This is a genomic window from Streptomyces sp. RLA012, assembly GCF_056270325.1.
Genome location: NZ_JBWDPA010000002.1, coordinates 6,122,011 through 6,234,164, shown reverse-complemented (window position 1 = coordinate 6,234,164; position 112,154 = coordinate 6,122,011). Strand labels below are relative to the sequence as shown.

109 protein-coding genes, 1 tRNA gene and 4 pseudogenes (2 of these 114 only partly in view) are annotated in these 112,154 nt (G+C 70.1%); 55 read left to right on the top strand and 59 right to left on the bottom strand.

Going from position 1 to position 112,154, the window contains the following annotated elements:
• Together RV986_RS28580 and RV986_RS28575 are read left to right on the top strand one after the other, a co-directional pair.
• Nucleotides 1-4, top strand: partial view of a helix-turn-helix domain-containing protein gene (locus RV986_RS28580; RefSeq protein WP_475920120.1) — the end only. The gene continues 977 nt to the left of window position 1, outside the view; only the last 4 of its 981 coding nucleotides appear in the window; the start codon falls outside the window, past its left edge; it ends in the stop codon at nt 2-4.
• Between the two features lie 27 nt (nt 5-31).
• Entirely contained in the window at nt 32-1,603 is a 1,572-nt protein-coding gene (locus RV986_RS28575; RefSeq protein ID WP_475920119.1) for a tyrosine-type recombinase/integrase, read from the top strand.
• Between the two features lie 44 nt (nt 1,604-1,647).
• On the opposite strand, the gene RV986_RS28570 is transcribed toward RV986_RS28575, so the two are convergent.
• Nucleotides 1,648-1,721 (bottom strand) — tRNA-Thr (locus tag RV986_RS28570).
• A 248-nt stretch (nt 1,722-1,969) separates the two neighbouring features.
• Between RV986_RS28570 and RV986_RS28565 the strand changes: the two genes are divergently transcribed.
• The 3 genes from RV986_RS28565 to RV986_RS28555 all read left to right on the top strand — a co-directional run bounded on the left by RV986_RS28565 (nt 1,970) and on the right by RV986_RS28555 (nt 4,608).
• Complete coding sequence (locus tag RV986_RS28565) at nt 1,970-3,106, top strand: ABC transporter ATP-binding protein (RefSeq protein ID WP_475920118.1); 1,137 nt, start codon at nt 1,970-1,972, stop codon at nt 3,104-3,106.
• Nucleotides 3,107-3,335: 229 nt separating this feature from the next.
• A complete protein-coding gene (locus RV986_RS28560) occupies nt 3,336-3,785 on the top strand; it encodes a hypothetical protein (protein ID WP_475920117.1) in 450 nt (149 codons plus the stop codon).
• Between the two features lie 91 nt (nt 3,786-3,876).
• Complete coding sequence (locus tag RV986_RS28555) at nt 3,877-4,608, top strand: nucleotidyltransferase family protein (RefSeq protein WP_475920116.1); 732 nt, start codon at nt 3,877-3,879, stop codon at nt 4,606-4,608.
• A 106-nt stretch (nt 4,609-4,714) separates the two neighbouring features.
• On the opposite strand, the gene RV986_RS28550 is transcribed toward RV986_RS28555, so the two are convergent.
• From RV986_RS28550 to RV986_RS28520, 7 genes are all read right to left on the bottom strand, one after another.
• Nucleotides 4,715-6,454, bottom strand: coding sequence for a DoxX family protein (locus RV986_RS28550; protein WP_475920115.1), 1,740 nt, complete (start codon nt 6,452-6,454; stop codon nt 4,715-4,717).
• Between the two features lie 142 nt (nt 6,455-6,596).
• The gene (gene rlmB / locus RV986_RS28545) at nt 6,597-7,538 is read right to left on the bottom strand and encodes a 23S rRNA (guanosine(2251)-2'-O)-methyltransferase RlmB (RefSeq protein WP_475920114.1); all 942 of its coding nucleotides are present in this window, start codon (nt 7,536-7,538) and stop codon (nt 6,597-6,599) included.
• Nucleotides 7,539-7,657: 119 nt separating this feature from the next.
• On the bottom strand, nt 7,658-9,058 hold the full coding sequence (cysS, locus tag RV986_RS28540; RefSeq protein ID WP_475920113.1) for a cysteine--tRNA ligase: 1,401 nt from the start codon (nt 9,056-9,058) through the stop codon (nt 7,658-7,660).
• 90 nt (nt 9,059-9,148) lie between these two features.
• Complete coding sequence (locus RV986_RS28535; protein ID WP_475920112.1) at nt 9,149-9,565, bottom strand: PPOX class F420-dependent oxidoreductase; 417 nt, start codon at nt 9,563-9,565, stop codon at nt 9,149-9,151.
• A 210-nt stretch (nt 9,566-9,775) separates the two neighbouring features.
• Complete coding sequence (gene ispF / locus RV986_RS28530) at nt 9,776-10,333, bottom strand: 2-C-methyl-D-erythritol 2,4-cyclodiphosphate synthase (protein WP_475920111.1); 558 nt, start codon at nt 10,331-10,333, stop codon at nt 9,776-9,778.
• Nucleotides 10,323-11,075 (bottom strand): 2-C-methyl-D-erythritol 4-phosphate cytidylyltransferase, encoded by a 753-nt coding sequence (ispD, locus tag RV986_RS28525; RefSeq protein ID WP_475920110.1) that lies wholly within the window; start codon nt 11,073-11,075, stop codon nt 10,323-10,325. The genes ispF and ispD overlap by 11 nt, the downstream gene beginning before the upstream one ends.
• Nucleotides 11,076-11,464: 389 nt before the next feature.
• On the bottom strand, nt 11,465-11,947 hold the full coding sequence (locus RV986_RS28520; RefSeq protein WP_003953493.1) for a CarD family transcriptional regulator: 483 nt from the start codon (nt 11,945-11,947) through the stop codon (nt 11,465-11,467).
• A 629-nt stretch (nt 11,948-12,576) separates the two neighbouring features.
• Between RV986_RS28520 and RV986_RS28515 the strand changes: the two genes are divergently transcribed.
• Nucleotides 12,577-13,260 (top strand): copper chaperone PCu(A)C domain-containing protein, encoded by a 684-nt coding sequence (locus RV986_RS28515; RefSeq protein WP_475920109.1) that lies wholly within the window; start codon nt 12,577-12,579, stop codon nt 13,258-13,260.
• A gap of 79 nt (nt 13,261-13,339) precedes the next feature.
• Here RV986_RS28515 and phoP read toward each other — a convergent pair whose 3' ends face one another.
• Nucleotides 13,340-14,011, bottom strand: a complete 672-nt coding sequence (phoP, locus tag RV986_RS28510) for a two-component system response regulator PhoP (RefSeq protein ID WP_475924465.1) — start codon at nt 14,009-14,011, stop codon at nt 13,340-13,342.
• A 5-nt stretch (nt 14,012-14,016) separates the two neighbouring features.
• Nucleotides 14,017-15,294: a two-component system sensor histidine kinase PhoR gene (gene phoR, locus RV986_RS28505; RefSeq protein WP_475920108.1), complete on the bottom strand. Its 1,278-nt coding sequence runs from the start codon at nt 15,292-15,294 to the stop codon at nt 14,017-14,019.
• A gap of 238 nt (nt 15,295-15,532) precedes the next feature.
• On the opposite strand from phoR, the gene phoU reads away from it, so the two are divergent.
• The 3 genes from phoU to RV986_RS28490 all read left to right on the top strand — a co-directional run bounded on the left by phoU (nt 15,533) and on the right by RV986_RS28490 (nt 19,532).
• Nucleotides 15,533-16,222, top strand: a complete 690-nt coding sequence (phoU, locus tag RV986_RS28500) for a phosphate signaling complex protein PhoU (protein ID WP_475920107.1) — start codon at nt 15,533-15,535, stop codon at nt 16,220-16,222.
• Between the two features lie 181 nt (nt 16,223-16,403).
• On the top strand, nt 16,404-16,556 hold the full coding sequence (locus tag RV986_RS28495; RefSeq protein WP_266433233.1) for a hypothetical protein: 153 nt from the start codon (nt 16,404-16,406) through the stop codon (nt 16,554-16,556).
• A gap of 387 nt (nt 16,557-16,943) precedes the next feature.
• On the top strand, nt 16,944-19,532 hold the full coding sequence (locus tag RV986_RS28490; RefSeq protein ID WP_475920106.1) for a hypothetical protein: 2,589 nt from the start codon (nt 16,944-16,946) through the stop codon (nt 19,530-19,532).
• 50 nt (nt 19,533-19,582) lie between these two features.
• On the opposite strand, the gene RV986_RS28485 is transcribed toward RV986_RS28490, so the two are convergent.
• From RV986_RS28485 to RV986_RS28475, 3 genes are all read right to left on the bottom strand, one after another.
• Nucleotides 19,583-20,764 (bottom strand): catalase family protein, encoded by a 1,182-nt coding sequence (locus RV986_RS28485; protein WP_475920105.1) that lies wholly within the window; start codon nt 20,762-20,764, stop codon nt 19,583-19,585.
• Nucleotides 20,765-20,840: 76 nt separating this feature from the next.
• A complete protein-coding gene (locus tag RV986_RS28480) occupies nt 20,841-22,193 on the bottom strand; it encodes a Dyp-type peroxidase (protein ID WP_475920104.1) in 1,353 nt (450 codons plus the stop codon).
• 117 nt (nt 22,194-22,310) lie between these two features.
• Nucleotides 22,311-22,901, bottom strand: coding sequence for a hypothetical protein (locus tag RV986_RS28475; RefSeq protein ID WP_475920103.1), 591 nt, complete (start codon nt 22,899-22,901; stop codon nt 22,311-22,313).
• A 749-nt stretch (nt 22,902-23,650) separates the two neighbouring features.
• Here RV986_RS28475 and RV986_RS28470 point away from each other — a divergent pair.
• The 4 genes from RV986_RS28470 (at nt 23,651) to RV986_RS28455 (ending at nt 27,271) form a co-directional block, all read left to right on the top strand.
• The gene (locus RV986_RS28470; RefSeq protein WP_475920102.1) at nt 23,651-24,391 is read left to right on the top strand and encodes a GAP family protein; all 741 of its coding nucleotides are present in this window, start codon (nt 23,651-23,653) and stop codon (nt 24,389-24,391) included.
• Nucleotides 24,392-24,824: 433 nt separating this feature from the next.
• A complete protein-coding gene (locus RV986_RS28465; RefSeq protein ID WP_475920101.1) occupies nt 24,825-25,094 on the top strand; it encodes a hypothetical protein in 270 nt (89 codons plus the stop codon).
• Nucleotides 25,091-25,357: a hypothetical protein gene (locus tag RV986_RS28460; RefSeq protein ID WP_475920100.1), complete on the top strand. Its 267-nt coding sequence runs from the start codon at nt 25,091-25,093 to the stop codon at nt 25,355-25,357. The genes RV986_RS28465 and RV986_RS28460 overlap by 4 nt, the downstream gene beginning before the upstream one ends.
• A gap of 315 nt (nt 25,358-25,672) precedes the next feature.
• Nucleotides 25,673-27,271 carry an IS1634 family transposase gene (locus RV986_RS28455; RefSeq protein ID WP_475917020.1) on the top strand — a complete coding sequence of 533 codons (1,599 nt, stop codon included), beginning with the start codon at nt 25,673-25,675 and terminating at the stop codon, nt 27,269-27,271.
• 178 nt (nt 27,272-27,449) lie between these two features.
• Here the strand turns inward: RV986_RS28455 and RV986_RS28450 are convergent.
• Nucleotides 27,450-27,587: pseudogene (locus RV986_RS28450) on the bottom strand (ATP-binding protein); the annotation flags it as partial.
• A complete protein-coding gene (locus tag RV986_RS28445) occupies nt 27,548-28,000 on the bottom strand; it encodes a VOC family protein (RefSeq protein WP_475920099.1) in 453 nt (150 codons plus the stop codon). The gene RV986_RS28445 and the pseudogene RV986_RS28450, both read right to left, overlap by 40 nt.
• 249 nt (nt 28,001-28,249) lie before the next feature.
• Here RV986_RS28445 and RV986_RS28440 point away from each other — a divergent pair.
• Nucleotides 28,250-28,502 (top strand): annotated as a pseudogene (locus tag RV986_RS28440) (tyrosine-type recombinase/integrase); the annotation flags it as partial.
• 89 nt (nt 28,503-28,591) lie between these two features.
• Here RV986_RS28440 and RV986_RS28435 read toward each other — a convergent pair.
• Nucleotides 28,592-29,353 carry a phosphoglyceromutase gene (locus RV986_RS28435; protein WP_475920098.1) on the bottom strand — a complete coding sequence of 254 codons (762 nt, stop codon included), beginning with the start codon at nt 29,351-29,353 and terminating at the stop codon, nt 28,592-28,594.
• Between the two features lie 233 nt (nt 29,354-29,586).
• On the opposite strand from RV986_RS28435, the gene RV986_RS28430 reads away from it, so the two are divergent.
• On the top strand, nt 29,587-30,858 hold the full coding sequence (locus RV986_RS28430; RefSeq protein ID WP_475924464.1) for an MDR family MFS transporter: 1,272 nt from the start codon (nt 29,587-29,589) through the stop codon (nt 30,856-30,858).
• Between the two features lie 40 nt (nt 30,859-30,898).
• Here the strand turns inward: RV986_RS28430 and RV986_RS28425 are convergent, their stop codons facing one another.
• Nucleotides 30,899-31,333: a DUF2000 family protein gene (locus tag RV986_RS28425; RefSeq protein ID WP_475920097.1), complete on the bottom strand. Its 435-nt coding sequence runs from the start codon at nt 31,331-31,333 to the stop codon at nt 30,899-30,901.
• Between the two features lie 115 nt (nt 31,334-31,448).
• Between RV986_RS28425 and RV986_RS28420 the strand changes: the two are divergent.
• Nucleotides 31,449-32,304: pseudogene (locus tag RV986_RS28420) on the top strand (helix-turn-helix transcriptional regulator).
• Here RV986_RS28420 and RV986_RS28415 read toward each other — a convergent pair.
• The 3 genes from RV986_RS28415 to mshA all read right to left on the bottom strand — a co-directional run bounded on the left by RV986_RS28415 (nt 32,283) and on the right by mshA (nt 36,011).
• Nucleotides 32,283-33,986: a glycosyl hydrolase family 28-related protein gene (locus RV986_RS28415; protein WP_475920096.1), complete on the bottom strand. Its 1,704-nt coding sequence runs from the start codon at nt 33,984-33,986 to the stop codon at nt 32,283-32,285. The pseudogene RV986_RS28420 and the gene RV986_RS28415 sit on opposite strands and share 22 nt — an antisense overlap.
• 172 nt (nt 33,987-34,158) lie before the next feature.
• The gene (locus RV986_RS28410; RefSeq protein ID WP_475920095.1) at nt 34,159-34,650 is read right to left on the bottom strand and encodes a type III secretion system chaperone family protein; all 492 of its coding nucleotides are present in this window, start codon (nt 34,648-34,650) and stop codon (nt 34,159-34,161) included.
• A 23-nt stretch (nt 34,651-34,673) separates the two neighbouring features.
• Nucleotides 34,674-36,011, bottom strand: a complete 1,338-nt coding sequence (gene mshA, locus RV986_RS28405) for a D-inositol-3-phosphate glycosyltransferase (RefSeq protein ID WP_475920094.1) — start codon at nt 36,009-36,011, stop codon at nt 34,674-34,676.
• Between the two features lie 256 nt (nt 36,012-36,267).
• Between mshA and RV986_RS28400 the strand changes: the two genes are divergently transcribed.
• The 3 genes from RV986_RS28400 to RV986_RS28390 all read left to right on the top strand — a co-directional run bounded on the left by RV986_RS28400 (nt 36,268) and on the right by RV986_RS28390 (nt 40,705).
• Nucleotides 36,268-37,095 carry a class I SAM-dependent methyltransferase gene (locus tag RV986_RS28400; RefSeq protein WP_475920093.1) on the top strand — a complete coding sequence of 276 codons (828 nt, stop codon included), beginning with the start codon at nt 36,268-36,270 and terminating at the stop codon, nt 37,093-37,095.
• Nucleotides 37,096-37,561: 466 nt separating this feature from the next.
• On the top strand, nt 37,562-38,701 hold the full coding sequence (locus RV986_RS28395; protein WP_475920092.1) for a C40 family peptidase: 1,140 nt from the start codon (nt 37,562-37,564) through the stop codon (nt 38,699-38,701).
• A 672-nt stretch (nt 38,702-39,373) separates the two neighbouring features.
• Nucleotides 39,374-40,705 (top strand): PP2C family protein-serine/threonine phosphatase, encoded by a 1,332-nt coding sequence (locus RV986_RS28390; RefSeq protein ID WP_475920091.1) that lies wholly within the window; start codon nt 39,374-39,376, stop codon nt 40,703-40,705.
• A gap of 147 nt (nt 40,706-40,852) precedes the next feature.
• On the opposite strand, the gene RV986_RS28385 is transcribed toward RV986_RS28390, so the two are convergent.
• The 3 genes from RV986_RS28385 to RV986_RS28375 all read right to left on the bottom strand — a co-directional run bounded on the left by RV986_RS28385 (nt 40,853) and on the right by RV986_RS28375 (nt 42,673).
• Nucleotides 40,853-41,191: a DUF2516 family protein gene (locus tag RV986_RS28385; RefSeq protein WP_475924463.1), complete on the bottom strand. Its 339-nt coding sequence runs from the start codon at nt 41,189-41,191 to the stop codon at nt 40,853-40,855.
• 193 nt (nt 41,192-41,384) lie between these two features.
• Entirely contained in the window at nt 41,385-41,975 is a 591-nt protein-coding gene (locus RV986_RS28380; RefSeq protein WP_475920090.1) for a hypothetical protein, read from the bottom strand.
• Between the two features lie 110 nt (nt 41,976-42,085).
• The gene (locus RV986_RS28375) at nt 42,086-42,673 is read right to left on the bottom strand and encodes a helix-turn-helix domain-containing protein (RefSeq protein ID WP_475920089.1); all 588 of its coding nucleotides are present in this window, start codon (nt 42,671-42,673) and stop codon (nt 42,086-42,088) included.
• 221 nt (nt 42,674-42,894) lie between these two features.
• On the opposite strand from RV986_RS28375, the gene RV986_RS28370 reads away from it, so the two are divergent.
• Nucleotides 42,895-43,398, top strand: coding sequence for an NUDIX hydrolase (locus RV986_RS28370; protein WP_475920088.1), 504 nt, complete (start codon nt 42,895-42,897; stop codon nt 43,396-43,398).
• Between the two features lie 45 nt (nt 43,399-43,443).
• On the opposite strand, the gene RV986_RS28365 is transcribed toward RV986_RS28370, so the two are convergent.
• Nucleotides 43,444-43,956, bottom strand: a complete 513-nt coding sequence (locus tag RV986_RS28365; protein ID WP_475920087.1) for a hypothetical protein — start codon at nt 43,954-43,956, stop codon at nt 43,444-43,446.
• Nucleotides 43,957-44,091: 135 nt separating this feature from the next.
• Here RV986_RS28365 and RV986_RS28360 point away from each other — a divergent pair, with 135 nt between their 5' ends.
• The 7 genes from RV986_RS28360 (at nt 44,092) to RV986_RS28330 (ending at nt 52,306) form a co-directional block, all read left to right on the top strand.
• Nucleotides 44,092-44,559, top strand: coding sequence for a GntR family transcriptional regulator (locus RV986_RS28360; RefSeq protein ID WP_210577770.1), 468 nt, complete (start codon nt 44,092-44,094; stop codon nt 44,557-44,559).
• 4 nt (nt 44,560-44,563) lie between these two features.
• Complete coding sequence (locus RV986_RS28355) at nt 44,564-45,502, top strand: ABC transporter ATP-binding protein (protein WP_475924462.1); 939 nt, start codon at nt 44,564-44,566, stop codon at nt 45,500-45,502.
• Nucleotides 45,499-46,578 (top strand): ABC transporter permease, encoded by a 1,080-nt coding sequence (locus RV986_RS28350; protein ID WP_475920086.1) that lies wholly within the window; start codon nt 45,499-45,501, stop codon nt 46,576-46,578. Before RV986_RS28355 ends, RV986_RS28350 begins: the two co-directional genes overlap by 4 nt.
• 158 nt (nt 46,579-46,736) lie before the next feature.
• A complete protein-coding gene (locus RV986_RS28345; RefSeq protein ID WP_475920085.1) occupies nt 46,737-50,054 on the top strand; it encodes a S8 family peptidase in 3,318 nt (1,105 codons plus the stop codon).
• 249 nt (nt 50,055-50,303) lie between these two features.
• Nucleotides 50,304-51,140, top strand: coding sequence for an alpha/beta fold hydrolase (locus RV986_RS28340; RefSeq protein WP_475920084.1), 837 nt, complete (start codon nt 50,304-50,306; stop codon nt 51,138-51,140).
• Nucleotides 51,133-51,753: a TetR-like C-terminal domain-containing protein gene (locus RV986_RS28335; protein WP_475920083.1), complete on the top strand. Its 621-nt coding sequence runs from the start codon at nt 51,133-51,135 to the stop codon at nt 51,751-51,753. The genes RV986_RS28340 and RV986_RS28335 overlap by 8 nt, the downstream gene beginning before the upstream one ends.
• 112 nt (nt 51,754-51,865) lie before the next feature.
• On the top strand, nt 51,866-52,306 hold the full coding sequence (locus tag RV986_RS28330) for an SRPBCC family protein (protein WP_393077153.1): 441 nt from the start codon (nt 51,866-51,868) through the stop codon (nt 52,304-52,306).
• Nucleotides 52,307-52,390: 84 nt separating this feature from the next.
• On the opposite strand, the gene RV986_RS28325 is transcribed toward RV986_RS28330, so the two are convergent.
• The 4 genes from RV986_RS28325 to RV986_RS28310 form a co-directional block, all read right to left on the bottom strand.
• Entirely contained in the window at nt 52,391-52,612 is a 222-nt protein-coding gene (locus RV986_RS28325; RefSeq protein WP_475920082.1) for a hypothetical protein, read from the bottom strand.
• Between the two features lie 201 nt (nt 52,613-52,813).
• Nucleotides 52,814-53,746 (bottom strand): MFS transporter, encoded by a 933-nt coding sequence (locus tag RV986_RS28320; protein WP_475920081.1) that lies wholly within the window; start codon nt 53,744-53,746, stop codon nt 52,814-52,816.
• Nucleotides 53,747-54,357: 611 nt separating this feature from the next.
• Nucleotides 54,358-55,356, bottom strand: a complete 999-nt coding sequence (gene gap, locus RV986_RS28315; RefSeq protein ID WP_475920080.1) for a type I glyceraldehyde-3-phosphate dehydrogenase — start codon at nt 55,354-55,356, stop codon at nt 54,358-54,360.
• Between the two features lie 107 nt (nt 55,357-55,463).
• The gene (locus RV986_RS28310; protein WP_475920079.1) at nt 55,464-56,420 is read right to left on the bottom strand and encodes a GlxA family transcriptional regulator; all 957 of its coding nucleotides are present in this window, start codon (nt 56,418-56,420) and stop codon (nt 55,464-55,466) included.
• 272 nt (nt 56,421-56,692) lie between these two features.
• Here RV986_RS28310 and RV986_RS28305 point away from each other — a divergent pair, with 272 nt between their 5' ends.
• The 3 genes from RV986_RS28305 to RV986_RS28295 all read left to right on the top strand — a co-directional run bounded on the left by RV986_RS28305 (nt 56,693) and on the right by RV986_RS28295 (nt 58,923).
• Entirely contained in the window at nt 56,693-57,214 is a 522-nt protein-coding gene (locus tag RV986_RS28305) for a nucleoside/nucleotide kinase family protein (protein WP_475920078.1), read from the top strand.
• Between the two features lie 59 nt (nt 57,215-57,273).
• Nucleotides 57,274-57,927 (top strand): class I SAM-dependent methyltransferase, encoded by a 654-nt coding sequence (locus RV986_RS28300; protein ID WP_475920077.1) that lies wholly within the window; start codon nt 57,274-57,276, stop codon nt 57,925-57,927.
• 114 nt (nt 57,928-58,041) lie between these two features.
• Nucleotides 58,042-58,923 carry a GNAT family N-acetyltransferase gene (locus RV986_RS28295; RefSeq protein WP_475920076.1) on the top strand — a complete coding sequence of 294 codons (882 nt, stop codon included), beginning with the start codon at nt 58,042-58,044 and terminating at the stop codon, nt 58,921-58,923.
• A 51-nt stretch (nt 58,924-58,974) separates the two neighbouring features.
• Here RV986_RS28295 and RV986_RS28290 read toward each other — a convergent pair whose 3' ends face one another.
• A complete protein-coding gene (locus RV986_RS28290; protein ID WP_475920075.1) occupies nt 58,975-59,841 on the bottom strand; it encodes an RNA polymerase sigma-70 factor in 867 nt (288 codons plus the stop codon).
• Complete coding sequence (locus RV986_RS28285) at nt 59,838-60,416, bottom strand: carboxymuconolactone decarboxylase family protein (protein ID WP_475920074.1); 579 nt, start codon at nt 60,414-60,416, stop codon at nt 59,838-59,840. The genes RV986_RS28290 and RV986_RS28285 overlap by 4 nt, the downstream gene beginning before the upstream one ends.
• A gap of 84 nt (nt 60,417-60,500) precedes the next feature.
• On the opposite strand from RV986_RS28285, the gene RV986_RS28280 reads away from it, so the two are divergent.
• Nucleotides 60,501-60,872 carry a hemerythrin domain-containing protein gene (locus tag RV986_RS28280; RefSeq protein WP_475920073.1) on the top strand — a complete coding sequence of 124 codons (372 nt, stop codon included), beginning with the start codon at nt 60,501-60,503 and terminating at the stop codon, nt 60,870-60,872.
• A gap of 73 nt (nt 60,873-60,945) precedes the next feature.
• Here the strand turns inward: RV986_RS28280 and RV986_RS28275 are convergent.
• Nucleotides 60,946-61,884 (bottom strand): annotated as a pseudogene (locus RV986_RS28275) (helicase domain-containing protein); the annotation flags it as partial.
• Between the two features lie 29 nt (nt 61,885-61,913).
• Between RV986_RS28275 and RV986_RS28270 the strand changes: the two are divergent.
• Nucleotides 61,914-62,549: a zinc-binding dehydrogenase gene (locus RV986_RS28270; protein WP_475920072.1), complete on the top strand. Its 636-nt coding sequence runs from the start codon at nt 61,914-61,916 to the stop codon at nt 62,547-62,549.
• A 209-nt stretch (nt 62,550-62,758) separates the two neighbouring features.
• Here RV986_RS28270 and RV986_RS28265 read toward each other — a convergent pair whose 3' ends face one another.
• From RV986_RS28265 to RV986_RS28255, 3 genes are all read right to left on the bottom strand, one after another.
• Nucleotides 62,759-64,996, bottom strand: a complete 2,238-nt coding sequence (locus RV986_RS28265; protein WP_475924461.1) for a phosphotransferase family protein — start codon at nt 64,994-64,996, stop codon at nt 62,759-62,761.
• 332 nt (nt 64,997-65,328) lie between these two features.
• The gene (locus RV986_RS28260) at nt 65,329-66,072 is read right to left on the bottom strand and encodes an HAD family hydrolase (RefSeq protein ID WP_475920071.1); all 744 of its coding nucleotides are present in this window, start codon (nt 66,070-66,072) and stop codon (nt 65,329-65,331) included.
• Nucleotides 66,072-66,947, bottom strand: a complete 876-nt coding sequence (locus tag RV986_RS28255) for a GntR family transcriptional regulator (protein ID WP_475920070.1) — start codon at nt 66,945-66,947, stop codon at nt 66,072-66,074. The genes RV986_RS28260 and RV986_RS28255 overlap by 1 nt, the downstream gene beginning before the upstream one ends.
• 216 nt (nt 66,948-67,163) lie before the next feature.
• Between RV986_RS28255 and RV986_RS28250 the strand changes: the two genes are divergently transcribed.
• Nucleotides 67,164-67,352 (top strand): hypothetical protein, encoded by a 189-nt coding sequence (locus tag RV986_RS28250; protein ID WP_475920069.1) that lies wholly within the window; start codon nt 67,164-67,166, stop codon nt 67,350-67,352.
• Between the two features lie 36 nt (nt 67,353-67,388).
• On the opposite strand, the gene RV986_RS28245 is transcribed toward RV986_RS28250, so the two are convergent.
• The gene (locus RV986_RS28245; RefSeq protein WP_475920068.1) at nt 67,389-68,297 is read right to left on the bottom strand and encodes a winged helix-turn-helix domain-containing protein; all 909 of its coding nucleotides are present in this window, start codon (nt 68,295-68,297) and stop codon (nt 67,389-67,391) included.
• 206 nt (nt 68,298-68,503) lie between these two features.
• Between RV986_RS28245 and RV986_RS28240 the strand changes: the two genes are divergently transcribed.
• A complete protein-coding gene (locus RV986_RS28240) occupies nt 68,504-68,689 on the top strand; it encodes a hypothetical protein (protein ID WP_475920067.1) in 186 nt (61 codons plus the stop codon).
• A gap of 176 nt (nt 68,690-68,865) precedes the next feature.
• Here the strand turns inward: RV986_RS28240 and RV986_RS28235 are convergent, their stop codons facing one another.
• The 3 genes from RV986_RS28235 to RV986_RS28225 form a co-directional block, all read right to left on the bottom strand.
• The gene (locus RV986_RS28235) at nt 68,866-70,161 is read right to left on the bottom strand and encodes a GNAT family N-acetyltransferase (protein ID WP_475920066.1); all 1,296 of its coding nucleotides are present in this window, start codon (nt 70,159-70,161) and stop codon (nt 68,866-68,868) included.
• Nucleotides 70,162-70,300: 139 nt separating this feature from the next.
• On the bottom strand, nt 70,301-71,284 hold the full coding sequence (locus RV986_RS28230; protein ID WP_475920065.1) for an asparaginase: 984 nt from the start codon (nt 71,282-71,284) through the stop codon (nt 70,301-70,303).
• Nucleotides 71,285-71,549: 265 nt separating this feature from the next.
• Nucleotides 71,550-72,296, bottom strand: coding sequence for an RsiG family protein (locus RV986_RS28225; RefSeq protein WP_475920064.1), 747 nt, complete (start codon nt 72,294-72,296; stop codon nt 71,550-71,552).
• 195 nt (nt 72,297-72,491) lie between these two features.
• Between RV986_RS28225 and dtd the strand changes: the two genes are divergently transcribed.
• Nucleotides 72,492-72,929: a D-aminoacyl-tRNA deacylase gene (gene dtd / locus RV986_RS28220; protein WP_475924460.1), complete on the top strand. Its 438-nt coding sequence runs from the start codon at nt 72,492-72,494 to the stop codon at nt 72,927-72,929.
• A 123-nt stretch (nt 72,930-73,052) separates the two neighbouring features.
• Here the strand turns inward: dtd and ygfZ are convergent, their stop codons facing one another.
• The 5 genes from ygfZ to RV986_RS28195 form a co-directional block, all read right to left on the bottom strand.
• Nucleotides 73,053-74,018 carry a CAF17-like 4Fe-4S cluster assembly/insertion protein YgfZ gene (ygfZ, locus tag RV986_RS28215; RefSeq protein ID WP_475920063.1) on the bottom strand — a complete coding sequence of 322 codons (966 nt, stop codon included), beginning with the start codon at nt 74,016-74,018 and terminating at the stop codon, nt 73,053-73,055.
• Between the two features lie 388 nt (nt 74,019-74,406).
• Nucleotides 74,407-75,597 carry a zinc ribbon domain-containing protein gene (locus RV986_RS28210; protein ID WP_475920062.1) on the bottom strand — a complete coding sequence of 397 codons (1,191 nt, stop codon included), beginning with the start codon at nt 75,595-75,597 and terminating at the stop codon, nt 74,407-74,409.
• A gap of 162 nt (nt 75,598-75,759) precedes the next feature.
• Nucleotides 75,760-76,197 carry a Fur family transcriptional regulator gene (locus tag RV986_RS28205; protein WP_475920061.1) on the bottom strand — a complete coding sequence of 146 codons (438 nt, stop codon included), beginning with the start codon at nt 76,195-76,197 and terminating at the stop codon, nt 75,760-75,762.
• Nucleotides 76,198-76,207: 10 nt separating this feature from the next.
• Entirely contained in the window at nt 76,208-76,531 is a 324-nt protein-coding gene (locus tag RV986_RS28200; protein ID WP_475920060.1) for a response regulator transcription factor, read from the bottom strand.
• A gap of 117 nt (nt 76,532-76,648) precedes the next feature.
• On the bottom strand, nt 76,649-77,224 hold the full coding sequence (locus RV986_RS28195) for a heme-binding beta-barrel domain-containing protein (RefSeq protein ID WP_475920059.1): 576 nt from the start codon (nt 77,222-77,224) through the stop codon (nt 76,649-76,651).
• A 271-nt stretch (nt 77,225-77,495) separates the two neighbouring features.
• Between RV986_RS28195 and RV986_RS28190 the strand changes: the two genes are divergently transcribed.
• The gene (locus tag RV986_RS28190) at nt 77,496-77,858 is read left to right on the top strand and encodes a DsrE family protein (protein ID WP_475920058.1); all 363 of its coding nucleotides are present in this window, start codon (nt 77,496-77,498) and stop codon (nt 77,856-77,858) included.
• Between the two features lie 91 nt (nt 77,859-77,949).
• On the opposite strand, the gene RV986_RS28185 is transcribed toward RV986_RS28190, so the two are convergent.
• The 8 genes from RV986_RS28185 to RV986_RS28150 all read right to left on the bottom strand — a co-directional run bounded on the left by RV986_RS28185 (nt 77,950) and on the right by RV986_RS28150 (nt 83,392).
• Nucleotides 77,950-78,210, bottom strand: a complete 261-nt coding sequence (locus tag RV986_RS28185; protein ID WP_475920057.1) for a DUF3099 domain-containing protein — start codon at nt 78,208-78,210, stop codon at nt 77,950-77,952.
• An 88-nt stretch (nt 78,211-78,298) separates the two neighbouring features.
• The gene (locus RV986_RS28180) at nt 78,299-78,586 is read right to left on the bottom strand and encodes a DUF1416 domain-containing protein (protein WP_054232391.1); all 288 of its coding nucleotides are present in this window, start codon (nt 78,584-78,586) and stop codon (nt 78,299-78,301) included.
• Between the two features lie 36 nt (nt 78,587-78,622).
• Nucleotides 78,623-79,462, bottom strand: coding sequence for a sulfurtransferase (locus RV986_RS28175; protein ID WP_475920056.1), 840 nt, complete (start codon nt 79,460-79,462; stop codon nt 78,623-78,625).
• A gap of 141 nt (nt 79,463-79,603) precedes the next feature.
• Nucleotides 79,604-79,684: an Ms5788A family Cys-rich leader peptide gene (locus RV986_RS28170; RefSeq protein ID WP_350751515.1), complete on the bottom strand. Its 81-nt coding sequence runs from the start codon at nt 79,682-79,684 to the stop codon at nt 79,604-79,606.
• A gap of 285 nt (nt 79,685-79,969) precedes the next feature.
• Nucleotides 79,970-80,716: an LmeA family phospholipid-binding protein gene (locus tag RV986_RS28165; protein ID WP_475920055.1), complete on the bottom strand. Its 747-nt coding sequence runs from the start codon at nt 80,714-80,716 to the stop codon at nt 79,970-79,972.
• Between the two features lie 155 nt (nt 80,717-80,871).
• Nucleotides 80,872-82,146, bottom strand: coding sequence for a hypothetical protein (locus RV986_RS28160; RefSeq protein ID WP_475920054.1), 1,275 nt, complete (start codon nt 82,144-82,146; stop codon nt 80,872-80,874).
• An 8-nt stretch (nt 82,147-82,154) separates the two neighbouring features.
• Nucleotides 82,155-82,409: a MoaD/ThiS family protein gene (locus RV986_RS28155; protein ID WP_475920053.1), complete on the bottom strand. Its 255-nt coding sequence runs from the start codon at nt 82,407-82,409 to the stop codon at nt 82,155-82,157.
• A gap of 50 nt (nt 82,410-82,459) precedes the next feature.
• Nucleotides 82,460-83,392 (bottom strand): alpha/beta hydrolase, encoded by a 933-nt coding sequence (locus tag RV986_RS28150; protein WP_475920052.1) that lies wholly within the window; start codon nt 83,390-83,392, stop codon nt 82,460-82,462.
• A gap of 316 nt (nt 83,393-83,708) precedes the next feature.
• Between RV986_RS28150 and RV986_RS28145 the strand changes: the two genes are divergently transcribed.
• The 7 genes from RV986_RS28145 to RV986_RS28115 all read left to right on the top strand — a co-directional run bounded on the left by RV986_RS28145 (nt 83,709) and on the right by RV986_RS28115 (nt 90,569).
• Nucleotides 83,709-84,500 carry a response regulator transcription factor gene (locus RV986_RS28145; RefSeq protein ID WP_475920051.1) on the top strand — a complete coding sequence of 264 codons (792 nt, stop codon included), beginning with the start codon at nt 83,709-83,711 and terminating at the stop codon, nt 84,498-84,500.
• Nucleotides 84,501-84,592: 92 nt separating this feature from the next.
• On the top strand, nt 84,593-85,615 hold the full coding sequence (locus RV986_RS28140) for a LacI family DNA-binding transcriptional regulator (RefSeq protein WP_475920050.1): 1,023 nt from the start codon (nt 84,593-84,595) through the stop codon (nt 85,613-85,615).
• A 214-nt stretch (nt 85,616-85,829) separates the two neighbouring features.
• Complete coding sequence (locus RV986_RS28135) at nt 85,830-87,005, top strand: S1C family serine protease (protein WP_475920049.1); 1,176 nt, start codon at nt 85,830-85,832, stop codon at nt 87,003-87,005.
• A gap of 42 nt (nt 87,006-87,047) precedes the next feature.
• Nucleotides 87,048-87,266 carry a hypothetical protein gene (locus RV986_RS28130; protein ID WP_475920048.1) on the top strand — a complete coding sequence of 73 codons (219 nt, stop codon included), beginning with the start codon at nt 87,048-87,050 and terminating at the stop codon, nt 87,264-87,266.
• Nucleotides 87,267-87,404: 138 nt separating this feature from the next.
• Nucleotides 87,405-88,136, top strand: coding sequence for a response regulator transcription factor (locus RV986_RS28125; protein WP_475920047.1), 732 nt, complete (start codon nt 87,405-87,407; stop codon nt 88,134-88,136).
• Nucleotides 88,133-89,614: a HAMP domain-containing sensor histidine kinase gene (locus tag RV986_RS28120; protein WP_475920046.1), complete on the top strand. Its 1,482-nt coding sequence runs from the start codon at nt 88,133-88,135 to the stop codon at nt 89,612-89,614. The genes RV986_RS28125 and RV986_RS28120 overlap by 4 nt, the downstream gene beginning before the upstream one ends.
• Nucleotides 89,615-89,867: 253 nt before the next feature.
• Nucleotides 89,868-90,569, top strand: coding sequence for a response regulator transcription factor (locus tag RV986_RS28115; RefSeq protein WP_475920045.1), 702 nt, complete (start codon nt 89,868-89,870; stop codon nt 90,567-90,569).
• On the opposite strand, the gene RV986_RS28110 is transcribed toward RV986_RS28115, so the two are convergent.
• The 3 genes from RV986_RS28110 to RV986_RS28100 form a co-directional block, all read right to left on the bottom strand.
• A complete protein-coding gene (locus RV986_RS28110) occupies nt 90,545-92,299 on the bottom strand; it encodes an ABC transporter ATP-binding protein (protein ID WP_475920044.1) in 1,755 nt (584 codons plus the stop codon). The two genes, RV986_RS28115 and RV986_RS28110, sit on opposite strands and share 25 nt — an antisense overlap.
• 92 nt (nt 92,300-92,391) lie before the next feature.
• Nucleotides 92,392-92,532 (bottom strand): hypothetical protein, encoded by a 141-nt coding sequence (locus RV986_RS28105; protein ID WP_475920043.1) that lies wholly within the window; start codon nt 92,530-92,532, stop codon nt 92,392-92,394.
• A 259-nt stretch (nt 92,533-92,791) separates the two neighbouring features.
• Nucleotides 92,792-94,591, bottom strand: a complete 1,800-nt coding sequence (locus tag RV986_RS28100; RefSeq protein ID WP_475920042.1) for a bifunctional metallophosphatase/5'-nucleotidase — start codon at nt 94,589-94,591, stop codon at nt 92,792-92,794.
• Nucleotides 94,592-94,770: 179 nt separating this feature from the next.
• Here RV986_RS28100 and mshD point away from each other — a divergent pair, with 179 nt between their 5' ends.
• Nucleotides 94,771-95,697, top strand: coding sequence for a mycothiol synthase (gene mshD / locus RV986_RS28095; protein WP_475920041.1), 927 nt, complete (start codon nt 94,771-94,773; stop codon nt 95,695-95,697).
• Nucleotides 95,698-95,778: 81 nt separating this feature from the next.
• Here mshD and RV986_RS28090 read toward each other — a convergent pair whose 3' ends face one another.
• The 5 genes from RV986_RS28090 to RV986_RS28070 all read right to left on the bottom strand — a co-directional run bounded on the left by RV986_RS28090 (nt 95,779) and on the right by RV986_RS28070 (nt 100,634).
• Entirely contained in the window at nt 95,779-96,417 is a 639-nt protein-coding gene (locus tag RV986_RS28090; protein WP_475924459.1) for an ABC transporter, read from the bottom strand.
• 71 nt (nt 96,418-96,488) lie between these two features.
• Nucleotides 96,489-98,057: an ABC transporter permease gene (locus RV986_RS28085; RefSeq protein ID WP_475920040.1), complete on the bottom strand. Its 1,569-nt coding sequence runs from the start codon at nt 98,055-98,057 to the stop codon at nt 96,489-96,491.
• Nucleotides 98,054-98,914 (bottom strand): ABC transporter ATP-binding protein, encoded by an 861-nt coding sequence (locus tag RV986_RS28080; RefSeq protein ID WP_475920039.1) that lies wholly within the window; start codon nt 98,912-98,914, stop codon nt 98,054-98,056. Before RV986_RS28080 ends, RV986_RS28085 begins: the two co-directional genes overlap by 4 nt.
• Nucleotides 98,911-99,876, bottom strand: coding sequence for a zf-HC2 domain-containing protein (locus RV986_RS28075; protein WP_475924458.1), 966 nt, complete (start codon nt 99,874-99,876; stop codon nt 98,911-98,913). The genes RV986_RS28080 and RV986_RS28075 overlap by 4 nt, the downstream gene beginning before the upstream one ends.
• A gap of 215 nt (nt 99,877-100,091) precedes the next feature.
• Nucleotides 100,092-100,634, bottom strand: coding sequence for an RNA polymerase sigma factor (locus RV986_RS28070; RefSeq protein ID WP_475920038.1), 543 nt, complete (start codon nt 100,632-100,634; stop codon nt 100,092-100,094).
• Between the two features lie 224 nt (nt 100,635-100,858).
• On the opposite strand from RV986_RS28070, the gene RV986_RS28065 reads away from it, so the two are divergent.
• The 11 genes from RV986_RS28065 to pstB form a co-directional block, all read left to right on the top strand.
• On the top strand, nt 100,859-101,245 hold the full coding sequence (locus RV986_RS28065; RefSeq protein WP_475920037.1) for a GntR family transcriptional regulator: 387 nt from the start codon (nt 100,859-100,861) through the stop codon (nt 101,243-101,245).
• Nucleotides 101,242-102,147 carry an ABC transporter ATP-binding protein gene (locus RV986_RS28060; RefSeq protein WP_475920036.1) on the top strand — a complete coding sequence of 302 codons (906 nt, stop codon included), beginning with the start codon at nt 101,242-101,244 and terminating at the stop codon, nt 102,145-102,147. The genes RV986_RS28065 and RV986_RS28060 overlap by 4 nt, the downstream gene beginning before the upstream one ends.
• Entirely contained in the window at nt 102,144-103,169 is a 1,026-nt protein-coding gene (locus RV986_RS28055) for an ABC transporter permease (protein WP_475920035.1), read from the top strand. Before RV986_RS28060 ends, RV986_RS28055 begins: the two co-directional genes overlap by 4 nt.
• Nucleotides 103,166-104,104 (top strand): hypothetical protein, encoded by a 939-nt coding sequence (locus RV986_RS28050; RefSeq protein ID WP_475920034.1) that lies wholly within the window; start codon nt 103,166-103,168, stop codon nt 104,102-104,104. The genes RV986_RS28055 and RV986_RS28050 overlap by 4 nt, the downstream gene beginning before the upstream one ends.
• Nucleotides 104,105-104,419: 315 nt before the next feature.
• Nucleotides 104,420-106,651, top strand: coding sequence for an RNA degradosome polyphosphate kinase (locus RV986_RS28045; protein ID WP_475920033.1), 2,232 nt, complete (start codon nt 104,420-104,422; stop codon nt 106,649-106,651).
• Nucleotides 106,632-107,762 carry a CHAD domain-containing protein gene (locus tag RV986_RS28040; protein WP_475920032.1) on the top strand — a complete coding sequence of 377 codons (1,131 nt, stop codon included), beginning with the start codon at nt 106,632-106,634 and terminating at the stop codon, nt 107,760-107,762. The genes RV986_RS28045 and RV986_RS28040 overlap by 20 nt, the downstream gene beginning before the upstream one ends.
• A 10-nt stretch (nt 107,763-107,772) precedes the next feature.
• The gene (locus tag RV986_RS28035; RefSeq protein ID WP_475920031.1) at nt 107,773-108,195 is read left to right on the top strand and encodes an NUDIX hydrolase; all 423 of its coding nucleotides are present in this window, start codon (nt 107,773-107,775) and stop codon (nt 108,193-108,195) included.
• Between the two features lie 312 nt (nt 108,196-108,507).
• Entirely contained in the window at nt 108,508-109,641 is a 1,134-nt protein-coding gene (gene pstS / locus RV986_RS28030; RefSeq protein ID WP_475920030.1) for a phosphate ABC transporter substrate-binding protein PstS, read from the top strand.
• 100 nt (nt 109,642-109,741) lie between these two features.
• Nucleotides 109,742-110,749 carry a phosphate ABC transporter permease subunit PstC gene (pstC, locus tag RV986_RS28025; RefSeq protein WP_475920029.1) on the top strand — a complete coding sequence of 336 codons (1,008 nt, stop codon included), beginning with the start codon at nt 109,742-109,744 and terminating at the stop codon, nt 110,747-110,749.
• Nucleotides 110,746-111,810: a phosphate ABC transporter permease PstA gene (gene pstA, locus RV986_RS28020; RefSeq protein ID WP_475920028.1), complete on the top strand. Its 1,065-nt coding sequence runs from the start codon at nt 110,746-110,748 to the stop codon at nt 111,808-111,810. The genes pstC and pstA overlap by 4 nt, the downstream gene beginning before the upstream one ends.
• 49 nt (nt 111,811-111,859) lie before the next feature.
• Nucleotides 111,860-112,154, top strand: the 5' end (the start) of a protein-coding gene (gene pstB / locus RV986_RS28015; protein WP_475920027.1) for a phosphate ABC transporter ATP-binding protein PstB. 482 nt of this gene lie beyond the right edge of the window; the window shows 295 of its 777 coding nt (coding positions 1-295); the start codon lies at nt 111,860-111,862; its stop codon lies beyond the right edge, outside the window.

The window sequence follows — 112,154 nt, the reverse complement described above, 5'->3', positions numbered from 1 at the left end:
CTGATCCATTCGAGAGAAGAAGGAGGTAGTCGTGAAGGGTTCTACGTACCGCCGTTGCTACTGCCGAGGCCAAGACGGCAAGGCCCTGAACAAGACCTGCCCTCAGCTGACGAGTAGGCGCCACGGGGTGTGGGCGGTACGGCAGGAGCTTCCCGCCCGCGGGGACGGCGGGCGGCGTTCCTTCTCCCGCTCCGGCTACGACACCGCCAAGGACGCGCAGGAAGTCCTCGACGCCGTGCGGGCGTTGCTCGCGCTTCCGGAAAGCGACGACACCGAAGCGCAGACCAAGGTCGGCGACCTCCTGGAGGATGTCTCCAAGGACAAGGACGCCCCGCTGCCCGAGCTCGCCGAGATCAGGCGCCGTCTCGTGCACGGCCAGAAGCTGACCTCGACGATGACGGTCGGCGACCTGCTCGACGAGTGGCTGGAGGCCAAGCGGAAGTCCCGCGCGGTCACCACCGTCAACAACTACGTCTCCCGTGTTGAGCACCATCTGCGGCCGGCGCTCGGGCACCACCGCATCGACCGCCTGAACGTCGGGCACTGTCAGTCGTACTTCGACAGCGTCGACGACGCCAACGAGGTGATCGCCGTAGAGAACGCGGCCCGGCGTGAGCAGGAGGCGCGAGCGACGTGGGGCAAGCGGTCCCGGCCGCCTGGTGCCGAGCGGGAGAGGCTGGCCGCCGAGCGGATGAAGCTCGACGAGATGCCCCCGTACCGGAAGATCACCGGACCGGCCACCAAGCTGGAGGTTCGCAACACGCTGCGGTCGGCCCTGAACTTCGCGATCCGGCGGCAGTACATCACCTTCAACCCGGCGGCCTTCGTTGAAGTCGGCACGGTCCGGCGGGCAAAGGGTCTGCTGTGGACGACGGAGCGTGTGGCCCGCTGGCAGGAGACGGGCGAGAAGCCTTCCCCCGTCATGGTCTGGACGCCCGCGCAACTCGGCGCGTTCCTCGACGCCGCCGAAAGCGATCGGCTCTACGCCATCTTCCACGTCATCGCGCACCACGGCCTTCGCCGCGGCGAGGCGGTCGGCATGGACTGGGAGAACGTGAACTACAAGGGCCGGACCGTCGGCGTGGCGCGGGAGATCGTGCGCGACGGATGGACCCCCGTCGAGACCGCTCCGAAGACGGAAGGGTCGGCAGCCGACGTGAAGGTCGACCGGGGCACCCTGGACGTTCTCAGGGCGCACCAGGGCCGCCAGTTGGCCGAGCGTGCGGAGCGGCTGGAGAAGCGGCTGCCGTGGACGGACACGGGCAAGGTGTTCGTCCAGGAGGACGGGAGCTGGCTGCACCCCGAATCGGTCTCGGACGTCTTCCAGCGGATCGTGGCCGACGCCGGTCTGCCGCCCATCAATCTGCGGGACTTGAGGCACGGCGCGGCTGCCCTCGTGAAGGCCGGCGGCGGCGACCTGCATGACGCCAAGGTGAAGCTGCGGCACTCCACGATCGTGCTGACGAGCAACACCTATATGGAGCTGTTCGAGGAGTACGAGGACGAGCTGACGGAGAAGGCAGCAGCGGCGGTGCCCCGCGCCAGAAAGGCCCCGGATGACACCGCCGCTCACGCACCGCTCACGCAGAAGCCTGTTGAGTGATCTACGTACCAGGGCCATTTAGGCCTTGACCTGGGCTGGAACGGAGCCCCCTGTCGGATTCGAACCGACGACCTTCGCTTTACAAGAGCGGCGCTCTGACCAGCTGAGCTAAGGAGGCCTGCACGCGCGCGTGCGGCATGGCTGCCGCGTGCGTGCCCGTGCAGTGTACCCACGTCACGGCGGGCCCCTCTCGAAAATTTCCGCGAAGTTCACAGGGCCCCGGGTACTGACAGACCACGTGAACGCGGGGTAGCGTCCTGAGCCAGTTCACTCTTGTGGACTACACCACTGCGAGGCTTCGCGGTGGACACCACCTTTACAACGGATCGTCCGGCACGTTCCTGCCGGTGAAGGGGGCCCCTCACCATGGCCACTGTCTCGTTCAACAAGGCGACCCGCATCTACCCGGGTGGCGACAAGCCCGCCGTCGATCAGCTCGAGCTCGACGTCGCGGACGGCGAGTTCCTCGTCCTCGTCGGTCCCTCCGGCTGCGGAAAGTCCACCTCCCTGCGCATGCTCGCGGGTCTCGAGGACGTCAACGCCGGCTCGATCCACATCGGTGACCGCGACGTCACGCACCTGCCGCCCAAGGACCGGGACATCGCCATGGTGTTCCAGAACTACGCGCTCTACCCGCACATGACGGTCGCCGACAACATGGGCTTCGCGCTCAAGATCGCCGGCGTCAACAAGGCCGAGATCCGCCAGAAGGTCGAGGACGCGGCGAAGATCCTCGACCTCACCGAGTACCTCGGCCGCAAGCCGAAGGCCCTCTCCGGCGGTCAGCGCCAGCGTGTCGCGATGGGCCGCGCGATCGTGCGTGAGCCCCAGGTCTTCCTCATGGACGAGCCGCTGTCGAACCTCGACGCCAAGCTCCGTGTCTCCACCCGTACGCAGATCGCCTCGCTGCAGCGCCGCCTCGGTATCACCACGGTGTACGTGACCCACGACCAGGTCGAGGCCATGACCATGGGCGACCGGGTGGCCGTGCTCAAGGACGGTCTGCTCCAGCAGGTCGACTCGCCGCGCAACATGTACGACCGCCCGAACAACCTCTTCGTCGCCGGTTTCATCGGCTCCCCCGCCATGAACCTCGTCGAGGTCCCGATCACGGACGGCGGCGTGAAGTTCGGCAACTCCGTGGTGCCGGTCAACCGCGAGGCCCTGAAGGCCGCCACGGACAAGGGCGACCGCACCGTCACGGTCGGCGTCCGCCCGGAGCACTTCGACATCGTCGAGCACAACGGCGACGCCGCCAAGTCGCTGTCCAAGGAGACCGCGGACGCCCCGGCCGGCCTCGCCGTCTCGGTGAACGTCGTCGAGGAGCTCGGCGCCGACGGTTACGTCTACGGCAGCGCCAAGGTCGACGACAAGCTCACGGACCTGGTCGTCCGCGTCAGCGGCCGCGCGGTCCCGGACAAGGGCGCCACGCTGCACGTCGTGCCGCGGCCGGGCGAGACCCACGTGTTCTCGACCTCGACGGGCGAGCGTCTCTCCGACTGAGGCAACACGCGTACGGGTTCGACACCCCGTAGCGGGTGAATTCACCCAGGTTGACGAAGAGGGCCCCACAGCCTGCTGTGGGGCCCTCTTCGTTGTCGACAAATACCCCGGCAAGCCGGTCATTTCGATATCTGTACGTCAACCCGTCGCCCCGGAAAAGCAGGCCCCGCATCCCCCGAACTGATTACTAAATGTCGCCAAATCATCACCCCGCGCTACCCTCACTCGCGTGAAGCACTCCACCACTAACCAACGGACCCGGCGTGGCCGTGGCCCCGCCCGCCGGATCGGTCGCACCCTCGCCCTCGTTCTGCCTGTCGTCCTGGTGCTCTCCGGGACCCTCGCGGTCACCCGAGTCAACTGGTCGGGGAACTCCTCGGACTCGGTGCTCACCGCCTCCTCCTCGGACGTCTCCTCGCGTGCCGTCTCCCGCGCCCCGCAGGACGTGTTGCGCGACCGGCTCCTGCTGGAGCTCCAGGAGAAGAACCCGGGCGTCGCCCTCACCCACCTCCAGGAGGCGGTGAACGACCGCCCGTCGCTCGCGAAGCACTGCGTCTCCATCGCCCGCGCCCTCGGCCGCGCCGCGGTCCGTGCGTACGGCCCGACCCGCGCGCAGGCCTTCGCCCGCCCCGTCTGCGACACGTCCTTCGCATCGGGGGTCGCGGCCACCCACATCTGAGCGCCACGGGCCGCCGCCCTTCAGGTAACAGCTGTTTAAGGGAACGGTTGCCGACAGAAGCGGCGAGCGGGGCGCCACGTACAGTTCGGGCATGACCGATCCGAACGCCGCGTCGCGCCCCGTTCAAGCCGTTGTCCTGGCCGGTGGTCAGGGCTCCCGGCTGCGCCCCTACACCGACGACCGGCCCAAGCCGATGGTCGAGATCCCCGGCACCGGGACCCCGATCATCGGCCACCAGCTGACCTGGCTCGCCGAAGAGGGCGTGACCGACGTCGTCGTCTCCTGCGGCCATCTCGCCGAGGTCCTGCAGAAGTGGCTGGCGACGGCCGACCTGCCGGTCAACATCACGACCGTCGTCGAGACGGAGCCCCTCGGCCGCGGTGGCGGCCTCAAGTACGCCGCCGCGCACCTCCCCCACCCGGACCAGCCCTGGTACGCGACGAACGGCGACATCTGGACCCGTTTCTCGCTGCGCGACATGGCGGACTTCCACACCGAGCGCGACGCCGTCGCGACCCTCGCCCTCGCCCGCCCCCGCATCCCGTGGGGCGCCGTCAAGACGGACGGCTTCGGACGCGTGACGGACTTCATCGAGTCCCCGCCGACCACGTACGAGATCAACGCGGGCGTCTACGTCTTCTCGGCCGAGTTCGCCGATCTGCTGCCCGAGCGCGGCGACCACGAGCGCACCACGTTCCCGCACCTGGCCCGTGAACGCCGCCTGGCCGGCTTCCCGCTCCCGCAGGGCGCGTACTGGCGCGCCATCGACACCGCGAAGGACCTCACGGAGGCGGCGAAGGAACTGGCGGCACTGGGGCGCTGACAGAACCCGCACTGGGGCGCTGAGAGAACCCACGGCCCGTACGAGTACGAGGAGGGGCCCCGCACATCAGGTGTGCGGGGCCCCTCCTCGTACGGCGGGAGGCGTGCTACCCCAGGAGGCCGCCGACCAGCTTGTCGGAGCCGCCGGAGGTGCTGCCGCCGGAGCTGCTCGAACCGCCGCCGCCGCCACCGCCGGACGTACCGCCCGAAGTACCGCCCGAGGCGGAGCTGCCGGTGGCGCCGCTGGAGGACGGGCCCGCGCTCGTGCTCGGGGCCTGGTGCGCCGGCGCGGACTGCTGGGGCGGGGCCTGGCCGGTGCCCTGGGTCTGGCTGGGGCCGCTGGTGACCATGCCGCCCGTCTCGCGGACCGCGCCCGGAGTGGTGGCCGCCGGGTCCGACGGCGCCGAGGAGGTCTCTTGGGTGGGCGCCTTGGTCGAGGCCGACGGGGTGCCGACCTTCTGGCGGGGCGCGCCGGGCTCCTCGGGCAGCGGGGAGCCGGGCAGTTCGTTGCGCGGGGCCTCGCCCGGTCCGGGCACGACCACGCGGTCGGCGTCACGGACGGCGCCGCCGAGGAGCGAGCCGATGAGCAGAGTGAGGCCGACGACGACGGCCGAGACGAGCGCGCCGCGGCGCAGCACACGGTGCCGCAGGTCCCAGATGTCGGCGCGCGGCCCGAGTGTGCGCCAGGCCTCGCTCGCGAGGCGTCCGTCGACGGAGTAGACGGGGGCGCCCGCGATGATCAGCGGGGACCAGGCGGCGAGATAGATGATGTCCGGAGCGTCGTACGCGGGGACCGTCTTCCAGCTGACGGTGACGATGAGCGCGGCCGACAGCATCGCGCCCACGACCGCGGCGACCCGCTGCCACAGTCCCAGCACCGTGAGCACGCCCACGATGACCTGGAAGAAGGCGATGACGAGCCCGGAGCCGACGGGGTGCTGGAGCGCGAACTGCCGCAGCGGCTCGGCGACTTCCCAGGGGTGCAGCGTGTTCAGCCACTTCACCATGGAGCCGCGCTTGCCGCCGTCGAAGTAGACGGGGTCGCAGAGCTTGCCCATGCCGGCGTAGATGGAGATGAACCCGAGGAAGACGCGGAGCGGGAGCAGCACCACGCCGAGGTTCATCCGGCGGCCTGGGTAGTAGGCGTGCCGGACGGGGTCGGCGGCGTGCCGCCTGGCCGGCTCGTCGCCGTCGTCGTCGAGGCCCTCCCGCGCGAACTCCCCGCCCGTGTAGCGGGGTTCGTCGTACGCGCTGTCCACGCTGCGCATGTTCGGCAGCAGGCGCGTCTCGCCGGAAGGGCCGGAAGGACCGGAGGAATGGGTGCGCTGGCTGCCGACGAGGGGCGTCTCGACCGTGTCGACGGTCAGGTCGCCTTCGTAGGCGGGGTGTTCGTAGGCAGGGTGTTCGTAGCCCTGGGTCTCGTCGAGGCGCGGGATGACCTGGGTGGCGCCGGCATCGCCCGCCTGGCCCGCTGAGCCGTGGCGCACGCTGGTGCTCCGCACGGCCTGCAGGAGGCGGTGGGCGCCGGTGTCGTCGGGGGCGGACTTCCCGCTCCAGACGACGGGCGCGCGGCGGCGGGCCCCGGCGGCCTGACCGGCCCCGCCCGCTCTGCCCGCCGTACCGACGACGGGGATCCGCGCGGTGTCGTCGGAGGAACTCAAGTGCCGCGCGATGTGCGGGGGTTGGGTTCGCGTCGCGCCGCCTAGCTGCACGCGGAAGCTCGCATGATTGACGATGACCTGCGCCGGATCGCTCGGCACCTTCACCATGCTCAGCGCGGGAGCGTCGTCGAATCCCGACGAGCGGTCCCCCGTGGGTGTGCGGGGTGTTCTGGTGTCCACACTCATCTAACCGAGTGACGTGTGTTTAGGACACTGCTTTGACTGCGTCGATCTGTCCGGACCGCGTCAAGGCCGTCCCGAACATCCCGATTGCCCCACGGGGGTGACTCACTCGGACGTCCGTCCGGACGTCTGTTCACCCGTCTGTTCAGACGCGTCGGCGCGAGGCCTCGTACAGCACGACCCCCGCCGCGACACCGGCGTTCAGCGACTCGGCGCCGCCCGGCATCGGAATCCGCACCCGGAAGTCACAGGTCTCGCCGACCAGCCGGGACAGGCCCTTGCCCTCGCTGCCGACGACGATGACGACGGGACCGCCGAGGGCCTCCAGATCACCGACCTCGACCTCGCCGTCCGCGGCGAGTCCGACCACGACGAGACCGGCCTTCTTGTACGACTCAAGGGCCCGCGTCAGGTTGGCGGCTCGGGCGACGGGCGTACGGGCGGCGGCACCGGCCGACGTCTTCCAGGCACCGGCGGTCATGCCGGCCGCGCGCCGCTCGGGCACGACGACGCCGTGGCCGCCGAAGGCCGAGACGGAACGGACGACGGCACCCAGGTTCCGGGGGTCGGTCACGCCGTCGAGGGCGACGATCAGCGGGTCCCGGCCCTCGTCGTACGCGGCGGCCGCGAGGTCCTCGGGGTGCGCGTACTCGTACGGCGGGACCTGGAGGACGAGACCCTGGTGGTTGAGCCCGTTGGTCATACGGTCGAGCTCGGGGCGCGGGGCCTCCATGAGGTGGATGCCGCCGCGCTCACCGGCGAGCTGGAGCGCCTCGCGCACCCGCTCGTCGTTGTCGATGAACTGCTGCACGTACAGCATCGACGCGGGCACGCCCTCGCGCAGCGCCTCCACGACCGAGTTGCGCCCGACGACCATCTCGGACGTGCCCTTGCCGCCGCGCCCGCGCGGGGCGGGACGGCGTGCGACCTGCTTCGCCTTGGCGCCCGCGATGCGGTTCTTCTTGTGCCCCTTGCGCATTTCGGCGGGCGGGGTGGGGCCCTTGCCTTCCAGGCCCCGGCGTCGCTGGCCGCCACTGCCGACCTGCGCGCCCTTCTTGCCGGACATGCGGCGGTTGTTAGCGGCCATGACCTACCTGTCTGTGTGAGGCGAGCGTACGTACGTGACGTGTCGTATATGCAGTGTGCCGCCCGGAGGCCCGGGCGGCACAATCGATCAAGGCCGAGGAGGCCCCGAGGGGGATCCGCTCAGCGCGGGCCGAGGGTCCAGCGCGGCCCCTGCGGGCCGTCCTCGATGACCAGACCGGACTGGTTGAGCTGGTCGCGGATGGCGTCCGCGGTGGCCCAGTCCTTGCGGGTGCGGGCGGCCTCGCGCTGGTCGAGGACCATCCGGACGAGGGTGTCGACGACGCCGTGCAGGTCCTCGCCGCGGTCGCCCTCACCGGCCCACTGCTCGTCGAGCGGGTCGAGCCCGAGGACGCCGAGCATGGCCCGGACCTCGGCGAGGCGGGCGACGGCGGCTTCCTTGTCGTCGGCGGCGAGGGCGGAGTTCCCCTGCCGCACGGTCGTGTGCACGATGGCGAGCGCCTGCGGGACGCCCAGGTCGTCGTCCATCGCCTCGGCGAAGGCCGGCGGCACCTCGGCGGCGGGCTCGACGACGCCCCCCGCCTTCTCGACGACCCGCTGCACGAAGCCCTCGATGCGCGCGAACGCCGACTCGGCCTCGCGCAGGGCCTCTTCGCTGTACTCGATCATCGAACGGTAGTGCGGGGTACCGAGGTAGTAGCGCAGCACGATCGGACGCCACTGCTTGACCATCTCGGAGACGAGTACGGAGTTGCCCAGGGACTTGGACATCTTCTCGCCGCTCATGGTGACCCAGGCGTTGTGCACCCAGTACTTCGCGAACTCGTCGCCGAAGGCCTTGGCCTGCGCGATCTCGTTCTCGTGGTGCGGGAAGATCAGGTCGATCCCGCCGCCGTGGATGTCGAACGCGGTGCCCAGGTACTTGTGGGCCATCGCGGAGCACTCCAGGTGCCAGCCGGGCCGGCCCCGTCCCCACGGCGTCTCCCAGCTCGGCTCGCCGGGCTTCACGGCCTTCCACATGGCGAAGTCGCGCGGGTCCCGCTTGCCGGTCTCACCGACGCCGGCCGGCTGCTGGAGGTTGTCCAACTCCTGGTTGGACAACTGGAGGTACCCGGGGAAGGACCGCACGTCGAAGTAGACGTTCCCGTCGGCCTCGTAGGCGTGCCCGCGCTCGATGAGCCCGCGCATCATCTCGACCATCTCGGTGATGTGCCCGGTGGCCCGCGGCTCGTAGGTGGGCGGCAGGCAGCCGAGCACGGCGTATCCGTCGTTGAACGCGCGCTCGTTCTCGTACCCGATCGCCCACCAAGGGCGGCCCTGGTCGGCCGACTTGGTGATGATCTTGTCGTCGATGTCGGTCACGTTGCGGATGAACGTGACCTCGTAGCCGCGGTACTCGAACCAGCGGCGCATGATGTCGAAGTTGAGGCCCGAGCGGATGTGTCCGATGTGCGGTGCGGCCTGCACGGTGGCACCACACAGGTAGATCGAGACACAACCCGGCTTGAGCGGGGAGAAGTCACGGATCTGCCGGGCGCTGGTGTCGTACAGGCGAATGGTCACCACTCCAGGGTAGTGGGCCCCGGGGAGTGCCCCGCGACCTTCCCGCGCAAGGGGCACTTATTCGTGACATCTATAGGTGTCCGCCCGGTCTCAGACGCCGCCGACGATCTTCCGGGGGTGAACGCGTACGACGACCCGCTCGGCGTCCTGGACGGACTGCGGGTTGAATTCCACGTACTTCTTGCCGGTGTACTTCAGCGACAGCGCGTCGATGAGTTCCTGGCCGCCCTCGGTCGTCGTCTCGACCGGGCCACGGATCTCGGCGTACTGGTACGGGGAGTCCGGGACCATGACCACGGCGGACACCCTGGGGTCGCGGACGAGGTTCTTGTACTTGCGGCGGTCGACGGTGGTGGAGAAGAGGACGTCGTCCCCGTCGCGCTGCACCCAGACCGGGGAGACCTGGGGGCTGCCGTCGGGCTGGATGGTGGCGACGGTGATGAAGACCGGGGTGTCGAGGAGGACCTTGAGCTTGTCGGGGAGTGCTGCGGAGCGTTCTGCGGACATGGGTTTCCTCTCGTGCGCCACTGCGGCGAAGGGCCGTACGAGGCTCACGGGTACCCGCCGCGGGTCCCCCCGTCACGGCGTGCACCCGATCGGCCCACCATCACCACACCGACCACCATCACCACTCCGACCACCATCGGCCCGCCCGCACCACCGACCCGCCCACACCACCGGCCCCGTACCCAGCGACGCCGTGCCGGCCGGTCGGCGTCAGGACGTTCGGGCCACCAGCGCCGTGGCCACCGCCATCAGTCCCTCTCCCCGGCCGGGGAAGCCGAGGCCGTCCGTGGTGGCGCCGGAGACGGACACCGGGGCCCCGACCGCCTCGGAGAGGATCCGCTGCGCCTCGTCCCGCCGCTTCCCGATCTTCGGGCGGTCCCCGACGACCTGTACGGCGACATTGCCGATGGTGAAGCCCGCCGCGCGGACGATCCGGGCGGCCTCCGTCAGCAGCGTGACCCCGGAGGCGCCGGACCACTCCGGCCGCCCGGTCCCGAAGTGGGCACCCAGGTCACCGAGCCCCGCCGCCGAGAACAGCGCGTTGCACGCGGCGTGCGCGACGACGTCCGCGTCGGAGTGCCCGGCCAGCCCCGGCCCCTGGCCCTCCCACAGCAGCCCGGCGCACCACAGCTCCCGGCCCTCCTCGAAGGCGTGGATGTCGGTACCGATGCCGACCTGCGGCAGCACCACAGGCACGGGCACGGGCACTGGCACGGGCACAGGCACAGGCGCGGGTGCGGGTGCGGGTGCGGGTGCCTCAGAAGCCATCGTTGGCCCTCCTGCGCGCGAGAACCGCCTCCGCGAGGACCAGGTCCAGCGGACGGGTCACCTTGAACGCCTCCTCGTGCCCCGGCACCACCACGACCCGCGCCCCGAGCTGCTCGACCATGCTCGCGTCGTCGGTCACGTCCTCGGTGACGGTCTCGTGGGCGCGTACGAGCGTGGCGCGGTCGAAACCCTGCGGCGTCTGCACGGCACGCAGCCGCGCCCGCTCGGGCGTGGCGACGACGGGCTCGGGCGCGCCCGGCTCGCTCGCCGGTTCGACCTGCTTGACGGTGTCGGCGAGGGGCAGCGCCGGTACGACGGCGGGCGCCCCGTCGCGTACGGCCTCGATGACCGCGTCGACCGTGTCGACGGGCACGAGCGGGCGGGCGGCGTCGTGCACAAGGACGATGTCGATACCGGGGGGCAGCGCGTCGAGCCCGTACTTCACGGACTCCTGACGGCTGTCCCCGCCGGGGACGACGAGGAAGTCGGTCCGCTCGGGCAGCGCGTGCGTGTCGAGCAGGGCCTTCACCTCGGCGGCACCGTCGGGCGGCGCCACGACGACGACCAGCGAGACGGCACGGGACGCGGCCATGGCGCGCACCGCGTGGATGAGCATGGGGGTACCGTTCAGCGCGCGAAGCGCCTTGGGAGCGCCCGGACCGAGGCGTACGCCCCGGCCGGCGGCGGGAATCACGGCCGCCGTACGTGCCCCGGACGGCAAGGGGCGCGAATCGTCAGACATCGGTTCCTGTCAGGTTTGTGTACTCGGGCTGCTTGGGTATGGCCCTGGAGGTGCCCCCTGCTCAAGCGAAGGCGAGAGCTCGGGGAGTGCCGGGCGCGAGCCTCGACCGGACCCTTCCGTGACATCCGGTCGAGCAAGCCGCCCGGGCTCAGCACGCCAAGTATCGGGGACGCACGTGGTATCGGGAACACACGTTCCCGAAGGGGGAACGGGTACGAAAAAGCCGCTGGGTACGAACATGCCGCAGCGCCCGGCGACAGCCATCGCGTCAAGCGAAAGCGTTTACGTCATCGGGCACCGCGGCATTTCATTGCGCAGCCGTGCGGGCATGTGTGGACGTCAGGACGATTGCCGGGTGAGAGCGGCCACCGTCTCGACGACCGCCTGCGTCAGGACGCGAGAACCTCGTCGAGCAGGGCCTCGGCCTTGTCCTCGTTCGTGTTCTCCGCGAGGGCGAGCTCGCTCACCAGGATCTGCCGGGCCTTGGCGAGCATGCGCTTCTCACCGGCGGAGAGTCCACGCTCGCGCTCACGACGCCACAGGTCACGCACGACTTCCGCGACCTTGATGACGTCGCCGGAGGCGAGCTTCTCCAGATTTGCCTTGTAACGACGCGACCAGTTCGTGGGCTCCTCGGCGTACGGCGCGCGCAGCACCTCGAAGACCCGGTCCAGCCCGTCCTGACCGACCACATCACGCACGCCGACGAACTCCGCATTGTCCGCTGGCACACGCACCGTCAGGTCGCCCTGGGCGACCTTCAGCACCAAGTAGGTCTTGTCCACGCCTTTGATCTGGCGAGTTTCGATGGCCTCGATCAGCGCGGCCCCGTGATGGGGATAGACCACGGTGTCGCCAACCTTGAACGTCATGTGACAGGTACCCCTTCCGTGGCTATCCAGGGTAACACGGAAACGGCGTCTTCTGAATGGCGTTTTCGCAGGTCAGGGCATATCTCGGGGCTTGACAACCGCAACAGGAACGTGCTGCGAGGGGCGAGCGGAAGAGGGTATTCGCAGGTCGGAGCGGCTGTCCAGGGCAAGAGAAACGCGTACGTTACACACACCGGACGTTCCTGACCAGGGTCTGAACATCCCGGTTTGTCCCGCTCCAAGGGCTCGACTTCCGCTACTCCGTTCGGTGCGCGGAGTCGGGTACGAGACGAATCCGGAATTGATCACGACCCGCACCGATCTACCGATGATCAATTTTCCCGACCGGCATGGATTCCTTGATTCCTTATCGGAAAAACCCCGGCTGATCTCATGACCGCTTATGTGAATGGCGAACGAACGGAAGCCAAAGTAGCTGATGGGGACCGCCCGAACCACATGAAGGACAGGGCGCACGGACGGCGCAACGGGGCTTGCGGGGGCCAAGGGGCGGGTCGGGTGCGGCAGCGCGGGAACGGCTCGGTAACCTAAGCCCGCTGACAGACCCTTAGGGCGGCTTTGCACAGAAGCCGCTCTGCTTCGCCCACGTTCAAGGAGTTGCCGCCGCCGTGAGCAGCAGCCTTCGACGCGGCACTCTCGCCGCCGCCGTCATCGCGTTCTCGATCGCCTCGCTCGCCGCGTGCGGTGCCGGCAACGACGCCCAGACGCTGGAGGTCAAGCCGGACAACGCGGCGACCACCGTCGGGGACATCAAGATCCAGAACGCCCTCGTCATCACCCAGCCCGACGCGGCGTCCAAGGGCCCGGCGGTGATCTCCGCGACCCTGTTCAACAACGGCATCACCCCCCAGACCCTCGACTCGGTCAAGGTCGGCGGCGACGGCGTCGCCCAGATCACGCCCGCCACGGGCTCGGGCAAGCTCACCATCCCCGCGGGCGGCCAGGTCGTCCTGGGCGGCGAGGGCAACGCCTCCGCCGCCCTGAGCGACCCCGGCACGGCCGTCAAGGACGGCAACGCCCAGCCGGTCACCTTCACCTTCAGCAAGACCGGTGACGTACAGCTGCGCGCGTTCGTCGTCCCGGCCGAGAGCTACTTCTCCAAGTGGGGCCCGAGCAACATCCCGGGGGCGGCCGGCGCGACGGCCTCCGCCGCCGCCTCGGAGTCGCCGAAGTCCTCGGCCTCGCCGTCCGACTCCGTCTCCGGCTCGCCCACCGGCACGGTGTCGTCGAGCGCGACAGCCACGAACACGGACGGCGCGACGGCCTCGACGTCGGCGTCGGCCGGCCACTGATCCAGCACGCACGAAGGGCGGTACCCCGAAGGGTGCCGCCCTTTGCCGTAGGTACGACAGTCGTCAGTACGAGATCGGTTTACGGCTCGAACTTGTAGCCGAGGCCGCGCACCGTCACCAGGTACCGCGGCGCGCCCGGGTCGGGCTCGATCTTCGCCCGGAGACGCTTGACGTGGACGTCCAGCGTCTTGGTGTCACCGACGTAGTCGGCACCCCACACCCGGTCGATGAGCTGCATACGGGTCAGGACGCGGCCCGCGTTGCGCAGCAGCATCTCCAGCAGGTCGAACTCCTTGAGCGGGAGGTCGACCTTGGAGCCGGAGACGGTGACCACGTGGCGGTCGACGTCCATGCGGACGGGTCCGGCCTCCAGGGCGGCCGGGGTGACCTCCTCGGGCTCCCCGCGACGGCGGAGCACGGCACGGATACGGGCGACGAGCTCACGCGACGAGAAAGGCTTCGTCACGTAGTCGTCGGCTCCTATTTCCAGCCCGACGACCTTGTCGATCTCGCTGTCCTTGGCGGTGACCATGATCACCGGAACGTTGGAGCGGACGCGCAGCTGGCGGCAGACCTCCGTGCCGGGCAGCCCCGGCAGCATCAGGTCGAGGAGGACGAGGTCGGCGCCGTTGCGCTCGAACTCGTCGAGTCCGTCGGGCCCGGTGGTCGCGATGGCGACCTCGAAGCCCTCTTTGCGGAGCATGTACGACAGGGCGTCGGAGAAGGACTCCTCGTCCTCGACGACGAGCACACGGGTCACGGAAGGACCTCCGGAGCGGGAAGCGGTTCGTACGGGGATGTGACGGTGGTCGTCCCGTCGGGCTGCCCGGTCTCGTCCTCATCGTCGAGTCCGGGCATGTGGTGGTCGGTCCCGCGGTCGCGGGCCGCAGCCGCCTCCGGCAGCCGCAGGGTGAATGTGGAGCCCTGACCCTCGGAGCTCCACACCGTGACCTCCCCGCCGTGCGAGGCGGCCACGTGTTTGACGATCGCGAGACCCAGACCCGTACCGCCGGTCTGGCGGGAACGGGCCGGGTCGACGCGGTAGAAGCGCTCGAAGACGCGCTCCCGGTCCTTCTCCGAGATGCCGATGCCCTGGTCGGTCACGGCGATCTCGATGAGGTCTCCGCCGGGCGCGGTCACCCGGCGCGCGGCTATACCCACCCGGGTGCGGGCGGGCGAATAGTTGACGCCGTTCTCGACGAGGTTGCCGAGGGCGGCGGCCAGTTGCCCCCGGTTCCCCCAGATGCTCAGGTCGGCGGTGCCGCCCGCGGCCATGGTGATCTGCTTGGTGCCGGCCTGGTGGCGGCACCGGTCGATGGCCTCGGCGACCAGCTCGTCCACGCGGACCGGCTCGGCGTCCTCAAGGGGGTCGTCGTTCTGCACCCTCGACAGGTCGATGAGCTCCTGGACGAGATTGGTGAGCCGGGTGGCCTCTATCTGCATCCGCCCGGCGAAGCGCTCGACGGCCTCCGGGTCGTCCGAGGCGTCCATGACGGCCTCGGAGAGCAGGGAGAGCGCGCCGACCGGGGTCTTGAGCTCGTGGCTGACGTTCGCGACGAAGTCGCGCCGTACGGCCTCGATACGCCGTGCCTCCGTCAGGTCCTCGACGAGGAGCAGCACCAGCCGGGACCCGAGCGGGGCGACCCGCGCGGAGACGGCCAGGGCCTCTCCCCGTCCGGTCCCCCGCCTCGGCAGATCCAGCTCGACCTGGCGTATTTCCCCGTCACGACGGGTGTCGCGGGCCATCAGCATCATCGGCTCGACCGCCAGCTTGCCGCCGCGCACCAGTCCGAGGGCGTACGCGGCGGAGCTGGCCTTGACGACGGCGTCGGCCTCGTCGAGGACGACGGCCGAGGACCGGAGCACGGAGAGAACCGTGTCGACGCCCGGCGGAAGCACCGGGTCCGTGTGCAGCGAGGTGCGGGTGGGGCGTTTCTGGTCGCGCTCGCTCCAGCGGAACGCCAGCATGGCGATGACACCGGTGAGCACTCCGGCGATCGCTGCCGCTGCGGCGACCGCCGCGTTCACGTCCATGCTTCCAGGTTAGGCATGCCGTCATGCCGGGCCACAGCCATCGGAGTGCGACCTCCGACACTCGTCGCCCAGAGTTCACTCAGGAGCCAGGGCTGGTTCATTTGAGGTGCCGGAAACGGACGCGTACTGGCCGGAACGTGGGAGCGTGGGGTTCACGGGGCCCGTCCGGCGACAGTCCGGCGGTCGGAGCAGCCCGCCCCCCGGGCCCCCGATGCTGACGTAAGAGAGGGACAACCAGATGCGTGACGCGTACCACGAGGAACTTGACTCGATCGGCGACGGACTGGTCGAGATGGCCCGGCTCGTCGGATCGGCGATCGGGCGCGCCACGACGGCCATCCTCGACTCCGACCTGAAGCTGGCCGAGAGCGTGATCGCGGGCGACCAGAAGGTCGACGATCTCCAGCACGAGCTGGAGGCCCGCGCGATAGCCCTGCTGGCCCGCCAGCAGCCGGTGGCGACGGACCTCCGTATCGTCGTCACCTCGCTCCGGATGTCCGCCGACCTGGAGCGCTCCGGCGACCTGGCCCAGCACGTGGCGAAGCTGGCCCGGCTGCGCTTCCCCGAGCACGCGGTCCCGCACGACCTGCACGCCACGATCCTGGAGATGGGCCAGCTCGCCCAGCGCCTGATGGCCAAGGCGGCCGAGGTCGTCATCACCAAGGACGTCGACCTCGCCCTCCAGCTGGAGCAGGACGACGACGAGATGGACCTGCTGCACCGCACCCTCTTCTCGCATCTGCTGGACGACCGGTGGAAGCACGGCATAGAGACCGCCGTCGACGTCACCCTGCTCGGCCGGTACTACGAGCGCTTCGCCGACCACGCCGTGTCGGTGGCCAAGCGCGTGGTGTACCTGGTGACGGGTGAGCACGCGGACGAGCTCCAGCCCGACATCCAGCCCGCGACGGGGGTCGAGGGAGTCTGAGGTCGGGGGGGTACGCGGGGGGCCGAACTCGCGCTCCGGGGGCGCGTACAAGCCTCAGTGCGCCGTTGATGCGCCCAGCGGAGCGGGCATGCAATAGGGGAAGGCACCCGCGCCTCGCCTAGACGTATGGGCGTAGGCACCGGCCTCGATGCCTCATTGAGGCCTCATTGAGGAGGACCCCATGGCCGATTCCCCCGCGACGCCCGACCCGACCCTGGACCGCGACACCGAACAGCCCGCCGACATCAAGAGCCTCCCCCTGTTCGGCGCCTGCGGCTGCGGCTCCGGATGCGGGTGCGGATGCCAGTCCGGCAATCCGTGCCAGTGCGGCTGATCACGTACGTCGCTCGTACGTACGTCCGGAAGGGCCCCGTCACCACGACGGGGCCCTTCCTTGTGCGCGACACGAGCACGACACGTGCATGACGGGATGACGGGATGACGGGATGACGGGATGCCCGGATGCCCGGATGCCCGGATGCCGGGGGGCCGGGGGGCCGGGGGGCCGGGGGGCCGGGGGGCATGGGCGCCGCGAGTTTTTGCCAGGTCATGACGGGAGGCGCCGACCTGCGGCAAAGCGCCGCGGGCGTGGGCCGCGGTGTTCGCGAAACGGGGCGAAAGTGCCGATCGGGTGAGGTGGAGAGGTGTCCCGCGACGGCGGCCCTGTCACTGGCGGGCGTTATGGTCCGACTCGCCTGATCACCTTTTCCACAGGAGCTTCATGCGCCTCAAGCAGGTCTCGCTCACGGCGGCGATATCGGTCGTCGCCGGGCTGACCACTGCCACGGTCGGCCTCACCGGCTCCGCAGCCTGGGCCGACAGCACGGCGGCGCTGCCGCTGTCCCACTACTCGCACATGCTGGTCGACACCGCTCACCGGCACATCTTCTTCAGTCAGGGCGCCGGTTCGACCGGCATCGTGGTGACCGACCTGTCCGGCACCCCCGTCACCACCCTCGCGGACGAACCGGGCGCCACCGGTCTGGCGCTCTCCGCCGACGGCGGGACGCTCTACGCGGCCCTGGCCGACGGCGACGCGATCGCCGCCGTCGACACGGCGACACTCACCGAGTCCACCCGCTGGCCGACCGGGACCGGCAGCGCGCCCGTCTCCGTCGCCGTGGCGGGCGGCAGGGTCTGGTACGGATACACCGCGGACGGCAAGGGCGCCATCGGGTCGGTGGATCCGTCCGCCGCGGACCCCGCGGCGACACCTCAGCCCTCGATGTCGCACTGGTCGGTCGCCCCGCTGCTCGCGACGGGCGGCGGTGTGCTCGCGGCCGAGGAGCCGCAGCAGAGCCTCAGCCACGTGGCCACCTTCGACGTCTCCTCCGGAACGGCCTCGTCCGGAACGGCCTCGTCCGGACCGGCCTCGGTGAAGGCCGACACCCTGGTGTACGGCGGCACGGCGACCGGGCTCCAGGTCACCGGCGACGGCGCGCGAGTGCTGCTCGCCGCCCCGCAGCAGGCCGCACTGCAGGCCTACCGCACCTCGGACCTCGCCCCCGCCAGTCCCTCCGTGTACTACACCGGCGGCGGGAACCCCGGCCCGAACTCCCTCGCCACCGACACCGACGGCACGATCGCCGTCGGCGGCAACTCGGGTTCGACCCCCGGTCTCTACCTCTACGCCGGCTCCACCCTCGCCGAGAACCACGTCACCTTCCCGGCCGGGACCGTGGCCCCGGACGGCCTGGAGTGGGGAGCGGACGGCCTGACGCTCTACGCCGTCACGCAGTCCCCCTCGGGGACCTACACCCTCGGCGTACTGAGCGACCCCAAGCTCACCGACACCCAACTCGCCCTGAACGCCCCGCAGTACGCGATCCCCACCCAGCAGTACACCTTCACCGGATCGCTGGGCACCAACGGCCTCCTCCCGGTCGGCGCGACGCTCCAGGTCACCCGCGACGGCACGGCACTGCCCGACGCCACGGTCGGCAAGGACGGTTCGTTCGCCATCAGCGACACCCGGCAGGACGCGGGCGCGTACACCTACCGGGTGACGTACGCGGGCGACGCGACGCACCGGGCCGCGACGGCTTCGCTGACGGTGCACGTGGCGAGGCTGTCGACCACCATCGCGTTCCCGGAGCTCAGTTCGACGACACCGCGTTCGGTGGTCTTCACCGGCTCGCTCATGACCGCGCTGAATCTCGGCGGCCTCCCCCAGGGCACCACCGTCCAGGTGTCCAGGACGAACGAGGACACCCAGGAGACGGTCCCGCTCCCGTCGGTCACGGTCGACCCGGCCACCACCGAGTTCACCGTCACCGACGCTCCGGGCAGCGCCGGAAGGTTCACCTACCACCTGTCGTACGCGGGTGACGCCACGCACGAGCCGACGGCCTCCGACGCATCCGTGCAGGTCTCCCCGTACGCCCCCGCCCTGACGCTGAAGGCGCCCACCACCGCCACGCGTGGCGCCGCGCTGTCGTTCGGCGGCACGCTGGGCGACGCGCCGTACAACAGCGGCGAGACGGTGACCGTGTCCCGCACGGACGCCGCCCACACGACGACGCCCGTCACATGGACCGCGCCCGTGGGGACCGACGGCACGATCACCGTCAAGGACACGCCGTCCGTCGGCGGTGCCAACACCTACACGGTCAGCTATCCGGGCGACGCCTCCCACCAGGCGGCCACCACGTCCGCGATCGTCCAGGTGTCCCGTACCGCGACGACCCCGTCCATCACCACCAACGCGTCCTCCTACACATACGGCGCGACCGCCACCGTCACCGCCCACCTGGGCACGACGTACAACAGCCGTACGGTCTCGGTCTACGCCCAGCCCGCCGGCGGCAGGAAGACGCTGCTCAAGACGGGCACCGTGGACAGCAAGGGCAACCTGTCGGCCACGTACAAACTCGCCGCCAACACGACGTTCACGGCGTCCTTCGCGGGCGACTACCGCTACGCCCCGGCCACGGCCGGCCGCACCGCCTACGCCCAGGCGAAGGTCACCCAGACGCTGGGCGGGTCCTACACGACCACCACGTACGGGGGCACCCTCTACCGCGTCTACCACCACACCGTGAAGCCGCGGGTGACCGCCACCGTGGCGCCGAACAAGTCCGGCCAGTGCGAGCGGTTCCAGGCCCAGGAGTACTACAACCGCGCCTGGCACACGCTCACCACCTCGAACTGCGTGTCCCTCGCCGCGAACAGCACCGCGGTGACGCAACTGAGCCTGACCGACGCGATCAACCAGAAGTTCCGCGTGCGCTCCGAGTACGTCCACGGCACGAAGGACAACACCAACCTGAGCACGTGGAGCGGCTGGCTGTACCTGACGGTCAGGACCTGAGCCGCCTAGTGGGTCGGGCCGGCACCCTGGCACGAGGCCGGATGACCTGCTCATGGATTCGAAGCCGGGTCGGCCGCCTCGGTTGTCGTGTCGTCGTCGCCGTGGTGGGCCGGGCCAAGTACCTCGTCGGCGCTGCGCGGTTCTGTGCGCGGCTGCCGGTTGAGCTTGTGGCGCGCGATGGAGGATCGCCGGTAGACCTCCTTGCGGGTCCGCATGATGTTGCCCAGGGGTGCGTGCTCGGCGGTGACCCGCCAGGGCGTGAAGGACAGTGAGTCCATCTTCTCCAGGTTTTCCGGGCCGGAGATGTCCTGCTGCGGCAGCCGCAGCTTGGCCACGGTGAAGGACGGCGAGAGCTGCTCGGGCCACTCCACGGTGGTGTCCTCCACCGGCATCCGCTCCAGGTCGGTGCAGAGCTGCACCTGGATGTCGAAGGCGTAGGGCCGCTCCTGCAGTTCGGCCTGCAGGGCCGGTCGGAAGACCTCTGCCCCCGAGGACGGGTCGATGTCGCGCCGGACCACCGCGGCGGCGAAGAGCGGGTCGGGGGTGATGCGCACCTTGGCGATGTAGTCCCCGTGCCGCACCGCCCCCATCGTCCAGTAGCTCGACAGCAGCAGGTTTGCCGGAGGGGTCTTTGACAGGCGCAGGAAGGCCAGGAACTCGTCCCACGCCCAGTCGTCCTGGTCCAGCGTTCCCTTTCCGGTCACGAAATCGGTGAAGAAACGACGCGCACCGGGTCGGCCCTGCGAGAAGTAGGCCGGCGCGTTCAGGAACAACTCCTGGATGAAGAGGTAGTGCTCGACCGTGTTGCAGAAGAAGATCGGTCCGTTGATGTTGGCGTAGTCGAACGTGCCTGTGTCCGGTTCGTCTTCCAGCAGGGTCGGGCCGGGGATGTCGAAGATCTTCAGCGCCAGTCCGGTGGCGGCGCCCAGTCGCGCGTCGGCTCCGGCGTGAGGCGAGCCGTTGGAAAAACGGATGAGTGCGTCGTGGGTTCCCGGAGTCGCGTAGATGCCTTGCGCGTACTCCGGGGGAAGCCCGTCCAGGATCTCCACTTCCCCCCGGACCAGCCCGTAGCCCTTGGCATGGGCGTCGCGGAGGGCCTGCCCGGTGCCACCGGCCTCGACCGACTCGGCGATGTAGCTCTCGGTCTTTTCGATCACCGTCTGCAGGTTCTGGTCGAAGTGCGGGTCGTCGTCTTCGACGTCCGGTGTGTAGGGGACGAACCGTGCTGCCATGACGTCGACCTCTCCTCGGAGACCGGGGTGGGGGCCTCAGCGGGCAGGAAGGGCAGGGGAAGGGCAGGAACTGCCCTCAGTCCTCCAGTTCGGCGAGCCAGCGCAGGGCGCGCAAACCAGGCAGGAAGCAGTACTCGCCACCACGGGTGACCACGAAGCTGGGCAGGTTCTGCAGGCGGCGCCGGACCGGCCTCTCCGGGATGGTGGCGCTGCCGGTTCCGTCGTGGTGCCCGGCCACCGGGTCCTTCTCGCCGGGGTAGCCGATGAAGTTGCCGTCGTTGACCCACTCGGCCTTGATAAATTCGAACTGCCGTTCAAGGTGGGCTCCGATGAATACTCCGACCAGGCCCCGGTCGGCGCCGTCGTCGTCCAGCACGCCCTCGGGCAGCGGCGGGCCGTAGGTGGTGCCGCGGCGGATGAGGCGGTGCATCCGTGCGTCGCCGATGATGGTGGCGTCGCGGGGATTGGTGCGCCGGATGTGCGCACCGGCGGGGCACCGGAAACCTCGGTCGTCGTTCTCCCGGTACAGGAAGTTGTTGACGCGGTGCGGATCGGCCGCCAGCTCCGGATCGTCGTGCTCCGGCGCCAGCGTCAGCGGCGCCCCGCTCGGCCAGCGCCCGACCATCTTCGCCGCCAGAAGTGTCTCCTCCTCGGCGCTGGAGGTGTTCGCGCGCAGATACCGGCGCCAGGCCGCCACGTTGGTATGGACCTTGCGAACGGCCACGTAGGTCCCGTTGCGCCCCAGCACGTCGGGGCTCGGCATGGGCGGCAGACTGCCGGTTTCGTCGGGGTAGCCGAGGATGAACTCGCCGGCCTTGATGGGGGCTTCCTGCGGGTTGGAGCCGGGCAGCCCGATGCCCTCGATGTGGGGATGGCTGATGCCGTCGCGGAATCCGAAGGTGGTACGCCCGGTCGGGAGCTGGTGGACCTCCTGCTGCCAGATCACCTGGACACCGGGCGTGTCCTCGTAGGCGACACGGGCCCGCTCCAACTCCCTGTCCAGCTGCGCCGCATCGGAGGAGAGGGCGCTCAACGCGATATGGACATCGCCCGTTCCGAACGGTGCCTCCCAGTGCGCCGGGGCGCTCTCGCCCACGTCGCCGATCAGCTCCGCCCGAGCGGCCATGCCCTCACGGAACGCCCGCGGAAAACTGTCCAGCGACTCCTGGGGCACCCCCAGGGCCCTCAGCCCCTGACAGGTGAACGCCACCGCCACCCAGGCATCCTGGCTCCGGTCCACGCCGGGCAGACCACCCGAGGTCACCGGGAGCAGCCGTCGCAGCAGGGCGCGCCCGGCGTGGCGGTCGTCGACGCGCAGGAAGACGAACTTTCCCTCGTACGGCACGGGCCGTGGACGCAGTGCCCCGCTTTGGACGTCGTCGATCTCGACGCGTACGCCGGCCGCGCTGCTGCTGTCCGCTGTGGTCATGGTCGCTTGTGCCTCCACGTCGGTCTCTGCCTGGACAGCCCCGCGATGGCCGACTCGCACCGGCCGACTTGGTCCACCGATGGTGGGTGGGCTCCGAGGTTTGGCTGTGTCCGGGTTCTAGGCCGAGGCTTCCTCCAGCAGCTTCTGGAAGGCCGGCGTGGCCAGCAACTCCGCGTTGGCCGGGCTGTCCAGCGCCGCCCGGAACTGGGGGGTGTCCAGCACCTCCTGGAACGCGTCGTCCACGCGGTGGTCCTTGTAGATCTGCTGAACGGTCAGGTCGGGATAGGCGCTGACGAAGACCCCTGCGGGCTCCTGGTGGGCGACGAACCAGTCCTTCACCCCTGGATCGGTGACGCCGGGGAACCCTTCGCTGTGCGAGAAGATCTTGTCGAAGCGGGCCCCGACCACCGTCTGGGCGAAGTCGTCGATGTAGGTGTCCCAGGAGCCGTCGAAAACGCTGGCGAACATGAACCGGGTGTCGTTGTCGAAGATCACGTGCCGTGCGTCATGCAGGGTGCCGATCTGGCGCACCGCCGCATGGACCCTCTCGTCATCCGCCGCGTCGGCGAGCGTGGCGAGATCCTTGCGCAGCGCATCCGCATGGCCCGGCTTGATCTTGGTGAAGACGGTGAACTCGTTGCAGACCCCATCCGACCTGCCCGGGCGCTCGGGGTGAGCCGATTGGGTTGCGCCTGTCGTCGCAGTCATCGTGACGTCCTCCTGCCGCGGTCGGTGCGAGGGTCGCCAAGCGCTCGGGCATGAGGCGCCATCGCCCTCGCCTCCAATCCTGACCGCACACTCACCGCCTCGCACCCCCGGCCATGGCTACGGTCCGTGCCCGATGGACCGTAGGGGCGTGCCTCGTCCGTCAGGGTGGCGAAGGGTTCCGAAGGGTTCCGAGAAAGACAGCCGCCTCGGGTGCCGGGTTGCCGTCCAGTTCCGGGAGGCAGCAACGAAGGTAACCAGCGGGCCAAGGCCAAGGGTTCCGGATCTGTCCTCAGGAGCTCCCGAGGACAGATCCGGAAAGGCGCAGGAAGATGGAACGGCGGACGTGCCGAGTACGTCGTCGTCACGTTCTCGGGCGGCCGCTTCCGCGTGGCCGTGAAGGCAGAGGCGCAGTCGACCGCGCGACAACCCGTAACCCGTCGCTCCGCCCAGGCACCGTCTCCGCCACACCATGAGCGGGTTCGAACGACGAGGCGCTCAGCCATCTGATCAGTCATCTGATCAGTCATCTGATCAGTCATCTGAAACGTCTGGGAAAGGTGCCGGACCGGTACTGACCGCCGAGGAGTTCGCCGTTCAGAACGGCCGCTTGCGGAGAGGCCGCGACCCGGGGCCCAGGGTCTGCGGACGGACCCTGGACACGTCCACGTCCACGACAGCGACAGCGACAGCGACAGCGACAGCGACAGGCCAAGGCTGCCCGCGCAGGCCGTCGGGGCACCCACCAAGCGTTGTTCAACCGGATCGCCGTTGCTCAACCGGATCGCCGCCCTGATCCCCTTCTGGAGGCAACCATGGGCAAAGTTCTCGGTGACGTGCTGGGTTTTGCGGCCGGCGTCGCGATCAGCCCGCTCCCGATCATCGCCATCATCCTCATACTCGCCACGCCTCGGGGACGTCTCAACGGACTGTTGTTCACCGTCGGCTGGATTCTGGGACTGGCGGCACTGGGCGCGGTGATGCTGGCGATCGCTTCCCCCGCAGATGCCTCCGCCCACAATCACCCGGCGACCTGGGTGGGAGCCCTCAAGCTCGCTCTGGGCGTGCTCCTCGTGCTCTTCGGCGCCCGGCAATGGCACCGGCGCCCAAAGGACCCCTCACAAGCCCAGCTGCCGAAGTGGATGGGCGCGATCGACCGCCTCACACCGGTCAAGGTCTTCGGACTCGGTCTGGCCCTGGCCGCGCTCAACGCCAAGAACGCCCCGTTGACCATCGCCGCGGCCGCCTCCATCGGCTCATCCGGACTGCCGGTCGGGCAGCAGATCGCATCGCTGGCAATCTTCGTCCTGATCGCCACCCTCGGCCTGCTGGCCCCACTGGGAGTCTTCCTGGTCGGAGGAGAGAGAGCGAAAACCACGCTCGGCAGTTGGAAAGACTGGGCAGCCCAGCACAATGTCGCTGTGATGGCCGTCCTGTTCTTCGTTCTCGGGGTGAAACTGCTGGGAGACGGCATCTCCATCCTCACTTCCTGACAGGCTCCCCCACCCGTCGCGGCGCGGTCCGATCACCGACGCGCAACAGGGAAGGTCGGCGGAGCGGCTTGGGGCGGAAGTGCACACCAAATGCCAGCGCGGGTCAGTACCGTCCCAGACATGAAGATCGTGATCTGGTCCTTCCTTTCCCTGTTCCTCACTGTCTGCGCCATCGGCGTTCCACAGGCCTCTCCGGTAGCTCGGAGGCGCAAGACCAGGACTGACAGGCCGAGTATTTGAGCGTCGGGCATTCTCTACTTACGACAGCTCACCGGCATCGCCGCCTCCTGGGCGAAACAGCCTTGCCCAGAGACCTGGTGGCCTCGACCAAGCCACTTGGCAGCACTATCTGGGGATGCGTCATCCCCACCAAAGGACTACATTTAAGGTGAGTACTCCGGCGAGTCGCCCAGCGATTAGTCAGGGAGGACTTATGAAATACGCCAGTGTTGTCCTCGCTGCGATTGCCGCCTTGCTTCCGATCTTCTCCAGAGTCTTTCGAGAGATCGTGGCGTCGTCGTTCCGCCACCCAAAGAGGTCCTCCATCCTCGTGAAGGCTGACGGAAATATGACGAGGGTCGATTTCCCCGAAGAGGCGACCATTGAACAGATTCACGACGACATTGGGCGGCTCATAATACCTCGCGAGGAATCGAAAAATGCGCCCGGGGGAGCGAATTTCGAGAAGGATGAGGACGAATGAGTCAGCCTCAACCCTCCCCGCAAGAGGACAGTTCGGCATCAAAGGACAGTTCGGCATCAGCGGCACTCGTGTCTCCGAACTTCAAGATGATCTTCATTACGGTCGTCGGACTGACGGTCCTTCTCTTCATTGCGGGCTGGTCCACTGCGTTGATTGTCGAGAAGCCGGACGAAGATTTGAAGAAGTTCATGGAAACGTGCAATACGCTGACGACCGGCGGGTTTGGGGCGATCTTCGGCCTGTTCGGGGGGAAAATTCCCTGATCCGCCTGGGAGGTTCAGATAAGGCGCGATCAGCATCCGGTCACACCGACAACGACCGAGGCACGCGAGCACTCTTGACGCTGAACCCACCGTCACCTCTACCACTAGAGGCCGTCGCCTCTACCACTAGAGGCGAGACCCTCTAGCGGTAGAGGTTCCGCTAGCCCTGTACTTCGCGGGTCGTTGAATCGGTTGGAGTAGAGGGTTCGGTCGTGTCCGGGTCGGGGCTGTGGGCGTTAGCCGGGTGTGTCGATGACTTCCCGGTCTCCGCGGCCTCGGTCCCAGCGTCAGCGTCTTGAGTGTGTGGTGACGTCTGTGGTGGAGAAGCGTCTGGGCGCTCTGCCTGTCGCTGCCGAGTTTCTGCGCCGGCTGGACGTGGCGGGGATCGTCGACGGTTTGTGCCCGTCCGCGCCGAGCGCGCACCTGACGCACGGGCAGGTCATCGAGGCGCTGGTCGCGAACCGGCTGACCTCGCCGATGCCCCTGTTCCGGGTCGGTGACTGGGCCCGGACCTGGGCGGTGGAGGAAGTGCTGGGGATCGAGGCGGGCCTGCTCAACGACGACCGCCTCGCGCGGGCACTGGACGCGATCGCCCCGAAACTGGAGCAGATCGCGGGCACGGCCGGCGCGCGGGCGATCACCGAGTTCGGCATCGACGTGTCCCGGTTGCACTGGGACATGACGTCGATGTCCGTCCACGGGACCTACCCCCTGGAGGACCAGGACGACGCGTTCCCGGTGATCAAGCACGGGCATCCCAAGGACCGCAGGGTGGACCTGAAGCAGGTCCAGGCCGGGCTCGCGGTCACCGGTGACGGCGGCATCCCGGTCCACGCCCGGGTCTTCGGCGGCGGCGCGGCCGAGGTGTCCCAGGTCGTCGGGGCGATGAAGGACCTGCAGAAGCTGGCCGGCGAGCAGGAGTTCCTGCTGGTCGCCGATTCCAAGCTCGTCTCCTACCCGAACGTCGCCGCACTGCTGGAAGCCGGGACGGCGTTCATCGCCCCGGTCCCGGCAGCCCAGGTCAAGGACGGCTTCTACGCCGCCTTGGACCTGGAGGCCGCCACCGTCGTGGATTGGGTGCCCGGCCGCGACGCGGACAAGGACCCCGCCCAGCGCGAGGTCTACCGGGTACTGGAAGACGTCCACACCCTGAACGGCCCGCGCAAGCGCGACCCGGTCCTGGAAGTTCGCCGAATCCTGGTCCACTCCACCGGCAACGCCGCAGGCCAGCAGGCCGCCCGCACCAAACGCCTCACCCGCGCCACCGAGGACCTGGACAAGGTCCGGCGCGGAGCCGGCGGCAGGTACTACAACACCGCCGAGAAGATCGCCGCCCGTGTCGGGGTGATCGCCAGGACCCGCCGGGTCGTCTCCTGCCTGCGCACCGAGATCAGCGAGGACGACCACGGCAGGCCCACCCTGGCCTGGCACTTCGACCAGGACGTCCTGCGGACCGAAGCCGCCGCCGACGGATGGTACGCCCTGCTGACGGCGCTGACTGCCGAGCAGGCATCCCCGAGCCGGGTCCTGATCCAGTACAAGGGCCAGGGATCGGTCGAGCGCCGCTACGCGGACTTCAAGGGCCCCCTGGCGGTCACCCCGCTGTTCGTGCAGCACAACCACCGCGTCGCCGCCCTGATCCAGGTCATCTGCCTGGCCCTGCTGGTCTTCAGCCTGATCGAACGCCAGGTCAGACAAGCCCTGGGCCCCGAGCAGACCATGGTCGGCCTCTACCCGGACAACCGCCGAGTGCGGCCAACCGGCCGGATGATCCTCTACCACCTCGGCGAACTCACCCTGCGGATCGGAAACGTCACCGACCCACCCACCGTCCAGATCACCCGCGGCGTCCAACTCCACCTCCTGGACCTCCTCGGCATCGAAGTCACCCAAACCCACTGGCCAATGACCTGAAACGGTGACCCGCGAAGTACGGGGCTAGCGGTCCGTACCATGCCTGACCATGGCGGGGTCGCCAACGTTAGCGACCCTGATAGCGACCAAAACCGCCAGTAGTGATCAGCGCGGCTCGGAAACGAGGTGCCCTGAGCGTGTCTGCGGCCCTCGGCGGGGTGGCCGTGGGTGATTGGGTGGCGGTCGCGAACAGCATGCGCCGCCCGGCGAGGCAGGCGCGGATTCCCAGCGCGACGGCGAGGTGGGTCTTGCCGGCGCCCGATGGTCCGAGCAGGATCACGTTCTCGCGGGCGTGCAGGAAGTCGAGCTGTCCGAGGTGCTCGACGGATCCATCCACATGACCTGCCAGCCGTGGCCGTCGAGGTCGAAGAAGCTGCGTGAGTACATGAAGCCGTGGTCCTCGGGGCCATCCGCCTCGGTGCCGCCCGCGGCGAGCGCAGCCTCAGCGACCGTGTCAACCTCATCGCGGGCTGACACGCTGAAGCAGTAGAGCGCCAGCGTGTGCGTGCTGGGATCGGCCATCGGCAGCTTCGCGAACTGCGCGAACGTCTTGTGGCTGAGCAGCATGACGGAGGCTTGCTCGCCGACCAGCATGCAGGCGGCGGTCTCGTCGGTGAACATCGGGTTGTAGCTGAACCCGAGCCGCGCGAAGAACGCCTTGCTGCGCTCGATGTCCGCCACGGGGATGTTCACGAACAGCATGCGACCGGCGTGTGCGGGATGGGTCATGGTGGGTCTCCAGTCCGAGGTTCGATGGTGTACGCCGGGGTAGACCGGCCCAGCCTGCGAAACTCATCGGTGGATTTCGGAACTCGCATCGAGCGACAGGCCGAAGCCGGGGGGGAACAGCTGTCAAGGCCGGTTGAAAAGGGAGCGGCCTACGGCCGCGCGACCCTTGGCGCTTCCACTGCCCCCGAGGCTGAGCACCGAACGCGTCCCGCACGACGTTTCAGGAGTTCGCGGAGAAGTGGCTCGCGAGCAGGCGTCATCCCGAAGGCCAAGAGCCGCGGAACACGCCGCCGCTCGCGAGCACGGCATGCACGCGCTCAGGCACTTCTACGCGTCCGTGCTCCTGGACGCCGGGGAGAGCATCAAGGCCCTCGCCGAGTACCTCGGGCACTCGGACCCGGGCCTGACTCTGAAGGTGTACGCGCACCTCATGCCGAGCAGCCGGGACCGGGCCCGGAAGGCTCTCGGGCAGACTCTCCGGCCGCAAGATCACACGGACTGAGGTTCCAGAGAGGTCCCAGAGAGGTTCCACGGCATGAAAATGCCCCTGAGTCGCGCCGTATGCGCAGCTCAGGGGCATGATCACGCAACCTACTTCTTCTTGCCCTGGTTCTTGACCGCCTCGATCGCCGCCGCGGCCGCGTCCGGGTCGAGGTAGGTGCCGCCGGGGGTGACGGGCTTGAAGTCGGCGTCCAGTTCGTAGGACAGGGGGATGCCGGTGGGGATGTTCAGGCCCGCGATGTCGGCGTCGGAGATGCCGTCGAGGTGCTTGACGAGGGCGCGCAGCGAGTTGCCGTGGGCCGCGACCAGGACCGTACGGCCGGTGAGGAGGTCGGGGACGATGGCGTCGTACCAGTACGGGAGCATGCGGACGACGACGTCCTTCAGGCACTCCGTGCGGGGGCGGAGCTCCGGCGGGATCGACGCGTAGCGCGGGTCGTTCGCCTGGGAGAACTCGCTGTCGTCGTCGAGGGGCGGCGGCGGGGTGTCGTAGGAGCGGCGCCAGAGCATGAACTGCTCCTCGCCGAACTCGGCGAGGGTCTGGGCCTTGTCCTTGCCCTGGAGCGCGCCGTAGTGCCGCTCGTTCAGGCGCCAGGAGCGGTGGACGGGGATCCAGTGGCGGTCCGCGGCCTCCAGCGCGAGCTGGGCGGTGCGGATCGCGCGCTTCTGGAGGGAGGTGTGCACGACGTCGGGGAGCAGGCCGGCGTCCTTCAGCAGCTCACCGCCGCGGACTGCCTCTTTCTCGCCCTTCTCGTTGAGATTGACGTCCACCCAACCGGTGAACAGGTTCTTCGCGTTCCATTCGCTCTCGCCGTGGCGGAGGAGGATCAGCTTGTACGGTGCGTCGGCCATACGTCCGAGCGTAATGGAAGCCTTCGTCCCCTCGTGCACCTGCCCGCAAGCCGGACAGTTGACGGCATCTGTTAATTGAGTGGCCACCGGAGACTCGCCGATCGTAAGTTGTGCTTGCCGCCTGAGCCGCTTACATCCGTTCCATAGGCTCCATGGACTCCAACCGTTCCATGCGCCCTATGCGTTCCATGCGTTCCATGCGTTCCATGCGTTCCATCCGTGGGGGATCCTCGATGCCACTCGCCGTCCTGCGACGCGCCGCCCGAGAGACCGTCTCGGGGCTTCCCCGCGAGTTCTGGTGGCTGTGGACCAGCACCCTGGTCAACCGACTTGGTGCTTTTGTCGCTACTTTCATGGCTTTGTACCTGACGCTCGACCGCGGCTACTCCGCCTCGTACGCCGGTCTGGTGGCGTCCTTGCACGGCCTCGGCGGTGTCGTCTCCTCGCTCGGCGCGGGTGTGATGGCCGACCGGCTCGGGCGGCGGCCCACGCTGCTCGTCGCGCAGGTGTCGACCGCCGCCTCCGTGGCGCTGCTCGGCTTTGTGCACGACCCGGTGGGCATCGCCGCGGTCGCCTTCCTGGTCGGGATGGCCAGTAACGCCTCGCGGCCCGCCGTCCAGGCGATGATGGCCGACATCGTGCGGCCCGAGGACCGCGTCCGGGCGTTCTCCCTCAACTACTGGGCGGTCAACCTCGGCTTCGCGGTCTCCTCCATGGCCGCCGGATTCATCGCCGAGTTCAGCTACCTCGCGGGCTTCCTCATCGAGGCCGGCATGACCCTCCTCTGCGCGCTCGTCGTCTTCGCCAGGCTTCCGGAGTCCCGGCCGGTGCAGAGCGCCAAGGAGGCCGGGGCCGACGTCGGCCTCGGGACCGTGCTGCGCGACCGGCGCTTCATGAGCGTCGTGGGGCTGTCCTTCCTCGTCGCCCTGGTCTTCCAGCAGGGATTCGTGGGGCTCCCGGTCGCGATGGGCGAGGCGGGCTTCACCCCGGCCGACTACGGCATGGCGATCGCGGTCAACGGTGTCCTCATCGTCGCGCTGCAGATCCCGGTCACCCGTTTCATCCAGCACCGGGATCCGCGCCGGCTGCTCGTGATCTCCTCGCTCCTCGCGGGGTACGGCTTCGGGCTCACCGCCTTCGCCGGGTCGGTCGGTGTCTTCGCCCTCACCGTGTGCGTGTGGACCCTGGCCGAGATCGTCAACGCGCCCACCCAGACGGGCCTGGTCGTCCTGCTCTCCCCCACCCATGGCCGGGGCCGCTACCAGGGCATGTACACCCTGTCCTGGGCACTCGCCTCGCTGATCGCCCCCCTGATGTCCGGCGTGGTCATCGACCGGTTCGGGGCCGAGTGGCTGTGGGGGCTGTGCGCGGTGGTGGGTACGGTGGCCGGGCTCGGGTACGGGCTGCTGATGCGGCGGCTGTCGGCGGAGGCACCGACGGTGGAGGCGAGTCCGGCGGTGGAGGAGAGCCCGGCGGTGGCGAAGCCCGAGGTCAACGCCGTGTGAGGAGCGGGAACGCGGCGGCGGCGGTGGCGGTGGCGGTGGTTCAGGGGTGCATCCGCGCCCCCTTCAGCACCTTGTCCACCGCGTTCCGCGGCCCGTGCACCGCGAGCCCCACCAGGTCCAGCTCTCCGGTCGGCACGGCCCGTACCGCCGCGCGGTTGTCGCGGTCGTTGCCGGTGGTGAACAGGTCGGAGGTGAAGACGGCGCGGGGCAGGGCGCGGGACAGGGTCCGGGCGTGGGCCGCCGTCAGGGTCTCCTTCGTGCCCTCGAAGACGAGGACCGGCTGCCGGAACATCGGGAGATACGGCACCCCGTCCGCGTCCTCGTACGGCTCCCCGATCACCTCACCGACCTGCGATCCCAGCCCGCTGACCAGGAACGCGGTGACATTCAGCCGCTGCCACGGCTCCAGGTCCGCACGCAGCAGGACGGCGATCTTCGTGTCGAAACGGATGGGTTCGGTGTCGTGGTCGTTCATGCGGCCAGACTGCCGACCGTCGTACGCCGCCGTCTTGTACGTTTTTTGCATGGCCCCGCAACGCACGGCCCCGCAACGCACAGCCCGGCAGCGCACGGCCGTGCACCGCACAGCCATGCACCATACGGCCCCGCAACGCCCCCAGCGGGAAGTCTCCGCCTGGCGGCCCGGGATCCCCGGCGTCGTCGAGGTCTTCCACGCCCTCCCCCAAGCTCTCGGCTCCGCTCGAGCAGGGAGGTACCCCCAACACCGAGTACGCGTACCCCATGCACGTACACGAGGCGTGGACGCTGCTGATCGTCGACGACGGCGCCGTACGGTACGACCTCGACCGGCACGAGCACGGGACCCCGCACGACACGGTCTCGCTGTTGCCTCCGCACGTCCCGCACAACGGTTCCCCGGTCACCGAGCACGGTTTCCGCAAACGCGTCCTCTATCTCGACCGGAGCCGGCTCGACGAGAGTCTCATCGGGCCGACGGTGGACGGTCCCGACCTGCGCGACCCCTTGCTGCGGCTGCGTGTCGGACAACTGCACACCGCCCTCGCGCGGCCCGGCGAGGAGCTGGAGGCCGAGAGCAGGCTGACGCTGGTGGCCGAGCGGCTGCGCGACCGGCTGCGGCCGCGGCCCGCGGGAGAGGAGCCGGGTGCCGGCCGGGCGCTCGCCCACCGGCTGCGTGAACTGCTCGACGCGCGGCTCGTCGAGGGGATCTCCCTCGACGAGGCCGGCCGGCTGCTGCAGGCCCATCCCGCCCATCTCGTACGGGCGTTCAGCGGCGCGTTCGGGATCGCGCCGCACCAGTACCTGATGTCCCGGCGCGTCGACGGCGCCCGGCGTCTGCTCCTGGCGGGCGGAACACCGTCCGAGGTGGCCGCGACCACCGGCTTCTACGACCAGTCGCACCTCACCCGTCACTTCAGGCGGCTGGTGGGCGTGGCCCCCGGGCGCTACCGCGTCAGTTCGCGCTGAGCCTCGTACAGGTTCCGCGGTCGTACGACGTCCGTGGTCCCGTACAGCTCCAGGCGGGCGTGCAGGTCTCCGGTGAAGTCGGGTACGTCGATCTGGTCGAACTCCGTACACATGTTGACGCCGACCGTGGCGCTGTAGGGCGCGAGGCCGTCGATCTTGACGAGGCCCGCGCGGCCGTTGGTGTCACGGATGTTCCAGTGGGTGAAGCGGGCGCCGAAGAGGGGGCCCGCCGAGGCGTCGCCGCCGTGCCGGCCGTTGTTGTTGACGGTGATGTCGGTGCGGACGTTCGCGAAGGGCATGCCGCGGTGGGAGTCGAAGGTGCCCATCTGGAGCTCGCCGCGCGACCAGACGTTGTACGAGGAGAGGCCTTCCACGTTGATGCCGTGGAGCTGGGTGTTCGGCGGGGCCGGGACGGTGCGCTGCTCGATGGTGAAGTCCTCGACGAGGTTGTCGTGCGAACCCTCGCGGCAGAAGTACGGGTGGTGCGAGCCGCGGCCCGCCACGCGTGTGCGGCGCAGGGTGCAGGCGGAGGCGGCGACGAGTCCGAAGCCGTTGTCGACGTGGCGGACCGTCACGTCGTCCGCCCAGCAGTCGTACGCGCACTGGAACACGACCCCGTTGTAGCCCTTGTCGAGGAGGTGCGGGGACTGGGGCGTCTCGACGGCCTCCAGGGTGAGCGCTTCGACGCCCGAGCCGGTCAGCTCCTCGACGTGGGTGGTCAGACGCGGGTCCCACTCGGGGCGTACGTCGAGCGGGAGCGGGCGCTCCAGGGTGACCTTTTTGCCCCGCACGCGCGCGATGCGCACGGGCCACTCGTAGGGGACGTAGCTCGTGAGCTTGGTCTTGTCGTCCCAGTAGTACGCCTCGGGGCCCGGACCGCCGCCCGCCATGTGCTCCAGGAGGGTGTGGTCGGCGTCGTCGGCGAGACGGAGGAGGACGAGCCGGCCCGGCCTCAGCCGGCGGGGGTCGGCGACCGTCACCGACCAGGAGCCGCGGGTGGCAGGGGCGACGGTCGTCAGGGTCTGCCACTCGTCGCGCCGGTTGCCGGTCCAGCCCTCGAAGGGCCAGGCCTGGGCCTTGATGGCGGCGACCAGGGAGTCCCAGCGGGCCGTGGGAGCGAGCCAGATGAGGCCGCCCGCCCAGGACCAGGACGACTTGTCACCGCCGTAGCGGGAGCCGTAGACGCCGATCAGCTCGGTGAGGTTCCTGGTCGCGTACAGCTTCGTACGGTCGCTGCCGGCGCCGCGCAGTACGACGTTCGAGTACCCGATGCGGATCAGGCCGTCGATGCGGAAGGTGCCGGGCGGGATGAGTACCGTGCCACCGCCGGCCCTTCCGGCAGCGGCGATGGCACGGTTGATCGCGGGGGCGCAGTCCGTCGTGCCGTCGTCCGCGACGGCGCCGTAGTCGCGGACGTCGGCCACGACGGGGCGGCGGGGGAAGCGCGCCGCCCCGCCCCGGTGGCCGGCCCTGCCGACGTACGGGATCTGCGGGTGCGTGAAGGGGGTCCGGGTGAACTCCCGCCAGAGGGCGGGCACTTGGCCCCCGCCTTCCGGTCGTGCGGCGCCTGTCGGCGAGGGTGCGGCGGCCGTCGCCGGTCCTCCGGTCACGGCGACGGCCGCCACGGCTACGGCGCTGCCGAGCAGGCCCCGTCTGGTGATGCTCACGTGCTCCTTGCTCATACCCGCCCGCCTTCCATCGCCTTCCAGCACATTCGCGTGATTTCCATGCTGATTTCCATGCCGATTTCCATGGATGTGAACGGCGTTCATATTTGCGTCGGCGGTGAGCATGCCACTGAGACCCCGAGCCCGGAAGGGGTCGTGCACCACTTAGTTGGACTGGACTATCGATTCAGTCGACGGGACGCTCAGTCAGATGAGTGAACGCGTCCAGATTGCGGGTCGACTCGCCGCGGGACACCCGCCAGGCGTACTCCTTGCGGATCGCAGAGGCGAAACCGAGCTCAAGGAGGGTGTTGAAAGAGCCGTCGGCGGCCTCCAGGACCGAGCCGAGGAGGCGGTCGATCTCGTCCGGCGTGACGGCGACGAGCGGCAGTTTGCCGACCAGATACACGTCCCCCAGGGGGTCGACCGCGTAACTCACCCCATAGAGCTTGAGGTTGCGCTCCAGGAGCCAGCGGTGCACACCCGGTTCGTTCTCGTCGGGGTGGCGGATCACGAAGGCGTTCAGCGACAGGGAGTGCTTGCCGACGATCAGCGAGACGGTCGTCGAGAGCTTGCGGGTACCGGGCAGTTTCACGACGTACGAGCCCGTCCGGGGACTCTCCCACTCCAGCTCGGCCTCGGTGAGGACCTGCTCGATGATCGACGCTGCGTCAGCCATGGGGGGAGCGTACGCGACGGTCTTCAGCCGTGATGTGCGCGGACCCGGCGCCGGTGTTCCTGCACCGCCGCCGTGTACACGTCCGCCGTGGCCGCGGCGGCGGTGTCCCAGCCGAAGCGCCGCGCGTGGCCCGCGGCGGCGGCACCCATCCGGGCCGTGAGCGTCTCGTCGTCCGCGAAATCGCGCAGCACGCGCGCGTAGGCGACGGGGTCGTGCCCCGGCACCAGGAAGCCGGTCTCGTCGTGGCGCACGGCCACCGGCAGCCCGCCGACCTCGGCCGCCAGCACCGGCGTACCGGTCGCCTGCGCCTCGATGGCGACCAGCCCGAAGGACTCGCTGTACGAGGGCATGACCAGCACCGACGCGGCCCGGAACCAGTCCGCGAGCTGCTCCTGGCCGACAGGCGGCCGGAAGCGCACGACATCGGCGATACCGAGCCGGGCGGCGAGTTTCTGCAGCCCTTCGGGCTTGGCGAGACCGGTGCCGCTGGGGCCGCCCACCACGGGGACGACGATGTTGCCGCGCAGGTCGGGGCGCTCGTCCAGCAGGACGGCGACCGCGCGCAGCAGCACGTCGGGGGCCTTCAGGGGCTGTATGCGGCCCGCGAAGAGCGGGATCAGGGCGTCCTGCGGGAGCCCGAGGCGGGCGCGGGCGGCGGCGCGGCCGTCGGCCGGGCAGAAGCGGTCGAGGTTGACGCCCGGATGGACGACGGCGACCTTGCCGGCCTCGGCCTCGTAGTGGCGTACGAGTTCGTCGGCCTCTTCGCAGGTGTTGGCGATGAGGCGGTCGGCGGCGCGCACGATCTGGGTCTCGCCGATGACGCGGGCGGCGGGCTCGGGCGTGTCGCCCTCGGCCAGGGCGGCGTTCTTGACCTTGGCCATGGTGTGCATCGCGTGCACCAGGGGTGCGCCCCAGCGCTCGGCGGCAAGCCAGCCGACGTGGCCCGAGAGCCAGTAGTGCGAGTGGACCAGGTCGTAGTAGCCGGGGCGGTGACCGGCCCAGGCCTGCATGACGCCGTGCGTGAAGGCGCACAGCTGGGCGGGCAGGTCCTCCTTGGCGAGGCCCTCGTACGGGCCCGCGTCGACGTGCCGGACGAGGACGCCGGGCGCGAGTTCGACGGTGGGCGGGAGGGCGGCCGTGGTGGCCCGGGTGAAGATCTCGACCTCGATGTTGATCGCGGCGAGGCGCTGGGCGAGCTCCACGATGTAGACGTTCATACCGCCGGCGTCGCCGGTGCCGGGCTGGTGCAGCGGCGAGGTGTGGACGGAGAGCATCGCGACGCGACGGGGCCTGCGGTGCAGCCTGAGCCGTGAGGGCGCCGCCGGGGAGCGTCGCCCGAGCCTGCTGACGTACTGGCTCACGTGGCGTTCCTCCTCGCTGCGGACATGCCGGTCGGAGGATGCGCCACACCCTCCAAGGGAGGTGAACGCCGGAGCAGGCTGCTCCATTTCCTCCCGCGCCCCCTCACGGGCCCCTTTGCCGAATCATTACCAGCGATCGCTCAACCGTTCGATACCGGACTGCGTGCGCGGCACTTATCCACAGGGCGGTGGAGGGCGGCCGGGGGTTGTCCACAGGCCCGCACGGCCCTCCGCGGGGCCGCCTACTCTCGTACGCATGACAACCCGCGCCGCGTCCCGCCCCGTGGGTACGGTGACGCGCGGGACGACCAACCCCAACCGACTGCGCCGCATGGACCGCTGGATCGCGGCCGCACACGGCGCCGAGCTGCGCAGGAGCGCCGACCCGGTGGCGGTCGACCTCGGATACGGGGCGGCTCCCTGGACCCCGGTCGAGCTGCTGACCCGCCTGCGTACGGCCGCTCCCCGCACCCGCGTGGTGGGTGTGGAGATCGAACCGGCCCGGGTCGCGGCGGCACGGCCGTACGAGAGCGAAGGGCTCGTCTTCCGGCACGGCGGCTTCGAGGTCCCGGTCCAGGGCAGACCGTCGCTCATCCGCGCGGCGAACGTCCTGCGCCAGTACGACGAGGAGCAGGTCGCCGCCGTCTGGCAGCGTCTGTGCGCCCGCCTCGCGCCGGCGGACCCCTCGACCGGCTCCCGGGGCGGTCTGCTCGTCGAGGGCACCTGCGACGAGATAGGCCGTCGGCACGTCTGGGTCGCCCTCGGCCCCGAAGGCCCGCGCACGGTCACCTTCGCCACGCGCCTGGGCTCCCTGGACCGCCCGTCCGACCTCGCCGAGCGCCTGCCGAAGGCCCTGATCCACCGCAACATTCCGGGCGAGCCCGTGCACGCGTTCCTGCGTGACTTCGACCGCGCCTGGGCGGCCGCCGCGCCCTACGCCTCGTACGGCGCCCGGCAGCGCTGGATACGCGCGGTCCGCGACCTGACGGCCGACTGGCCGGTGACGGACGGGGCGACGCGCTGGCGCCAGGGCGAAGTCACGGTGCGCTGGGAGGCGTTGGCACCGCGCCGCCCTCTGGCGTGAGCACCGCGCACGAGAGGGACGCGTATGGGTGAGGCGGGGGGGGGGAGGGGGAGGGGGCCCCAAACAGGCCTGCGACGTCTGGATGACGCACGGGCGTTGCGCGCCGCACAGGCCTCGGACACCCGGGCGAGGCACTGGCGTTGAAGGCTGGGCGGGACGAACCGGGACGCACGGGTGTGTGAGGTCGGGGTGTCGCGCGGGCGGTTGACGCCGGGGTGACGCGCGGGCGTGCCTCACCGGTGGTCGGCGGTCACCCGTACGCCGGGGAGACCTGTGGAACGAACCCCATGACTGGTTCGTCACACAGGCGGGGAGATCGTTTTATGGGCGGGCGGGGAGATCGTTTTGCCGGAGGGGACCGGGGGCAGGGAGTCCTTGCCCGCCTCTGTCGCATTGCGAGCCGACATGGCACGATCCCCCAGGCGTCCGTAAGTTACTGACGGTAAATCAGTTTGGGGGCGGAGCAATGGGATCCGGCAAGCGGAACCTGACCACGGCGGCCATGGTTCTGGCCTGCGCCTGCGCGGTGCTGTCGGCACCGGGCGTGGCGTACGCGAGCCCGGCAGCGGCACCCATGCGCGCACCGGCACCGGCGCCCACTCCGGGGAGCACCCCGGGAAGCACCCCGGGAAGCGAGGATCCCGCGAAGGATCCTGAGACGATCCGCAAGAAAAAGGACCTTGAGGCGATCCGTAAGAAACTGGACGCTCTCTACCACGACGCGGCGGTCGCCACGGACGCGTACAACGCCGCGGAGGAGAAGGCCAAGCAGCAGTCCGCCGAGATCGTCGACCTGGCCCGCGAGATCGTCAAGGGACAGGCGAAACTGGACGAGTTGAAGGACCGCGCGGGCGCCGCGGCCAGGGCGCAGTACCGGGGCGGCGGGCTGCCGCCCGAGATGCGGCTGTGGCTGAGCGACAGCCCCCAGGAGTATCTGGACGGGACGGGCCGGGTGCGTCAGGGCGAGCACGCGACCAAGGGTCTGCTCGCCGAGATGACGCGCACGCAGCAGGACTTGAAGCAGTACGCGCAGGACGCCTCCGCTCAGTGGCAGAAGCTGGAGGCCAACCGGCAGGTCAAGGCCCAGGCCCAGACGGAGATCAAGAAGCAGATCGCCGCCGCCGAGAAGCTGGAATCCCAGCTTGAGAAGGAGGAGAAGGAGCGGCTGGCGCAGCTTGAGGAGGAGGCCGCGTACAAGGCGCAGACAGCCTGGCTGAGCTCCGGTGTCCTCGCGGAGATCAGCGGCAAGGCCTCCGCGCAGGGCAAGAAGGCCGTGACGTACGCCACCGACCAGATCGGCAAGCCGTACGAGTGGGGCGCCGAGGGCCCGGGGTCGTACGACTGCTCGGGACTGACCTCACAGGCCTGGGTATCCGCCGGTCACGGCATTCCGCGCACCTCGCAGGAGCAGTGGCAGCAGCTCCCCCACGTCGACATCAAGGACATGCGCCCCGGCGACCTGATCATCTACTTCGACGACGCCAGCCATGTCGCGATGTACATAGGCGACGGCGCGATCGTGCACGCACCACGCCCCGGGCGAACGGTGACGATCGCGGGGGCGGGCTCGATGCCGATCCTGGGGGTTGTACGGCCGGATGCGTGACGGGGCCGATGACCGGGCGGTGGCTGGGCCGGTGAATGGGCGGCCGGCGGATCGTCGGCCTCAAGTTCGCCCGACGGCCAGGCCCGGCGCCCAAGGCACCGAGCGAAGTCGGGCGACCGGGGCCGGTGGCCTGAGTGGGTAACCAAGCCGGTAGCCGAAGTGGGAACCGCGTTGACAGCCGGAGCAGGCCGGCGGCCTGAGCAGACCACCGGCCGGGTGGGGGCGGAGCAGGGCGCCGGACCAGTGATCGCTCGCGGATCCGGGACTCGGCCCGGGCGTATCAAGGCTGTCCGGCGATCGAGAACGCGCTCGGAGGGCGATTCGAGCCCGGAGGGCGATTCGAGCCCGGCGCCGACAGCGGCGGGCGCCCCACGCCGACAACGAAGACCCGGCGCTTACGCCGTGCCCACCGCTCGCGCCGTGACCCGGCGCACGTGACCTACCCCACGGTTGCCCAACCCTCTCAACCCCGGGGACGTGACGTTCGTCATCTCGGAGTGACCCGCATCCTGTCCAAGTGCGTTACAGGATGCGGCATATGACGGTGGCCGTTGGCGGGACACCGCCGCGCACACCATTCCGTTGCGGCGTCCGCTACCGCTATGGTCCCCGTCGGTGGGTCGAGGACCTTCGCCCCACCACGCCCTCGGGGGGAGGGAAGGAACTCAGACGATGCCCGTACCCATACCGCGGCAGAGAGCGATCCCGGCCGTGGAGAGTGGTCAGGCTCAAGGCGCGTTCTCACCCGGCGGCCCATCCGGAGAAGCGACCGGCGGCCCGGCCGGGGCAGTACCGGCGCCCCATGCCACCACGACCCCGGTCGACAACGCCACGAACCTCACCCTGCTGGTCATCGAGGACGACCCGGCGGGCTCGCTGAGCGTGCCCGAAATACTGGACGCGGCCGGCAAGCCGATCCGCATCCGTACCGCCCGCAACCTCACCGAGGCCGAGCGGCTGCTCACCGACGACGTCCACTGCATCCTGCTCGACCTCGCGCTGCCGGCGCCCGGCCGGGCCACCGAGAGCGACGACGAGCTGGCCACGCTCAAGCATGTGCTGCGGCTCGCGCCCCGGCACGCCGTCCTCGCGCTCACCGCGTCCGGGGACGCCGAGCGCGGCACCGAGGCGGTGCGCGTCGGCGCCCAGGACTATCTGTTCCGCGACGAGCTGGACGGCCGGCTGCTGAGCCGCGCGATCCGGTACGCCGTGGAGCGGAAACGTTCCGACAAGGCCGAGCGGCGACTCACCGAGTCCAGGCTGCGCGCCCAGGAGAACGCACGCCTGGAGCGCGGCCTGCTGCCGACCCCCCTCCTGGAGGGCTCCTCGCTCCGCTTCGCCGCGCGCTACCGCCCGGGCCGCTCCCGCGCCCTGCTCGGCGGCGACTTCTACGACACGGTCCGTACGTCCGACGGCACCGTGCACGCGATGATCGGCGACGTCTGCGGACACGGCCCCGACGAGGCGGCGCTCGGCGTGGAGCTGCGCATCGCCTGGCGGGCGCTGACGTTCGCGGGGCTGTGCGGTGACGAACTGCTCTCGACGCTCCAACAGGTCCTTGAGCACGAGCGCGAGAGCGACGAGATCTTCGCGACGCTGTGCACGGTGGACATCGCGCCGGACGGCCGTCGCGCCGGGCTCTGCCTGGCCGGCCACCCGTCCCCGCTGATCTCCCGCCCCGGTCGGCCCGCCGAACTGCTGCCGTACGAGAACGGCGGTCCGGCGCTCGGCCTGCTGCCCGGCGCCCGCTGGCCGCGCCAGCAGGTGGAACTGGGCCGCGAATGGAGTCTGATGCTCTACACGGACGGCCTGATCGAGGGCCACATCGGCGAGGGCAGGGAACGGCTGGGCCAGGACGGCATGGTGGACCTGGTCCGCCGCCGGCTTACACAGGGCCTGGCGGGCGAGGAGCTGCTGCGGGCGACGGTGAACGAGGTCAGGGACCTCAACGGCGGCGAGCTGGCGGACGACGTGGCGGTACTCCTGCTGGACCGGACGCCGTAGCTGCCGTTACGGCCGTAACGGCCGTTAAAACGGAGCACTGACGGTCTTGACCGCTGCTACCGAGATACGCGAGACACACGAGATATACCGGCGTTACCGGATATAGCAGTGTTACCGGCGCTACCGGTATTACTCGTGTTACTGGTGTTACCGGCCGCCGTTGTACGGCCCGTACGGGCCGTCGCTGCTGCTTCCGCCGCGGCGGCCCCGGCCACCGCCGGAGACCTGACGGAGCGCGGGACGTACGTCCACGAAGAAGACGATCGTGGCGACCAGCCCCGCGATCTGCAGGAAGATCACCGGGACCAGCAGGTTCACGGCCACCGTGATGCCCAGGATGATCAGCCAGAACATCTTGTTCTGCTTGTCGGCCGCGCGGTAGGCGTCGTCGCGGGCCACCGCGGCCATCACCAGTGCCACCACGGCGAGCACCAGCATGGCAAGGAAGATCAGCGACATGAAGCCGCCGAATGCCGTCAAGAGCACTATGCCCACCGCCCGAGTCGAGTCGTCTCTACGGCCACCGTACCCGGAGAACGGGCCGGGAACTCTGAGAGTGCCCGGCCCGTCTTCCCCTGGCGGCACAGTCACCTGACCGCGCCGCCGTCGTCGCTCACTTCACTTGGTGCTTCGACGACCGCTGTTGCTTCACCGGCCGCGCCTGCTTCACCGGCCGCGTTCAGTTCGCGGACGGCGTCGTCTTCTTGGGGGTGACCTTGCGGGCCGGGGCCTTCTTCGCCGCGGCCTTCTTGGCCGCGGTGGGCTCGTCGGCGGCCGAGGCCGGCTTCCCCTCTTCCTTGACCTCGACGGACTCCGAGCCCGGCTCGACGGCCACGGCCAGTTCCTCGATCTCCTCGGCGGCCTCGCCACGCCAGGTCTTCACGGTCTGCTCGCCGTGCTCGGCGACCTTCTCGTACGTCTCCCGGGCCTTCACGGCGTACTCGGCGGCGACACCGACACCGCGCAGGGCGAGGTCCTGAGCGGACTCACCGATCTTCTTCAGGTCGGTGTCGAGGGTGCCGATGAACTCCGTCACCTTGGCCTGGATGCTCTCCTGCGCCTCCTTGGCGCGGGTGGCGGCCTTCTCCTGAACGGCGTTCGGGTCGATGTTCTTCACGGTCTCGATCCGCGCCGGGGCCTCGGTGCGGATCTGCTCCACGAGACCGGGGACCTTCTTGGCCTGCTGAACGGCCAGGTCGGCGGTGCCGGCCAGGAAGTACAGCGGGGTCGGGTCCGTGGCGGCCTTGCGGATGTCGTCGGTGATGGCCATGGTGATGGTCCTCCCGGGGTTGCTTTCAGCTGAGGGTTTTGGTGTTCCGCGACGAGACCGGCCGACTGCGGTGGCGCCACCGGTGGTGCTTGTGGTGCTCGTGACGCTCTTCAGCCGGCGTTCTGCTGCGGATCGGCATCGCTGCCGTCGGCCGTGCGGGGGCCGCGGACGGCGGTGTCCGCGGATTGCTGGGTGTCCGATATGTTCTCTGCCTTGCTCTGTGCCATGTCCTGCGCCATGTCCTGCGCCGCATCAGGCGCCAAGCCCTGGGACACGCCCTGGGACATGTCCGGGGCCATGCCCTGGACCAGGTCCCGTGCCAGGTCCTGCGCCCTGTCCGGGGTGATCTCGAATCCGTTCTCCTTGCGGAAGGACTCGTAGATCTGGAGCAGCACCTGCTTCTGCCGCTCGTTCAGCGTGGGATCGGCGACTATGACCGCACGCGTCTCCACCTCGTCCCGGTCTCGCTCGGCGTCGAGGATGCCGGCCCGCACGTACAGCGTCTCGGCGGAGATCCGCAGCGCCTTCGCGACCTGCTGCAACACCTCCGCGCTCGGCTTGCGCAGCCCGCGCTCGATCTGGCTCAGATACGGGTTGGACACCCCGGCGGCATCGGCGAGCTGGCGCAGTGACAGCTGCGCGTTGCGCCGCTGCTCGCGCAGGTACTCACCGAGATTGCCGACGTTGAGCGATGCCATGTCCCCACCTTGCCGCACCTCCGCTAACTATTGCAAGCACCCGCTTGCAAAAGTGCGCTACGCCACGCCCCCATTCCTGTGAGCCTGAGCACGATAGGTGTCGTATTTGCACGACAACTGTCGTCACCAGCGTCCGGCCTCCTGGTGCAGGTGCTCTCGGGACGCCCTCCACGGGTCGCCGGGAAGCGGCGTTGTCGGTGGGCTCTGCCAGGGTGTGCGTCGTGGATGAACTGGTGGAGCGTGTCGACGATCAAGATCGTGTGCTGGGGGTGGTGGTCAGCCGCCGGCAGGCCATCCGGGAGGGTTGGCTGCACCGGGTCGCCGTGACGGTGTGTCGTGATGAGCGTGGACGGATCCTCGTCCACCGACGGTCGGAGCAGGTATCGCGCTTCCCCGGGCTCTATGAGGTCGAGGTCGGTGGCGCCGCGAATGTCGGCGAGTCCTATGAACAGGCCGCCGCGCGGGAGCTGGCCGAAGAGCTGGGTATTCGTGCGCTGCCGCGCCTGCTGTTCACGTTCATCAACCGCAGCGGCTTGAGCCCTCACTGGCTCGGCGTGCACGAAGCCGTGGTGCCGGACGCCGTGGTCCCCGATCCCGATGAGGTCGCCTGGCATGGCTGGCTGACCGAGCCGGAGCTCGGCTCGGCCCTGTTGGAGTGGCGCTTCACCCCCGACAGCCACGAAGCCTTCAGCCGGTATTTCGCGTTCCGGACCGCGCAGTCATGACCTTGCCCGCCTCGCGGGCTCCTTACTAACTGGGGGAACGGGACGTCACTGGACGCAGTCGGTGGCCTCCGGCGTGAACTTCATGGGGTCGAGCCGGTCCGTGGCGGCGGCCTCGGTGTAGGTCGCGTGGGTGACCCGGTACCAGACGGCGCCCCTGAAGGTGTCGCCGTCCACGTCGTTCAGGCTCACGCACCAGCGCTCCTGGCGGATCACCCGGGTGTACGTCTCGGTGCCGCTGCGGACGTTCTTGCACTTCCGGGAGCCCGTGGTGGACGTGCACTTCCTGACCGTGTGCGGGCGCGTGACCTTGGTGGTCTTCCTGGAGACGTGGCGGACGGCGTCGCGGAGTCCGGTGACGGTGGCCGCCTCCGATGCGGTGTCCGGCGCGGTGCCCTGGTCGTCGTCGTGGCCCTCGTCGCGCTGGCCACTGCTGCCCCCGCTGGCGGTGGAGTCCTCCCATGGGTTGTCGTTCTGCCCGCTTCCGCTTCCGCATGCGCCGAGCCCGGCCATGAGGGCCATCGTCAGACCGGCCACCATCAGGCGTCTCTTGCTGGACATGCCTTGTTCCCTGTCCGCTGATGTCCCAAAAAAAAGACGGTCAGCGTACCTCCCACCCGCTTCTCCTCGTCCCCGGTCGGCATTGACAACCGCCCTCGCACCCCTCCATCATCATTCCACTAATCAAGTAGTGGAATGGTGGTGGTGATCGTGGAGTACCGCATCGACAGGCGGAGCGGGGTCCCCGCCTTCCAGCAGATCGTGCAGCAGACCAAGCAGGCCCTCCGGCTGGGCGTACTCGTGCCGGGTGACCGGCTGCCCACCGCCAAGGAGGTCGCCGCGACCAGCACGGTCAACCCGAACACCACCCTCAAGGCGTACCGCGAGCTGGAGCGCGAGGGCCTGGTCGAACCGCGACCGGGCCAGGGCACCTTCGTACGCCGCACGCTGGGCCGCCCCGAGACGGGCACCGACTCGCCGCTGTACGTGGAGCTGGTGGCGTGGATGTCGAAGGCGGCCGGGGCCGGTCTGGAGCAGGAGGACGTGGCCGCGCTGGTCGCGTCGGCGATGGAGAAGCAGTACGCCGCCGGGAACGTGGCGGCAACGGGGTCCACGACAACGGGGTCCACGGGGGCCACGACAACTAGGAGCACAGGTGAGTGAAGGTATGTACGCGGGGGAACCGGCGATCGAGGCGTACGGGCTGGGGATGCGCTACCGGCGGGGCTGGGCGTTGCGGGACTGCTCCTTCCGGCTCCCGGCGGGACGGATCTGCGGCCTGGTGGGACCCAACGGGGCGGGCAAGACCACGCTGCTGAGCATCGCGGCCCATGTCCTGCAGCCGACGAACGGCTCGATCAGCCTGTTCGGTGAGGCTCCGGGCTCGGTGGAGTCCGGTCGGCGCACAGCGTTCCTCGCCCAGGAGAAGCCCCTGTTCCGCCGCTTCACCGTGGCGGAGACCCTGCGTCTGGGCCGGGAGCTGAACCCCGGCTGGGACCAGCGCGCCGCCGAGGACATCATCCGCGCGGGCGACGTGCCCTTCGACGCGAAGATCAGCACCCTCTCCGGAGGCCAGCGCACCCGCGTCGCCATCGCCCTCGCCTTCGGAAAGCGCCCCGACCTGCTGATGCTCGACGAGCCGATGTCGGACCTCGACCCGGTCGTGCGCCACGAGATCATGGGCACCCTCCTCGCCGAGGCCGCCGAGCGCGGAACCACCGTGCTGATGTCCACCCACGTCCTGGCCGAACTGGAGAACGTGTGCGACTACCTCGTCGTCGTCTCCGGCGGCGGAGTGCGCCTCGCCGGTGACGTGGACGAGCTGATGTCCGTGCACACCCTGGTCACGGGCGCCAAGGAGGGGGACGGCATGCCTCCCGCCCTCGCCCTCGGGCACCACACCCTCGTCGAGTCCCGGACCAGCGGACGGCAGTTCACCGCGCTCATCCGCCCCGAGGGCCCGGTCACCGGCCCCTGGGACATTAACGCCCCGAACATGGAGGAACTCCTGCTCGCCTATCTCCGCTCACCCGACGCACCACCGCTGATCACCCCCACCGCCCAGGTCCACGGCCAGGGGTTCGGCACCGGGGCGGTGGCGGCATGAGCACCTTCACCCGCAGCTCGACCAGCACCTCGACCGGCTCCACGAGCGACGGCAAGAACGGGACCATGAGCGGGACCACCGACGGGACCTTGAACGCGACCACCACGGAGGCCAACCGGCGCCCCCGACTCAGCGGTATGACCTGGCTGGTCTGGCGCCAGCACCGGGCCGCGTTCTGGACGATCCTCGCCGCCACCGCGCTCTCCGTGGCCTGGATCGTCTACCAGCGCGGCCAGCTGGTCGACTTCCTCGACGGCTACGGCTATCCCGGCAAGAGCCTCGACGAGGCGGGCGGCAAGTTCCAGCAGTACAACGACGCGTTCTCCTTCGTCTCCATGGGTCTCCAGGCGATACCCATCCTGCTCGGTGTCTTCCTCGGCGCCCCGCTCATCGCGGGCGACCTGGAGAACGGCACCGCCAAGCTGGTCGCCGCCCAGTCCATGAGCCGGACCCGCTGGCTCGCCACGAAGCTGGCGCTGGCCGGACTGGTGGTCGTGGTGAGCACGGGCGTGTTGTCGGCGGTGTTCGGCTGGTGGTGGAACCCCGTCAAGTCCGAGGTCACGGTCATGGACTGGACCTCGGGCGCCGCGTTCAACACGACGGGCCCGGTGCCTGTCGCCCTCACCCTCTTCTCCGTCTTCGGCGGGGTGGCGATCGGTGTGGTGCTGCGGCGCACGCTGACGGCCATGGTGGTCACCTTCGGTTTCACCGTCGTCCTCCAGCTCGTCTGGGGCTACTTCCTGCTGTCGCTCGGCAACGTCGTCACGGTCACGACGAACAAGGGTGTCACGGGCGAGAACGTGTTCCCGTCGCTCCCCCACGGCGCCTACGAAATCGACCAGTCGTATGTCACCGGCAGCGGGGATCTGGTGGGCTGGGGCACCTGTTCGGGGTCGCAGACCGACGCGGCACGGCAGGTGTGCCTGGACAAGGCCGATGTCGTGGGCTGGTCGGTGCAGTACCTCCCGATGTCGCAGATGAACGCCATGCAGTGGTTCGGGGCGTCGATTCTGTTCGCCCTGACCGCCGGTGTCGTGGCGTTCCTCTTCTTCTGGGGTCGTAAGCGGCTCGTCTGAGTCCGTACGCCCCGCGCCCCTTTGCGAAGGGGCGCCTCTTTCCCCCTCTGTTTCTTTGTCCCGTCCGCCGGGCCGCTCTGCCATGCCCGAAGGTCCGGAGAGAAAGGCATGCCTTGAATCACCGTAAGAGGCGAGCGAGTGAGGCTTCCGCTCTCGCCGTGCTCGTCGCCGCCGCCCTTACCGCGGCCCTGCTCGGTGCCCCGGAATCCGGGGCCGCACAGTTAGACAGCGGTACGGCAGGTACGGCCGGCGCCCTCGGCAAGGCCAGGACCGTCACCCTCGTCACCGGTGACCGGGTCACGCTGGACGCCACCGGACAGGTCACCGGTGTGCGGCCCGGCAAGGGTCGGGAAGGCACCGCCTTCCGAATAGCGCGGAGCGCCGACCGCACCTACGTCGTCCCGCGTGACGCCGAGCGGCTCCTCGCGAACGGCACCGCCGACCGGCGGCTGTTCGACGTGACGCAGCTGGTCAAGTGGGGTTACGACGACGCGGCCCGCCCCGACCTCCCGCTGATCGTGACGTACGCCAAGGGCCGCACCCTCGCGCCGAGCGCGCTGTCCGCCGCCGGAGCCCGGGTCAGCCGGGACCTGCCCAGCGTCAACGGGGACGCGCTGAAGGTCCGTAAGTCCGAGGGCGCCGACCTGTGGGAGACGCTCACCGGCAGCGGGGGGACGGCGCGGGAGAGGTCGGCCGCCGCCGACCGGGTCGAGAAGATCTGGCTCGATGGGAAGGTCGAGGCGGCCCTCGACCGGAGCACCGCGCAGATCGGCGCCCCCGAGGCCTGGGCGGCGGGGTACGACGGCACGGGCGTCAAGGTCGCCGTGCTGGACACCGGAGTTGACGGCACGCACCCGGACCTGAAGGGCCGTATCGACGCGGCGAAGAACTTCTCCGAGGCGGCGGACACGGTCGACCGGGTGGGTCACGGCACGCATGTGGCGTCCACGGTCGCGGGGTCCGGCGCGCACTCCGGGGGCAAGTACAAGGGGGTCGCGCCGGGCGCCCGGCTGATCAGCGGCAAGGTGCTCGACGACGACGGCTACGGCGAGGAGTCCGGGGTCATCGCCGGCGCGCAGTGGGCCGTCGCGCAGGGTGCCGAGGTGGTCAACCTCAGCCTGGGCGGCCCCGACAGCCCCGGTGACGACCCCCTCGAACAGGCGGTGAACGAGCTGTCCGCCTCCTCCGGCGCCCTCTTCGTGATCGCCGCAGGCAACGAGGGCCCCGCCGCCGGGACCGTAGGTTCGCCGGGCAGCGCCGCCGCCGCGCTCACCGTCGGCGCGGTGGACCGCACCGACGCCATGGCCGAGTTCTCCAGCCGCGGCCCGACAGCGGACGGTTCCCTCAAGCCCGACCTCACCGCCCCCGGCGTCGACATCGTCGCCGCGAAGGCGGCCGAGGGCACGTTGGGCGACCCGGCCGCCGACGGCTACGTTTCGATGAGCGGTACGTCGATGGCGACCCCGTATGTCGCGGGCGCCGCCGCGATCCTCGCCCAGCGTCACCCCGACTGGACCGGTGAGCGCCTCAAGGCCGCGCTCACCGCATCCGCCAAGCCCACCCCCGGCGTCTCGGCGTTCGCGCAGGGTACGGGCCGTACGGACCTCACCCGCGCCCTCGACCAGCAGCTCACCACCACCCCCGCCACCCTCGGCTTCCCCACCCAACAGTGGCCGCACACCGACGACCAGCCGGTCACCAGGACGGTCACGTACCGCAACGACGGCGACCGCCCCCGCACCCTCGACCTGGCCACCGAGGCGTACGGCGAGGACGGAAAGCCCGCCGCCCAGGGCATGTTCGAGGTCTCGCCGAAGCAGCTCACCGTCCCGGCGGGCGCCACCGCGACCGCCCAGGTCACCGCCGACAGCGGCGCGGGCACGGCCGACGGCTCCTTCGGCGGCGCGCTCACCGCGACGGACGGCGCGGGTACGACCGTACGGACCGGCATCGGCGTACACCGCGAGGTCGAGTCGTACGACCTGACGGTCAAGCACCTCGACCTGCAGGGCAAGACCGCCATCCGTTCCGAGACCGGGGTGCAGGGCCTGGACAACGAGATCTGGCAGGACTACTCCGACGACACGGACGGCGAGTTCACCGTACGGCTGCCCAAGGGGCGTTACAGCCTCGAAGGCCGTATCGACACGGGCGCGACCCCCGACGCAAAATCCGGGGAGCTGGCCCTTCTCCTCAACCCGAAGTTCTCGCTCACCCGTGACACCACCCTCGTGATGGACGCCCGCAAGGCCAAGCCGATCCGGATCACCGTGCCGGACAGCAGGGCCAAGCACACCGACGCCACCCTCAACTACGGGTTCGACATCGACGGGTACCGGAGCGTCTCCACGTACGACGTGGGCAGCTTCGGCAGGCTGCGCGTCGGTCAGTTCGGGGCCCGGCTGCCGGCGGGCGAGGCGTTCGCGCAGTACAACGGCACCTGGACGCACGGCAGTACGAGCTACCGGCCAGCCTGGAACCGTACCGGCGACCTGTCGGGCTTCACCGCGAACCTGAAGCGCGCGCAGTTCGCCAAGGTCACGATCCCTGTCGGGGCGGCGGCCAAGGGCAAGTCGGCGGAGCTCGGCGCCGCGCCGAGAGTTCCGGGCGGCTCGTGGTTCGACTTCCACCCGAACTCGCGATCCCTGCCGGGCACCTTCACCGACTACGTCCTGCCGGGCGTGAGGTGGCAGTACTCCGTCTGGCAGACGGGCGGCAAGGACGCCGACGGCGAGACGGTGTGGGACGCCGGCCAGTGGACGGCGAAGCCCCGTTCGTACAGCTCGGGCAAGCAGTACACCGAGCGCTTCAACACCGGCGTCTTCGGCCCGCACCTCACCGGCCCGTTGACGGACGGCGAGGACCGTCCCGGCGCGGTCCGTATCGGTGACACCCTCCTGGCCTACCTTCCCCTGTTCTCCGACGGCGCCGGCCATGTGGGCGACTCCCGCTACAGCAAGGCCAGGAGCACCCTGTACGCGGGCGGCACGCGGGTCTTCGCCGTGGACACGCCGCTGACCGGCGTCTCGTACGAACTCCCCGCTGCCAAGCGCTCGTTCCGTCTCACCACGGACGTCTCCCGCCCCACCACGCTGTCCTCGGTCAGCACCCAGGTCACCGCCGAGTGGACCTTCACCTCCGCGCACGTCACCGGTGTCGGGCAGCGGCTGCCGCTGTCGGTGGTCCGCTTCACGCCCCGGCTGTCCACGGAGAGCACGGCCAAGGCGGGTACGCGTTTCTCCGTCCCGTTCACGGTCGAGGGCGCGGCCACCGCGCGCACCGCCCGCAAGTTGGCCTTCTCCGTCTCGTACGACGACGGCCGGACCTGGCACCGGGCGAAGGCGGTCGACGGCAAGCGCCTCGACCTGCGCCACCCGGCGAAGGCGGGCACGGTCTCTCTGCGCGTGACGCTCACGGACGCGGCCGGCAACACCCTGAAGCAGACGATCCACCGGGCCTACCGGACCATCAAGTAGGCGTCTGAACACGTGTGTTGGTTGGACGCCCGGGTCGGCTTCGGCCGGCTCGGGCGCTCTTGCCGTGAAAGGGACCCTCTGACCGTCGGAAAGGGAGAGGGGCCGGAGAAGAGTGTGCGACATCCCGCGAGTTCCCCTGAGCCCCCATGCCCGGCTCCCGATCGAGTGCGGCTGGGTGTGGTGTTGACCTTCGTGGCTAACGTAACTAGTCTATAGCTAATCGCATTAGCCATTTTGGTGGAGGACGGCATGACCGAGCACCTGAGAATCGGCAAGAACACCATCGCCTTCGACGTGACCGGGGAGGGTCCCCTGGTCGTGCTGGCGCACGGTATCGGCGACAGCCGGCACTCCTACCGCTTCCTCGTTCCCGGCCTGGTGGCCGCCGGTTACCGGGTCGCGAACGTCGACATCCGCGGGTGCGGTGAGTCCAGCCTCGGCTGGGACGGTTACAGCCGCACCGACATCGCCGGAGACTTGGTCGCCGTCGTGCGTCACCTCGGCGGCCCGGCCGTGATCATCGGGCAGTCGATCAGCGGCGGCGCCGCGACCATCGCGGCCGCCACTGCGCCCGACGTGATCAGCGGAGTGATCGAGCTGGCTCCGTTCACCCGTGCGCAGCCGGTCGACCTGGGCGGGCTGATCCGGGTCAAGCGCTTCCGGACCGGGTACACGCGGATGGCGCAGGTCATCGTCCGGGGACGCCTGGCGGACTGGAAGAAGTACCTCGACGTGGCCTACCCGGCCAAGCCCGCCGACTGGAACAGCGAACTGGCCCGCATTGAGGCCACGCTGAGTGAGCCCGGCCGGATGAAGGCCCTGCAGGACATGTGCAAGTCCAAGCCCACCGACGCCGGCACCCAGCTCGCCCACGTCACCTGCCCGGTCCTGATCGTCGAAGGCAGCCTGGACCCCGACTGGGCAGACCCCCGCGCCGAAGGGGAGAAGATCATCGCCGACCTGCCCGCCGGCCTCGGCGAGCTGGCCGTGATCGACGGCGCCGGCCACTACCCGCACGCCCAGACCCCCGACCAGGTCCTCGCGCTGGCCCTGCCGTTCCTGGCCAAGGCGGCCGGCCGTGCCTAGGGCCGGACTCACCGCCGCAACGGTCACCGAAGCCGCCGCCGCCCTGGTCGACGAGGTCGGGTTCTACCAGCTCGGCATGGGCCTGGTCGCCGAACGGCTCGGGGTCAAGACCCCCTCGCTGTACAAGCACGTCACCGGCCAGACCGACCTCGCCCACCGGATCGCCATCCTGGCCATGAACCAGTGCGCCGACGCCATCCGCGACGCCATCCAGGGCCGGTCCGGCACCGAAGCCCTGGCCCGCGGCGCACAGGCGATGCGGACCTTCGTCAAGGACCACCACGGCCGATACGCCGCCGCCAACGCCGCCCGCCCGACCGGACCCGACGACCCCCTCATCGACGCCCTCAACCGGGTGGTCGACTCCTGGGCCGCCATGCTCCACGGCTACCACATCGACCCCGACCAGCAGATCCACGCGCTGCGGATGCTGCGCACCGTCCTGCACGGATACGCATCCCTGGAAGCAGACGGCGGGTTCCAGTTCGCCACCGACATCGACGACAGTTTCACCTGGATGATCGACTTCATCGACCACGGCCTGCAGGAGACCACGGCCACCAGCACCAACAGCGCCCTCTCCCGCAGGGCCGCGCCGGGCGTGACGCTCTGACCGCCGTGCACTGCGCTCCACGCCAGTCCCCGGCCCCACCGGCCACCGGTAGACCACCCGCTCGCCGAACCCCCGCCCCTCCCTCCCGCACCAGCCAGAAGTGGAAACCACCATGAAGCCAGTCCTCACCGCCGTTATTGACATCGACGCCACCCCGCAAGCGGTGTGGGACGTCCTCACCGACTTCGCCGCCTACGGAGAGTGGAGCACCTTCTCCGCAGCCGAGGGCACCGCTCAAGTGGGAAGCCGGCTCACGATGCGCATGCCGGGCATGACCTTCAGGCCCACGGTCACCGTCGCGACGCCCGGCCAGGAACTGCGGTGGGTCGGCACGCTCGGCATCAAGCAGCTGTTCCACGGCCAGCACTCCTTCGTCCTTTCCCCCAACCACGACGGCACCACCCGCCTGACCAACCACGAGGAATTCTCCGGCGCCCTGGTCACCCTGATCCGGCCCTTCCTCAGAACACCCAAAAAAGACGGGTACGCCGCGTTCAACACCGGCCTCAAGCAGCGGGTGGAAGTCCGCACCGAGCTCGGGCCGGGTGCGTGAGGTGCCGGTGACCGGGGTGGTCGCGGGGAGCCCGGCCCCAGCTGCTCCAACTGCTCACCTTGAGCGGAACCCGAGAGATGTTCATCAGGAGGGGAGCAGCTCGATCAACAGGGAGACGATCGGCACGAACGGCAACATCGAGGCGAGCTCGTCGCGCAGCGCCTTGGCCTCGGCCGGGATGTCCTCGGCCGACAGCGGCGGGATCACCAGCTTCCCCTGCTCGTCCAAGCGGACCGCGCCCACGTCACCCGGAGAGGCGCTCGCCAGAGTCTCCTCCAGATCGGTGAGGGCCTGGTGGAGCTGCATCCGGGCCCCCGACGGAAGAGACACGCCGATCGTCCCACCGCAAGCCCCCAACTGCCTTCAAAACAAGCGACATCACCCTCAGAACACCAAGCCACCTCCTGTACCCACCAACAAACGTCTCCCCGACTCACGTACGTAGCTACATGACTAACGTGCCTTACACGGCATCAACGCATTGACCTGTAGAGACACTTGGCAGCACTAGATAACGGTGGCCACCGCTGCAACCCCGCCGCCGGTGACGGCGATCGTCGCTGTCCCGAACACCGCGGCGAGGATCGGCGTGGACAACTGGCCGATGGGAATGGGCACGAAGGACCAGAACTCGTCTTGGGCGCCGACCCGGGAGAGCAGCCGCTCCGGAACGTGGGTGTTATTGACGGTCTCCCACACGACGGTGAAGAACTCCGAGACCACCCCCGCCACGAACGCCGCCGCAGCCAGCCAGAACGTGTTCGCGCCAGCTCCGAGCAGGATCAGCGGGATGGCGGCCATCGTCATCGAGGACAGCGCGGGCACCATCTGGCGCCGCACCGTCAGCTTCACCATCACCACAATGGCCAGCAGCGCTCCGACACCGCGGGCGCTCAGCACAAGTCCCCAGCCCGCAGCGCCGATCGTGGCGTTCGCGATCACCGGGCCCAGGATTTGCCAGACCCCCATGTTGAGGGCGTTGAAGACGGCAAAGGCCGGTGTCACCGTCCAGATCCACGGAGTGGAACTGAAGTAGCCCCAGCCTTCGCGCAGTTCGGCAAGCATCGTGGTGCCGCCCTCGGTACGCCGTGGCAGTTCAGGCAGCGACATACGCGCGAAGAATGCGGCCGCGAGAAGGAAGGAGGCGGCGTCCGCTGCGATCGCCCAGCCGCCACCCACAGAAGCGGTCAACAGGCCGGCCACGGTCGGACCAAGGATACGAGTGGCGTTCCTGACAGACGCCAGCAGGGAACTGGCCTGCTGGATGCCACGTCCCACCGCCAGATTCGACACGATGCCGCGCAATGCGGGCTTGGTCAGTCCCTGAAAGATGCCGTTGAGGGCAGCGAGCGGCAGCAGGAACGCCGGATGCTGGTGGGCCAGCAGGAGGAACGCGACGCCGACCTGTGTGAGGCGCCGGCGCCCAGACTGGTGAGACACAGCACGGTGTCGCGTCGGTAACGGTCGGCGATACCACCGCCGAGGAGGAGCATCGCGACCATCGGGACCAAGGCCGCAGTGGTGACCGCGGACAGCCAGGCCGCACTGTTGGTGACCTCCAGGACGCCGAAGGCCAGGGCGACAGGCGACATGGCGCTGCCAGCCAAGGAGATCGACTGACCCGCCAGGAACCGGCGAAAAGCCACAGAGCAGAGGGGCTGCTCGGACGCGAGGCCAGTACTGGACACCGGTAATGCGCCGATTTCAGGGACTTGAGGATCTCGATCTTCTGGCGCATCTGATGCAGGCACAAGGGGCAACCGTGCCAGCAGACGCAGGACGCCTCAAGTGGTTTAGTCGGCGCCACATTCCCGTGGCTGCATGCCGGACCCGTCACCTTGGCGGAACACGCAGCCAATGCCTCACCTCAAGCGAGACAGACGGCTCCGAGTCGTCTCGCTGAACCTGAGGTATCGCAGGTCAAGCCCTCACCCTGCCCCACCTTGAGCGAGACCGGACAGCTCTGGTTGACCCGACTGGTCAACCGGAGCGCCCAAAGGAAGTGCCGGCCGGCGCGGTCACCGGAGGCGGGGTACCACCCCGGCGTCCGGTCAGCGGGTGGCGAGGAGCTCGAGCGTGTCGATCACGCGGTTCGAGAAGCCCCACTCGTTGTCGTACCACGCGGCCACCTTGACGTGGCGGCCGTCGACGCGGGTGAGGGCCGAGTCGAAGATCGCCGAGGCGGGGTTGCCCGTGATGTCGGACGACACGAGCGGGTCCTCCGAGTACTCGAGGATGCCGGCGAGCGGCCCCTCCGCTGCGGCGCGGTACGCCGCCAGCACGTCGTCGCGCGTCACGTCGCGGGCGACGGTCGTGTTGAGTTCGACGATCGAGCCCACCGGCACCGGTACGCGGATCGAGTCGCCCGACAGCTTGCCGTCGAGGTTCGGCAGCACCAGGCCGATCGCCTTGGCGGCGCCGGTCGTGGTCGGCACGATGTTGACGCCGGCTGCTCGGGCGCGACGGGCGTCGCGGTGCGGACCGTCCTGCAGGTTCTGCTCCTGCGTGTAGGCGTGCACCGTCGTCATGAACCCGTGCTCGATACCGGCGAGTTCGTCGAGGACCGCGGCCAGCGGCGCGAGCGCGTTGGTGGTGCAGGAGGCGTTCGAGACGATCGTGTGCACGGCCGGGTCGTAGGCGTCGTTGTTGACCCCGAACGCGAGCGTGACGTCGGCGCCGTCCGACGGCGCGCTGACGAGTACCCTGCGCGTGCCCGCGTCGAGGTGGGCGCGGGCGGCCTTGGCCGAGGTGAAGCGGCCGGTGGCTTCCAGGACGATGTCGACGCCGAGTTCGGCCCACGGCAGCTGCGCCGGTTCACGCTCGGCCAGCACCGTGATCCGACGGCCGTCGACGACGAGGGCGTCCCCGTCGACGGTCACCGGGCGCCCGAGCCGGCCGGCCGTGCTGTCGTAGGCGAGCAGCCGGGCGAGAGTGGTGGGCTCCGTCAGGTCGTTGACGGCGACGATCTCGAGGGCGCTGTCGCGCTCCAGCAGTGCGCGCAGCACATTGCGGCCGATGCGGCCGAATCCGTTGATGGCGATACGAGTCATGAGTGATGTCCCTTCCTTTCACCACCAGGCTCGCCCGCGGTGCACGCCGCGGAAAGTGGCGAGATCGCCACGGTTCGAAAGGATCCCGCCATGCGGTGCCGGGCGGGTTACTCGCCCCGGGTGAAGGTGCGCCGGTACTCGCTCGGTGTGGTGCCGAGGATGCGCTGGAAGTGCAGGCGCAGGTTCGCGCCGGTGCCGAGCCCGATGTCGGCGGCGATCTGTTCGACGCTGCGCTGCGAGCGCTCGAGCAGTTCGCGGGCCAGGTCGATGCGGGCGCGCATCACCCACTGCATCGGCGTGTAGCCGGTCTCCTCGACGAAGCGCCGGGAGAACGTGCGCGGCGAGACCCCCGCCTGCCGCGCCAGTATGTCGAGGGTGAGGGGCTCGCCGAGCCGGTGCAGCGCCCACTCTCGGGTGGCGGCGAACCGCTCGCCGAGCGGCTCGGGGACGCTGCGCGGCACGTACTGGGCCTGGCCGCCGCTGCGGTAGGGGGCCGCAACCAGACGCCGGGCCGCGTGGTTGGACGCGGCCACTCCGAGGTCGCCGCGCAGGATGTGCAGGCACAGGTCGATGCCGGAGGCGGCGCCGGCCGAGGTGAGCACGCTGCCCTCGTCGACGAACAGCACGTTCTCGTCGACCTGGACGAGCGGGTGCCTGGCCACGAGTGCCCGCGTGTAGTGCCAGTGCGTCGTGGCGCGCTTGCCGTCGAGCAGGCCCGTGGCGGCGAGCGCGAAGGCGCCCGTCGAGATGGCGGCGAGCCGCGCGCCCCGGTCGTGGGCGGCGATCAGTGCGTCGACGACGGCCTGCGGCGGGTCGTCGCGGTCCGGGAACCGGTAGCCGGGGACGAAGACGATGTCGGCCCACGCAAGCGCGTCGAGGCCGTGGGCGACGTGGTACGCGAGGCCGTCGCCGCCGGTCACGAGACCGGGTGTCGCCCCGCACACCCGCACCTCGTACGGCATGCTCGCGCGGGTCGTGAAGACCTGCGCGGGAATTCCGACATCGAGCGGCTTCGCACCCTCGAGCACAAGGACGGCGACGCGATGCAGGCGGGGTGCAGGCACAGGAAGAGGTTACGTGGGCCGTGACCTCGATACGCCCACCGCGCGGACCGGGCGGACGACACACCGGCCGGGCTGTCTTCCACGTTGCAGTCCACCGCCCGTCCCATTCGGACTTCTCGACGAGTTCATCGCCGACCGCGAGGCAGCGCAAGGCAGCGCAAGGCGCATGAGTATCAGATTGGCTGAGACAGGACACCTGAGAAACGCCGAAGCCGTACCGGATTTCTGCTGTGCCCGTTCCCGCGGCCCGCACAGCGCTAGCGTCAGGCCCCATGATCGTATGGCTCAACGGTACCCACGGCGCGGGCAAGACGACGACCGGTCCACTCGTGCAGCAGCTGATCCCGGATTCACGGGTGTTCGACGCCGAGAAGGTCGGCGAGACACTCATGGACATCACTCCGGGGCTGCCCGTGACAGACAACTTCCAGCACTGGCCGCCGTGGCGGCCGCTGGTCGTCGAGACCGCCCGCCGCGTACTCGACTACACCGGCGGCACTCTGGTGATGCCCATGACGGTCCTGGTCGAGGAGTACTGGCGCGAGATCAGCACGGGCCTCGCCCAACACGCCATTCCGGTACGGCACTTCGTCCTCCACGCCGACCAGGACACCCTGCGCGGGCGCATCGAGGGGGACACTCTTCTCGGCCCCTCCCCATTCCGTCTCCAATACCTTGAGCCCTACGCCGAGGCGGCCCGCACATGGCTGCACCGCGAGGCCGAGGTCGTCGACACCACGCACCTCACGCCCGCCCAGGCCGCCCTGCGGATCGCGGAGGCCGTCAGGAGTTGAGGTCGACCGTCCGGCTGTCGGCGGCCCGGCTGTCAGTGTCGTCCTCTACCGTCGCCCACGTGACTGAGCTCTCCTACCTTGCCGCGATCCAGGAGTCGTACGACACCGTCGCCGCCGACTATGCGGAACTCGTCAAGTCCCCCGCGGAGCTGGACCCGTTGTCACGCGCGATGCTGATCGCTTTCGCCGAGGACGTGCGGGTGGCCGGTCGCGGGCCGGTCGCAGACCTTGGATGCGGGCCCGGCAAGGTCACGGCACATCTGGCAGACCTGGGGGTGCCCGCGTTCGGCGTTGATCTGTCCCCGAAGATGATCGAGCTGGCCCGACAGGCCTATCCGAGTCTGAGCTTCGCGGTGGGCTCGATGACCTCGCTGCCGATTCAGGACAACGATCTCGGCGGCATCCTGGCCTACTACTCCACCCACCACACACCGCCGGAGTCGTTGCCCCGCGTGTTCGCCGAATTCCATCGCACGCTCGCACCCGGCGGCCATCTGATGATGGCCGGCCACGTGGGAGACGACGTGCATCTACGTCCGACGCAGGCGTACGGCGGCCATCCGGTGTCCTTCGAGTCCCACCTGCTCCCGGCGGATCGGATCGTCGCGCAGCTGGGCCAAGCCGGACTCGTCGTCACCGCACGCCTGTCGCAGGAGCGCGGCGAAGGAGCGAAGAGGGCGATCGCCACCTTCCTGGCGCGGAAGCCCGATTAACCGTAAGGAAGCCCGAACAACCGTACGGAAGCCCGAACAACCGTGAGAAAGCCCTGCTGCCTCGCCCTGGCGGGAAAGTACGGGGCGCACCTGCGGCATGGGAAATCATGAAGCATGCGACCGGATGACTGGCACCTCACCGAAGACGTCGACGACTTTCTCGCCCGGGCCGGAGACTTCCTGCGCTCGCGGCCCGGCCTGCACGTCATGCCGCTCACATGGACCGCGAGACTGCGAGCACGTGGGGCGGACGCGTTCGGCTTCGAAACCCCCGTCTTCGGCCTGCTGGAGCAAGCGGGCGAGGTCCGCGCCGCCTTCTACCGTCTCCCGCCCCGCGGTCTGGGCCTCACCCCGCTCACGCCCGAGCAGGCCGACAGCCTCGCCGCCCGTCTGGCCGCCCTCGGGCACTCCCTTCCCTCCGTCGGCGCGGACCACGGCACCGCCACCGCTTTCGCCGAGGCCTGGCAGCGGCACACCGGCGCGACGCCGAAACTCCGCGACACGCGGCTCTGTCTGTACCGCCTCGGCACGCTCACCCCACCGGAGCCGCACCCGGCCGGCCGGGGCCGCCTCCTGGGCGAGCAGGACCTCGACCAAGTCATGTTCTGGTGCGGCGAGTTCGCCAAGGCCGTCGGAGAAGACGTCTCCATGGACGCCGACTCCTGGGCCGACACGCGCTTCGCGGACAAGCGCTACACGCTCTGGGAGACCCCGGACGGCACCCCCGTCTCCATCGCGGGCATGAACCCGATGATCGGCGGCCAGGTCCAGGTGGACATCGTCTACACCCCGGCCCACCTACGCGGTCGCGGCTACGCGGGCGCCGTGACGGCGGAGGTGAGCCGGGCCGCACTGGCCGCGGGCGCGAAGGACGTCGTCCTGTTCGCGGACTTGGCGAACCCCACCAGCAACGCCCTCTACCAGCGCCTCGGCTACCGCCCGCTCGCCAACTGGGCGGCATACGACTTCTCATGGGCCGCACCGGAAGCCGGTTGAGAACCAACGGACTTGCGGCGCGGGCAGCAGAACTGCCAAAGCCCGACGGGCCTACCTGGCGAGTTCGGCCTGTTCGTCGAGCCGCGTCAGCTTCTGCGGGTTTCGCACCACGTAGATCCGGGTGACCCGGCCGCCCTCCACCACGAGGCTCACCGCGGCCGGCTCGCCGTCGATCTCCACCCGGCCCGCAGGCGCGCCGTTGAGCCATACGGTCGTCGTCTCGAACGCGGTCACCACCCGGTTCGCGCGCGCGAGCAGCTTCCCCACCACTTCGGCACCGTGGATCGGAGCCCGAGCGGCGGTCACGATCCCGCCGCCATCGGCGATCAGGACCACGTCCGGCGCCATGACCTCCATCAGCTCCTGCAACTGCCCGGTTCGCAACGCGAGCAGGAACCGCTCCACCACGGCCCGCTGCTCCGACGGGCTCACCGGCACCCGCGGCCGCCGAGCCGCCACATGCTCGCGTGCCCGTCGCCCGATCTGCCGCACCGCGGCCGCGGACTTGCCCGTCGCCTCGGCGATCTCGCCGTACGGCATCGCGAAGACCTCACGCAGCACGAACACCGCCCGCTCCGTCGGCCCGAGCGTTTCGAGGACGGTCAGCATCGCGATCGAGACGCTCTCCGCGAGTTCGACGTCCTCGGCGACATCCGGGCTGGTCAGCAGCGGTTCGGGGAGCCACTCGCCGACGTATTCCTCGCGGCTGCGCGACAACGTCCGCAGCCGGTTGAGCGCCTGCCGTGTGACGATCCGGACGAGGTACGACCGAGGGTCGCGCACCTGTGCGTGGTCGACGTCGGCCCACCGCAGCCAGGATTCCTGCAGTACGTCCTCCGCGTCGGCCGCCGACCCGAGCATCTCGTAGGCGACCGTGAACAGCAGGCTGCGATGGGCGACGAACGGGTCCTGGGTCATGCCGTCGACGCTACCGGGGACTTCTCAGAACGCGCGGCCAGCGGAATCTCGCACGCCGCGGAGAAGCCCTGCGACTCGACCCCGAGCGCCGTGTTGCTCCTGGTCACGAAGTTGGCGAAGGAGACGAACGCCGTGAGCTCGACCAGCGCCGCCGGGCCCAGCCGGTCGAGCAGCCGCGCGGACAGCTCGTCGGTGACGGTCGGCGGCGTGTTCGTCATGGCCTCGGCGTACTCCATCACGTCCCGCTCCAGCGGCGTGAACACCTCCGACTCCCGCCAGCGCGGCACCTGGCTCGCCTTGGCCAGGTCCAACTTCTTGTTCTGCGCCTGGAAGTAGCCGACGTCGAGGCAGAAGCCACAGCCGACCTGTGCCGCGACGGCCATGTGCGCGAACGACTTGAGGCTCTCGTCGGCCGCATCCCACGCGCCCACCTTGCCCCCGAGCTCCAGGGAGAACTCGGCGACCTTGGGGTTGTGCCACGTCACCTCGACGGGCTCGGGTACGACCCCGAACTGCTTGATCATGCCTTCGCCGAGCTCGGTGGGGATCTCCGCCTTCGGAACGCGTAGCACCATGGTGTCCTCCTTGGATGTCTTGTCTGTCTGCCTGTTCGGCATGAAGACACCGCCCCGCCCGCGAATGTGACATCGCCACCGCGCATGGATCGTCGGCCCGCCGACGAAGGACAGGGCAGGGCAGGTTGTCGCCTGCCGCGGGCCTGGAGGTGGCCGTGGACCGGTTCACCGAGGCCGTACGCCTTCGGGCCCGCCGGGTCGTCGATCGTCGACGCGTTTCTCGCGGCTCTGGCCGACCGCCACCCCGAACTCGCCCCGGTCCTGGACAGGCTGCGCGACGAGCACGAACGGATCGCGGCACTGACCGAGGAGTTGCGCCGGGTCGTCGGCGAGCGGCACCCGGACCCGGCCCGCGTGCTCCCGGAGGTGGTGCGGCTCACGGAGGAGCTGGAAGCCCATCTGACGTACGAGGAAGAGCGGTTGATCCCGATCCTGGACGCGGCCACCGCGCGCTGAACCACCGCCCGCCGAACCACTGCCCACCCCCCTGGCGGCCGACGCAGGCGCCGCTGCCCCGGTAGTCGTCGGGTCACCAGGGCAGCGGACGCGCGTGCACCACGTCCAGCCGTGACACCGCCCGGGTCAGCACCACGTACAGCCGGTGCAGCCCCCGCGCCTCCGCCGCCACGACGGCCGCCGGTTCGACGGCCACCACATGGTCGTACTCAAGCCCTTTGGCGAGGGTGGCGGGCAGCACCGTGACGCGCGCGCCCGGTGCGTCCGGCCCGGCGGCCTCGATCCCCGCGGCGCCGAGCGCCTCCCGCACCCGTACGACATCCGGGTCGGCCGCGATGACGCCGATGGACCCCTCGTGCGCGAGCGCGCCGCGCACCGCGTCGACGGTGGCGGGCAGGACGTCCCGGGCGTCGGGAACCGCGCGGACCGTCAGCTCCCCGTCCCGGCGCAGTGACCGGGCCGGGGGTACGCGCACGTCGAGCTGTGCCAGCAGCCGGTTGGCGAGTGCGACGACGGCCGCCGGCACCCGGAAGCCGGTCGTCAGCGGCACCACCGCCGCGTCCGGCTTCCCCAGGTGCCCGAGCAGTTCGCTCCACTCCCGGGCCGCCCACGGTGTCGTGCCCTGCGCGAGGTCCCCGAGCACCGTCAGCGATCCGAAGACCGCCCGGCGCGCGATCGCCCGGCATTCCATCGGCGACAGGTCCTGCGCCTCGTCGACGACCACATGGCCGTACCCGTCCGGGTGTTCGATCAGCCCGGAGATCTCGTCGAGGAGGACGAGATCGGCGGCCGACCACCGCGCCGACTTGTACGAGCGCGGCGGCTTCGCCCACAGGATCGCCTTCTGCTCGTCGCCGTCCAGGATCCCCCCGGCCGCGGCCGCCAGCGCGTCGGCGTCGGTGAGGAGCCGGGTGAGCAGTTCCTCCGGGCGCACCCTGGGCCACACCGCGTCGACATACGCGCCGACCGGCCGTGCCCGCGAGATCTTCTGCACCCAGGCGTTCGTGACCGGCGTCGGCCCTGACGGTCGTACCCGACGCCGTGGACCTGCGCACCGCGGCGGCCCTGGTCCACGACGGCCTCACCGCCGCCGGCCTGCTCGAACTGACCGCCGTGGGCCCCACCGACCGCGTTCTGGTCCTGGGCGCCTCCGGCGGCATGGGTACCGTGCTCGTCCAACTGGCCCACGAGCGCGGGGCGCGGGTGGTCGGAGTCGCCCGGGGAGACGCCAAGCGCGCTCTGGTGCGGAAGTTGGGGGCGGACGAGGTGGTGGACGCCCGCCGGGACGACTGGGTGTCCGCCGCCCGCCGGGCGCTCGGCGGGGCGGTCGAGGGGGCGGAGGTCGTCCTGGACGGGGTGGGCGGCGAGCTGGGGGCCGCCGCTCTGTCGTTGGCGGTGGACGGCGGCCGTTTCTCGGCGCACGGGGCGGCGTCGGGTGGTTTCTCCCCCGTCGACACGGCGGAGGCCGACCGCCGGGGGATCAAGCTCTTCGGCATCGGTGACGTGCAGTTCGGCCCCGCCGACCTGCACCGCTTCACATCCGAGGCCTTCGCCGAGGCCGCGGCGGGACGGCTGCGGCCGGTGATCGGTGAGGTGTTTCCGCTGGAACGGGCCGGGGACGCGCATGCGGCGATCGAGGGACGGGGGTTGGTGGGGAAGGTGGTGTTGGAGGTGTGAGAGGGGCTCAAGACGTGGTCGCTCGGCCGGGCGCCACGCGATGTCTCCTTGCGGTACTCGCACTCCGCCGCCACGCGCCCCACCCCCGGTGGTGAGGCGCTCCGCGATCCCGGACAGTGTCCGGTCGTACTCCTGACACCTGGGCACCTGGGCACCAGGGCACCTGGGCACCTGGGCACCTGGGCACCTGGGCACGCGTCGGCGGCAGGTCAGAAATCCGCGGGGACCCCGGCTGTCCTTCGGCCTCCGTAGTCACCGTGCGGCAGCGCACGGGCGAGATAGGGGTTCGCCGTCGTTTTGCCGGGCAGTCCCAGCGCCGCCATGGCCTCGGCCAGGGTCATGGCGTAGGTGTCCACGGCCCGGCGGACGTTGGGGGCGTCGAGACTGTCACCGGTCACGAGACGGTCGAGGTCCACATAGGCCGAGCGAACGACTTCTATCCATCGGTACACGCGCCAGTCCTCGCGCCAGCCCTTGGTGCACTCCTCCGGCAGCAGACGAGCCCAGCGGGAGAACAGACGGTCGCGGATCTCGGGACGGGTGGGAGTGAGGTGCATGTGGCGGACCAGGTCGTACAGCGGATCGCCGACGATCGCCATCTCCCAGTCGATGAGGACCAGACCGCCGCTCTCCCGACGGACGAGGTTCCAAGGGTTGAGATCGCCGTGCAGCAACACGGGCCTGCGGGGGACCAGGCTGTGGCGGTCGAGGATCTCGCCGAGACGGTAGCCGTTGGGCAGCCCCAGTTCCACCGTCAGGTCCCTGGTCGCCTTGGGGAGTTCGTTCACCATACGGACCAGTTCGTTGCGAAGTCCCCGGTAGAAATCCAACCCGTTCGCCTCGTCCAGCGCTTCACAGTCGACGGAGGTCAGCGCTCCGAGCTGATCCACGAGATCGTCCGCCTCGTGCGGGCGGAGCCCGTAGGTGGGGTGGTCCGGTGGCCGGAAGCCGTCCGCCGGCCCTTCGTAGGAATGGACGGCGAACTGTTCCTTCAGGCCGCTGGTACCCAGGGCCAGCACCCTCGGGGCGCGTACGGAAACGTTTGCCCGCTCGATGGCACCCAGGACGGCGTGCTCGTTGAGGAGTCGGCGCTCCCGCGTGTTCGCCGCCCCGACCTTCCTCCGGACCATGACGGGGAAGGGGACACCCGGCACCCTCACCGCCGTATTGAGATGGGCCGTTCCCTTGAACACCCGGTCGGCGGAGGCGGCGCCCTCCTCGCACAGCGCCCGGCTCACGGCCGCCGCGGGAAACCGGGGATGCGGAGGGACTCGACGGTCGCTTTCCCAGACGATCCGCGAGGGGGACCTGGGCTCGTTGCGCCGGCCCCCGTGGGACTCGTTCCACCGGAAGAGAATGCGCTCGATCGCGGCCTCGTCCGGCACGCTCATGAGCCGCAACGGTTCCTCGGCCGCCCGCAGGGCCCGATGCACGGCCTGTGTCGCGGTGTCCAACCGTTGCTGATCGACGGAGTCGCCCAGCGACATGGCGGCCCGGATCACGTCCGGGTAGACCGATTGGGCCTTCTCGAAGTCCACGTAGTGCTTCAGATCGCGCTCAAGCCCTTGCACGGCCTTGGGACGTCGACGGCCCATGACCTCGTGCCAGACCTCGATCACGTGGGACCACTGGTACCTGGGGTACTGCATCCGCACCAGGTGCGTGGCGAGGTCGTGCAGGGGATCGCCGTAGCTCGCCAGCTCCCAGTCGACGCAGATCAGGGGCGGATCGCCGTCGTAGGAGACGATCACGTTGTCCCGGTGCAGGTCGGTGTGGAGCAGGCTGAAGGGGCGGCCGGCGAGCGCCGGCACCCGCGCCGCGAACCGCACCAGGGCGTCCTCGGGGATGCCCAGCATCGCGAACAGCCCGCCGAAGTCGGCCCAGTTGCGCTGCCGGATCTGCTCGTCCGCGGCCGACGCCAGCGCCCGCAGAAAGGCCCTGCTGTCCCGGTTGGAGCGCGGCCAGGAGGCCGGTAGCGCGGGCAGGTGCTGCCGGCGCACCCGTGTCATGTCCGCGAGGAGATCCGCGAGCGCGACGATCAGGCTGGACTCCACCGGACTGCCGTTGGGGCAGATACGCGACAGCGGTACGCCCTCCACATGGCTGAGGATGGTCACATCACCGCGCTCGACCAGGCAGCGCGGAACGTGCGGCAGCGCACCCCGGATCGCATTGAGGATCTTCGCCTCGTCCTGCCAGGTCCTGATGACCACGGGCAGCGCCGAGGGAATCCGTTCCCGTACCCTCACCGGCGCCCCGTCGTCGCACGCCACCAGTCGGGAGTCGTCCGCCGTGAGCGGCCTCACCATGTAGTTCACGTTGTGGTGGCCGCGGCCGAACGATCCGAGCGTCCTGGCGTAGCGCACGAAGTCGCGGTACGCCGTGTCCGCCGCCTTCTCCGGGGCCGGCGGACCGGGCGGGCCGGGCGGACCGGGCGGACCGGGCATCGGCGGAACGCCCACGGGTCACTCCTGAATAACTGTGCGTTGTCGCCGATGTTCATGCACCGCGACTGGGGTGAGCACACCCTAGTGCCCACCCGTGAGCACAGCTGAGTCCTCTGGGAAATCAGCGTGTACTTGAGCAAGAGTTGTACCTCGCGAGAGCTTCGTGGCGCTGGAGGACCGCTCGACTCCCCGTCGCCTCAGGACGTCCCCGCGAGCAGGCTCCGGCAGGGGTCGAACCCAGCGCCCCCATGCTCTCCGTGAACACAGACCCGGAGGAGTCCCGGTCCCCCTCGTCGTTGACGTGCAGCCGGCCCCGCCGTTCTGATGAGGTTTCAGGCCCGCGCCTGTCCCCGAAGTTCCCGCAGGACGGGCTCCAAGGAGCCCACCACGTTCTCGGCCCCCGCCTCCCGCAGCAGCTTCTCCTTGTAGCCGTTGCGGGCATAGCCGAGGAACGGGACGCCGGCCTGTCGGGCCGCCTCGTAGTCCGAGGGGGCGTCACCGATCATCAGGGCGGTGGCGGGGGCCGCACCCATGGCACTCAGGGCCCGGTTGAGGCAGTGCGGGTCGGGCTTGAGCTGGTGCAGGTCCTGGCCACGGCCGTAGATGTTGGGGGCGAAGCAGCCGACAAGACCACGGCCTGCGAGGTAACCGGACGCGGTGCGCGCCGAGTTGTTGGTCGCGATGGCCAGCCGCGCGCCGACGGCGCTCCAGGTCCGTATCAGCGGATCCGCGTACGCGGTGGGCCAGGCGGACGCCACCGCCTTGAGTTCCTGCTGGGTGAGACGTTCCTCCAGCTCGGTCACCAGATCGCTGTGCGGATGGCGCCGGTGGACGGCGTAGAGGACGACCATCGGGTCCGGGTGGACCTGCTCCTCCTCGGTCAGCAGCCCGCGCAGACCCTGCCGCTCCAGCCACTCCACCAGGTCCTTCGCCACGTCCTCCGCGGAGTGCCCCGCGAACAACCGGCAGATCGGCCCGTCGAAGTCGAAGACCACGAAACGAGCGCGTTCGATCACTCCTCGCAAGTTCTCGGTCTCCGCTGCCACCAGTTCAGTCTGCGCCGTATCAGAAGTCACTAGGAGAGTGTCAGGTCCGTGGTGATGGTTTCCCAGAGGGCGTCGAACCACTTCTGCGACTGCTCCACAAACGCGGCGTCCCGCTGACCAGCCCGCTTCTCGAAGGAGAAGAGGAGGGAGTCCGAGCCGAGGGCGTCGTACATGTCCAGCGTCACACTGGCCACCTCCTCCTCGCGCCGGGTGACCATGTAGTAGGCCATTAAGGCCTCGACGCCGTTGAGCAGGTACAGCTTCATGGGCGGGGTGAAGGGCAGTGCCCGGAACGCCACGCGTACCTCGATGCCGTGCGAGGAACGCAGGGCGCGCAGGTTGTGCTGGAGGACGTGGACCTGGGCGTTGCGCTGGGCCAGCCAGCGTTCGTGGACGGAGTCGTCGTCGCTGCGGCCGTCGACGGGCACCGGGAAGGCCAGGTTGATGTCCCGGGACGGAAGCAGGATGCGGACGTCGATCGACTCCGGACGGATACGGCCCTCGTGGATCAGCCGGACCGGTTCGCCGAGCGCCAGCATCAGCGTCTCCGCGGTCAGACAGGCGGCGTCGACCCGGACGTGCGGCGCGGAGAACGCCTCCGCCAGCCGGGGGGCCAGCCCGACCATCGTCGTCTGGGGCTCGCCCCGGGTCGGGGTCGGCCCCGCGATCCGCGGCGGGCTGCCCTTGCTCACATTGCTGAGGAGGCCGTCGTCCTGGAGGGCGCGCAGGGCCTGCCGGACGGTGCCTCGCTCGACGCCGAACTCCTCTGCCAACTCGGCCTGAGTCGGCAGGCGGTCGCCCGCCTTGAGGTCTCCGGCGCGGATCCGATCGCGCAGCACATCGGCGATCTCCTGGGGCGACCTTCTGCTGCCGTTCACTGCAACGCTCTCCTGGGTCACGACCAAACGCTACAACTCTGATCCATCTACGGGGAGTTGTTTGAAAGTTGTTTATGACTAGTGGCCAAGTGGGGACAACTTAATCAGAGTTGGCAACCAACTTGGCCAAGTTGGCGGAAGTTTTGCCTCCCCCACCCGAGTGCCGCCCGCCAACTCACCCGGGCCCATCCGCGAGCACCCCAGAGGAACCACCACGCCACAGTAGAAGCAGGAGAACCGCTCATGCCCGCCATCGCCCTTCTCTCCGCCCTCTTCGTCGTCGGCTTCGACCAGTACGTCCAGTGGCAGTACGGCACGACAGGCGTCGTCGGTCTGCTGCTCCTCACCATCGGCATCAAGGCGAAGAGCCCCACCTGCAGCTCCATCGGCGCGGTCGTCCTCGCCCTGATGGCCGCGGGCCCCGCCCTGTGACAGGCCGGCGCCCTGCGACAGGCCGGCGGGAGACGGTCAGTTCCTGAGCAGCAGCTCCGAGCTGATGGTCTCCCACAGCGCGTTGAACCACAGATGGGACTGCTCCACGAAGGTGGTGTCCCGTAACCCGGTCCCCTGTGCGAAGGGGAACAGCATGGACTGGGTGCCCTGGACGTCGTACATCTCCAGGTACTCGTGGTCCACCTCCTCCTCGCGCCTGGTCAGGGTGTAGTAGGCGAAGAGCGCCTCGACCCCGTTGAGCAGGTACAGCTTCACCGGCGGGGTGAAGGGCAGCGCGCGGAAGGAGACGTTGACGTCGATGCCGTGCGTGGCGCGCAGGGCGAGCAGGTTGTGACGCAGCACCTGGCCCTGGGCGTTGCGGTTGGCCAGCCAGTTGCGCTGCAGCCGGCCGGAGGCCGACGCGTCCACCGATGCCGGGAAGGCGAGATCGATGTCGCTGCTGGGGAGCAGCACACGGACGTCGACTCTGGCTGGTTTTATTCGGCCCGCGTGAATTTGCCGGAGGGGCTCGCCCATGGCAAGGGTGAGCGAAATCGACGTCAGGCACAGCGCGTCGATCTCCACATGAGGGGCCTCGAAGGCGGCCGTTATCCGCCCGCCGAGCGCCACGGTGGTGGGCTGCGGCGGGGCTTCCGGGCCGGTCAGGACCCGTTCCAGGGTGTCGGCGACGGTCGCCGGACTCCCTTTGGACACGTTCACGAGCAGCTGCTCCGACTGCAGGATGCGCAACGCCTGGCGGACCGCCCCGCGCTCGACGCCGAACTCGTCGGCCAGCTTGGCCTGCGTGGGCATGCGCTGTCCCGGCCGCAGCTGGCCGGACCTGATCCGGCTGCGCAGCTCGTCGGCCACCTCACGGTGTGACCTCTGTGGCCGTGGTGACCTGTTCCGCCCATTGGCGGCGGCGTGTTCCGGTTCCACGACCAAACACTACAACTTCGCGCCATCTTTGGGCAGTTACCGGATAGGTGGTTATGAGTCGACCCAAGCCGGAGATAAGTATGAGTGAGTTGGTTGCCAACTTGAGCAACATGGTCACACTTCCTGGAGGTTGGCCGCCAGAGTCGCCAGAGTCGTCGGAGTCGTCACTGAAGAGGCCCGTTCCTGAGGCCCGTCCCCAAGGAGGGACCGTCATGCCGCTCATCGCCCTCGTCGTCGCCGGCCTCGCCATCGGATTCGAACAGCTCATCCAGTGGAAGTACGGGCCGCTCGGGATCATCGCCTTCGTCATGCTGTCCATCGGCCTCAAGGCCAAGAACACCACCATCAGCGGCATCGGGGCCGTCGTCCTCGTGATGCTGCTCGCCCAGTCCGGCTGACCGGACGGCCACCGTCCGCCAGTCCGGCTGACCGGGCTCCCCTCCGGAGGGGAGCCGGGAGCTCGGTCGGTCTCGCACCACCGCACAACAACTGCAGGGCTACGGACAGGAATCACCCACCGCACCTCGACGAAAAGGAGTTACTGGAGAAGGAGTTACTGGAGTACGACTCGGGATCAGAAGATGTCCGGGCACCACGGTCGCCTGGACGTGCGGAGCAGGGCGTCGGCTACGAAGGCGGCGCCCTCTCGTTCTTCCCGCACCCGCCCCAGCGCGGCGAGCCGCACCGCCGACTCGTCGCCCAGCCACAGCGGCGCCAACTCGGCCACGTCCAGGGTGAGATCGGCGCTCCGCGCGGTCGGCGCGCAGGTCGCCCCGGCCGCCCCGGCGTCCAGCAGATAGCGCCCGGCGGACAGTCCGTCCCGGTCGGTGACGTCCAGCACCAGGGTCCCCGACCCCGCGTACGTACGCGCCTCCAGAGCCCGTACGACATCCAGGATCCGCACCCACAGCCAGTCGCCCTGCGTGGTGATGCGGGCCGCGCGCGGGTCGGGGAGGAAGTGCGGCAGCAGGTCGTCGGGGGCGCGCCAGCCCGTCTTGACCTTGGCGATCCAGTCGATCGAGCAGAGGTACTGCCACAGGGCGCGCTCGGCGGCCGGGGTCACCGCGATCAGCCAGTTCACGTCCGCCGTGTTCAGCGGTTGCTTGACGTCGCCCCAGTTGTCGTCCGACTCGTACGAGACCAGGCCCTCGACCTCGCCGGCCGCGGAGCGGTACACGGCGAAGAAGGGTTCCGTCCACGGCGCTCGGTCCAGCTTGAGCACACCGGTGTGGATCTGCCACCAGCGCTCGTCGTTGCGGCTGACCGCGCCGGGCTGGACGCGCCTGAGGCGCTCGTGCAGCTCGGGACCGATCTTCCGTACGTCCTCGCCGTCGACGAGGTCGATACGGGCGCCGTCGGCCGGTCCCGACCAGCGGGGGTCGAGGCCCGCCCTGGGCACGTCGATGATCCACTCGGCGGCGGTGGTGGCCGGCCCGAACCCGTACCGCCCGTAGATCGGGTACTCGGCGGCGATGAGCGTGGCGACCACGTCTCCGCGTTCCCTCGCGGCCGTGAGGTCGGTGGCCATCATGCGGGTGAGAAGTCCGCGACGGCGGTGGGTGGCGGTGACGGAGACATTGGTGATCGCGTCGGCGGGGACGGAGGTGCCACCGACGGCGGTGAGCTGTTGCGGGAACGATCTGAAGGTGGCGACGATGGGGGTCCCCCCGCTCGAGCGAAGTCGAGAGTGGGGGAGGCCGTCGTCGAAGGCACCCAGGGTGCGCTCCGGCACGATGTACGAGCCCCGGTCGGCGATCTCCCGCTCCGTTGCGGTCGGGGGTCGCAGGAAGCCCGTGTTCAGCGCACGGATCCAGCTCGGGATCTCGGTTTCCGTGATCGTCCGTACGTCGATGTCTTCGCGGCGGCTCATGAAGGCACGGTAGATGTACGCGGCCGGGAGTGTCGCGTGGTTTTCGCCCCCGCCGCCCCTGCCCGTCCCCTCCCTGCCTGGGGGCTCCGCCCGAGGCCGGGGCTGCGCCCCGGATCCCGCGCGTGGGCGCTGGTTTCGTTCAGAATGTCGCCCTGATCTCGCCCACCTCACGCCCCCCACCCGTCAGCGGGGACCGGCCGATCCTTGCGATCACCGGGGCCTCCACGCCCAGGAGGGACAGGGCGCGGGCCAGTACGGGGCCCAGCGCCCGGCCGGCGCCGTCGTCGATCTTGAAGGCGAGGGCCCGGCCGTCGGGGAGGGCGACCGCCTGGACGGCCTCCGCGCCCATCTTGGAGAGGGCGCCCGGGACCTCGCGCATCAGCCAGGTGTCGGGCCGGCGGGTGCCGGCGACGTACTCGGGGTGGGCCCGCATGGCATCGGCGACGCGGCGTTCGGCGGTGCCGGGAGCCGCGAGGACGAAGGAGCGGAAGGCACGGGCGAGCCCCGTGAGGGTGATCGCCATCAGCGGCGCCCCGCAGCCGTCCGTACCGACCGCGGCCACCGGCTCCCCCGCCGCCTCCTCGACCACGGTGTGGATGAGCCGCTGGAGCGGGTGCCCGGGGTCGAGGTAGGAGTCCAGCGGCCAGCCCCGCAGCGCGCACACCGCGAGCATCGCCGTGTGCTTGCCGGAGCAGTTCATGGTGACCCGGTCCCGCACCGCACCCGCGGCGAGGTACCGCTCGGCCTCGGCCGGGTCCAGCGGCAGATCCGGCGGGCACTGCAGCTGCGCGGCGTTCAGCCCGTGCTCGGCCAGCATCTTCTGGACGAGATCGCGGTGGAAGGTCTCCCCGGAGTGGCTGGCGGCGGCGAGGGCCAGCCGCTCACCGGCCAGGTCGAGGCCCGCCCGCAGCACCCCCGCCGCCTGCATCGGCTTGTTCGACGAGCGCGGAAAGACCGGCACGGTCACCTCCCCCAGGGCCAGTTCGACCGACCCGTCCGCGGCCAGCAGCACCAGGCTGCCCCGATGGCGCCCCTCGACGAATCCCGAACGGACGACCTCGGCGAGAACAGGAGGTATGGAGAGGGAGGAGGAGACGGCGGGAGCGGCGGGGGCGGCGGACATCGGCGGTGGCCTTCCGGTACGGGGGACCCGCCCGGGTGATCGGACCGCGACGCCACAGGGGAAGCCCCCCGGGGGAGGTCCCCGGCGGAGGTTCCCGGATGGCATGGTCCGGCCGAGCCCCGTGACCGCGTACCCGGGCCGTTCCCGGAGCGGCCGCCGCGGCCGCGGAACCGTACGGGGTCGGGGGCCCGGTCCCGGATGTCCCGGGCCGCCGGCGCCGCCGCGACCACCGCACGCGCCTCCGGGATCGCCGGGGGCCACCGCGTCACATGAGCAGGTCGTCTACTTGTGCTTCGCCTTCACGGTACCTGCGGGCGATCTCGGCACTGCAATCGTCGGCCGTGCGCTGCAGCAGCTGACGCCTCCGGGATACCTGCTGCTCGTAGCGCACCAGCCGCCCCATCCCCGCGCGCAGTTCCTCGTCCGTACGGGCTTCCAGGTCGGACAGCTCCACCTCGGCGAGCATGTCCGCGGCCAGCCGCCGGTACTCCTCGCCGTGCGGCGTGCCCACCGTCACATGGCGGGCCGACGAACGGTGCCGGGCGGGCGCGTCCGTCAGGATCTCCGCAAGCCGGTCCACGACCGACGGCATGCCGTACCCGGCGCCCGGCGCCCGACCCGTCGCCCGCCCCGACGCCGAACCGTCGGCCAGCCCGGGACTCGAACCCAGACCCGAGACCACTCCTGATCCCTGGACCGCTCCGGGAGCCGAAGAAGGTGACCGCAGTCCGCCGCGGCGCGCCAGCTCCGCCCGCAGGATGTCGATACGCCCCTGCAGCAGCCGCCGCACATAGCTGAGGTCGGCCTCGTCCCGCTGCGCGTCGCGCCGCAGGGTCCGCAGTTCGGGCAGCCGCAGCAGGGTCAGGTCGTGCGCGGGCGGGTCGGGCGGCAGCGGGCTCTCGGTGCGCTGCACAGGAGGGCGATGAACTGTCGTTCGACCGCCTCCCGTCCGCGGACTCGTACGGGTCAATGACACAACCCCGGGCGGCTGCCCGATACTCGGTGTGCTCATGTGCCTCTACCGTCCCCTCGACCGGCGCGGTCCACCCCACGGTTGCACCGCAACACAGGCATCGTGCCACCCCAAGTGGCCGCTATGTGACCGAGTGCCCACGATCGGCCCCAGATGGGGGGGTTAATGATCAAAAAGAAACCCTCCAAAGGGCTGCTTGAAGAGGCCGGCTCCCGGCACGGCATGATGGTCCCCATGCGTGCGGTGGTGCAGAGGGTGGACGGCGCGAGCGTCGTCGTGGCCGGGGAACACGGTCCGGAGACGGTCGGGGCGATCGACGGCGAGGGGCTGTGCGTCCTGGTCGGCGTCACACATGAGGACACCAAGGAGAAGGCGGCCCAACTGGCCCGCAAACTCTGGTCGATCCGCATGCTGTCCGACGAGAGGTCCTGCTCGGACATCGACGCGCCGCTGCTCGTCATCAGCCAGTTCACCCTGTACGGAGACGCCCGCAAGGGCCGCCGCCCCACCTGGAACGCGGCCGCCCCCGGCGATGTCGCCGAACCCCTCGTCGACGAGGTCGTCGCCCAGCTCCGCGCGCTGGGCGCGACGGTGGCGACGGGCCGGTTCGGCGCGCAGATGCGTGTCTCACTGACGAACGACGGCCCGTTCACCGTGCTTGTGGAGATGTGACCCACGCACAGAGGCTCCACCCAAAGAGACTCCACGCCCAGACGCCCGACCCACAGGCGCCCGCCCCACAGGCGCCCCCTCCACAGGCGACCCGCCGGCCAGGCGCCCCGCCGGCCGGAGCGGCTACGGCTCGACGACGACTTCCTGCGCCGCCGCCGTCTCGTCCGCGACCAGCCGCGCGTCCAGCGGCACGTTCCGCTTCACCAGGCCGAGCGCGATCGGGCCGAGCTCGTGGTGGCGTACGGCGGTGGTGACGAAGCCGATCTTCCGGCCGTCGGGCCCGTCGTCCGCGAGCCGCAGCTCGGCGCCGTGCGGCGGCAGATGGACCTCGCTGCCGTCCAGGTGCAGAAAGACCAGCCGCCGCGGGGGCTTGCCCAGGTTCTGCACACGGGCGACGGTCTCCTGGCCGCGGTAGCAGCCCTTCTGCAGATGCACCGCGCTGCCGATCCAGCCCAGCTCGTGCGGGATGGTGCGGTGGTCGGTCTCGAAACCGAGCCGCGGACGGTGGTGCTCGACGCGCAGCGCCTCGTAGGCGAGCAGCCCGGCCGGCGGACCGGCCTTCTGCGCGTACGACTCCAGCTCCGTACGCGGCAGGAAGAGATCGCGCCCGTACGGCGTCTCGCGTACGACCACGCCCTCCGGGACCTCGGCGATCGAACCCGCCGGGAGGTGCACGACGGCGAAGTCGCCCGTGCGGTCGGCGGTTTCGACGCGATAGAAGAACTTCATGGACTCCAGGTACGCGAGCAGCGCGTCCTGGGTGCCGGGCTCCACATGGGCCCAGGTCGTGGTGCCGTCGTCGACGAGGTACAGCGCGTGTTCGATGTGGCCGTGCGCGGAGAGGATCAGCGCCTCGGTGGCACGGCCGACCGGGAGGTCCGTGACGTGCTGGGTGAGCAGCAGGTGCAGCCAGCTCAGCCGGTCATCGCCGGTGACGGTGACGACTCCGCGGTGCGAGAGGTCCACGAAACCGGTGCCGTCGGCGAGGGCACGCTGCTCACGGAACAGTTCGCCGTAGTGCGCGGCGACCTGTTCGTCCACGCCCTCGGCGGGGACGGCGCCGGGCAGGGACAGCAAAGGGCTCTTCATATGCCTAGCGTCTCTGATTAGCTGAGCGAAACCAAGTCAGATGTGATGTCTGGCATGGGTTCTACCCACCGTGGAAGGCTGACGTGGGCGTGCAGGTGGAAGCCTGCGCCCCGTGCTGCTCCTCGTGGCCGGTGCCGACCGGCGGCGGGTGTGCTGATCGTCGTCACGTCCTGGTGCCGGGGGGCTGCGCGGGGCAGCCGGGTCCGGTCCATGTGAGCGTGTCCCTCCGGACGCTTACCCACCGGACCTGGAGGTCTGGTGGGGGAGGGTGTCCGGCGTCGCCTGGGCGTCGGACGTGTGGTGCGGTGCCGGGTAGGTCCAGTCTTCGACCGGTCTCGGCCGGGCCTCGGCGCAGGCGTGATGACCGCGCCCGCTTCGAGTCTGTCAATCACCGTGCGGATCGCCATGGCCCCGCCGGGACGGTCCACGACGGTCTTGGGCGCGCGCAGACGTGCCGGATCGCCTCGGCCAGGACCGCATGCTTGCCGGTCAGGGCGTGTTGTTCTGCCCCGTTGATGAGCCGGTGGTAGTGGTCGGCCTTGGCGTGCAGGTGCTCGGACAGGCGGCGCAGCCGGTGCTGTTTCGCGAGGACCCCGGCCGCGCGGAACATGCCACCGGTTGCGAGGGCCGTGATGGTTCCGTCTCCGTGGAGCCGGGCAGGCCCTGCGGACAGCAGGGTGTTCAGGCCCCAGTCCACCCCCAACGCGACCGTATGCCCGCTCCGCCGCGTCTTCGGAACGGCGTGGGTGTAGGCGAGATCAGCCCGCACCCTGCCCTGGTGGATGCGCAGGGTGGGCAGGTGCAGCACCGCGCTCGCGGGGATCATCGGCGGCAGCGCAATCGGGCAGGCCACCCACGTCCAGTCTCCGTGGGACCTCGGATCGGGACGGGTGGGCAGTTGCACGCGCAGCAACGCCCGGCCCGGATCGTCGGCCCGTTCAAGGGTGGCCTGCTGCCCGTCGCACGCGGACAGCAGCAGCATCCGCGCGGTGCGGGGCGCGGCCTCGACCTCGAAGACGTCGACCGGCATCCGGCCGTACTTGTTGGCGAAGGCGGCGATCTGCCGGGTCCGGCCCTTGATGACGCTGGACGGCACAGACCACCCGCCGGGCACCGCCTCACGCACCGCATCCCACTCCTGCGCGGTGCGCCTCGTGGGGTCGGCGGGCCAGGTCGCGGTGACGGCGGCGGTGAGGTCGACGCGCCACTTCGCCGAGCGCAGCGTGCGCCCGGCGGTCTCCTGGGCCATCCGCACGATCCGGTCGTTGACACGGATATCCCCGCCCGGGCCGACGGTCCAGCCCAGGCGGCGCAGGGCCATCCAGGCATTCGACGGAAGCTTGCGGCCCCCGGCATCCTCACCACTGGCCAGCACACCCACGTCGACGGTGTTCCAGTGGTCGGTCAGCAGGGCGGCGACCATGCCGGACACCAGATCGGCAGCCCACCCCACCCGCTCCACCGACACACCAGCAGAAAGGACCTCGCCCGACTTCTCCTCCACGCCCGTACGCAGCAGGCCCCGGGCACAGGCGGTACGGGCAGCCTCCCCATCGCCGAGCGACAACTTCCGGCTCACCACCGCCCCCTCCCCCGCGCATGATGCTGTCATCCGATCAACGACACCCCGGCGAAAAGGTCACACATTCGAGCACCGCACTCGCACACGACACCAGCTCCGGACGCAGGGCGTAAGCCAGGGGTCACGAATCACCATGGATACCCAAGGAAACAGCCGAGCCTACGACTTGGTAGTTGAACTCTTGAGTGCGCAGTCACGGCAGCGGCCGAAGATCGCGAAGTGCTTCATGTCCGTCTCGAAGCCGAACGTGTCGCGCAGCTTGGCCCGGAACTCGGCGGCCACCTCGACATCGGCCTCGATGACGTTCGTGCAGTCACGGCAGACCAGGTGGATGTGATGGTGCCGGTCGGCGAGGTGGTACGTCGGCGCCCCGTGCCCGAGGTGGGCGTGGCTGACCAGGCCGAGTTCCTCAAGGAGCTCCAGAGTCCGGTAGACCGTCGAGATGTTCACCCCGGAGGCCGTTTTCCGCACTTCGACCAGGATGTCGTCCGGGGTCGCGTGCTCCAGCGTGTCCACCGCTTCGAGCACAAGCTGCCGCTGCGGAGTCAGCCGGTAACCGCGCTGCCGCAGATCGCTCTTCCAGTCGGTGCCTACCACGCGGTCCAGTCTAGGCCGCCAGGATCTCTCTTACGCGCGTCACGACGTTCTCCAGGCTGAAGGGCCTGGGGAGATGGACGACGGGGACCTCCCGGCCTCCCTCGCGCAGGATGCGTGCCACCTGGGCGCCGTCGAGATCGGGCAGCCGCACGCCGAGGACGACGAGGTCGGGGGGTTCGGCGTACGCGGTGTTCAGGGCGGCGACGCCGGTGCCGACGGCGGTGACGTCGAAGCCGGCCAGGCGGAAGGTCGCCGAGAGCAGCTCGCAGACGTCGGGCTCGGCCAGGACGACGAGCACCTTGGCGGTGCCAGGAACGGATGTGGGGCCGGTCACACCCGCAGAGTTACCGGCCCCGACTCAGAGAAGCGTGAGCTTTTCCCTGTGCCCTGCTTAAGAGATCCCGAAGGGGCCCTCTTGAGCCGTCCTCCTGAGCGGTCCTCTTGAGCGGTCCTACTTGAAGAACGCGATCCCGTCGTCCGGCATGTCGTCCGGGAGGGCCTTGGCCCAGCGCTCGACGTCCTCCGGGGTGACGACCTTCTTCAGGTGCCCGGACATGTAGGGGCGCAGCTCGACCTCGGGGGTCTGCTTCTCGCCGACCCACATGAGGTCGCTCTTCACATAGCCGTACAGGCGCTTGCCGCCGCTGTACGGAGCGGCCGCGGCCGTGCGCGCCACGGCGTCGGTGACCAGGTCGATCTGCGGCTTCTTGTCGGCCAGGTCGCCGTACCAGATCTCGACGACGCCGTCGTCGCGGATCATGACGACCTCGACCTTGCGGTTGCCGTCGATGCGCCAGAAGCCGGACTCGGTCTCCAGCGGCCGGACCTTGTTCCCCTCGGCGTCGAGCACCCAGGTGCGCGAGTGGTACTCCAGGAAGTCGCGCCCGTCCTGGGTGAAGGTGACCTCCTGCCCGAAGTTGCACTTCTCGGAGCCGGGGAAGTCGTGGACGCCCGCGCCTGCCCAGTCACCGAGCAGGAAGGCGAGGGGGAGCAGGTCCTTGTGGAGGTCGGACGGAATCTCGATCATGAGCTCGGCAGTTCCTCGATGGGGGTCAGCGCTGGCCCTGGTACAGCTTCTTCACGGTCAGCCCGGCGAAGGCGAGCACGCCGACGCAGACCAGGACCAGCAGGGTTTCGAAGAAGATCTCCACGGGGTGCTCCTCGGATGAGCGGGTCGGGCGGTACTAGAGCCGGGCCCCACTCTAGTCGGGTGGGGCCCGGGACTCCCTGCGAGGTACTCCCAGGTACTCCTCGGCGCCCTTCGGACTCCCCCGTGCCCTCCGGACTACCATGCGGCCATGGCGAAGAAGCTCGTGATCAAGGTGACGGCGGGGGCCGATGCCCCCGAGCGCTGCTCGCAGGCGTTCACGGTCGCGGCGGTGGCCGTGGCCAGCGGGGTCGAGGTCTCCCTCTGGCTGACCGGCGAGTCCGCGTGGTTCGCGCTGCCGGGCCGGGCCGCCGAGTTCGAGCTCCCGCACGCGGCCCCCCTCCCCGACCTGATCGACTCGGTCCTGGCCGCGGGCCGCCTCACCCTCTGCACCCAGTGCGCGGCGCGCCGGGACATCACCGAGAAGGACGTCATCGACGGCGTACGCATCGCGGGCGCCCAGGTCTTCGTCCAGGAGGCGATGGCGGAGGAGACGCAGGCGCTGGTCTACTGAAGGCGCTGCGCGTACGGAAGGTGTTGCACGTACGGAAGGTGTTGCACGTACGGAAGGTGTTGCACGTACGGAAGGTGTTGCGCGCGCCCTCCTACGGGCGGCGCTTCTTGCCGTCGAGCTCGTCCCACCACTCGTCGGACTTCTGGTCCCCGGACGGGTCGTCCCACCAGCGGTCGTCGGGGCCCCGCCGGTTGGCCGCCATCGCGGCCAGCGGCGGGATCACCATCGCCACCACACACATCCCCACAGCCACGGGAATCGACCAGATCCGTACGACTCCCCAGGCCAGGACGAACAACCCGATGCACGTCCCCATCATGGCGAAGTAGACGTGCCGCCGTCGTGCGTACATACGTCCAGCGTAGGCCTGCGCACGCCGAAGGGCCGCACCCCGAGCGTCCAACCCTGGGGTGCGGCCCTTCGGCCACTCAGAGGTGCCGTCAGACGGCGATGGCGACCTCGGCGAGGCCGCCCGTCTGGGCGACGACCGTGCGGTCCGCGGTGCCGCCGGGGACCAGGGCGCGTACGGTCCAGGTGCCCTCGGCCGCGTAGAAACGGAACTGGCCCGTCGCGGAGGTGGGGACCTCCGCCGTGAACTCGCCGGTCGAGTCCAGCAGGCGCACGTAACCGGTGACGGGCTCGCCGTCGCGGGTCACCTGGCCCTGGATGGTGGTCTCACCGGGCTTGATCGTCGAGGCGTCGGGGCCGCCGGCCTTCGCTCCACACATGTTTCGTTTCCGTCCTTCAGGCCTTGACTTCGAGGGTTACTTGTTGGCGCCGAGCTCGATCGGGACGCCGACCAGGGAGCCGTACTCGGTCCAGGAGCCGTCGTAGTTCTTGACGTTCTCCACACCGAGCAGCTCGTGCAGCACGAACCAGGTGAGCGCGGAACGCTCACCGATACGGCAGTACGCGATGGTGTCCTTGGCCAGGTCGACCTGCTCGTCGGCGTAGAGCTCCTTGAGCTCGTCGTCCGACTTGAAGGTGCCGTCGTCGTTGGCGTTCTTCGACCACGGGATGTTGCGGGCGCTCGGGACGTGGCCCGGACGCTGCGACTGCTCCTGCGGAAGGTGCGCCGGGGCGAGCAGCTTGCCGCTGAACTCGTCGGGCGAGCGGACGTCGACCAGGTTCTGCGAACCGATGGACGCCACGACATCGTCGCGGAAGGCGCGGATCGCGGTGTTCTGGGCCTTGGCCTTGTAGTCGGTCTTGGCGCGGGTGGGCACCTCGACGACCAGGTCGCGGGAGTCGAGCTCCCACTTCTTGCGGCCGCCGTCGAGGAGCTTGACGTTCTCGTGGCCGTACAGCTTGAAGTACCAGTAGGCGTAGGACGCGAACCAGTTGTTGTTGCCGCCGTAGAGGACCACCAGCGTGTCGTTGGCGATGCCCTTCTCCGACAGGAGCTTCTCGAAGCCCTCCTGGTCGATGAAGTCACGGCGGACCGGGTCCTGAAGGTCCTTGGTCCAGTCGATCCGGATCGCGTTCTTGATGTGGTTCTTCTCGTACGCGGACGTGTCCTCGTCGACCTCGACGACGGCCACGCTCGGGTCGTCCAGGTGGTCCTGGACCCAGTCGGCGTCGACCAGGACGTCGCTGCGGCTCATGCTTTTTCTCCTCCGGGGCAGTTGCGGCGGGGCGGTGCGTTAGAGAGAGGGTGCGCGGCCAGGCCTGTCTGGGCTGCGCGGCGCGCACGGGGACCCTGGCGAAGAGGGGCCAGGGGAGGGCGGACGGGCAAATGCCCCCGCTCAGAAGGGGCGACAGAGCATGGCGGCGACGCGGCACAGGTCTACTGCCCGCCGCTTCGTGAGATCCGCCTGTCGCTTCATGGGTCCGATCGTAGGGACGGACAGGCGGGCATGTCACCGGCGTGTCGCATACTGAGATGCGATCGTCCGGGATGTGGGACAGTCCGGCCCTCGGAGCCGTCACCGCGCGGGTCGAGGGCAGCCGTGTCCGTCGTCGCGCCGACCGCCCATCTGCGGTGCGGACGGGCCCGTCTCGCTCCTCGGACAGCCCCCGCCCCACCGGCTCCCGACCGGCGACCGACGACCGGTAACCCGTGACCGGTGGCCGGTAACCCGTGACCGATGACGGCCGGGCCGCTGACCGTCCTACCCGACCAGCTTGACGTTCGAACCCTTCACCGCGATGTCCACACCGTTCGTCGCCGCCTGGACCGTGTCGAGCTGGATACCGCCCGGCAGCCCGTCGATCCTCTGCTGGAAGTCGGTGATCGCGCGCACCCGGTTCTCGGCGAGGTCGACGCCCAGCTTGGGCAGCGAGTCGGCGTGCACCCTGACCGTGTTGCCCCCGACCACCGTGACCGTGCTGAGCACGGAGACCGGCTGGGGCAGCTTGGTACCGAGGACGGTGGCCGCCACCTCGACCTTGATCTTGCCGTTGCCGCCGTCGGAGAGGCCGACGATCTGGGCGGTGACCCCGTCGGCGACCTGCGTCGGCTGCGACTTGGCGGTCTTGAGCAGCTCGCTGTAGGAGACGCTCGCGGAACCGGAGGCACTGTTGGCGGTGGCGGAGCTGTAGTCGCCGTCGAAGCTGACACCGTGCATCTCGGCGTTCAGGTCGTCGATACGGATGGTGCTCGTGCCGCCCGTGGCGCTGCCCGTCGACGCTTCGTAGTCCTTGATGCCGATCTTTATGTCGTCGAGTTCGCCGCCGACGACCTGGGTGAGGAAGGGGAAGCCCTCGATGGACACGTCGGGGGTGTCGGCCAGGCCCTCGGTGCTCTTGATCCTGTCCGCCGCCTTGTTCTCCGCGAAACCGACCGCCACCCGGTCCGCGATCACGAACAGGCCGCCCAGGATGACGGTGACGATCAGGATTATTCGCAGTGCGCGCATGCTCGGTGTTCCCCCACCTAGACCGGGTCGGGGCGACCCGCACGGCCGTCCCCCGGCGAACGTAACTCTGAAGGGCCTCACGACGGGGGCCCTTCGGAGTGGTTGTAGATCACTTGTGACGTACGGGACGACGACCGGGCGAACCGTACGAGCCGCTAGCCGAGCACGCGTCCCAGCAGGTACACCGCCGGGGCTGCGGTGGCCAGCGGAAGGGCCACGCCCGCGGTGAAGTGGACGAAACGGGACGGGTAGTCGTAACTGGCGACCCGGTGGCCGATCAGCGCGCACACCCCGGCCCCGAGGCCGAGGAAGGCGCCCTTGCTGCCCAGGTCCGTCATCCCGCCGACCGCGATACCGGCACCCGCGGCGGCCAGCAGCGCCACCACCACGGAGGCCGCGGTGGGCAGCGGCAGCGCGCGGGCGAGGACCGCGACGGCGACCGCGGCGGCGCCGACCGTGACGGCGTCCGGCTCGACCGCGAGGTGCCCGGCCGCGATGATCGCGAGCGCCGCCGAGGCGACGGTCGCCATCAGGCCGTGCATCCGGGTGTCCGGGTCGGCGTGGCTGCGCAGTTGCAGGACGAGGGTGAGCAGGACCCACACGCCGAGGGTGCCGAGGATCGCGGCGGGCGCGTTCTCCCGGCCGGCCACGAGCAGCGCCACGTCCGCGGTGACCGCGCCGAGGAACGCCAGCGCGATGCCCTGCCGGGCCGGCCACATGCCGTTCAGCCGGAACCAGCCCGCCGCGGTGACGGCCTGCAGCAGCACGAGCGGGACGACGAGGGCGTACTGCCCGATCGCCGCCGTACCGGAGAGCAGCAGTCCGAGCAGCGCGGTGAGCGCGGCGGGCTGGATGCCGGGTTCGATGATCGGCGACCGGCCCTCGGCGCGGGCGCGCTGGGCGTCGGTGACACGGGTGTTGCCGGTGACGGTCGGGGGACCGTACTCGGGAGCGGCCTCGGCGGGGGCGGAGACCGCGGCGGCGGGCGCCGAGACGGGGGCGGGGGCGGCGGCCTCGCGGCGCGGTGGCTGCGAGGTCGGGGGCCGTTCCCAGCCCTGCGCCGCGATCTCCTGCGGGAGGGGCTGCGCGGTGACGCCGTACCCACCGGCGTACGCCTGCGGCTCCTGGTACCCCTGCGGTGCCTGGTATCCCTGCTGCTGTCGCTGCTGCTGCCCCTGCTGCTGTTCCTGCTGCTGCCCCTGGGGGGGCTGGTATCTCGTGTCCGCCGTCGGCATCGGAGGCTGCACCTGGGTCTCCCAGGTCTGCCCCTCCCACTGCTGGGTGTGCTGCTGCCACTCGGGCTGCTGTTGCGGCTGTTGCTGATGCGGCGGCTGAGGTTGCTGCTCTGGCTGCTGCGGCTGAGGTTGTTGATACGGGTTGTACCCCTCGTACTGACCCTCGTACCGGCCCTCGTACGGCTGGTTGCTCATCGTCTCGCTCACCCTCCTGCGAACGGCGGGAGCACCTCGACCGTGCCGCCCTCGGCCAGCCGTACCGTCTCATGCCCGCGGGTGCCCACGGGGTCACCGTCGATGAGGAACGAGCATCGCCGCAGCACGCGGACCAGTTCGCCGGGGTGTCGCGCGCGAGCCGCGTCGAGCGCCTCGGCGAGCGTGCCCGCCTCGTACGGCTCCTCGGCGACGCCGGCCGCGGCCTTGGCGGCGGCCCAGTACCGCACCGTGCCCTTTGCCATCTCGTTCCTCGGTCATTGGTCGGTCATCGGTTTGTGTGGACACGGCCAGGCTAGCCCGCCGCCGCGACGGCCCATTCCCCGATACGGCCGAGCAGCTCGTCGTCCGCCGCGTCCTCGGCATGGCCCATGCCGTGCTCGATCCACAGTTCGGCATGGTCACCGGAGGCGGCGGCGAGCATCTTGGGGTGGTCGACCGGGAAGTAGCCGTCCTGGTCGCCGTGGACGATCAGGAGCGGGGTGGGCGCGATGAACGGGACCGACTCGACCGGGGAGGCCGGTACCGGGTCCCAGTCGCGGTGGTGGATCCGGGTGCGCAGGGCGTAACGGCCGATCGCGCGGCCCACCGGGCGGGTTACCAGCCAGTGCAGGCGCCGCATAGGGGCCGTACCCCGGTAGTACCAACGGGCGGGTGCGCTCACCGAAACCGCGGCGTCCGTACGCGCCTCCGTGCGCCCCTCGTGCTCCACCTCCGAGCCCCGTCCCGAGCTCCGGCCCGTGCCCCGTCCTGAGCCCTGGTCCGCGCCCCGGTCCGCGCCCCGGTGGAGCCCCGCGTGGCGCAGCACCACCGAGCCGCCCATCGAGAAGCCGACGGTGGCCACGCGCGCGTGCCCGAGTTCGCGGGCCCAGGCCACGGCGGCGGCCAGATCGTGGACCTCGCGGTCGCCGACCGTGGAGTTGCCGCCGGAGGCGCCGTGACCACGGAAGGAGAAGGTGACCACCGCCGCGTGCCGGGCGAGGACGGTCGCCGCGCGGCGTACGTGCGGGCGGTCCAGATAGCCCGTGAAACCGTGCGCGACGACGATCGCCACGTCATTCAGGCCAGTGGCCAAGTCACCGGGAGGCCGCGTTCCCGGGTCGTACGCCGCATCGATCGTCACCCCGTCGACGGTGTGCAGAAACCTCCGCAAAGGGGTGCGTGGAGGTATCTCAAGGGGTGGACGATCGGAAGATCCCGTCGCTTGACCTGCCGGACCTGAGCTCATGTGGGCTATTCTGCTGGGCAGAGGACTCGGGCAGCGTAGCCCCCGGGTCCTTTTGTGCATTCTGAAGCGTTGTATACGAAGCGGGAAACCGCAGGTGTACGAAGCCCACGGACGCATAGAACGCAGGGCGACTCCCAGTGGGCCGCCCGGCGACTCCCAGGGGCGCGGGAGCCGCACCGTAGGAAGCAGTGCCGCAAACTCCCCCACTGCCTTAAGGGCGTGGGAGGTACCCCCAGGCAGGGACCGAGGAGGAACCAGACGTTATGGGCGAGCGAACCTTGCATGACCGTAAAACGACCCAGGCAGGGGGGACGCGATGAGTTCTCTGCTGCTCCTGACCAATGCCCTTCAGCCGTCGACGGAGGTGCTTCCCGCTCTCGGCCTGCTCCTGCACAACGTGCGAGTGGCTCCGGCGGAAGGCCCCGCTCTCGTCGACACCCCCGGTGCCGACGTCATCCTGATCGACGGCCGACGTGATCTCCCGCAGGTGCGCAGCCTGTGCCAGTTGCTGCGCTCGACGGGCCCCGGCTGTCCGCTGATCCTCGTCGTGACGGAGGGCGGCCTCGCGGCCGTCACCGCCGACTGGGGCATCGACGACGTGCTCCTGGACACCGCCGGTCCGGCGGAGGTCGAGGCGCGGCTGCGGCTGGCCATGGGCCGGCAGCAGATCGTCAACGACGACTCCCCCATGGAGATCCGCAACGGCGACCTCTCGGTCGACGAGGCGACGTACAGCGCCAAGCTCAAGGGCCGGGTCCTGGACCTGACCTTCAAGGAGTTCGAGCTCCTCAAGTACCTCGCGCAGCACCCGGGCCGTGTCTTCACGCGCGCCCAGCTGCTTCAGGAGGTCTGGGGCTACGACTACTTCGGCGGTACGCGGACGGTCGACGTCCACGTACGGCGGCTGCGCGCGAAGCTCGGACCCGAGCACGAGTCGCTGATCGGAACCGTCCGGAACGTCGGTTATCGATTCGTTACACCCGAGAAGATGGACCGCGCCACGGACGAGGCGAAGGCCAGGACGGCCCAGCCAAAGCCGGAGGATGCGGACGAGACGGCGCACCTCGACGCCGTCGAGGCGGTCGAGGCGGCGGCGGAGGCGCAGTAGGCGCCCCCGAGGGCGTGCCGGGCGGCTACGGGGGCGCGGTCGGCCGCCGTACGCCCTGCCCACCGGCGGGTCCATCCGCGTAGACTCCGCGCGTGGCCAAGGTGACGAGGGACGATGTAGCGCGACTGGCGGGTACGTCCACCGCCGTTGTCAGCTATGTCATCAACAACGGACCGAGGCCGGTTGCCCCGGCCACGCGCGAGCGCGTTCTCGCCGCGATCAAGGAACTGGGGTACCGGCCCGACCGGGTCGCCCAGGCCATGGCCTCGCGGCGGACCGAGCTCATAGGGCTGATCGTGCCCGACGCCCGCCAGCCCTTCTTCGGGGAGATGGCCCACGCCGTCGAGCAGGCCGCCGCCGAGCGCGGAAAAATGGTGCTCGTCGGCAACTCCGACTACATCGCCGAGCGCGAGGTGCACTATCTGCGCGCCTTCCTCGGTATGCGGGTCTCCGGTCTGATCCTGGTCAGCCACGCGCTGAACGACAACGCTGCCGCGGAGATCGAGGCCTGGGACGCCCGCGTGGTGCTGCTGCACGAGCGCCCCGAGGCCATCGACGATGTCGCGGTCGTCACGGACGACATCGGCGGCGCCCAGCTCGCCACCCGCCACCTCCTCGAACACGGTTACGAATATGTCGCCTGTCTCGGCGGTATCGCCGAGACCCCGACCGTCGGCGACCCGGTCTCCGACCACGTCGAGGGCTGGCGGCGCGCGATGCAGGAGGCCGGGATCCCCACCGAGGGGCGCCTCTTCGAAGCGCCGTACAACCGCTACGACGCCTATCAGGTCGGTCTCCAGCTGCTCGGCGGTCCGCACCGCCCGCCCGCGATCTTCTGCTCCACCGACGACCAGGCGATCGGCGTCCTGCGGGCCGCGCGCGAGCTGCGCATCGATGTCCCGGGGCAGCTGGCGGTGGCCGGTTTCGACGACGTCAAGGAAGCCGCGCTGACGGATCCGCCGATGACGACGATCGCCTCCGACCGGTCGGCGATGGCCCGTGCGGCCGTCGATCTCGTGCTGGATGACGGGTTGCGGGTGGCGGGGTCGCGACGCGAGCGGTTGAAGGTGTTTCCGTCGCGGTTGGTGGTCCGGCGGTCTTGCGGGTGTGAGTAGCTCCGCCGGCGGCGCAGGTTCTGAGGGTCGTCCTTTGACTGCGGGCAGTGGGGGCTGGTCGCGCAGTTCCCCGCGCCCCTAAAAGAGGGGCGCGCCCCCGTGGACCCCCGTTTTTCATGGGCCTCCGGCGTCCTTATATCGGGCATACGAGGTTCTGTCGGGCTTCTCAGGGGGGACTCAGGGAGCTCTCATGATCACGCGGGAATCTCTTTACATGACCGAGAGCTTCCGCCGCAGCGGCGAGTACCCCCAGGGCGACGACCACCAGGCGACCGACCCCTTCCAGTCGGCGTACCCCCAGCAGCAGCCCGTCTCTTCCTCCCCCGTGAACCCCGAGTGGCCGCCCCCGCCGGCCTATGTGCCGGCCACGCCGGTCGCGGTCGAGCCGGGTACCACCGTGTGGCCGGGCTCCGGTCAGGGTGTCGACGGCGGTGACGGCGGGCACACCGCGGTACTGATGGCGGAGCCCCTCCCGGCCTCCCCCGCACCCGCCCCCGCGCCGAAGAAGCGCGCCAAGGGCACCATCGCGCTGCTGGCCGCCGTGGCGATGGTCGCCGCGGCCATCGGAGGCGGCACCGCGTACGGCATACAGGAGCTGACCAGCAAGGACACCGCTTCGAGCAGCACCAGCACCACCGTGGTGCCCGCCGCCAAGAAGGGCACCGTGGCCGGTGTCGCCCAGGCGGTCAGCCCGAGTATCGTCGAGATCAGCGCGACCTCGAACGCGGGTTCGTCGACCGGATCGGGCGTGATCATCTCGTCCAGCGGCGAGATCATCACCAACAACCACGTCGTCTCGGGCGCCTCCGAGATCAAGGTGCAGCTGAGCAGCGGCAAGTCGTACACCGCGACGGTCGTCGGCACCGACAGCAAGAAGGACCTCGCGCTCATCAAGTTCGAGAGCGCGCCCTCCGGCCTGAAGGTCGCCACGCTCGGCAACTCCGACGGCGTCCAGGTCGGCGACGACGTGGTCGCGATCGGCTCCCCCGAGGGTCTGACCGGCACCGTCACCAGCGGCATCGTCTCGGCGCTCAACCGCGACGTCACCGTCTCCACGGACGAGAGCCAGGGCCAGCAGCAACAGCAGGGCGGCGGCAGCGGCCAGTGGCCGTTCTCCTTCGGCGGCCAGCAGTTCAACGGCGACACCGGCTCCTCGACCACGACGTACAAGGCGCTCCAGACCGACGCCTCCTTGAACCCCGGCAACTCCGGCGGCGCCCTCATCGACATGAACGGCAACATCATCGGCATCAACTCCGCGATGTACTCGGCCGCCGACTCGTCGTCCAGTTCGTCGAGCGCGGGCAGTGTCGGCCTCGGTTTCGCCATCCCGATCAACACCGTCAAGTCCGACCTCGCGGGCCTGCGGGCCGGCGGCTCCGACAGCTAAGTCCTCTTGCAAGTCCTCTCGTAAGTCCTCCTGGAGGCTGAAATGATCACGCGCGTCTCCCACAGCATCGACGGCATCGACCCCGCCGGACTCGACCTGGCCCTCTCCGTGGCCCGTGAACTGCACAGGCCGGTGCCGCGGGTACCGGAAGTGGTGGTCCCGCAGCCCCAGATGATGGGCCTGCGCACCTCCGCCGAGCACCCGCACCGCCGCAAGGTCCCGCTGAGCCGCCTGAGCCGGCTGAGCGCGCTGGCTGCCTGAGCGCGCTGGCTGCCTGAGCGCGCTGGCTGCCTGAGCCGATGATCGACGGCAGACCGCGGACGACTGACCAACCCTGCCGGAACGTGCGAGGCTGAAAAGGTTCAGCCCCGTCCCACCGCACCCCTAGGAACCACGCCCATGAGCCCCGCCGAAGGCGACCGTGAAACCCAGCGCATCCTGATCGTCGACGACGAGCCGGCCGTGCGCGAAGCGCTCCAGCGCAGCCTCGCGTTCGAGGGGTACGACACCCAGGTCGCGGTCGACGGCGCGGACGCGCTGGAGAGGGCGACCGCGTACCAGCCCGACCTGGTGGTCCTCGACATCCAGATGCCGAGGATGGACGGTCTGACGGCCGCCCGCCGGATGCGCGGCGCCGGCACCACCACGCCCATCCTCATGCTGACGGCCCGCGACACGGTCGGAGACCGGGTGACCGGCCTCGACGCCGGCGCCGACGACTACCTGGTCAAGCCCTTCGAGCTGGACGAGCTGTTCGCCCGGGTCCGGGCACTGCTGCGGCGCAGTTCGTACGCGGCCGCGGCGGTCGGTGCCCCGGACGACGACGCGCTCACCTTCGCCGACCTGCGCATGGACCTCGCGACCCGCGAGGTCACCCGCTCGGGCCGGGCCGTGGAACTGACCCGTACCGAATTCACCCTCCTGGAGATGTTCCTGGCCCACCCGCGCCAGGTCCTCACCCGCGAGCAGATCCTCAAGGCGGTCTGGGGCTTCGACTTCGAACCCTCCTCCAACTCCCTCGACGTCTACGTCATGTACCTGCGCCGCAAGACCGAGGCGGGCGGCGAACCGCGCCTCGTGCACACGGTGCGGGGTGTCGGGTACGTCCTGCGGTCGGGCGGCGCGGAGTGATGAAGGTCCTGCGCCGTTTCACATCCCTGCCGATCCGCTCCCGGCTGGCCATGCTGGTCGCGGCGGCGGTGGCGTTCGGGGTGGCGGCGGTCTCGGTCACCTGTTGGTTCATCGTGCGGGGGAAGTTGTACGACGAGATCGACAACACGCTCCGGGCGGAGCGGCAGGCCGTGCCGTACCCCGTGATTCAGGACGCACTCACCAACTGCGGCCAGGACGCGACGGCCAACACCTTCCGCAGGCAGATCGATTCCTACACCCAGGTGATCCAGACGGACGGCACCGTCTGTCCCTTCGACTACTCCACGGGCACGGTGAAGGTCACCGACAGCGACAAGGACATCGCCAAGCATCCGAAACTGCGCACGTACGCGATCCGCAACGGGACCGACAACAAGGGCAACGACGTACGAGCACTGGCGATGCCGCTCATCGTCAACGACGCCCCCAACAGCAGCGGCCCGTCCGTGGCCCAGAACGCGGCCCTCGTCGTCGCCGTCCCCCTCAAGAGCACCCAGGCCACCCTGAACGACCTGGCTCTCGTCCTCCTCCTCGTCTCCGGCATCGGAGTCGTCGGCGCCGGAGCCGCCGGCCTGGCGGTGGCCCGTGCGGGCCTGCGCCCCGTGGACAAGCTCACCGAGGCCGTGGAGCACGTGGCGCGCACGGAGGACCTCTCCGTGCGTATCCCGGTCGAGGACGACAGCGAGGACGAGATCGCCCGTCTCTCCCGCTCCTTCAACTCGATGACGTCCGCGCTGGCCAACTCCCGCGAGCTGCAGCAGCAACTGATCGCCGACGCGGGCCACGAACTCCGTACGCCCCTGACCTCGCTGCGTACGAACATCGAACTCCTCACCCGCAGCGAGGAGACGGGCCGCCCGCTCCCCCCGGCGGACAGGAAGGCCCTCCTCGCCTCGGTGAAGGCACAGATGACGGAGCTGGCGGCGCTGATCGGCGACCTGCAGACGCTGTCGCGTTCGGACGCGGGCCAGGCGGGGGACCAGCTCCAGATCGTCGCGCTCCAGGACACGGTCGAGGCGGCCCTGCACCGCGCACGTCTCCGTGGCCCCGAGCTGACGATCACGGCGGACCTCCAGCCCTGGTTCGTCCGGGCGGAACCCTCGGCCCTGGAGCGGGCGATCGTGAACATCCTCGACAACGCGGTGAAGTTCAGCCCGCAGGGCGAGGCCGTCGACGTCATCCTCAAGGGCGGCGAACTGACCGTCCGCGACCACGGCCCCGGCATCCCCACCGAGGAACTCCCCCATGTCTTCGACCGCTTCTGGCGCTCCCCGTCCGCCCGCGCACTCCCGGGCTCGGGCCTGGGCCTGTCGATAGTGGCCAGGACCGTACAGCAGTCCGGCGGCGAGGTGTCGCTGCAGCCTGCGGAGGGCGGCGGAACGGTGGCGACGCTGCGGCTGCCGGGGGCGCCCACGCCTCCGCCCGAGCTGGGTACCGACGGGGTCGAGGGCCGGTAGAAGCCGGGCCGAACCGTTCCTGCTCCGACAGACCGTCCTGCCCTGCCCTGCCCTGCCCTGCCCTGCCCTGCCCTGCCGCGATCCGGTGATCCCTCTTCTCCGGCGAACGCCGTCCAGGCGAACGCCATCTGCTCGTACGGCCGGTGACATCTGCGCCCGCTGACACATCGGAGAAGGCCGGGCGCGGACACCGCCCAGCCTCCCCACACCCCCCTCCAAGCCCTCCCACAGCACCCCGTTACACGTTGGGGGGATGGTGCAGATCCTGCTGGCCGATGACGACAAGGCCGTACGTGAGGGGCTCGACCGACTGCTCCGCTTCGAGGGTTACGAGACCGTCCTCACCGGGGACGGCCGCGAGGCCCTCGAACTGGTGGCCGGGGTGGACGAGCGGCCCGACCTGGTGCTGATGGACGTCACCATGCCCGGCCTCGACGGGCTGGCCGCCACACGCCGGATCCGGGCCTCCGGGTCCACCGTCCCCATCCTCATGATCACCGGCAGAGACGCGGTCGGCGACCGTATCGTCGCGCTCGACAACGGCGCCGACGACTACCTCATGAAGCCCTTCGCCGCCGAGGAACTCCTCGCCCGGGTACGGGCGCTGCTGCGCCGCAGCCCACAGCGGAAGCAGCGCGCCCCGGCCCACGACAACCGGCTCGCCTTCGCGGACGTCGCCATGGACCGGCCCTCCCGCACGGTCACCCGCTCCGACCGCGTCCTCGACCTGACCCGGACCGAGTACGCCCTGCTGGAGTATCTGCTCCGGCATCCGGCCAAGGTCCTCAGCCGTGCCCAGATCCTCAAGGAGGTCTGGGGCTTCGACTTCGAACCGACGTCGAACACGCTGGATGTGTACGTGATGTACCTGCGCCGGAAACTGGAGAGCCGCGGCGAACCGCGGCTCATCCACACCGTCCGGGGCATCGGCTACACGCTCCGCGCCGCCAAGTAGTCGAGCCCGGGCGTCGCGAGCCGGGCGTACGCCCCGCCCCACGCCATCAGTTCCTCGTGCGTGCCGGCCTCCACCAGCCGGCCACCGTCCACGACCAGGATCCGGTCGGCGTCGGGCGCCAGCGACAGATCGTGCGTGATCATGATCGTCGTACGGCCCGTCATCAGCCGTCGCAGCGGCTGCACCACCCGGCGGGCGGCGACCGAGTCGAGCCCGGCGGTCGGTTCGTCGAGGACCAGGACGGGCGCGCCGCGCAGCATGGCGCGGGCGATGGCGATCCGCTGGAGCTGGCCGCCGGAGAGCGTGGCCGTACCGGGCGCGATCTCGGTGTCGTACCCGTCGGGCAGTGCGCTGATGAACTCGTGCGCGACGGCGTCCGCCGCGGCCCGCTCGATCTCCGCCTGGGACGCCCCCGGCCGGCCGCACTCGATGTTCTCGCGGATCGTGCCGTGCAGGATCAGCGTCTCCTGAAGCAGCAGCGCGACGTTCTCGCGCAGGAACTCCAGGGACATGTCGGGCAGCGGGACGCCGTCCAGGCAGATCACGCCGGCCGTGGGGTCGTAGAAACGGGTGAGGAGCTTGGAGAGCGTCGACTTTCCGGCGCCGCTCGGGCCGGTGACGATGACGAGTTCGCCGGGTCCCGCGGTGAAGGTCACGTCGTGCAGGGACTCGCGCTCGGCGCCGGGATAGCGGAACGACGCGCCGTGGAAGCTGACCCAGCCGCGCACGGGCCACTCCCGGACCGGGTCGGCAGGTTCGGTGACGGCGGGTTCGGCGTCCAGGATCTCCCGCAACCGCTCCGCACCGGCGGTGGCGGCGGTGAGGGTGAGCCCGAGCTGACCGAGATTGCGGATCGGCGGATACAGGTAGCCGAGGAACGCGGCGAAGGCGAGCAGTTGTCCGAGCGACATGCGCCCCTTCGAGATCTCCCAGGCGCCGAGGCCGATCACCGCGAGCACGCACACCGTCTCGACGACCTCGACGAACTGCTCGTACATCTCGCCGGCCCGCGCACCGCGCACCGACGCACGCATCCAGGCGCGCGCCTCGCGGTCGAGCCGCTTCTCCTCGGCGCGGCGGCGGTTGTACGCCTGGGTCAGCACCACATTGCCGAGGGACTCCTCGACGACCGAGGTGATCGCGCCGTCGGCGGCCCGCTCCTCCTGGGAGGCCGTCCTGATCCGGCCGGAGAAGCGGCGGGCGGCGACGAGGAAGAGGGGGGCGAGGAGGAAGGTGACCAGGGCCAGGTCCCAGCGCAGCCAGAGGGCGGCGGCGGCATAGAAGACGGCCGAGAAGGCCGCGGAGACCGTCCCCACGACACCGGACACGACCATCTGTTCGATGGCCTCGACATCACCGGTCAGCCGCTCGACCAGATCGCCCTGGCGGTGCTTCTGGAAGAAGTCGGGCGGCAGGTCCTGAACATGGCGGAAGACACCCGCGCGCAGCCGCAGGACGAATCTCTCCGCGGTCCACACGGCGAGCGAATTGCCGAGATAGCCGACGATCGCGCCGATCACGGCGACCCCCAGCCAGGCGCCGGCCGGTCCCCAGAACGCGGAGAGTGAACCCGCCTTCAGGGCATGGTCCGTGAGCTGCGCGAAGAGCAGGATCGAGGCCGTCTCGGCGAGCGCGGCCACGACCACACAGCCGATGATCACCACCAGCCATTTACGGTCGCCGCGCGTCAGCGGCCAGAAGCGCGTGAATGCCTCCCGTACTTCCCGCATATCAAATCAACTTCCCTTTCCGGTCCGGAACATGGCCGAGGCGGGGCCACCGGAAACCGATAATTCCCGGGGACCCCGCCTCGCGCGGGCTGCTACTGGCCCTGACGGCCGACCGGGCGCTTCTTCGGAGCGACGGCCTTCTTCGCCACCGGGGCCGGCTTGACGGGCCGGCGCTTCGCGACCGGGGCGGCCTTGTGGTGCTTCTTGACGGGGGCGATCTTGTGGAAGCTCATGGGTGTCTCCTTGTTCCCTGCGGGTGAATTCCCTTTGCCGTTTGCACTGTTCGCTTTCGACATGGAAAACACTACGGGACCCCGGACCCGGAAATCGCCAATTCCGCTGAGACCTCAATGAATTACAGCTGAAAGGAATTTTCAGATCGAACGCGGAACCAACCCTCCACTCACACAGAATTTAGGCAACAAAAAAGCGGGGCCGGTACGCATCCGCGTACCGGCTCCGCTCGCTGTCCGGGGACTGGGACCGGGACTGCTACTTCACGACCGTGATCCGGTCCGCCGTCGGCACCGGGTACGGCGCCGCGGCCGCGGAGTTCGCCGTCAGGTAGGCCTCGAAGGCCGCCAGGTCGTCGCCGCCGACCAGGACGTTCGTGCCCTTGCCGAGCTCGGCGAAGCCGTCGCCGCCGCCCGCGAGGAAGGAGTTCATCGCGACGCGGTAGGTGGCGGCGGGGTCGATCGGCGCGCCGTTGAGCTTGATCGAGTCGGCGACCACCCGTGCCGCGCCCGTCTTCGTCAGGTCCAGCGTGTAGGTCAGGCCCTTGGAGATCTGCAGGATCTTCGGCGCGGCCTCGTTGGCCCCGCCGACCTGCTGCTGAAGTGCCGTGACGACCTGCGCGCCGGTGAGGTTCACCAGGTTGACGGTGTTGGCGAACGGCTGGACCGTGTAGGCCTCCCCGTAGGTCACCACCCCGTCGCCCTCACCGCCGCTCGCGGTGTAGGTGAGGCCGGCGCGGATACCGCCCGGGTTCATCACCGCGATATCGGCCTCCGGGTCCACCGACTTGGCGTACGCGAGCTGTGCGTCGGCGATCATGTCGCCGAGCGGGGACTCGTTGCCGGCGTTGCCGATCTCGCCCGCGATGTAGCCGATGGGGCGCGAGGCGATCGGCGCGGAGAGCGTCTTCCACTTGCTGATCAGGGACGTCAGGTCGGCGGCCTTCGCCACGTCACGGGTGACCACGTGGTTGGCGGACTTCACCGCCGTACGCGCGATGTCGCCGGTCCAGCGGTCGTACGTCAGCGTCGTGTCCGTGTAGAGGCGGCCGAAGGACGAGGCCGACGTCACCATGCGGGGCGTGCCCGACGGGTCCGGAACGGTGCACGCGTACGCCTGGTGGGTGTGGCCGGTGACCAGGGCGTCCACGGCCGGCGTGACCTTCTTGGCGATGTCCACGATCGGCCCGGAGATGCCGTCACCGGCACCCGGGCTGTCGCAGTCGTAGTTGTACGCCGTCGACGCGGGCGCGCCGCCCTCGTGGATCAGCGCGACGATCGACTTCACGCCCTGGCGCTGGAGCACCTTGGCGTACTTGTTGATCGTCTCTACCTCGTCGCCGAACTTCAGTCCCTTGACGCCGTCGGCCGACACGATGTTCGGCGTGCCTTCGAGCGTGACGCCGATGAAGCCGACCTTGACGCCGTTCTTCTTCCACACCCAGTAGGGCTTGAGGATCGGCTTGCCGGTCTTCTCGTCGGTGACGTTCGCGGCGAGGTAGGGGAAGTCGGCACCCCGGAACTTCGCCTTCTTGTCGTAGCAGCCGTCCGTGGGGTGACAGCCGCCGTTCTGCAGACGGGCCAGCTCCTTGGCGCCCTCGTCGAACTCGTGGTTGCCGACGCTCGTCACGTCCAGGTCGAGCTTGTTCAGCGCGTCGATCGTCGGCTCGTCGTGGAAGAGACCCGAGATCAGCGGGGAAGCCCCGACCATGTCACCGGCGGCGGCCGTGATCGAGTACTTGTTGCCCTGGCGGGCCTGGCGCAGATGCGTGGCGAGGTACTCGACACCGCCCGCGTCGATCGTCTTCGTCGTTCCGTCCGCCTGCAACTCCGTGACACGACCGGAGGACCCGGACGGCGGCTCCAGGTTGCCGTGCAGATCGTTGAAGGACAGCAGCTGCACGTCCTGATAGCGGCCGCTGCCGGGGTGGTGGTGCGCGGTCGCGTGGTCCTGCCCCGCGCTCGCGGGCATCGCGGCGGCCAGCGCACCGACGGTGGCCAGCCCTGCGGCGGCGGCGAGGATGCGACGGGTACGTCTGCGCCGTGGCGTCGGCGGCATGGGTTTCCCCCCTGTGGGACGACTGTGGCTTTACGCGCACTTTAGAATCAACGCGCGTAGCGCAAAAGGGGGTTCGGGGTTACGGACTGATTGCCATTGTCTCACCGCCGTCTGACGGGCGGCCGTCCCCGGCCCCGCCGCCCCTTGTCCGGAAAACACCGAGCCGTACCCTCGTATCCATGACCAGCGACGACACCGCGCCCTCTGCACACAGCCGCTCCATCGAGACCTCCACCGCGCTCTCCCCGGCCCAGGCCGAGGATGTACTCCGGCTGCTCGCGGAGGCCGCCGACGCCGACGGGCAGCAGGCGGTCTCCGAGCAGGGGCGGCTCCAGCTGAAGGGCGGTGCCCGTGAGGGCGTACGGCATCTGCTGCTGACGGTCGGCGACCAACTGATCGGATACGCCCAGTTGGAGGACACCGACCCCGTGGAGGCCCCGGCCGCCGAGCTGGTGGTGCACCCGGCGTACCGCGGGCACGGCCACGGTCGGGCCCTGGGCGCGGCGCTGCTCGCCGAGTCCGGCAAGCGGCTGCGCGTGTGGGCGCACGGCGGGCACTCCGCCGCCCGGCACCTCGCCCAGGTCCTCGGGCTCACCCTCTTCCGCGAACTGCGCCAGCTGCGGCGGCCGTTGACCGACCTCGAACTGCCCGAGCCGAAGCTCCCGGACGGTGTGAGCGTCCGCACCTTCGTGCCCGGCCAGGACGACGCGGCCTGGCTCGCCCTGAACGCCGAAGCCTTCGCCCACCACCCCGAGCAGGGCTCCCTCACCCAGCGCGACCTCGACGACCGCAAGGCCGAGCCCTGGTTCGACCCGTCCGGGTTCTTCCTCGCCTTCCGCGGGGGCGAACTCGTCGGCTTCCACTGGACGAAGGTCCACGCCACGGAGGGTCTCGGCGAGGTCTACGTCCTCGGTGTCCGCCCCGGCGCTCAGGGCGGCGGCCTCGGCAAGGCCCTCACCACGATCGGGCTCCGCCACCTCGCCGCACAGGCCCTGCCGACCGCCATGCTCTACGTCGACGCCGACAACAAGGCCGCCCTCACCGTGTACGAGCGGCTCGGCTTCCTCACCCACGAGACGGACCTGATGTACCGAAGCGAGTCCTGACCGCCGGTCATCGACCGTCAGGCCTGAGGCCTCAGCCGTGAACCGTCAGCCATCGGTTCCCGGTCCGCGCCCGCCCGTATGTCACCGGCGGGCGCGGACGGCGGGTCGCCACGTCCGTAGGGGTTCCACGCAGGACCACGCCCCGATCAGCGCCGCCGCGACCAGGATCAGCGCCCACCGCTCATGGGAGGCGCCCCAGTCCGGGTCGGTCGGCGCCACGAACAGCGCCCACCGGCCGGGCAGCAGCAGGGCCACCACCGTCGTGGCCAGCAGCCCGCGGCACACCGCGCCCCCCGGCTCCGGCCGGTCGGTGAACCGTACGACGGAGGCCGCGGCGGCCAGCGCGAGCACGGCCAGGGCGGCGGCCTCCAGGGTGACGGCCCCCACCGGCGGCCGGGTCCGCCCCGGTATGAGGAACAGCGCGACCGTCCACCAGAGCACGGCGAGCGGGGCGACGAGCACCACCCGCAGGGCGGTCCGCACCGGACGCCGGGTCGGCACCGCCGCGGTGAGGTGCCGGGCCGGGTCGTCCAGCAGGAAGGCCAGGCCCAGGGCGAAGGCGAGCGCGGCGGCCCGCAGGAGGGTGAGGCAGAGCCACTCGTCGGGCTGGGCGGAGAACAGTCGCGGGGTTCCGGTGAACAGCAGGCCCAGTGCGGCACCGGCCGTGAGCGCCCGCCGGGGGAGGGTACGCCAGAGGGGGCGGAGGAGGGCGCGGACCACGGCGTACGGTCGCCCCTGGGACGGGGTGCCTCTCCTGCCCGCCGTATCTGCGTCTGCGTTGTCGAGCACGGTCACTCCTCGCATGTCTTGACGTTCAGCGCGCCCGGCCCCGCCGGCACGCCCAGCAGTTCGGCCACTCGCGCCGTGGTCGTCCTGGGCGAGGTGAGCTCCGTCCAGTGGGCCTTCACCTTGGGGATGACGCTGTAGCGGGGTTTCTGCAGCAGCTCCTTGATCACCCTTGCCTGGGCCGCGTTCATGGAGATCGGGTCGGTGGGCGCGAGGGCGACGCCGGAGCCGACGAGGGAGTCGTCGATGCGGAGATGGCGCAGCGCGGTCAGCGGGTGGGACTCCGAGCCCAGGGCCAGCCACATGATGACCACCGAGCGGGCGTCGCACACTTCGCCGGCGGCGTTCTCGTCCCCCGTCACCAGCACCGAGGCCACACCGACGGCGAACTCCGGAATCCGGTTGCCGCCCCAGCGGGTGCCGACGGTCACCACTCCCGGCGTCCTGGACGGGTCGAGCGCGGAGTCGCCCTCCAGACCGGAGCGGGCGTCGACGCGCTGCCGTACGGTCAGCCGCTCGCCTCCGGCGGCGCCGCCCGCGAGGGACTGGACGCGCTGGACGACCTCGGCCCAGTCGGCGGTCTGGCCGGCCCACTCGGGGTAGGCGCAGTACGTCGACCTGCCGTGCGCGACGCAGCTCTGCACCTTCTCCGGGGTGGCCGACGCCTTGGCGCGGGCCTCGGTCAGCGCGGCCGGGTCGCCCGGGGACTGTCCCGCTATGCCCAGGGCCATGGCGGCGAGGGCGAGGACGGTGACCGCCTTGATCCTGGGTGTACGACCGCCGGTCAGCAGCAGCGCGAGGCACAGCAGCAGCATGACGAGCCCTGCCAGATACAGCGCGTGCCAGCCGGCCGGGCGGCCCAGCAGGCCGGAGGGGAACGGGTGGGCGCCCTCCTCCACGACCGCGGGCGCCAGCCACCGCACCCCGTGCTCGCCCTGGGTGCTGGCGGCCACGAGGATGGTGACGATGTAGACGCCGATCACGAAGGGCGGCAGGGCGAGCGTGGAGGGGATCAGCCGGGCGAGCAGGGCGCCGAGGACTCCGGCCAGGAGGATCTCCAGCGGGCCCACGGCCAGCTCGGCGAGCGAGCCGTGGCCGACCGCGCCGGGCTTCAGGGCCGCCCAGGTGAACTCGAAGCCCACGACGAGTGCGGTGAACACCGCGTAGGGCACGACCGACAGCGCATGCGCGAGCGTGCGCCGCCATGGCTCCATGACCAGCACGTCGAAGTGTCGGTCGGTGGCGTACCGGCGGGAGCGCAGCACGGCGCGGTTGACACCCGCGAGCAGGACGATGGCGAGGAGCAGAGGGGCGGACTGGGTGGACCGGTCGACGTCTTGGAGGACCGGGTAGGCGTCCATTCCCTCCCTGCCGTTGAACATCGTCCAGCCGGTGTAGCCGACGTGCAGGAGCAGGAAGAGCAGCACCCGGATCTGCATCAGCAGTTCGCGTGCTTCGAAGCGGGCGAGGGCGACGACGGCCGCCGTCCTGTTCGGGCTTCGGTCCGGGGCGGGCGGCTCCACCCCCGTGGGGGCCGCCTCCTTCACGACTGTGCCGGTCGCCAGGTCGCTCATGCCGCCACCTCCGCGGGCTCACCGTCGAGAGTGAGCAAGTAGCCGTCCTCCAGGGTGGGTTCGAGGAGCTCGGCGCCCTTGGGCGGGTCGCCGAGATTGCGGAAGGAGCCCGTGCCCGTACGCCATCCGGCTCTCGCGCCGGGGTCGCGGGCCGTGCTGCTCCACACCCGCCCCGCCGCCCGTGCGGTCAGCTCGGCCGGGGTGCCCTCGAAGCGGATGGTGCCGCGGACCATGACGATCACGCGGTGGCAGAGCATCGCGACGTCCTCGGTCTGGTGGGTGGAGAGCAGGACCGTGCGGCCCTCGCCCGCCTGGGCGATCAACTCCCTGAACCGCATGCGCTGTTCGGGGTCGAGGCCGACGGTCGGTTCGTCCAGGACGAGGAAGCCCGGGTCGCCGACCAGCGCGGCGGCCAGCGCGACCCGCTGGCGCATGCCGCCGGAGAGCTTCCGCAGGCGTCTGCCCCGGACGTCGGACAGGTCGACGGCCTCCAGCACGCGCCGCACCTCCCGGTGCCGGGCGGAGCGGTCCGTCAGCTCCTTGAGGATCGCGACGTAGTCGACGAACTCGAAGGCCGAGAAGTCCGGGTGGAATCCCGGGGTCTGCGGCAGATAGCCGAGTACGCGGCGCACCTCCAGGCGTCCGGTCGGAGTGCTCGGGTCGTGCCCACGCACCGTGAACGCACCGCGGTCGGCGGGCACGGCGGTGGCCAGCACCCGCAACAGAGTGGTCTTGCCCGCGCCGTTGGGCCCGAGCAGTCCGGTGACGCCCTCGCCGAGGCGCAGGGAGACATCGTCGAGGGCGACGGTCCCGCCGAACCTGAGGGTCAGGCCGGAGGCGGAGACGGTGGGGGTCATGCGGCGCTCCTGTCGGAGAAGTCGGTGAAGTCGGTGAAGAAGGCATGTGCGGGCGAGGAGTCGAACCGGTCCCGTACGAGATAGAGCAGCCCCACGGCCAGTACCGCGACCGCGCCGGCGACGCCCTGGCCGAGTGCCGTGAACGGTGCGAGGGTGCTGCCGTCGGCGTTCGCCTTGGCCACCATCAGCACACCGACCCAGGCCCCGCCGACCAGGCCGGGCGCGAGGACCGGGCCCAGCCGGGCCGCCAGCGCGAGCCCCGTCCCGGTGAGTGCGAGGGCGGGCAGCAGCCAGGCCAGCGCACGCAGTCCGTAGGCGGGAAGCGCGAGCGTCGCCAGCCCGTTCAGCACGAGGACGGCGGTCAGCACGGCCACCGTGCGGATCATCAGCAGCCGGAATCCGTGCAGGGGGGACACCAGGGCCATCTCGTACGTCGGGTCGAGCATCGGCCCGTACGACAGCGAGACCCCGAGGAGCGGGAGCAGCGGGGCGAGGGCCAGGAACAGCGTGGGCGAGGACGAGCCCCGTCCCGCGTCGACCGCCACCACCGTCATGAGGAGCACGAGGACGACCGCGCCCAGCCAGGAGCGGCGCAGCACGGGCGTGGCGGACAGCAGCCGTGCGGTGTGGTCGGCGACGCCGATCCGCACCAGCAACGACTCGACCAGCCTCGGGCGCGGCGCGTCCAGCTCGGCGTCGAGCCGCTCCCAGCCCGCGTCCAGCGCGACGGGGTCGCTCACCACGGCGAGCGCCTCCCGGCACCGTGCGCACGAGGCCAGGTGTGTGTCGACGGACCAGAGCCGGGGCGGGTCCAACTCGCCCCGGGTGTAGGCCCGCAGGTCGTCGGCGTCCGCGTGCCACCGCTGCTCTGCGGGGCGGTCGGTCCCGCCCTCGGTCCCGCCCTCGGTCCCGCCCTCGGCCGTGCCGCCGGACGCGGCCGTGTCCTCACCGGACCCGGTCATGTTCTCGCCACCTCCGTCCGTCTCCGCGCCGTCCTGGTCCATGTCCGTACCGTCTCCGCCCGTGCCGTTGCCGCCCGTGCCGTTGCCGTCCTGGCCCGTGCTCTCGCCGTGTTCGTGCGGGTCCTCGGCGCCGCCGGCGATCGCGCGTCCGAAGCCGTGGCTCTCCGGTCCGGGCCGGTCGCCCTGCGGCGCCCGTCCCTCCGTACCGCTGTCGCTCATGCCAGCTCCTCCCGCAGCTGCTTGCGCGCCCGTAGGGCCCGCGTCTTGACCGTGCCGGGCGGAATGCCGAGCAGGACGGCCGCTTCCCGGGTCGTGAGTCCGTCGATCACCGTGGCCTGGAGGACCGCGCGCAGCTCGGGTGAGAGCCGGGTCAACGCGCCCGCGAGGTCTCCGTGCTCGACCCCGGCCAGGACGCGCTCCTCGGCGGAGGCCTCGTCCCGGTGGCGGAAGCGCGCCAGTGTCTGGCGCAGTCGGCCACGCGCGCCGTCGCCGCGCAGTGTGTCGATCAGGCGCCGCGAGCCGATACGCCACAGCCAGCCCGCCGCGTCACCCTCCTCCCGGTAGCGCGCGGTGCCGTGCCAGACGGCGAGGAAGGTCTCCTGTACGACGTCGTCGACCATCCCGGCGTCGGCACAGCGGCCGCGCAGGCGCGCGGTCAGCCACGGCGCATAGCGCCGGTACAACTCCTCGAAGGCGCGCCGGTCGCCGTCCGCCGCGATGGCCCGCAGCAGCTCTCCGTCGCTTCTCGTTTCCCTCACACCCCCTCATCGGACGAGCCCCGCCGATCGGTTCACGCCCCGCCCACTTATTTCAAAGAGCCACCCGCGGGTCCTGTTCGTGGCTCCGCGCACGCTCTTCCTGCTCGTGGCTCCGCACACCCTCTTCCTGTTCGTGGCTCCGCACACCCTCTCCTGCTCTTGACGCGGCGCACCCTCTTGCGTCACCCTTTCACTACTCAATTAGTGAAAGGGTGGTTGTCCGAGTGGTCGAGTACCGCATCGACCGGCGCAGCGGCGTCGCCACCTACGTCCAGATCGTCCAGCAGACCAAACAGGCCCTGCGCCTGGGCCTGCTCGAACCGGGCGACAAGCTCCCCACGGCCCGCGAGGTCGTGGAAGCCACCGCGATCAATCCGAACACCGTCCTGAAGGCCTACCGCGAGCTGGAGCGCGAAGGCCTGGTCGAGGCCAGACGCGGCCTCGGCACCTTCGTACGGAAGTCACTGGGCGCGGCCCCGGCGGACTCCCCGCTGCGCGCCGAGCTCGACGACTGGGCCGCCAGGGCCCGCGAGGCCGGGCTCGATCACGACGACGTGGCGGCGCTCTTCACCGCCGTACTGGAAAAGTTCAGCAAGGGAGACATGGAATGAGCGACACCGCCATGGAGGCGGCCGGGCTCGGCAAGAAGTTCGGGCGGCGCGGGAACTGGGCACTGCGCGGGTGCTCCTTCCGGCTGCCCGCGGGACGCGTCTGCGCCGTCGTCGGCCCCAACGGCGCGGGCAAGTCGACCCTGCTGTCCCACGCGGCCGGACTGCTCGCCCCCACCGAGGGCTCCCTCGCCGTGCTCGGCACCCACCCGGCCGCCGCCCGCGAACGCGTCGCGTACGTCGCCCAGGACAAGCCGCTGTATCCGCAGCTCACGGTCGCCGAGACACTGCGCCTGGGCCACGAGCTCAACCCGGCCCGCTGGGACGCCACGGTCGCCGAACGGATCACGTACGAGGCCGGCGGTCTCGACCCGAAGGCCAAGGTCCGTACGCTCTCCGGCGGTCAGCGCACCCGCGTGGCGCTCGCCCTCGCGCTCGGCAAGCGGCCCGAACTCCTGCTCCTGGACGAGCCGATGGCCGATCTCGACCCGCTCGCCCGGCACGAACTGATGGGCACGCTGATGGCCGAGGCCGCCCAGTACGGCACCACGGTCGCGATGTCCTCGCACGTCGTCGCCGAGCTGGAGGGCTCCTGCGACTACCTGCTGCTGATAGGCGGCGGCCAGGTCCGGCTGGCCGGCGACCTGGACGATCTGCTGGCCGCGCACACTTTGACGACGGGCCCGGTCCGCGACCTCGCTCCGCACACCGTGGTCGAATCCCGCACCACGGGGCGGCAGCTGACCGCCCTGATCCGCCCCCAGGGCCCGGTCTCCACCGGAGCCGACGCCCGCGCCACCATGCCCTCCCTGGAGGAACTGGTCCTCGCGCACCTGCGCAACCCCGAGGCCCCCGCGCTGCTCCTCGCCTCCGCCCGCACCGCCGCCGAGGAGCCCGCCGTATGACCGCGCTCGCCACCACCGGCACCCCGGCGGCGCCCGCCCACCGCCCGTCCGCCACCCGTGGTCTGATCCGGGCGTTGCTGCGGCTGCACCGCCCGGCGCTCTACATCTGGGCCGGCCTGTTCGTCGCCCTCGTGGTCCTGCTGCTGTGGCTGTACGGCCCGGGGACGGACACCGCGGCCGCGGCCTGGCGGCAGTACGACCGCTGCGGAATGGCCGCCTGCACCTACGACCAGAACGCGATCATCCGCTACAAGTCGCTCTCCCTCTACGCCTCCCTCGGGGTGACCTTCCTGCCGTTCCTCGTCGCCGCCTGGTCGGGCGCCTCGCTCGTGGGCCGCGAGATGGAGAACGGCACCGCGCACCTCTCCTGGACCCAGTCGGTCTCCCCGGCGCGCTGGCTGGCGGTCAAGCTGGCGGTCCCGGCCGCGGTCCTCACCGCCGGGACCGGCGTGCTGGTCGTGCTGCACCGCCTGATGTGGGTCAGGGGCCAGGGCCGGATCGACACCGCCAAGGACTGGACCGACGTCCTCGTCTTCTACGCCAACGGCCCGACCAGCGTCGCTCTCGCCCTGTCCGGTCTGGTCGCCGGCGCGCTCGCCGGTCTCGTGCTGCGCCGTTCACTGGGCGCGCTCGTCGTGGCGGTGCTCTGGACGGGTGCCGTCCGGATCGTCGCCGGCCTGGCCATGCCCCACCTCTGGCCGACGGTGCACCTCGCCAGCAGCCTCACCCACGACGGCCCCGACCACCCGGGCATCACCGTCGACGCAGGCCTCCTCACCTCCACCGGCACCCGGCTGTCCGACCCGCACTGCGGCAGCAGCCACTTCGGGCAGTGCCGTGACCTGTACGAGAAGCTCGACGCCGTCAGCTTCTACAGCGACTCGCACCCCCAGTCCCACTACTGGCCGCTGCAGTTCATGACGACCGGCCTGATCCTCCTGCCCACCGCGCTCGCGGTCCTCGCCGCCTTCCGGCTGCTGAACCGCCGCACCGGCAGCGCCCCGAAGGAGGCCCGCCGGTGAACGCCGCCGTCAACGGCCTGCCCTGGACCGTCCTGCGCGTGCACCGCGCGGCGCTGCTCGCCTGGGGCGCCTTCGTGGCCGCCGTCACCGGGCTCCTGGTGTGGGCGGTCGAGGTCAAGGCGCCCGCCGCCCGGGCGGAGCTGGCCTACTGCGCACACCACAGCGTCTGCTCCATCGACGCCACGCTCGACTACGGCGACGCCCTGCGCTGGTCGGCCATATTCCTGTGCTACTCCTTCTTCGCCGTCGCGGCCTGGGCGGGCGCCGCCCTGGTCGCCCGCGAACTGGAGACGGGCACCGCACAGCTCGCCTGGACCCAGTCGGTGACCCCCGTGCGCTGGCTGGCCGCCAAGCTGGCCCTGCCCGCGCTGCTGATCACCGCCGGCGGTGCGGTCCTGGTGCCGGTGTACCGCCACGCCTGGTCGATCGACCCGGACCGGATGGGCGACAGCTGGAGCGCCGTCAGCGTCTTCGTCGCCCGCGGCCCGGCGATGGCGGCGTACGGCCTGTGCGCGCTGGCCGTCGGCGCGCTCGCCGGACTGGTGCTGCGCCGCGCGCTGCCCGCCCTCGGCGTCTCCTTCGCCGTGCTGCTGGTGCTCAACCAGCTCCTGCAGCACTTCCGCGCGGACCTGTGGCCCTCGGTCACCCGTACCGGCACCGCCCGCTTCAGCCCGCCCGACAGTTCCTGGCAGCTGGCCAACGGGGTGCTCGTGCACGGCAGACGCGTGGCGAACCCCGAGTACGGGCGGTGCGGCGGCCTGGGCGCGGAGGCCAAGCGGTGTCTGGCCGAGCACGGAATCACCGGCTGGTACTCCGTCTACCACCCGGCCTCCCACTACTGGCCCCTCCACCTCGTGGAAACCGGCATCGTCCTCGCCGTGACCGCCGTCGCCACCGCGACCGCCTTCCGGCTGCTGCGCCACCGCACCGCCTAGGAGCAACCGACCGGCCCGACAAGTCCCCCACGGGGGTGGGGACATACGCGGCTTCCGGACATGTCGACGTCCGGGAGCCGCTCCCCGATATCCCGCACGTCATGTCGCCGTAACCATTGATTCAGACGAGCTTGCGACGCTCAGCCAATGAAGCCCGCCGCGCCAGAGCCTTCGCCTCCGCCGGAGAACGAGCCCTCGCCGACGACGGGGAACGAGCTGCTGCCGGCGACGCGGAACGGGAACATCCGCCTCGCCCCACTGCCTCTCGCCCTCTCCGACGCGCCGGTCCCGCTCCCGGCGCGGAAGAATGGGTCCATGAACCAGCCCAGCGCCCAGGCACCGGTGCAGCACCCGCAGCCCTCCGTCGGATCCATAGCCGCCCACCGCCCGCACACCGTGGCGGCGAACGTCTCCGACCTGGAACCCGACATCGATGCCGACCTCGACGCCTACGAGGACACGGTGCAGGACGGCATCACCCTGCCACAGGGCCGCTTCCTGGACCGCGAGCGCAGCTGGCTGGCGTTCAACGAGCGGGTGCTGGAGCTCGCCGAGGACCCGACCACGCCCCTGCTCGAACGGGCGAACTTCCTGGCGATCTTCGCCAGCAACCTGGACGAGTTCTTCATGGTCCGGGTGGCCGGACTGAAGCGGCGCATCGCGACCGGCGTCGCCACCAGGTCCGCCTCCGGCCTGCAGCCCCGCGAGGTCCTGGAGATGATCTGGGCCCGCTCGCGCGAGCTCATGGCCCGGCACGCGGCCTGCTACCAGGAGGACGTGGCCCCCGCGCTCTCCGAGGAGGGCATCCACCTGGTCCGGTGGAGCGAGCTGACGGAGAAGGAGCAGGCCCGCCTCTTCACCCTCTTCCGGCACCAGATCTTCCCGGTCCTGACCCCGCTGGCGGTCGACCCCGCGCACCCCTTCCCGTACATCTCCGGCCTGTCCCTGAACCTGGCCGTGGTGGTACGCAACCCGGTCAGCGGCCACCGGCACTTCGCGCGCGTCAAGGTCCCGCCGCTGCTCTCCCGCTTCCTGGAGGCCTCCCCCAACCGCTACGTCCCCATCGAGGACGTGATCGCGGCGCACCTGGAGGAGCTCTTCCCGGGCATGGAGGTGCTGGAGCACCACACCTTCCGCCTCACCCGCAACGAGGACCTGGAGGTCGAGGAGGACGACGCCGAGAACCTGCTCCAGGCACTGGAGAAGGAGCTCATGCGGCGCCGCTTCGGGCCGCCGGTGCGCCTGGAGGTCGAGGAGTCCATCGACCGGTACGTCCTCGACCTGCTCGTACGCGAGCTGAAGATCTCCGAGGCCGAGGTGTACCCGCTGCCGGGCCCCCTCGACCTGACCGGTCTCTTCGGCATCGGCGCCCTCGACCGGCCCGAGCTGAAGTACCCGAAGTTCATCGCGGGAACGCACCGCGACCTGGCCGAGGTGGAGTCGGCGTCCGCGCCCGACATCTTCGCCGCCCTGAACGAGCGCGACGTCCTGCTGCACCACCCGTACGACTCCTTCTCCACCTCCGTCCAGGCCTTCCTGGAGCAGGCGGCGCTGGACCCGGACGTGCTGGCCATCAAGCAGACCCTGTACCGGACGTCGGGCGACTCGCCGATCGTGGACGCGCTGATAGAGGCCGCCGAGTCCGGCAAGCAGGTCCTCGTCCTCGTCGAGATCAAGGCGCGCTTCGACGAGCAGGCCAACATCAAGTGGGCCAGAAAGCTCGAAGAGTCCGGCTGCCATGTCGTGTACGGGCTCGTCGGGCTGAAGACCCACTGCAAGCTGTCGCTGGTCGTCCGCCAGGAGGGGGACACGCTCCGGCGCTACTGCCACGTCGGCACCGGGAACTACCACCCGAAGACCGCCCGGCTGTACGAGGACCTCGGTCTGCTCACCGCCGACCCGCAGGTCGGCGCGGACCTGTCGGACCTGTTCAACCGGCTCTCCGGGTATTCGCGCCGCGAGACCTACCGCCGGCTCCTCGTCGCCCCCAAGTCCCTGCGCGACGGCCTGATCGCACGGATCAACAAGGAAGTCCAGCACCACAACGCGGGACGCCCCGCCTACATCCGCATCAAGGTCAACTCGATGGTGGACGAGGCGATCATCGACGCGCTCTACCGCGCGTCCCAGGCCGGAGTGCCCGTCGGCATCTGGGTGCGCGGCATCTGCGCGGTCCGGCCGGGCGTCCCGGGCCTGTCCGAGAACATACGGGTCCGCTCGGTCCTCGGCCGCTTCCTGGAACACTCCCGGGTCTTCGCCTTCGGCAACGGAGGCGAGCCCGAGGTGTGGATCGGCAGCGCCGACATGATGCACCGCAACCTCGACCGTCGGATCGAGGCTCTGGTCCGGATCACCGATCCGGCCCACCGGGCGGCCCTCAGCCGGCTGTTCGAAACGGGGCTGTCGGACACCACCGCCTCCTGGCACCTGGGCCCGGACGGCGAGTGGACCCGGCACGCGACCGACGCGGACGGCCAGCCCCTACGGAACGTCCAGGAGATGCTCATAGACGCCCGGAGGCGCCGGCGTGGCACAGCAACACCTTGATCCCCCCACCGACTCCACGGTCGGCCCGGTGTCCGGGGACGCCCTCGCGGGCTACCTGAGGGCCCAGGCCACGGAGTTCCTCCGTTCCCTGCGGCAGCACCGGGAGACCGGCGCCGAAGGAGGTGCCCCCGCTCGGGCGAAGGCGCGCGCGGACTCACGCCTGGACTCGCGCGCGGACTCGCGGGCGGACTCACGAGCAGGGGAGAACGGCTCGGGAGAGAACACCTCGGGGGAGTCCGTCGACGCGGCGCGCGCCCTGCGCCGCTCGGCCCGCCGCATCAGCGGCACCCTGCACACCTTCCGGCCGCTGCTCGACGCGGACTGGTCGGAGGGCATGCGCCCCGAACTGGCCTGGCTGTCGGGCACCCTGGCCCGTGAGCACGCCTACGCGGCCCGCCTGGAACGGCTGCTCGGCGCGCTGAACCGGCTCTGCGGCTCGTCCGGCTTCCCCGCCCAGGCCGGCGGGAACCCGGGCACCGCCTCCAAGGCCCATCTGACCGTGGGCGCGGCGAAGGCGGGCGCACTGCTCGACCGCCAGCTGACCCTGGCCCGTACCCGGGCCCATTCGGCGGCACTCCAGGCGCTCGGCTCCTCCCGCTTCCACGCCGTCGCGGACAGCGTCGCCGTGCTCGCCAGCGAGGTGCCGCTCACCCCGGCGGCGACCACGACCGACCTGCGCCCGCTGGCCGCCGCCGCGGCGGACCGGCTGACGGACGCGGTCACCGCGCTGCCGCTGATCACCGCGGGCCACCCGTACAACGCGGAGGCCCTCGTGCACGGCCTCTCCGCCGACACCGCCCCCCATCCCCAGGACGCCCCCTGGCACCAGGTCCGGCTGCTGCTGCGCCTGCACCGCTACGCCTGCGAGGTCCTCTACGGAGAGGAAGGCCCCGCCGACGTACGACTGCTCGGCGCGGGGCAGGCACTCAACCTGCACCGGGACGCGGCGGAGGCGGCCTCCGCCGCGGCGTCGGCGGCCCGCACCCCGCGGATCGCCCCGGCGACGGCGTACGCCCTCGGCGTGCTGCACGCCGATCAGCGGCACGAGGTGGAGGCGGCCCGGTTCGCGTTCCAGCAGAGCTGGCGGAAAGAAGCCGTACGCACCCGGTGAGGGAGGCTCGATGACCGAGGACGCCTTCAGGACCGTACGAGCGGCGGGCTGCGCCCTGTGGCGCCGGTCGCCGATCGACGGTGAGCTGGAGATATGTCTGGTCCACCGGCCCAAGTACGACGACTGGTCGCATCCGAAGGGCAAACTCAAGCGCGGCGAGGACCCCCTCGCCGGGGCGCTGCGGGAGGTCGAGGAGGAAACGGGGTACACCGCCCTGCCCGGCACCGAGCTGCCCACCCTCCGCTACTTCGTCGCCGGCCGCCCCAAGGAGGTCCGCTACTGGGCCGCCGAAGCGACGGACGGCCGCTTCACCCCGAACGACGAAGTCGACCGCATCCTGTGGCTCCCCCCGACGGCGGCCCGCCACCGTCTGACCCAGCCGAGGGACAGCGATCTGGTGGACGCCTTACTGAGCACCTTGCATCTGTCGTAGATATCGGCGCGTCCGTCGTGGGCATCTGCGCCCCGAAGGGGGCGCGGGAAACGGCCCACCGCGCGCTCCACACCGCCCCGCGTAATGGAATGCCACCGTGTCCGAGACGTGAGCGTTCCGTGACCTTACCGCACCGCCCGCAGGGGTTCACCTTCCGTTTACCTATGGCCATTGGCTACTTCACCTGTTCTGCCTAATTTCGGCCTTACACGGTGCAGAGCGCGTCCCGGACAAATCCTCGACGCCACCTCCGCATGACACCGAATTGCACGCCGCCACCCGACGGCGGCTCCTGGAAGGAACTCCCGAAAAGTGAAGCTTCAGCGCAAGAACCGGCTTCGCGCCCTCTCGCTCGGTGCCGTCGCCGTCTCCGGCGCCCTGGCCCTCACGGCGTGCGGCTCGGACGACACCGGCAAGAGCAGTGGCAGCGACAGCTCGGCTCCGGCCAGCAACGCCAGCTCCATCAAGTGCGACGACGCCAAGGGGCAGCTGCAGGCCTCCGGCTCTTCCGCACAGAAGAACGCGATCGACGCGTGGGTGAAGCAGTTCACCCAGGCCTGCTCCGGTGTGCAGATCAACTACAACCCGACGGGTTCGGGCGCCGGTGTCACCGCGTTCACCCAGGGCCAGACCGCGTTCGCCGGTTCGGACTCCCCGCTGAAGCCCGAAGAGGTCACCGCCTCCAAGAGCGCCTGTGGCGGCAACGCGGCCATCGACCTGCCGATGGTCGGCGGCCCGATCGCGATCGGCTACAACCTCCCGGGCGTGGACAGCCTCACGCTGGACGCCTCCACCATCGCCAAGATCTTCGACGGCAAGATCAAGACGTGGAACGACGCCGCGATCAAGGCGCTGAACCCGAGCGCCACGCTCCCCAGCACCAAGATCCAGGCCTTCCACCGCTCGGACGAGTCCGGCACCACGGACAACTTCACCAAGTACCTGAAGGCTGTCGCCCCCTCCGACTGGAACTACTCCGGCGGCAAGGCGTGGCAGGCCAAGGGTGGCCAGTCGGCGCAGGGCTCCTCCGGCCTCGCCGCGCAGGTGAAGCAGACCACGGGCGCGATCTCGTACTTCGAGCTCTCGTACGCCGCCGACGGCATCAACACCGTCGACCTGAAGACGGCCGCCGCCACCCCGGTGAAGGCCACCGTCGAGAACGCCACCAAGGCCATCTCCACCGCCACGGTCAAGGGCACCGGCAGCGACCTGGCGCTCTCCCTGAACTACAAGCCGACCGCCGAGGGCGCCTACCCGCTCACCCTGGTCACCTACGAGATCATCTGCGAGAAGGGCAACAAGGCCGACACCCTGGCCGCGACGAAGTCCTTCCTCACCTACATCGCGAGCGAGGACGGTCAGAAGCTGCTGACCGACGCCAAGTACGCCCCGATCCCCGACGAGATCATCGCCAAGGTCCGCACGACCATCTCTTCCCTGAGCTGACCTGAGTGTGCGGCCCGCCTCGCCGAGGCGGGCCGCACCGTCCGGTGCACCGCCGCCTGGAGCCGCCACCCCTTACGGCTCCGCAGACCGGAGAATCCCGATGGACATATCCACACAGAACACTGAAGCGCCTCCCCCCGCCCCACAGCCTTCCGCGGCCGAGCAGAAGCGCGCGAGCCGCGGCGCCACCCGCCCCGGAGACCGGGTCTTCCTCGGTCTCTCCCGTGGGTCCGGCATCCTTCTCCTGGTGATCATGGCCGCCATCGCGGCCTTCCTCACTTATCGCGCCGCCGACGCGATCAGCAAGGACCACGGCAACTTCCTGACCACCTTCGAGTGGAACACCAGCATCGAGCCGCCGGTGTTCGGCATCGCGGTGCTGGCCTTCGGCACGATCGTGTCCGCGGTCATCGCGATGGCCCTCGCGGTCCCGGTCGCGGTCGGTATCGCCCTGTTCATCACGCACTACGCGCCGCGCAAGCTCGGCGGCCCCATCGCGTTCGTGATCGACCTGCTCGCCGCCGTCCCGTCCATCGTGTACGGCCTCTGGGGCGCCCTCGTCCTCGTGCCGCACATGAACGGCCTCTTCGGCTGGCTCGACCACTACTTCGGCTGGACCGGCATCTTCGAGTGGCAGGGCGGAGCGCCCCGCTCGATGCTCACCGTCGGCATCCTGCTCGCGATCATGATCCTGCCGATCATCACCAACGTGAGCCGTGAGGTCTTCCGGCAGGTCCCGCAGATGCACGAGGAGGCCGCGCTGGCCCTCGGCGCCACGCGCTGGGAGGTCATCCGCATGTCGGTGCTGCCCTTCGGCCGCTCCGGTGTGATCTCCGCCTCGATGCTGGGCCTCGGCCGCGCGCTCGGCGAGACGATGGCCGTCGCCACGGTCCTCTCCCCGACCTTCGAGATCAACGCCAGCCTGCTCGACCCGGGCGGCGGCACCTTCGCGCAGAACATCGCGAGCAAGTTCAGCGAGGCCACCCCGCTCGGCCAGAACGCGCTGATCGCCTCCGGTCTCGTGCTGTTCGTCATCACCCTGGTGGTCAACGGCGCGGCGCGCATGATCATCAACCGCCGCAAGGAGTACTCGGGGGCCAACGCATGAGCACCACAGACGTCACCCCCAAGCGCCCCAGCTCCCTGCGCGGCGCCACCCTCCCGAAGTGGTCCCCGTGGGCCATCGCCGGCGGCTCCGTGGTCCTCGCCGTCCTCATCGGCCTGATCGGCGGCCTCGACAACAAGGTCCAGTGGGGCCTGATCGCCGCCATCCTCTTCGTCCTCGGCACGTTCGGCATCGCCGCGCGCATCGAGGGCCGCCGCCAGGCCAAGGACCGCGTCGCGACCAGCCTCGTCTGGGTCTGCTTCATCGTCGCCGTCATCCCGCTCGCCTCCCTGATCTGGGAGACCGTCAAGCGTGGCGTGAAGGTCTTCGACATCTACTTCCTGACCCACTCCATGGGTGTGGTCGCCGACACCGAGACCGGTGGCGGTATCTACCACGCGATCATCGGCACCCTGGAGCAGGTCGCCATCGCGACCCTGATCGCCGTGCCGATCGGCGTGCTCACCGCGGTCTACCTCGTCGAATACGGGCGCGGCAAGCTCGCCAAGGCCGTCACGTTCTTCGTCGACGTCATGACGGGCATCCCGTCGATCGTCGCCGGTCTGTTCATCCTCAGCTTCTGGATCCTGATCCTGGACATGGGCTACTCCGGCTTCGCCGGCTCGCTCGCCCTGTCGATCCTGATGATGCCCGTGGTGGTCCGCTCCACCGAGGAGATGCTCAAGCTCGTCCCGAACGAGCTGCGCGAGGCCTCCCTCGCGCTGGGCATCCCGAAGTGGCGCACCATCATCAAGGTGGTTCTGCCGACCTCCATCGGTGGTATCACCACGGGTGTGATGCTCGCCGTCGCGCGCATCACCGGTGAGACCGCTCCCGTGCTGCTGTTGGTGTGGGGCACCAACTTCATCAACACCAACCCGTTCTCGGACCCGCAGGCCTCGCTGCCGCTGTACATCTACCAGCAGTACGCGAACAGCGCCGGTTCCGGCGCGGCCTACGACCGGGCCTGGGCGGCAGCACTCGCGCTCATCGCCTTCGTCATGATCCTCAACCTGGCGGCGCGTGGCATCGCGCGCTGGAAGGCCCCCAAGACGGGCCGCTGACGCGGCCGATCAGCGACCCGAATCCTTTGCGAAAGAAGCAGTGATTGACATGGCCAAGCGAATCGACGTAAGCGGTCTCACCGCCTACTACAGCGCTCACAAGGCGATCGAAGACATCTCGATGACGGTCGAGCCCCGCTCGGTGACGGCCTTCATCGGCCCCTCCGGCTGCGGCAAGTCGACCTTCCTGCGCACGCTGAACCGTATGCACGAGGTCACCCCCGGCGGCCGTGTCGAGGGCAAGGTGCTGCTGGACGACGAGGACCTGTACGGCCACGGCATCGACCCCGTCGCCGTGCGCCGCACGATCGGCATGGTCTTCCAGCGCCCCAACCCCTTCCCCA

Excerpts from the sequence above, each read along its gene's own strand:
- RV986_RS28565 (WP_475920118.1), top strand. The coding sequence starts at position 1,970 with ATGGCCACTGTCTCGTTCAACAAGGCGACCCGCATCTACCCGGGTGGC.
- RV986_RS28555 (WP_475920116.1), top strand. The coding sequence starts at position 3,877 with ATGACCGATCCGAACGCCGCGTCGCGCCCCGTTCAAGCCGTTGTCCTG.
- RV986_RS28550 (WP_475920115.1), bottom strand. The coding sequence starts at position 6,454 with ATGAGTGTGGACACCAGAACACCCCGCACACCCACGGGGGACCGCTCG.
- rlmB (WP_475920114.1), bottom strand. The coding sequence starts at position 7,538 with ATGGCCGCTAACAACCGCCGCATGTCCGGCAAGAAGGGCGCGCAGGTC.
- RV986_RS28535 (WP_475920112.1), bottom strand. The coding sequence starts at position 9,565 with ATGTCCGCAGAACGCTCCGCAGCACTCCCCGACAAGCTCAAGGTCCTC.
- ispF (WP_475920111.1), bottom strand. The coding sequence starts at position 10,333 with ATGGCTTCTGAGGCACCCGCACCCGCACCCGCACCCGCGCCTGTGCCT.
- ispD (WP_475920110.1), bottom strand. The coding sequence starts at position 11,075 with ATGTCTGACGATTCGCGCCCCTTGCCGTCCGGGGCACGTACGGCGGCC.
- RV986_RS28520 (WP_003953493.1), bottom strand. The coding sequence starts at position 11,947 with ATGACGTTCAAGGTTGGCGACACCGTGGTCTATCCCCATCACGGGGCC.
- phoR (WP_475920108.1), bottom strand. The coding sequence starts at position 15,294 with ATGGACGTGAACGCGGCGGTCGCCGCAGCGGCAGCGATCGCCGGAGTG.
- phoU (WP_475920107.1), top strand. The coding sequence starts at position 15,533 with ATGCGTGACGCGTACCACGAGGAACTTGACTCGATCGGCGACGGACTG.
- RV986_RS28495 (WP_266433233.1), top strand. The coding sequence starts at position 16,404 with ATGGCCGATTCCCCCGCGACGCCCGACCCGACCCTGGACCGCGACACC.
- RV986_RS28490 (WP_475920106.1), top strand. The coding sequence starts at position 16,944 with ATGCGCCTCAAGCAGGTCTCGCTCACGGCGGCGATATCGGTCGTCGCC.
- RV986_RS28485 (WP_475920105.1), bottom strand. The coding sequence starts at position 20,764 with ATGGCAGCACGGTTCGTCCCCTACACACCGGACGTCGAAGACGACGAC.
- RV986_RS28480 (WP_475920104.1), bottom strand. The coding sequence starts at position 22,193 with ATGACCACAGCGGACAGCAGCAGCGCGGCCGGCGTACGCGTCGAGATC.
- RV986_RS28475 (WP_475920103.1), bottom strand. The coding sequence starts at position 22,901 with ATGACTGCGACGACAGGCGCAACCCAATCGGCTCACCCCGAGCGCCCG.
- RV986_RS28465 (WP_475920101.1), top strand. The coding sequence starts at position 24,825 with ATGAAATACGCCAGTGTTGTCCTCGCTGCGATTGCCGCCTTGCTTCCG.
- RV986_RS28460 (WP_475920100.1), top strand. The coding sequence starts at position 25,091 with ATGAGTCAGCCTCAACCCTCCCCGCAAGAGGACAGTTCGGCATCAAAG.
- RV986_RS28445 (WP_475920099.1), bottom strand. The coding sequence starts at position 28,000 with ATGACCCATCCCGCACACGCCGGTCGCATGCTGTTCGTGAACATCCCC.
- RV986_RS28435 (WP_475920098.1), bottom strand. The coding sequence starts at position 29,353 with ATGGCCGACGCACCGTACAAGCTGATCCTCCTCCGCCACGGCGAGAGC.
- RV986_RS28430 (WP_475924464.1), top strand. The coding sequence starts at position 29,587 with ATGCCACTCGCCGTCCTGCGACGCGCCGCCCGAGAGACCGTCTCGGGG.
- RV986_RS28425 (WP_475920097.1), bottom strand. The coding sequence starts at position 31,333 with ATGAACGACCACGACACCGAACCCATCCGTTTCGACACGAAGATCGCC.
- RV986_RS28415 (WP_475920096.1), bottom strand. The coding sequence starts at position 33,986 with ATGAGCAAGGAGCACGTGAGCATCACCAGACGGGGCCTGCTCGGCAGC.
- RV986_RS28410 (WP_475920095.1), bottom strand. The coding sequence starts at position 34,650 with ATGGCTGACGCAGCGTCGATCATCGAGCAGGTCCTCACCGAGGCCGAG.
- RV986_RS28400 (WP_475920093.1), top strand. The coding sequence starts at position 36,268 with ATGACAACCCGCGCCGCGTCCCGCCCCGTGGGTACGGTGACGCGCGGG.
- RV986_RS28395 (WP_475920092.1), top strand. The coding sequence starts at position 37,562 with ATGGGATCCGGCAAGCGGAACCTGACCACGGCGGCCATGGTTCTGGCC.
- RV986_RS28390 (WP_475920091.1), top strand. The coding sequence starts at position 39,374 with ATGCCCGTACCCATACCGCGGCAGAGAGCGATCCCGGCCGTGGAGAGT.
- RV986_RS28380 (WP_475920090.1), bottom strand. The coding sequence starts at position 41,975 with ATGGCCATCACCGACGACATCCGCAAGGCCGCCACGGACCCGACCCCG.
- RV986_RS28375 (WP_475920089.1), bottom strand. The coding sequence starts at position 42,673 with ATGGCATCGCTCAACGTCGGCAATCTCGGTGAGTACCTGCGCGAGCAG.
- RV986_RS28365 (WP_475920087.1), bottom strand. The coding sequence starts at position 43,956 with ATGTCCAGCAAGAGACGCCTGATGGTGGCCGGTCTGACGATGGCCCTC.
- RV986_RS28360 (WP_210577770.1), top strand. The coding sequence starts at position 44,092 with ATGGTGGTGGTGATCGTGGAGTACCGCATCGACAGGCGGAGCGGGGTC.
- RV986_RS28355 (WP_475924462.1), top strand. The coding sequence starts at position 44,564 with ATGTACGCGGGGGAACCGGCGATCGAGGCGTACGGGCTGGGGATGCGC.
- RV986_RS28350 (WP_475920086.1), top strand. The coding sequence starts at position 45,499 with ATGAGCACCTTCACCCGCAGCTCGACCAGCACCTCGACCGGCTCCACG.
- RV986_RS28340 (WP_475920084.1), top strand. The coding sequence starts at position 50,304 with ATGACCGAGCACCTGAGAATCGGCAAGAACACCATCGCCTTCGACGTG.
- RV986_RS28330 (WP_393077153.1), top strand. The coding sequence starts at position 51,866 with ATGAAGCCAGTCCTCACCGCCGTTATTGACATCGACGCCACCCCGCAA.
- RV986_RS28325 (WP_475920082.1), bottom strand. The coding sequence starts at position 52,612 with ATGCAGCTCCACCAGGCCCTCACCGATCTGGAGGAGACTCTGGCGAGC.
- gap (WP_475920080.1), bottom strand. The coding sequence starts at position 55,356 with ATGACTCGTATCGCCATCAACGGATTCGGCCGCATCGGCCGCAATGTG.
- RV986_RS28305 (WP_475920078.1), top strand. The coding sequence starts at position 56,693 with ATGATCGTATGGCTCAACGGTACCCACGGCGCGGGCAAGACGACGACC.
- RV986_RS28295 (WP_475920076.1), top strand. The coding sequence starts at position 58,042 with ATGCGACCGGATGACTGGCACCTCACCGAAGACGTCGACGACTTTCTC.
- RV986_RS28290 (WP_475920075.1), bottom strand. The coding sequence starts at position 59,841 with ATGACCCAGGACCCGTTCGTCGCCCATCGCAGCCTGCTGTTCACGGTC.
- RV986_RS28285 (WP_475920074.1), bottom strand. The coding sequence starts at position 60,416 with ATGGTGCTACGCGTTCCGAAGGCGGAGATCCCCACCGAGCTCGGCGAA.
- RV986_RS28280 (WP_475920073.1), top strand. The coding sequence starts at position 60,501 with ATGGATCGTCGGCCCGCCGACGAAGGACAGGGCAGGGCAGGTTGTCGC.
- RV986_RS28265 (WP_475924461.1), bottom strand. The coding sequence starts at position 64,996 with ATGCCCGGTCCGCCCGGTCCGCCCGGCCCGCCCGGTCCGCCGGCCCCG.
- RV986_RS28250 (WP_475920069.1), top strand. The coding sequence starts at position 67,164 with ATGCCCGCCATCGCCCTTCTCTCCGCCCTCTTCGTCGTCGGCTTCGAC.
- RV986_RS28240 (WP_475920067.1), top strand. The coding sequence starts at position 68,504 with ATGCCGCTCATCGCCCTCGTCGTCGCCGGCCTCGCCATCGGATTCGAA.
- RV986_RS28235 (WP_475920066.1), bottom strand. The coding sequence starts at position 70,161 with ATGAGCCGCCGCGAAGACATCGACGTACGGACGATCACGGAAACCGAG.
- RV986_RS28230 (WP_475920065.1), bottom strand. The coding sequence starts at position 71,284 with ATGTCCGCCGCCCCCGCCGCTCCCGCCGTCTCCTCCTCCCTCTCCATA.
- RV986_RS28225 (WP_475920064.1), bottom strand. The coding sequence starts at position 72,296 with ATGAGCACACCGAGTATCGGGCAGCCGCCCGGGGTTGTGTCATTGACC.
- dtd (WP_475924460.1), top strand. The coding sequence starts at position 72,492 with ATGCGTGCGGTGGTGCAGAGGGTGGACGGCGCGAGCGTCGTCGTGGCC.
- ygfZ (WP_475920063.1), bottom strand. The coding sequence starts at position 74,018 with ATGAAGAGCCCTTTGCTGTCCCTGCCCGGCGCCGTCCCCGCCGAGGGC.
- RV986_RS28195 (WP_475920059.1), bottom strand. The coding sequence starts at position 77,224 with ATGATCGAGATTCCGTCCGACCTCCACAAGGACCTGCTCCCCCTCGCC.
- RV986_RS28190 (WP_475920058.1), top strand. The coding sequence starts at position 77,496 with ATGGCGAAGAAGCTCGTGATCAAGGTGACGGCGGGGGCCGATGCCCCC.
- RV986_RS28185 (WP_475920057.1), bottom strand. The coding sequence starts at position 78,210 with ATGTACGCACGACGGCGGCACGTCTACTTCGCCATGATGGGGACGTGC.
- RV986_RS28180 (WP_054232391.1), bottom strand. The coding sequence starts at position 78,586 with ATGTGTGGAGCGAAGGCCGGCGGCCCCGACGCCTCGACGATCAAGCCC.
- RV986_RS28175 (WP_475920056.1), bottom strand. The coding sequence starts at position 79,462 with ATGAGCCGCAGCGACGTCCTGGTCGACGCCGACTGGGTCCAGGACCAC.
- RV986_RS28170 (WP_350751515.1), bottom strand. The coding sequence starts at position 79,684 with ATGAAGCGACAGGCGGATCTCACGAAGCGGCGGGCAGTAGACCTGTGC.
- RV986_RS28165 (WP_475920055.1), bottom strand. The coding sequence starts at position 80,716 with ATGCGCGCACTGCGAATAATCCTGATCGTCACCGTCATCCTGGGCGGC.
- RV986_RS28160 (WP_475920054.1), bottom strand. The coding sequence starts at position 82,146 with ATGAGCAACCAGCCGTACGAGGGCCGGTACGAGGGTCAGTACGAGGGG.
- RV986_RS28155 (WP_475920053.1), bottom strand. The coding sequence starts at position 82,409 with ATGGCAAAGGGCACGGTGCGGTACTGGGCCGCCGCCAAGGCCGCGGCC.
- RV986_RS28150 (WP_475920052.1), bottom strand. The coding sequence starts at position 83,392 with ATGAGCTCAGGTCCGGCAGGTCAAGCGACGGGATCTTCCGATCGTCCA.
- RV986_RS28145 (WP_475920051.1), top strand. The coding sequence starts at position 83,709 with ATGAGTTCTCTGCTGCTCCTGACCAATGCCCTTCAGCCGTCGACGGAG.
- RV986_RS28135 (WP_475920049.1), top strand. The coding sequence starts at position 85,830 with ATGACCGAGAGCTTCCGCCGCAGCGGCGAGTACCCCCAGGGCGACGAC.
- RV986_RS28130 (WP_475920048.1), top strand. The coding sequence starts at position 87,048 with ATGATCACGCGCGTCTCCCACAGCATCGACGGCATCGACCCCGCCGGA.
- RV986_RS28125 (WP_475920047.1), top strand. The coding sequence starts at position 87,405 with ATGAGCCCCGCCGAAGGCGACCGTGAAACCCAGCGCATCCTGATCGTC.
- RV986_RS28115 (WP_475920045.1), top strand. The coding sequence starts at position 89,868 with ATGGTGCAGATCCTGCTGGCCGATGACGACAAGGCCGTACGTGAGGGG.
- RV986_RS28110 (WP_475920044.1), bottom strand. The coding sequence starts at position 92,299 with ATGCGGGAAGTACGGGAGGCATTCACGCGCTTCTGGCCGCTGACGCGC.
- RV986_RS28105 (WP_475920043.1), bottom strand. The coding sequence starts at position 92,532 with ATGAGCTTCCACAAGATCGCCCCCGTCAAGAAGCACCACAAGGCCGCC.
- RV986_RS28100 (WP_475920042.1), bottom strand. The coding sequence starts at position 94,591 with ATGCCGCCGACGCCACGGCGCAGACGTACCCGTCGCATCCTCGCCGCC.
- mshD (WP_475920041.1), top strand. The coding sequence starts at position 94,771 with ATGACCAGCGACGACACCGCGCCCTCTGCACACAGCCGCTCCATCGAG.
- RV986_RS28085 (WP_475920040.1), bottom strand. The coding sequence starts at position 98,057 with ATGAGCGACCTGGCGACCGGCACAGTCGTGAAGGAGGCGGCCCCCACG.
- RV986_RS28080 (WP_475920039.1), bottom strand. The coding sequence starts at position 98,914 with ATGACCCCCACCGTCTCCGCCTCCGGCCTGACCCTCAGGTTCGGCGGG.
- RV986_RS28075 (WP_475924458.1), bottom strand. The coding sequence starts at position 99,876 with ATGACCGGGTCCGGTGAGGACACGGCCGCGTCCGGCGGCACGGCCGAG.
- RV986_RS28060 (WP_475920036.1), top strand. The coding sequence starts at position 101,242 with ATGAGCGACACCGCCATGGAGGCGGCCGGGCTCGGCAAGAAGTTCGGG.
- RV986_RS28055 (WP_475920035.1), top strand. The coding sequence starts at position 102,144 with ATGACCGCGCTCGCCACCACCGGCACCCCGGCGGCGCCCGCCCACCGC.
- RV986_RS28045 (WP_475920033.1), top strand. The coding sequence starts at position 104,420 with ATGAACCAGCCCAGCGCCCAGGCACCGGTGCAGCACCCGCAGCCCTCC.
- RV986_RS28035 (WP_475920031.1), top strand. The coding sequence starts at position 107,773 with ATGACCGAGGACGCCTTCAGGACCGTACGAGCGGCGGGCTGCGCCCTG.
- pstC (WP_475920029.1), top strand. The coding sequence starts at position 109,742 with ATGGACATATCCACACAGAACACTGAAGCGCCTCCCCCCGCCCCACAG.
- pstA (WP_475920028.1), top strand. The coding sequence starts at position 110,746 with ATGAGCACCACAGACGTCACCCCCAAGCGCCCCAGCTCCCTGCGCGGC.